We start from the raw sequence: 115,343 nt of genomic DNA on the forward strand, positions 1-115,343 counted from the left end.
CGGGGCTTATATCGGAAAAGTAGGAAGTGTTTACGGTTATGTACTCAATGGTCAGAACATTATCCGGGGAAAGCGGAAACCATCTACGAAAAAACCAACGGAGGCCATGTTATTAAATCGGGCAAAGATGAAGGTTGCCAGTGGTTTTTCTACGGTGTTAGTTCCTTGTTTACGTTACGGATATAGGGAACTAGCTCCCAAAGGTAGTCGGGTAGGAGCCGTACAATTAGCACAATCACATATTTTCAAAGAATGTTTGGAGATTGATGAGAAAGGTAAACCATTCGTCAATCCGGGAAAAGTACGTGTGTTTCGTGGAAGCTTGAACCCACCGAAGGACTGTTTGGTCTGGCGGGAAAATGATAGGTTACATTTTAAATGGAGCTATGAAGCCACGCGAGGTAGCGAAACCTACAGAGTTAATATTTTAATTTACGACATTGATCATGAGTTCCGATTCAATGTTGCTGAGGAGGATGTGCATAAAGGAGAGTACAGCATGTTATGTACGTTATTAGCATATAAAAAAGGGCCACTACATGTGTATATGGGAGTTGTTGATGTGTATACAGAGGAGTTGTCGGACTCCGTTTATGTTGGGTTAGTGGAGTAGAGCAGCAGTTTCCACTAAAAGAAATAAGCCCTTTTCGAAATCGAAAAAGGCTTATTAAATAGATACGGTTTGTTAAACTTTTTATACTTCCAGCGAAATGTCCATTTTGAAATCGTCATCTTTTAGATGTACAATTTCCATGGCTTTCTCGTAGTTTGTGGATTTCTTCGAGAAGAAATCATGTTGCGTAGTTTCTGTATTCAACCCATTCAATACAATAGGGTTTACTTGCTTCACTTCAAAAATAGGATCGAAACCGAGATTCATTAGTGCTTTATTCCCGTTGTAGCGTACATACTCTTTCACTTCGGCAGTTAGCCCTACGACAGTATACAATTCTTCGGTGTACTTAATCTCGTTTTCATAGAGGTCATTCAACAAATTCAAGAAGCGTGCTTTTACTTCTTCTTTGTTCGGAAGTTTGGCAAATACTTCCTGTGCAATGAGACCTACGAACACACCATGGATCGATTCATCGGCAATAATCTTCTTGATAATGTCTGCGGAAGCGACCATTTGTCCCTGACCGCACAACCAAAGAGGCAAGAAGAAGCCTGAATAGAATAAAAAAGATTCTAATAACACCGATGCACCAAGCGCCATAAAAAGTTCTTCATCGGAGACTTTTTCCTTATCAATGGCACGGTAATATTTATCGATAGTTGCGGCTTTGTACTGTAAGAACTTGTTCTCTTTTACCCAACCGAATACGTCATTGATTTCGTTTGTTGTTGATACTGTCGTAAAAATAGTGGAATATGACTTTGCGTGTATGGCTTCCATCATACACATATACGACAGTACCGCTTTATTCTGCAAGGAGTCGATATGATCGATGATTTTAGGCATACCCGTATGGCTTTGGAGCGTATCTAACAACGTTAGTCCGCCTAATGCTTTCTTATAGCACTCTTTCATGTCCCAACTTAGTCCTTTCCAACTGTCGATGTCTTTGGAAGGGATATATTCCGTATCAATCCAGAATTGTTTGATGTTCTGTTCCCAGAACATCAACACATAGTCGTTTTCAGGGGTATTCCAGTTTACCGCTTTATATTGTTTCATTGTATGTCTATTTTTATTCGTGATCACTAATAGTAAGTGATCGGTTTCTATCTTTTTACCCCAGTTACGCTGAACAGGAGATACATTCTTCTACGGTTGATTTACGTGTACGCGTATAGTACAGCGATTTCAGACCGAGTTTATGGCCATAGATGTAGTATTTCGCTAAATCTCTCGTTGTATCCTTTGAATTGGTGTGAAGAATCGTAGACACGCCTTGATCGATATGACGCTGGATAACCGAGATCAACTTGAGTACCTTGAATTGATCCATATCGTATGCCGACTTGAAATAAAAATAATTATCGTTCGTTAAATAAGGCATTGGATAATAGGTCGTACTGTCACCGTATTCCCGCACTTCGATAATATCTACCACAGGCATAACCGATGCCGTTGCATTCATGATATAGGAAGTAGATTGGTTTGGTGCGATAGCCAAGCGGTAAGCATGGTAGATACCATGTTCTTGTACTTGTGCTTTTAAGTTTTCCCAATCTTGTCTCGTTGGCACGTGGACACCTTCAAACAATTCTTTAACCTTGTCGGTGGTTGGTAAATAGTCTTGCGATGTATATTTATCGAAGTAGGTACCGTCTGCGTAAGCTGATTTCTCAAAGCCTACAAATGTTTTACCACGCTCTTTAGCGATCTCCATAGAAGCTTCCAAAGAATAGTAATTCATCATCATGAAAAAGGTATTGGCAAAATCTAATGCTTCTGTTGATTCATACATAATGAAGCTTTTTGCCAGATAACCGTGCAAGTTCATAGCGCCTAATCCAACGGAATGTAATTCTCTGTTAGCTTTAGCAATGGATGGAACCATATCGATGTTCGTTACATCCGTGACGACAGTTAACGCACGTGTGGCCGTTTTCACAGCTTCTTTAATACGTTTGTTATCCATTACGGTTGCAATATTAAGTGATCCGAGGTTACAGGATATACCATAGCGGATAGTGTCCTCCTTACCATAGATCTCGATATCCGAAACTTCAGAAACCTGCATAATTTCGGTACACAAGTTAGAGAACTTCACTTGTCCGATCCCGTTTAGGGCATGTGCTCTATTGGTATTCTCCTTGAAAAAGATGTAGGGATAACCGGATTCTTTCTGAATTTGGGCAATACGTACCAATAAATGGCGTGCATTAACTTTTTTCTTTTTGACGTTTGGATTGGTAATCAATTCATCATACATTTTATCCATATCCATGTCGTCCAGATATTTACCATATTCTTGCATCACGGTATGTGGATAAATGAGATAGCAAGGTTCGTCTTTTTCGGCCATCTCCATGAATTTATCCGGAACGATGATGCCTATAGAAAGTGACTTAATGCGTACTTTTTCGTCGACATTGATTTTTTTACAATCAAGGAATTCTTCGATGTCGGCGTGAAAGATATTGAGGTACACTGCTCCGGCACCTGGGCGTTGCCCCAGTTGGTTGGCATAGGAGAACGTATCTTCCATGATTTTCATAATAGGAAGAACACCTCCGGCACGACCATCTACACCTTTGATAGCTTCTCCGCGAGCCCGAATTTTGGAAATATTAAAGGAAACACCACCACCGATAGAAGATAGCTTCATGGCGGAGTCGACAGCATAACCTATACCGTTCAGATTGTCGCCAATTTCATCTAAGAAACAAGATACCAATTCGCCGGAACGTTTTTTTCCAGCGTTCAAGAATGTCGGGGTAGCAGGCTGATATTCTTGATTGATCATGATTTCGGCATACTCGATAGCTTTTTGTATACCCTCTTCTCGAGCAAGGAAAAGTGCTACGGCAACCACACGGTCTTCATAGCGCTCTAAGAATTTTTCCCCCGAATCATCACGTAATGCGTAACTCTGGAAGAACTTAAATGCTGCCATGAACGATTGGAAACGGAATTTCTTGGCATGGACATAATTGTATACCTGTTCCATTTCTTCGAAGGTGAACCACTCGTAGAAATTGATATAATAATTATGCTCGATCAAGTAATCAATCTTTTCTTTCAGCGTATAAAAGAAAACAGTGTTCTTGTTTACATGTTCCAAGAAATAGGCACGCACAGCTTCTTTGTCTTTATGTAAGCTGTACTCCTCATCATGCTTAATCATGATTTCGTTATTAAGCAATATCCAATTTTTTGCTACCTCGTTTGCTATCATTGTATTGGTGTTTTATAATTTCAATAAATTGATTGATATCTTCCATGGTGCCAGAAAGCTCGAATTTCATGGCGAGTGGGATATCGTAATCTTCTGATATCTTGTCGGCTGCCAACCCAAAGTTTCTACCCCAGTTCCTGTTACCACTGGAGGTCACGGAATAAATTTTTTCGGCGTGGTTATCCATAAACATCTTCGTTTTGTCCGGCATGCTTCCCATCTTCGTCGTATAAGTAATCAAATGTCCGGACGCTTGAATTTCCAGACTTTCTTCAATCTTATGTGCTTGCCATCCGGTAATTTGGATAACTTTGTTGATAAAGCGCTGAACATTTCCTGTTCGTGAATCGTAATATAGATGAACCATATCTCGCTCCGTTAAAGGTGAAACAATTAAAGGGCTATAGACGCTAATTCTTCGGGTTTGAAACCGATGATGCGTTGCTGTACTTCTTCGTTGTCGAGTACAAGGACCGTTGGAACCGTTCTGATTTTAAACTTAGCAGCTAAATCAGGTTGGTCGAACGGATTGATGGTTTCGTATGTGATCCCTCTATTGTCTAAGAAGGCGGACACTTGTGCGCATGGCGCACAGTCATTTTTTTCGAATTTAATGATTCTTGCCATGTTGTTGTAAGTTTAAATTTGCGAAGATGTTACCATCTTCAAGAAGTTAAAACACGAGACTTGAGGCGGGTCTGCATCTCAAGCATAACAAATATCCAACATTTTAATTCCGAGCGGTAACGATACTTTTCCACATGGTTAACAAACTCGAAGAATAAACCGGGTTCTAGGCGCGTTTTTTCGTATAAAACATTGATTTATAGAATTTGATGTGAATGTTGATAACTTTAAAATCAATTTTGCCGACTAAAATTTACACAAATTTTATATAAAAATTGTATAGGTCATATGGGTAAAAAACTGACTCATTTCTGACGTTTTTTTCGTAGTTGCTGTGTTTGAATAAGTTCGGTTTTTTAGACCAATTTTCTAAAAAATTAAGAAAGAAGTATCGGGGTTATCTTTTGTATGTGATCGTATGGTGTTGGTTTGTTATAAATTGTACAAGTATTGTGATGATTCTTATAGTCCTAGAGATTGTCTAATCGCTATTTTTGTAAAAATGAGATTTATACCATGAACAGAGACTATGTATCCCGTAAGGATTTTATAAGAAATTCTACCTTGCTATTGGGCAGCTTTATGGCCTCCCATCAGGGATTTGCAGCTGATGATGCAACAAGTAAAGATATGAAGAAAGAGATTTTGTGTGATGAACAATCTTTTTGGCTAAAGAACGTTCGACTGGAAACCGGTTTTATATATGAGGAAGGTGAGGTTGTGGCCACATCTACAGCGTTGTTCTGTATAGAAATTTCCAAAGGAAAAATTAGCACTATTGCGCCAAATGATAAGCATAAGCAGGCAATCGACGCGCAGGGGTTATTGATGTTACCCGCTTTTAAAGATATGCATATACATTTGGATAAGACATTTTATGCCGGGCCTTGGCGAGCTACCCGTAAAAGACAGGGAGGAGTGAAAGGCATGATTGCATTGGAACAGGAAATTCTACCAGAGCTGCTAAAAACATCTACATATCGTGCTGAAAAACTTATTGAGCTGTTACAGTCCTATGGGACGGCGTTTGCTAGAAGCCATGTGAATATTGAACCGACATCGGGCCTTAATTCTTTGAAAAATCTTGAAATAGCGCTGGAAAATAAAAAGAGTTTGTTTGGTGCCGAATTAGTGGCTTTCCCACAACATGGCCTTTTTTATACTGATTCTGTTAGTCTTATGAAGGAAGCCGCAACGATGAATATCGATTATATAGGAGGTGTTGATCCATATAGTATTGACGGAAGTATAGAGAAACCTATTGATTTTATCGTTCAACTGGCGCTGGATAATGGAAAGGGCATAGATATACACTTACATGAATCTGGTGATTCTGGCTTAAAAACGGTGGAATATTTAATTGATCGGGTCAATGAAAATCCGGTTTTAAAGGGTAAAACTTTTCTAAGTCATTGCTTTGTGCTTGGTACTATAGAACCAAAAAAACAGGAAGAACTTGCTGAAAAATTAGGGCAAGCAAAAATTGGTATAGTATCGACTATTCCATTTGGGCGATTAATTATGCCTATCCCAACTTTATATAAGCATGGGGTAGATGTTGCTACGGGTAACGATAGTATTGTGGACCACTGGAATACTTTTGGGTCGGGAAGTGTGTTAGAGAAGGCTAATTTGATGGCGCAGCTGTATGGATATAACACGGAATATATGTTGTCGCGTAGCTTAAAGCTTGCCACGTGTAATGTATTGCCCCTCGACGATAACGGGATACAACAATGGCCCAAGGAAGGAAAAGAAGCAAGCTTTGTGCTTTTAGATGCCAGCTGTTCTGCAGAGGCCGTATCCCGGATATCTCCTGTTAAGTCATTGGTATATAAAGGAAATATGGTATTCTAGGAACAGAAGGAGTATATGGAAATGAAAACATCCCCAAAGTCCATTGTATGGGGGGTGCAAGAGAATAAAATAGAGGTTGTTGTAAAAGCACTGGAGCGAGGAATAGATGTGAACACGCAGGACGAGAGTGGAAAATCTTTGTTATTGATAGCAACGCAGGCAGATAACAGAGCGATGGTAGAATTACTTTTACAACATGGTGCAGATGTCAACTTGCAAGATAGCCATCATGATAGCGCCTTTTTGTATGCCGGTGCGGCTGGACAAAGGAGTTTCTTACAACTGTTTTTAAAGCATGGTGCGCGTTTTGATGTATATAATCGTTATAACGGAACTGCACTTATTCCGGCCTGTGAACGTGGTCATGTGGAAACGGTACGTTTGCTGGCTAATACAAGCGGTTTTCCGATAGATCACGTAAACCGATTAGGTTGGACCGCGCTGATGGAAGCGGTGGTGCTTGGCGACGGAGGTGCACGTTACATCGAGATTGTACAAATTTTAGTAGATGCCGGATGCGATACGTTAATTTCGGATAAAGACGGAGTCTTTTCACTACAGCATGCTAAACAGTTGGGGTACACGGAAATAGTGAAAATACTTCAGATCGGAAAAAATTAGTAAATTGTAGAAAAAACAAATACCTTGAATATGGGGGGTCGCAAGGGACAGGAATCTTTTCCTGTTTTGGGGATAAGCCGATATCATGAGGGCCTCTTTTCGAACAACAGCTTGTTGTTCCACGAGTTGCATGGCGAACGGCATATCGATAGACCACATAAGCATGATTTTTTTATGATCCTCTTGTTTGAGAAAGCGAGGGGTATGCACAAAATTGATTTTATCGAGCATAGCCTTGGGGATTATCAATTGCATTTGGTGTTTCCAGGGCAAGTGCATCAATGGCATATTGAGGAGGAAACGGTTGGATATCAACTGATGGTTGATAGATCGTTATTTGAACATATCGTTCCTTCTTTTCGATTTCCACAGACATTTTACCAGAAACATCCTGTATTGCAATTGTCGCCTGAGCAATTTACCACATTGCGATATGAATTTGGACAGATCGGGCAGAGTTTACAGTGTAAAAATATATGTTGGCCTTTGTTAACTTCTCGTTTGCAAATAGTATCCCTTTTGGTGAGTTTAGTGTTGGAAGGTATGTTCAAGGATATTCAAGTTTATAATATAAACCCTATTTTGTCGAAATTCTCCATATTAGTGGATCGCTATTTTAGAGAAAGTAGATCAGTGGGTTTTTATGCAGAGAAATTATATATATCAGCTAATTACCTGAATATCCTATGCAGGAAATATATGTTTATTTCTGCATCCTTTCTCATCCAAGATCGAGTTTTATTAGAAGCTAAAAGGTTACTTAAGGTTTCTGATAGATCTGTCAAAGAAATTGCTTATGAGTTGGGATTTTATGATCAAGCTAGTTTTTCTAAATTTTTTAAATCAAAAACGGGTGTAATCCCTTCTGCTTTTAGAGAACAAAACTAATGCTTAGCGTATCTTTAAGAAATAATAAAAATAACCACTATCTTAGTAACCGACAAATAGACGGTTAATGAACCTACAAAATTATTTACTAGTGTGCTGTTTAGGGCTTTTATTTGCTTGTAAGAAGGAGATAAAACCACCTGTAGAACCAAAGCCAGAACCTACCGAAGATGATTTCATTAAGGGAGATATCTACGACTATTTTAATAAGTATTCCTTATGGACAGAGCAGATTCCGGATCTTGACGAGGAAGGGCGGTTGGAGTTTGCGAAGAAATATTCTTCTAATCAAAGTCTCTTAGCGGGGTTAAAAAACATGACACCTCAATATTCCTTCCAACCCTATCAAACTCTAGATATTACTGTCGGGAATCGCTATGATCGTTATTCCTATTTAGTAGAATCTGGGTCGGAAGGCAATAGTAGCCGTTCTCACGGATTCTGGATGGATACCAATGAAGGTTATGGCATTCAGTTTGGTTGGGGGGTGATTGGTGATGTAAATTATGCGCTTCCTGTTATAGCGTTTGTGGAGGTTGGGTCACCGGCACAGAAGGCCGGTGTTAAACGTGGAATGATTGTTTACAGTGTTAATGGAGAAGAAATTAAGGCAATGCTAGGACAAAGCGGTGAGGTGTCAGGCGCAGATAGTGAGAAATTCAAAAGAAAATTGGAAGAAAGCACCCTGACTTTGAAAGTGAAGACCGTGGAGACACTAGAAGAAGAGGGACAGGACTATACTATGACTTATAGTTCCTCTTACGCGATAGACCCGATTGTCAAAGATTCGATATATAAGTATCCCGAGCATAATAAGAATATCGGTTATCTAGCCTATTCTTCTTTTGAAGAGGAGTGGCGATATGGACACGATAATCAGAAGCGTATGGACGAAGTTTTCAAGTCGTTTGAAGATGCAGGTATCAAAGATCTAATTCTAGATATTCGGTATAATACCGGAGGCTATGTAGATGCAGCTATATATTTAGCGAATAAATTAATAAACAAAGCGGATGACGGGAAATTGATGTTTTATTATGAGGTAAACGATTACCTCAGACCGTATACAGAAAAAGCCTCAGGTGAATTTGATTTTACACCTGTTTCTTTTGAGAAAAAAAACATGTTAGACTTAACAACTATTTATTTTTTGGTCACGGAGCAGACAGCTTCCGCCGCGGAACTATTGATAAATGTGTTAAAGCCTTATATGGACGTTGTGCTCATTGGTGACGCCAATCGTACATATGGAAAACCCGTCGGCTTCTTTCCAGAAGACATTACCGACGACATACAGCTGTGGGTGACATCCTTTAAGACGGTTAATGCAGATGAGTATACAGATTATTGGAATGGTCTTGCAGTAGATGAGGGTTGGATTGTAGACTATTTCTTTCTCGATTTTGGAGATACAAGAGATGATATGTTGGCCAAAGCGTTAGAACGAGCTGTTCCTACCGGTAGCAGTCTACGGGCATCTTCTCGAAAAAGTACGTCTCTTTCCTTGCCACATGCTTTAAATAAAGGCATTATCAACAAAGTGAAAGAACGGAATATGTTGAAAACAAAGGATTAAACCAAATACTCAAACAACGTCTGATCCTTGTTAACCTCGATGAAATCGAATTTATAGGATTTCATTCTTTCGATAAAAGAGATATAATCTTTCGGATCATTTAGTTCGATGCCAATCAATGCCGGACCTCTTTCACGTTCTGTTTTCTTAATATATTCGAATCGGGTAATGTCGTCCTTTGGTCCGAGTACTTCTGTCACAAGTAGGCGTAAAGCACCCGGACGTTGTGGGAAGCGAACGATAAAGTAATGCTTAAAACCTTCGTAGAGTAACGACATTTCTTTAATTTCGCTCATCCGATCGATATCATTGTTGCCTCCGGATACAATGCAAACAACTTTTTTCCCTTCTATCTCTTCTTTGTGAAAATCTAACGCAGCGATGGATAATGCGCCTGCAGGTTCTGCCACAATAGCGTCCTTATTGTAAAGCTGTAAAATGGTGGTACAGATTTTGCCTTCGGGTATTGGCTTCACACTATCAAGTAGTTTACTGCTAATCTCGTACGTTAAAACGCCTATTTTTTTCACCGCGGCTCCATCCACAAATTTATTAATGTGTTCCAGTTCTATCGGGCCGTTATTCCGCATAGCGGCAATCATGGACGATGCCCCTTCTGGTTCCACGCCGTACAGTTTCACATGGGGAGCATGTTTTTTCATGTGATAGCTCAACCCGGACGATAATCCGCCCCCCCCTATAGGAATAATAACAGCATCTACATCCGGAAGATCTTCCAATATTTCTACTGCGACCGTACCTTGTCCCTCGATTATTTTTTCGTCATCGAAAGGAGGAATGAACGTCATGTTGTGTTCTTTTGTATACTCCAACGCTGCTTTTTGACAATCGTCGAACGTGTCGCCCGTCAATACGATTTCAATATTACCGTTGCCCCACATTTCTGTTTGTGTAATTTTTTGACGTGGGGTAGGGCCTGGCATAAAAATAACTCCCTTGATATCTAATTTTTTACAAGAAAGAGCAACACCTTGCGCGTGATTGCCCGCACTCGCACAGGTAACGCCCCGGCGTTTTTCGTCTTCAGATAGACTGACAATTTTATTGTACGCACCACGCAGTTTATACGAACGAACCACCTGCAGATCTTCCCTTTTTAAGTATATCTCCGCATTATATTTTTCGGAAAGGTGTATGTTATATTGCAAAGGTGTACGGTTCACAACGTCTTTTATGCGTTCCGCCGCTTGCCATGAATCTATCCGCCAGTGGTCGGACAAGTTGTTTAAGGTCATATTGTTTAAGAATAACTGCCCCAAAAGGCGTCTTTAACGAGTGAAATATCTTTTTTGCCGTTACGGCTATAAATGGAAACAATATCAAATCTGATATCGCCCTGATGGTTGATTCGTTTTAAAAAAACACCGGCTGCTTTGATGAGGCTTTTCTGCTTTTTTACGTTGACAAACTGAAACGGTTCACCGTATGCGGCTGAACTGCGACTTTTTACTTCTATAAAAGCCAGTATATCGCCCTCTTTAGCAATGATGTCTATTTCCCACCATTTATATCGCCAATTTAATTGTAGAATTTGGTAGCCTTGAGTACGAAGGAATTCCTGTGCTTCCCATTCCCCTTGCTTTCCAAATTCTAAATGTTTGGCCACGTTTTATTTTAATAAAGTATGTAGGTCCTCGTCGTTGATGTCTTTTTTTGCATCTGCCATGATAAGAAACTTCTCATAAATTACGGCAAGGTTATCTTTGTCCAGCTGATAACCTAAACGTTCCAAATGGTGTTTCAATGCATGCCGGCCAGAACGCGCAGTCAGGATAATATCGGCTTCTACCAAGCCTACATCTTCCGGACGTATAATCTCGTAATTTTCACGATGCTTTAAGAAACCATCCTGATGGATTCCAGAACTATGTGCAAAGGCATTTTTACCGACAATTGCCTTATTGGGTTGGACAGGCATGCGCATCATGGAGCTTACTTTACGAGAAATGTGTGTGAACATCTTGCTGTTGATGTTGGAGGTTAACCCCGGAAATTGACTTGCGTGCACTTGCATAATCATCGCAACTTCTTCCAGCGAGGTATTTCCTGCGCGTTCTCCGATGCCATTGATGGTACATTCTACTTGACGAGCTCCGTTTTGAACAGCGGCGATGGAATTGGCTGTAGCTAATCCTAAATCATTATGGCAATGTGCAGAGATGATAGCTTCATCGATGTTTTTCACATTCTCCTTTAAGTATTTGATTTTGGCGCCATATTGATCTGGCAAACAGTAACCGTTGGTATCGGGGATGTTGACAACGGTAGCGCCCGCAGCAATGACAGCTTCTACCATGTTGGCTAAATAGGCTAAGTCTGCCCGGCCAGCGTCTTCTGCATAAAATTCAACATCTTCTACATACGATTTGGCATGCTTTACCGCCGCAACAGCGCGTTCCAAAATTTCCTCACGTGTAGAATTGAATTTGTATTGTATATGCATATCCGACGAGCCGATTCCCGTGTGGATACGCGGACGTTTGGCATACTTCAACGCATCAGCGGCAACATCAATATCGTTCTTATTTGCACGTGTAAGCGCGCAGATAATAACATCATCTACTGCTTTCGATAGTTCGACAACCGACTGGAAATCCCCTGGACTCGATACGGGGAATCCCGCTTCGATGATGTCGACACCTAAAAGCTCTAAATCTTTGGCAATATCTATTTTTTCCGAAGTCGTTAACTGACAACCTGGAACCTGTTCACCATCGCGTAGGGTCGTATCGAAAATATATAAATGATTAGGATCGTGTAACATAGTCTTATAATTATCTAAAGATGATCCGCCAGCTGGCGAATCGGTTAAAAACCTAAAATTAAAAAATATTTTTCCTTATCTCAAACATTCCAATACTTTGGCGCCCATCTCGTTCGTACCCAATAGATGTGTAGTAGGTGTTTCTGCATTGGCGATATCGCCGGTTCGCCAACCTGCTTTTAGCGTGTCCGCAACCGCTTGGGTCACCGCTTTGGCTTCGTCCTGTAGGCCGAAAGCAATATCGAGCATTAAGGCCGCTGATAAGATAGATGCTAATGGGTTTGCTTTGTTCTGTCCTGCAATATCGTGCGCGGAACCATGAATAGGTTCGAAAAATCCGGTTCCATCACCAATAGATGCCGAGGCTAACATGCCCATAGAACCAGCAATCTGAGAAGCCTCGTCCGTCAGGATATCTCCGAACAGATTGGCCGTCAATACGACATCGAACTTTTTAGGATTCTTCACTAATTGCATAGCGGCGTTATCGATAAACATGTGTTCTGTTTCCACATCCGGATATTCACGAGCTATTTCCTGGACGACATCTCGCCATAAGCGAGACGTTTCCAATACGTTTGCTTTATCAACGGAGCACAGCTTTTTGTTACGCGTACGAGCTGCGTCATAAGCTTTACGTGCAATGCGTTCTACTTCGTAACGGTGGTAATTCATTAAATCCGAAGCAAAAGTATTATCTTCACTGCGTGTTTTTTCTCCGAAATATACATCTCCAGTCAACTCGCGGAAAAATAAAATATCTGTTCCACGTAGGACTTCCGGCTTTAGGCTGGAAGCTTCTAACAACTCATCAAATAGTAATATCGGGCGGAGGTTGGCATACAAACCTAGTTCTTTCCGTATTTTCAATAAACCCTGTTCTGGTCTTACTTTCGCAGAAGGATCATTGTCGTATTTAGCATGTCCGATAGCACCAAATAGGATGGCGTCTGCTATTTTCGCTTTTTCTAGCGTTTCATCGGGTAGGGGATTACCTGTTGCTTCAATAGCCGTATGTCCCATGATGGCTTCGTCGAAGCTAAACTCGTGGCCGTATTTCGCCGCTATTGATTCTAATACTTGTTTTCCCCATGTCGTTACTTCTTGTCCAATACCATCTCCGGGGATGATTAAAATATTTTTGTTCATTTGTATATAATTATTATATCGTTATTTCCTCTACCACCTCACCTCTTTCCAAAATAAGTTTATGTTCTATGCAAGAAGGTAATTGTGATTCATAATGACCGACGTAAATTAGCGTATTGCCATGTGCACATAGCTCGTCTACCACAGCGTTGAAATGTGTGGTTTGTGCGATATCCAGTCCTTGACAGGGCTCGTCCAATATGAGTAATGGTGGGTTTTTGATGATGGTTCTTGCCAACAGAGCCAAGCGCTGTTTCCCTAAGGGAAGTGTCTGAAGCAATTGGTTTTTATAGGGCAATAAATCAAAGAAATCCAGTAGCTGCTCCATACGTTTTTTTTCTTCGTACTTCACATCCATAAACCAACCGATGCTATCGTAAAACCCCGAGGCCACCGTATGCCATACGGTCGCATTGCGGTCGAAATACCAATGCATCTCTGGTGAGATAATACCCACCTTTTCCTTAATGTCCCAAATGCTCTCGCCCGAGCCGCGTTTGGTTCCGAATAACCAAATGTCTGAAGAATAGGCTTGGGGATGATCACCATTTAATAAACTCAACAAAGTGGATTTACCCGAGCCATTCGGCCCTTGCAACAACCACTTTTCGCCTGCTTTTACCCTCCAACTTACATTCTTTAATACGATTTTGTCTCCATAGCGAACAGATACATTTTTCAGCTCAACCATGGTTTGGCTAGAGGTTTCTGGTTCCTTTTGTAAAAAATAGGGAAGAGGCTTCTTTTCGCGGACATGATCTCTTGAAAAATCCTCCGCCTGTTCCACCACGTTGAGTTGACCGTTTTCGATTTCAGCAAAACGATTGATGCAAGAGGGGAGGCGTGAATCGTTTGTAATTAAGATCAACGTTGTCCCTTTACGGGCAATTTCATTGAAAATATCTAGGAGGTTAATCCTCGATTGTTTGTCAAGCCCTGTAAAGGGTTCGTCAATGATTAAAAGTTGTGGATTAAGCCAGAGAGCTTGCACCAATTGGAGTTTTTTATGTTCGCCACTAGATAGTTCAATCAGCTGTGTATCTTTACTGTTTTCGAAACCTAGTGCGCGCAAAATAGGCTCGACATCCGCATAGCGAAGGTCGTTTTTCTGTCCGAAATGGATGAGGTCAGCGTAAACGGTGAGCGTATCGTTTTTCTGGAATTTATTATAACGCTGTTGATAATAAAAGTTACGGTCTCCTTCCAAATTGGTAAACTGATACCAATTGGAAACATAATAAGCGCATGGTGGACATGTGCTATGTCCATCAAAATGAAAGGTGATTTCTCCCGTAGCTTTCTCTTCTCCTACGATCGTTTTAGCTAAAGAAGTTTTTCCTGTACCGCTTTTACCACCGATAACCCAATTTTCGCCTGGATATATATTCCAATTAAAATCTGACAACACCGCTTGGCCAGCGTATTGGAGATTCAAATGGGCAATATGGACGACAGGTTGTTCCATTAGCGTTGTTGTTCGTAAGCTTCAATCACTTCTTTGTGGCTCAAGATGTAGTCAATATCGTCATAGCCATTGATTAAACAAGATTTTTTGTACGGGTTGATTTCAAACTCAAAGCTGTCTCCCGTAGCGTTGATTGTTACTGTTTGTGCTTCTAAATCAACGGTTAGTTCCGCATTCGGATCCGCAAAAACGACGTCAAATATTTTCTCTAAAAATTCATCTGGAACAGTTATGGGCAATACACCGTTGTTTAGTGCGTTGCCTTTGAAAATATCGGCAAAGAATGAACTGATGACAACGTTAAAGCCATAATCTTGGATAGCCCATGCAGCATGCTCGCGGGAAGAACCGCAACCAAAATTTTTGCCGGCTACCAATATTTTTCCGCTGTATGTCGGATTATTCATCACAAAATCCGTTTTCGGTTGCCCGTTACTATCATAACGCCAGTCGCGGAATAAATTGTCACCGAATCCCTCTCTCGTGGTTGCTTTTAAAAAGCGTGCAGGGATAATTTGGTCGGTGTCGATATTTTCAATAGGTAGGGGTACTATCCTTGATGTTAATTTTTCAAATTTTTTCATTCGAATAGTTATCTATGAGTGTTAAATCTCAATTGTATAGATGAGCTCGTTTCACTCGGTTATCTATGAGTGTTAGATCTCAATTGTATAGATGAGCTCGTTACACTCGGTTTGTTTATTCATTATCTGTATGCCTTTAAAAGCATACATGCTGCTTTCAGCAAGTTATCAGATTTCAACGTTATATCTCCGGAAAACGTCCGGTTGTTATTCCAATTCTATTCCAAGCGTTCATCGCGATGATAGCCATCATAACCTCCGTAAAATATTGCTGGCCTAAAATCTCCAGCGCTCGGTCATATACGTCATCCGGTACACCTTGTTGATGGATGAGGGTGATACAATCACACAGCGCCAAGATTGCACGTTCCTCTTCAGAAAAACAAGGTACCTCATGCCAAACCGACAAAAGATGTATACGTCTGTGCTCTTCGCCATAATGTATAGCATCCTGAATGTGCTTATCGATACAATAAGAGCAGCCATTAATCTGAGATACTCTGATTTTAATCAATTCGGCGTGGATTTTAGAAATGGAAGTTTGTGCAAGGTACTCTTCAAAACGAAGCATGGTTTGAAAAGCTTTTTTATCCACATCTCCCAAAAGCTTACGGTTGGATGGTTTAAACAACATCATATTCCTCCAATAATAACTCCCTAACGTCCACAATTTTTCCGCTTACAGCAGCAGCAGCAGCGGTCAAGGGACTGGCAAGCATGGTACGCGCATTTGGACCCTGTCGGCCTTCAAAATTTCTGTTAGAAGTCGAAACACAATATTTTCCTGCCGGGATTTTATCCTCATTCATACCCAAACAAGCCGAACAGCCTGGTTCGCGAAGCATAAAACCTGCTTCTTCAAATATTTTATCTATCCCTTCTTCTTTCGCTTGCGCTTCTACCTGTTTAGAGCCCGGAACAATCCATACCTCTACATTATCTGCTTTTTTCTTGCCTTGTACAAAAGAAGCAACAGCCCGTAAATCCTCGATACGGGAGTTGGTACAAGAGCCGATAAAAACATAGTCTACCGGATGCCCTAATAATGTCTCATTATCACGGAAGCCCATATAATCCAATGCTTTTTTATACGATGGACGTTCGGATTCAGGTTGATCTACAGTTGCCGGAATGGCTTCCGAAATACCGATTCCCATTCCCGGATTGGTTCCATAGGTAATCATGGGTTGAATGTCAGCAGCATCAAATTTCAATACCGCATCGAATTGTGCATCTTCGTCGGAATACAATGTTTGCCAATAGGCAAGAGCCTTATCCCAGTCTTCGCCCTTAGGCGCAAATTCCCGGCCATGAACATAGTCGAATGTCGTTTGATCCGGAGCGATAAGTCCACCGCGGGCACCCATTTCTATACTCATGTTACATACCGTCATCCGACCTTCCATACTTAATGAGCGAATAGCTGAACCTGCAAACTCGACAAAATACCCTGTACCGCCAGCAGCGGTTGTTTTGGAGATGATATATAAAACAATGTCTTTCGCGCCAACGCCTTTTGCCAACTCACCGTTAACTTCGATTTTCATCGTTTTTGGTTTTTGTTGCAATAGACATTGTGTGGCAAATACCTGTTCTACCTGCGATGTTCCAATTCCAAACGCAATGGCACCGAAAGCACCGTGCGTAGAAGTATGACTATCTCCACATACCATTGTTTTTCCCGGTTGGGTAATACCTAACTCTGGTCCGATAACGTGAACGATACCTTGATAGGGGTGTCCCAAGCCGTAAAGCTCAATACCAAACTCCTTACAGTTTTTGGTCAACATATCCACTTGATACCGTGAAAGTTCTTCTTGGATTGGAAGATGTTGATTGAGTGTAGGCACGTTGTGATCCGCAGTAGCCACCGTTTGATTCGGACGAAAAACCGGTAATCCTCTTTTCCGTAATCCGTCAAATGCTTGAGGCGAAGTTACCTCATGAATCAAATGCGTATCTATATACAAAATATCTGGGAAGCCCTCCTGGCGCTTGACGACATGCGCATCCCAAATCTTCTCTACTAATGTTTTTCCCATTTCTCTCTTTTTTTGTGATATAGTTACAAAGTTACGAGATAGACCGCTATTCCCGTAACCTTGCAACCCTTTGTCACCTTATAATGCCTCTTAAACAGTTTTGATGGCCTTCATCGCAGTCATCGCTTTACGTAATCTAACGCCCACGGTTTCTACAGGATGGCTACGTAAAATCTCGTTCACTTGGACAAGCTGAACGTTGTCTACAGAGCCGTCTTTTCCTTCGTTGAAGTTTTTACCTACTAGATCGGTATCTACTTTTTTCATGAAATCTGCCAACAACGGCTTACATGCTTGATCGAATAAGTAGCAACCATATTCAGCCGTGTCTGAAATGACCCGGTTCATTTCGAATAATTTTTTACGCGCAATGGTGTTTGCAATCAAAGGTGTTTCATGCAACGACTCGTAATAAGCAGATTCCGGTTTAATACCTGCTTCCACCATGGTTTCAAAAGCTAATTCTACACCTGCTCTTACAAAAGCAACCATTAACAAATAGTTGTCAAAGTATTCTTGCTCGCTAATTTTTACATCACCTGCAGGTGTTTTTTCAAAAGCAGTTTCGCCTGTTTCTGCTCTCCATTTTAATAGATTGGCGTCTCCGTTTGCCCAATCTTCCATCATCGTTTTGCTAAATTCGCCCGACATGATATCATCTTGGTGTTTTTGGAATAATGGACGCATAATGTCTTTCAATTCTTCCGATATTTGGAAAGCTTTGATTTTTGCTGGGTTGGACAGACGATCCAGCATGCCACTTACGCCACCATGTTTCAAGGCTTCTGTAATGACCTCCACGCCATATTGTACTAGTTTCGAAGCGTAACCTGCGTCAATACCTTTTTCTACCATTTTATCAAAAGATAAAATCGAACCGGTTTGCAACAAACCACAAAGGATGGTTTGTTCACCCATCAAGTCGGACTTCACTTCGGCGACAAATGAAGACTTCAATACACCGGCACGGTGTCCACCTGTACCTACACAATATGCTTTTGCGTAAGGCCATCCCTTACCTTCTGGGTCATTTTCTGGGTGTACAGCAATTAAAGTAGGAACACCGAAACCTCTTAAATATTCCGCACGGACTTCAGAACCGGGACATTTAGGCGCTACCATGAGAACGGTAATGTCTTTACGTATCTGCATACCTTCTTCTACGATATTAAAACCGTGTGAATAAGATAGCGCAGCTCCTTGTTTCATCAATGGCTGAACAGCATTGATAACCGATGTATGTTGTTTATCAGGTGTGAGGTTGATTACTAAATCTGCCGATGGAATCAATTCTTCGTAGGTTCCTACGTTGAAGTTGTTGTCCGTAGCGTTTTTCCAAGAATCTCTTTTTTTTTCAATAGCTTCTTTACGCAATGCATAAGATACATCCAATCCACTGTCTCTGAGGTTTAAGCCTTGGTTCAAGCCTTGAGCACCACATCCCACGATTACGATTTTTTTACCTTTTAGCGCGTTAACGCCATCAGAGAATTCATTGGAATCCATAAATTCTGCATGTCCCAATTGGTTTAATTGCTCTCTAAGAGGTAATGTGTTAAAATAATTTGCCATTGTTTTTGTTATTATAATACGTTTGTTTTTGATTGATTTATTTTTTAATTGCTCTCCGTTGGGCCATAGCATAACCGAAATGCGTGTTATCATGTCCTACAGTCGTGACTAAAAGCTCTTCGATACTGTTTATTAGCTCGCCAAAGGTGGAGGTATCAAAAGGAACGATTTTTTCGAATATCCCTTTCTGGTAATCTTCCTGTATTTTTTGAATAGTAGAAATAGCCAGCTGCTTGAGTTCAGCGACTTCTTCCGCCGAAACAAAATATTCGGGTTTTGAACCTTTTTTGTACGCTTCGATATACTTGACGAAAGATGTATCGGAAGTGATGCCCGTCCGCACATAGCATAGTGTTTGTGTACTCACGACGATGTGGCCGAAGTTCCAGATGATATTGTTGTTAAAACCCGCTGGAATTTGATTAAGTTCATCTAGAGTAAGTTCGTCCAATAAACGGATAAAAGCGTTACGGCTGTCTATAATAAATTTAAATATTTCTGTCATTTTTTTGATTCTTTACATCGTGAACACATCATCCCGTTGGTCAAGGTATTCATTCTCGACAATCTCCGGAGCGGGTTCTTCCCGTTCAAACTGTTTTATTTTTGTATGGAAGCCGGCACTGTCCTTGATGATGGCAATACGAGCACCGCGCACAAACTCGATGAGTCCATATTCACCTAAGGCCGCTGTCAGACGGTCGATTTCTTCACGATGGCCTGCCGTTTCAAACACGGTGTAATCATGTCTAATAACGACGGCAGAGGCACCATACTCCCGGAGGAGACGCTCCACGGACGCCTTTTCGGCGATGACCTCTGTTGGAACTTTGTAAAGGGCTTGCTCTTGCCAGATCAATTCTTCATCTGTATTGTAATAGGCTTTTAAAACCTCTACTTGTTTTTCAATTTGCCGACACAGTTTACGAACCACGTCTTCGCTCTCGTTGATTAAAATCGTAAAGCGGTGAATGCCTTCTACCTCTGATGGTGAGGTGTTCAAGCTTTCTACATTGATCTTTCTTCTGGAAAAGATACCCGAGATGCGTCCTATCATACCGATAGAATTCTCTGTGTATAAGGTGATCGTATATTCTTGTTTTTCCATTGCTTGCTTTTACTTTAAACGTATTTCCGAAACAGAAGCACCCTGTGGGACCATTGGGAAGACATTGTTTTCCTTACCGACCATAACTTCCAAAAGGTAAGACCCGTCATGGTCAAGCATCGTCTTTAATGCTGCTTGTAGATCTTTACGCTCAGAAATTTTATTTCCTTCAATGTGATAGCCTTTTGCTACAGCGACGAAATCCGGGCTCGTTATGTTGACAAAAGAATAACGTTTGTCGTTAAACAGCTGCTGCCATTGACGTACCATACCTAAAAACTCGTTATTGAGGATGAGAATTTTGACTTTTGCACCAAATTGCATAATCGTACCCAGTTCTTGGATGGTCATCTGGATGCCGCCGTCGCCGATGATAGCAATGACGTCGCGCTCTGGAGCGCCATACCATGCGCCGATAGCCGCAGGTAGTCCAAAGCCCATTGTTCCCAATCCTCCGGAAGTAACGTTCGACTTCGATTTATTGAATTTTGCATAACGGCAAGTGACCATTTGATGCTGCCCTACGTCGGTTACAATAACCGCATCACCTCCAGTCAATTCATTCAAGACCTTGATCACTTCGCCCATCGTCATGACATCCGATGTGGGGTTCAATTCATCTTGGATGACTTCTTTAACTTCCTTTTTTTCTAATTCGCGAAATTCAGCTAGCCAAGCGCTATGATCATGCGGTTCGATCAGCTGCGTTAACATTGGAAGGGTCTCCTTACAATCGCCCCATACGGGTACGGTGGCTACCACATTTTTGTCGATTTCGGCTGGATCAATATCTAAATGAACGATTTTTGCCTGCTTGGCATATTTGTCCAATCGACCGGTCACACGATCGTCAAAACGCATCCCGATAGCGATTAACACATCACATTCATTGGTCATGACATTAGGCGCATAATTCCCGTGCATGCCGAGCATACCAACATGCAATGGATGATCCGTTTCCAGTGCACTTAAACCCATGACGGTTGTCGCTGCCGGAAAACCGCCCTTTTCGATAAAGCTTTTTAAGTCTTGCTCAGCCTTACCTAAAATGATACCTTGTCCAAACAACACAAAAGGTTTTTTCGCGCTATTAATAAGCGCTGCTGCTTGTTCTATATATTCCTTACGCACAATTGGTTTGGGACGGTAACTACGGACATGATCACACTTTTCGTAGCCTTTGTAATCAAACAACTGTATTTGCGCGTTTTTTGTAATATCAATTAAAACGGGGCCGGGACGTCCGGTTTGTGCTATATAGAATGCCTTTGCCAATACGCTTGGAATTTCCGTCGCATCGGTAACTTGATAGTTCCATTTCGTGACCGGAGTCGTGATATTGATGACGTCTGTTTCCTGAAAAGCATCTGTTCCCAATAACGAAGCAAACACTTGTCCTGTAATACACACGATAGGATTACTGTCGATCATGGCATCCGCTAATCCCGTCACTAAATTTGTCGCCCCAGGACCACTGGTCGCAAATGCGACACCAACACGCCCAGACGTGCGTGCATAGCCTTGTGCAGCATGGATTCCTCCCTGTTCATGACGGACCAAGATATGGTTTAATCGATCATTGTAATCGTATAATGCGTCATATATAGGCATAATCGCCCCCCCTGGATAGCCAAATAGGGTATCTACTCCTTCTTGAATCAAAGCTTCCAATACAGCTTGAGACCCACTTAATTGGGTTTTAGGCGCTGAAGACTCCTGTGGCTTTGATCGTGTTTTTTCCAGTGTACTCATATTTCTTTAGTATCTAGATTTTAGTACTTTTTTACTTCTCACTCTTCACTTGTTACGCTACACTCTTTTTAAAGATCCGTTACACAACCTTGTGAAGCATTGGCAACTGTTTTCGCGTATTTATACAACACACCTTTGTTTACTTTTAATGCTGGTTGTTTCCAGTTTGCCCTTCGGGAAGCAATTTCTTCATCCGATAGGTTTACGTTAATAGTGTTGTTTACCGCATCGATTTCGATGATGTCATCGTCTTGTACAAGACCGATAAGACCGCCTTCGTAAGCTTCCGGTGTGATATGGCCGACGACGAAGCCGTGCGTACCACCGGAGAAACGACCATCTGTGATTAAAGCAACGGATTTCCCAAGACCGGCCCCGATAATCAACGAGGTCGGTTTTAACATCTCCGGCATGCCAGGAGCGCCTTTAGGCCCTTCATTTTTAATGACGACAACATCGCCGGGTTTAATGCGCCCTGAGGCAACACCTCTTGCTAAGTCTTGTTCTCCATCGAATACGCGAGCAGGACCTGTAAATTTCTCTCCTTCCTTGCCCGATATTTTAGCTACTGATCCTTGTTCTGCTAAGTTTCCGTAAAGAATCTGCAAATGTCCTGTTTTCTTGATCGGGTTATCCAACGGCTGTATAATCGGCTGATCGTATGCCATAATAGATTTAACCTCCGCTAGATTTTCTGCTATGGTTTTTCCCGTAACGGTTAAACAGTCTCCATGTAATAGACCTGCATCCAATAGATATTTCATGACAGCAGGCGTACCACCGTACTGTTGTAAATCTTGCATCAAAAATTTGCCCGATGGCTTAAAATCTGCTAATACAGGTGTTTCGTCAGACATACGTTGGAAATCATCGGGTGTGATATCAACACCTACTGCTTTACCTATCGCGATAAAATGCAATACTGCATTTGTCGATCCACCCATAACCACAATCACACGCATGGCATTTTCGAAAGCTTTGCGCGTCATGATGTCGGTCGGTTTGATATCTCTTTCCAAAAGCGTATGCATATATTTTCCTACCTCCAGACATTCCTTCTTTTTCTCCTCTGAGATAGCCGGATTAGAAGAAGAATATGGCAAGCTCATGCCCAAGGCCTCAATAGCCGATGCCATGGTATTCGCCGTATACATACCGCCGCAAGCACCTGCGCCAGGACAAGTATGACGGATAACACCGTCGTAATCCTCATCCGAAATCGTGCCCGCGATTTTTTTGCCCAAAGCTTCGAAAGCGGATACAATATTTAATTCTTCGCCTTTATAATGGCCTGGTGCAATTGTTCCTCCGTATACCATAATAGCCGGACGGTTTAATCTGCCCATTGCCATAATGGCCCCTGGCATGTTCTTATCGCAGCCCGGAATAGCGACTACACCATCATAGTATTGGCCACCACAGATTGTTTCGATACTGTCTGCGATGACATCACGGGATACCAACGAATAGCGCATTCCTTCTGTACCATTGCTCATTCCATCGCTTACGCCGATTGTTCCAAAGGTGAGTCCGACTAAATCACTATTCCAAATACCTTGTTTTACTAATTGGGCCAAGTCATTCAAGTGCATGTTGCAGGTATTTCCATCATACCCCATAGAGGCAATACCGACTTGCGCTTTGTCCATATCGGCGTCTGTAAGTCCGATGCCATATAACATGGCTTTTGCTGCAGGTTGCGTTTCATCTTGTGTAAAGATGCGACTGTACTTGTTCATTACACTTTTCATGTCAGATGATGACTTCATAATTCTCTTCTTCTAAAACTAATTTTTTATATTTCCTTTGGATAGAAGCACCAATGGTGTGCTCCCAGTCTTCTTCATACATAATGCCGTCCACTTCTTTAATGCCGATGATTTCGGCTGCGGTACCACACAAAAAGGCACTGTCTGCTTCGTGAACGTCTTGAACGGTCAGCTTTTTTTCTATCACTTCAATATTTAAACTCCTGCACAGTTCAATGACTGTCCGTCGCGTAATACCAGGGAATATATTCCCTAACGGAGGGGTGTATAGCTTAAAGTCTTTCTCTATAAATAAGTTTTCGCTAGATGCTTGCGCTAAAAAACCATCGTGATCCAGCATAAGTGCTTCGTCAAACCCTTCACGTATCGCCTCACTCGACGCCAAAATAGCATTGATATATTGACCGGATACTTTTGCTTCAATCTGAAAAGATTTGGGGTGGAGACGTTGAATTTTGGACGTGCAGACTCGAAGTAGGTTTTGTCCTAAATAAGGGCCCCATTCCCATGCAGCAATCATAATATGCGCATCTTTTGCGGAAGTAAGGTGCATGTTCGAACCGGAAAATACAAGTGGACGGATATAAGCAGATCGCAGATTATTCGTCTCTAATAAAGCGTACGATTTTTCTATCAATACTTGATTGTTCCAATGATACGGAAGGTTGATGGCTTCACATGACCGCTGCAAACGTGCAAAATGTTCTTCCGCTTTAAAAATTCTTGTGCCATGGTGTGTGCCGTATGCTCTTAATCCTTCAAAAGCACCGTATCCATAATGCAGTGATTGACCGAATAGATCGATTCCAGCGTCTGTAGCTTTTACAAAATCTCCATCCAAATAAATGTAAGTGTCTTGATTATAATACTGCATATTATGGCCTCCCGTTTTCGCTACGGTCAAGTTAGCGCTATTAAAAATTCTTTACAATAGCAAAACAAAGTATTTTGAAAAAGTTTATAATTCTGTCATATTAAAGTTTTCAGAATATTATTTTATTATTGTGTTTTATATTGTTTTTATATTTTTATGTTAATAGACTAGAATTAAAATCGGTATAGACGTTCGAAATTGCTTCGTTGCTAAAAAAGAGTGAAATTCTTCTTAAAATAGACAAAAGTAGGAGGAAAGTTTAAAAAAAATAGCTCGAGGTTTAGACCGCGAGCTATATAATTGTATGTGTTTTTTAAACTATTATTCTTCCGCGATTCCTTCTGCTAGGACAGTAATATTATTGTCTTTAGCTTCTACAACACCACCTTTAATGACGAAAACCGTTTGGCCTTGTGCATCCCGAATAATAACTTTTCCATCTTCTAAAGTAGATACGATGGGAGCGTGGTCCTGCAAAATTTGAAAAGAACCGGCGCTACCAGGTACTGTTACCGCCGTAGCCTCACCTTCGTATGCTAATTTATCGGGAGTAATAATCGTTAATCTCATTCTATCTCATCTATTAAACGGCTTCTGCTAATAATTTTTTACCTTTTTCGATAGCTTCCTCAATGCTACCTACCAAGTTAAATGCCGCTTCTGGATATTCGTCTACCTCACCATCGATAATCATATTGAAGCCTTTGATCGTATCTTTGATGTCAACAAGTACACCTTTTAGACCTGTAAATTGCTCCGCTACGTGGAACGGTTGTGATAGGAAACGTTGTACACGACGCGCGCGGTGAACCGTTAATTTATCTTCTTCTGATAGCTCATCCATACCTAGGATAGCAATAATATCCTGAAGTTCTTTATAGCGTTGCAAAATTTCTTTTACGCGTTGTGCGGTATTGTAGTGTTCGTCACCTAATACTGCTGGGGATAAGATACGAGAAGTGGAATCCAATGGGTCAACCGCAGGGTAGATACCTAATTCGGCAATTTTACGTGACAATACGGTTGTTGCATCTAAGTGGGCGAAAGTTGTCGCTGGCGCAGGGTCAGTTAAGTCATCGGCAGGTACGTATACCGCTTGTACCGATGTAATGGATCCGTTTTTAGTAGAAGTGATACGCTCTTGCATCAAACCCATCTCTGTTGCTAACGTTGGTTGATAACCTACGGCTGAAGGCATACGGCCTAAAAGTGCGGATACTTCAGAACCCGCTTGTGTGAAACGGAAGATATTGTCGATGAAGAAAAGTACATCACGTCCTTGACCCTGTCCATCTCCGTCACGGAAATATTCCGCTACCGTAAGCCCGGATAATGCTACACGAGCACGTGCCCCAGGAGGCTCATTCATCTGACCGAAAACGAAGGTACATTTTGAATCTTTAAGCAGTTCATTGTCTACCTTGTCTAAAGGCCATTCGCCTTTTTCCATGCCTTCCATGAAGTGTTCACCATATTTAATAATGCCTGATTCAAGCATTTCACGCAATAAGTCGTTTCCTTCACGCGTGCGTTCCCCGACACCTGCAAAAACGGAAAGACCACCGTGTCCTTTAGCGATGTTGTTGATCAATTCCTGGATCAATACCGTTTTTCCTACTCCAGCACCACCAAATAAACCGATCTTACCACCTTTTGCATAAGGCTCTAACAAGTCAATAACTTTAATGCCTGTAAATAACACTTCCGTTTCGGTAGAAAGTTCGTCGAATTTTGGAGGTTCGTTGTGGATAGGACGTCCGTTTGTTGTGTCCAAATCTTGGATACCATCGATGGCACCACCAACTACGTTAAATACGCGGCCTTTGATTTCTTCGCCAACAGGCATTTTAATCGGAGCGCCGGTATCAACCACTTTCATTCCACGTACCAAACCTTCGGTTGCATCCATCGCGATAGTACGAACGCGATCCTCACCTAAGTGTTGTTGAACTTCTAGAACAATACGTTGACCGTTGTCTTTTTCAATGTACAAGGCATCGTAAATCTTAGGAAGATTGTCATTGTCGGCGAAGTTGACGTCAACTACTGGGCCGATAATCTGCGCTATTTTACCAATATTGGGCATATTATAGGGACTAAATAATTATTAATCAATTTGTAGTAGATGGTTTCATACATCCACATTTTGGAATGCAAAAATAAACTATATCTTATTAAAAGCAAAACGGTTATTGATAATAATTTTTATTTTCTTTTTTTACCCAAAAAAAGAAACAAAAAAAATCGTCGCTTCGGATATTTGAATAATGTGTAGTGCAAGAAATGAATTTCTACATACTTCAAATATCCGGATGCGACATCTCCTGTTAATTTAGGGATAATGCACATAAATCATAGTTCAGACAATACCCGGATGCGACATTCAGTGTTAAGGGAGGGGAAGTGCAATTCTGTATCGTTCAATTGTACTGTGGGGTATGATGATCATGTTAATTTGCTTCGATATCCGTTAAGTAAGTTGAATATCCTCTGTGTATTCGTTACCAAAACGGTCAGTGACAACAATCTTCACTGTTTTAGCATCGGTTTGTGTGTAAAATAGATGATCTGTGCGTCCGGGTTCTACCCACCCTCTGCGTTCTTTGGGTAGCTCTTTACCTTTATACAGGGCAACAGCCAGTTCATCAAAACCCTTCGTTTGTTCCAATTCACCTTGGGCAATACCATCGGCAAACCAGTTTACTTTCCATGCAGGGTCATAATTCCATACATTTACCATGATGCGGTTCATGCCTCCGCTGAGTTTTTGGACACTGCTACGGAATTGGTAATGGCGATCTTTACCGATCGATTTATAAAACCAACTTAGTGATGTTCCGTTTACTTCAAAGACACCGTATCCACGTGGTGTACCGTCTGTGCAAATGGGGCCTGTCCACCAAGCACCGCATAGCGTAGCGTGCGTGTGTTCGTATATATGTCCGTTAACATGGTTGGCGTTCCGATGGGTATGGCCGGAAAGCACATGTATCTGCTGAAAGCCTTCGAGAAGAGCGTACAGCTCATCCCGATTTTTGATACTGTTATATATAGGAATATGCACACTGATGATCAGTACGTGGTTTTTAGGTACATGTTGCAGATTCTTTTCTAACCAAGAGAGCTGTTCAGTACTGATGTGGCCATCATATTTTTTGATGTTGGTGTAACGGATAGTATCCAATATTACATAATGTGCTTTCCCTCTATTAAAGGAATAATAGGTGGGGCCAAAAAATTCCTTGAATAAGGCTGCGTCATCTGGTTCATCGGCTGTTACTTCCTGTTTATCGTGGTTTCCGATCGTCTGAAAGAAAGGAATATCTACCTTGCCTATCGTTTCTTTGTAATCTTGCCACAATTTTGGTTTATCCCAGATGGAATCCCCCAAACTGATACCGTGAAACCTTTCCTGGGGCATGGAGGTGAGAAATTGTGCTATGTCCGGAAGTGATTCTTCCCTAAATTGCCGGGCGTCTTCCTTATCCCGTATCTGTGGATCGCCTAGGGCGAGGAAATAGTGGTGATCGTCGTTATAGTTCGTTTTTTCAAGTTCAAAATTATACGAGCCACTGTTGGATAATCGATAGATAGCCGCGAAACCATTTACGCTTTTTACGTTATAACCAGATGGATTCGATAAGAAAATATGTTTAGCGTTGTTGTGTAGCTGTAACGTATATCTTCCCCTTCTGTCGCTCACTGCCACATTGTATCCGTCAGATACGACAGCATGAGCGATATTTCTTCGGTGGGCTCTTATGCGTCCTTTGATAAGCTTTCCTCTGTCTTGTGGCGATATAACGGCGAAGGCTTTACCCGAAAGATAAAGTCCACCAATAAGTAGTCCGGATGATTTTAAGAAACTTCTTCTATTCATTTTTATTTTTATGTTTATTTTTCCCACCAGACCTTAGATAATGGAGAATCTCCATGCTCCAATTTATCAACTGCGATTCGGTAGTTCTCCGGATTGGTTATTGGCAGTCTATCATGATACATAAACCGTTTGGGTATTACACCGTCGAGGAGCATATGCTCTGTTTTTGGAAGTACAGGAAAGCCGGTTCTCCGATATTCAAACCACTGCTGGTAGTCGCACATGTACAATGCCAGGTATTTTTGGTTCATAATTCGTTCCAACGTGCCATTAAAGGCAGTTAACGGATTCTCGAAGTATGCGTCGCCCGGCGAAGATATGCCCACCCATTGGGTAATACCTGCTATGGTTCCTTTCTTATACGCTTCTTCCGCCTTATCTAAATCGCCGAAATGTAGATATACCTCGCTTTTTATAAATTCCACTTCGGCATACGACATGATAATTTCATGGATGACCGTTCCGGGAGATCGGGGTACCATAAGGTCAGAGTTGGGAATGCTAGGTGTAAAAGGGAAAGTAGCCGTAGGGGCGTGTGCGGCTGGAATACCTTTATAACCGAGATCTGTCCCGTCTGTAGCCGTGGCCTTACTCATAAAAAACGGTCTTCTCGGATCCCCGTACGCGTTTAGCATGTCCACGAAGAATTCCGCTTTTACTTCGTTGAGGGTATAATCTTGGTGCCTGTTCCACGCATATTCAAAGGGGCTTAGGCCATTGATTTTCAATATAGCGGCTTCTGAATTATTTGTGAAAACAGGATATTTCTCCGGATCTTCGATGATTTCCCTCAGTCGGTTATAGGCGTCCATTTCTGCCCTCTTGCTTGTCCGCAACAACATACGCATCAATAGAGAGTTATTAAACTTTTGCCATTTTTTTGTACTCGTTCCGTAGAGGATATCATTCCCTTCCATCCGGCTGGTATCCGTTTCAGTATATATTTCGTTAGCTTCTTCGAGACCACTTATCAGCGCATTATATATATCTTGCTGTTCATCAAATACGGGTGTAGTAATACCTTCGTCGTACTTCATAGCTTCAGTAAAAGGAATGTCTCCGAATGCGTCAGTCAACATGCCGGCTGTGTATGCTCTTAGTGTTTTGGTAACGGCTTGGTAGATATAGCTGGCAGAATCCGTTGCTGCTAGTTCCATTTCCCGAATGGATCTAAGCCAAGTATAGCCCTTATTCCATGTTCCGTTTCCCGCTGTCGGTGTTATGTCATAGCGATGCACGCCCAAAGCAGTTGCTGGGTAGGGGAGACCAACCTGCATAAGCTGCCAGGTAAAATCGTAGTTTCGATTGCTACTGAACGTGCCCATATCGTAAAGTAGGGGAGCCATTAAACTTCCTGGCGCTATCGTTTCGACGTTGTTGGGGTCGATATTCATATCCTCAAAATGATTGCAGGAGACTACGGTAAGAGACGTTCCAAGCAAGACGGGAAGTATATATGTTTTAATAATGTTTTTCATCACAATAAATTTTTGATAATGTATACTGTTTTACAAGCGGTGTAATCTTATAGCGTTAGGTTTAAGTTGAAACCAAATGTGCGTGGAGTCGGAAGTTGTCCCATTTCGACGCCCGGCATAATAGTTGCACCATTTAAGGATGCCGTTTCGGGATCGAATATAGGAAACTTCGAAATCATCAGAAGTTCACGCCCATACAAAGCAACGGATAAACCGGACAGACGTATTCTTTCTGCAAACGCAGCAGGAAATGTATATTCGAAACGTAATTCTCTAAGTTTCAAGTAAGAAGCATCTAGACTGTTGGTCTCTATATTTGCCCGACGGTAATAGTCTGAATAGAATGAGTTTACCGCGACTTGTTTCGTATTCGGTGAGTAGCTTCCGTCTGCATTTTGCACCACACCATCGCCGATAATATAGCCTTCATCGCGGCCTTTTAAGGTGTGTTTCAATTTTCCTTGTTCGGACATTTTGTGATGTGTTTGTGAATATACGATTCCTCCGTACTGACCATCAATTAGGGCGCTGAGCATAAAGTTTTTATAACGAAACTCGTTGTGGAATCCTCCGCGCCAAGCTGGATAGGCATTGCCTATGTATTTTACGGGTGATCTCAACGAATGTCCCGAACTCGCATCGAAGATTACCTGGCCCTCTTCGTTTCTGACCAAACCAGCACCCCATATGTCACCCGTGCCGCCTCCTTCTACAGCAATGATAGATGCTGTACCGCTCGTCATAATAATTTGTTGCTGCCCTTCGATTTCATCGCTTAATTCCAATATCTTATTATTGTTTTTTGCCCACGTGATTGTCGGTGTCCAACTGAAGTCTCCTCTTACGGGACGACCGGTTAGCATGATTTCTAATCCATTATTCTGGATTTTCCCACCATTGATAAAAGCATAGCTGTATCCCGTTGTGATATCGACAGGTACTTCCAATACTTGGTTGATAGTTGTATTGTGATAATAGTTGACATCCGCAGTTAAGCGATTATTAAACAAGGAGAAATTAATTCCTGATTCAAATGAATTGGAGATTTCCGGTTTCAAATCAGGATTATTTCTCGTGCCCGGAGCGGTTACAGAACCGGGGAAGATGCTCTGACCAAATACCTTGGCTAAACGATAGGCTTCCGTATCGCTTCCTACCTGTGCAAAAGATACCCTCAGTTTGGCGAAGGATACAGCTTGTGGCAAACTAAAGATGTCCGATAACACGAAACTGGTACTGATGGATGGATAAAAATACGAATTATTGCCTTTCGGTAATGTGGAGGACCAATCGTTTCGTGCGGTTAGATCTACAAATATCTTGTCGTCGAACGAGAAGTTAGCTAAACCGTAAAGCCCATTTACCTGTTTTTGCATCTGAAAAGGCTGTACGTATAAATTGTTTTGCGCATTAGATAGTTTAAAGATGCCGGGGCTAATCAGACCAGTTGCTGATGTGCTGGTAGACTTTGCTTCTTCTTTTCGTATGTTACCACCAGCGCCAAGTGTCATCGATATCCTGTCCGTCAATTGTTCACGATAGTTTACCAAGAAATCAGTATTGAGTTCCATCCACATAGCATCCTGCTCTTTATAATAACCTTTTGCAAACTGTGCAGTACTCCACGGACGCTTCATATCCCGAAAGTCCTGACGGTAGTTGAGTCCGCTACGTATCATGGCGTCCCATTTTTCGTTGAATTTATAATTCAATTGAACATTACCATCCATATTGTGGCTTTTTAAGCCGTTGGTCATATCGTAGGCAATAATAAAAGGGTTATCAATGAAGGAGCTAAAGGGATGTATTTGTTGTATCTGTTCCATGCCGGGTTGCCATTTTGGCCTGTAAACGTCGAGGTCAATATTAGGGTTCTGGAATATCATGAAATAAGCAATCGACTGGTTATTATAGCCTGTCGCCGGTAAATTATCGCTGAATTTATTTGTGTAGGAGATTCTGGAAGAAACTGACAGTTTATCTGTCACCTCAAATCTGTTATTAACAGCGGCGACAACACGTTCAAAGCCGGTATTTGGCATGATCCATTCGTTTTTGGTGTGTCCCAAAGAAAACCGTCCTGTGTATTTATCTGTTCCGGCTTCAATGGCAACACTGTTCATGGCGGTGAATCCTGTTCTCCAGAAGCCTTTAATATTGTCCTTGTATGGAACCCAAGGAAGCCGATCAGTAGATTGTTCACCGGTGGTCGGGTCATATTGAAAGTAAGACTGTCCATTAAACTTTGGTCCGAATGCACTCGAGGTGCTACCGGTATTGGGGCCGTCGTCCGATGGTTGATAGGAATAGAATAATTCGCCGTCGGCATTTCGCTGATTAGTGCCTTGTCCATATTCATATTGGTACTCCGGCCAGCGCAAGACATCGTTGAAACTGGTGTTGGAGTTAACGCTGATGCCTAGTCCTTTTCTTGTGGTACCTGATTTAGTTGTTACAATCAATGCGCCATTTCCAGCCCTACTTCCATAAAGGGCTGTTGCTGCGGCACCCTTCAATACAGTGATAGATTCGATATCGTCGGGATTCAGATCACTTAATCCATTTCCGAAATCTACAGGGACGTCAGCTCCACCTACACCGTAGGCGTCGTTAACACCTGAACTGAGTTGACCGTTGACCATCGGGATACCATCAATAACAATCAAAGCCTCGTTATTTCCCGACAAGGAACGATCGCCTCTTAAATTGATACGTGTGGAGTTTATCGGACCTGAGCTGGCTTGTGTCAAATTCAACCCTGCAACCTTTCCTTTCAATCCATCGCTCCAATTATTGCTGACAGCATTTGTTAATTCATCGCCTTTAACGGTTGATACTGCGTAACCTAACCCTTTGGCCTCTCTTTCAATGCCCAATGCCGTTACAACAACTTCCTCCACTTCTCGCGAACTGGTGGTCAACTGTATCGTACGCGCCCCGCCATTATTGATCTGTTCGGAGTGGGAATTATACCCGATTAAAGCGAATGTAACATTTGCCCCCCGGTTTACTTGGATAGAGAAAGCACCCGACTCGTTAGTCGCGCCTAACGACCTTCCCTGGCTAGAGATGGTCACGCCAGATAGCGGTGAACCAGTTTCTTGATCACGAACTGTTCCTTGTACAGTCACTTGTTCTTGATTTTGTTGGCTAATATGCGTTCGTGTAGTATTATTTGCCTCCGCCGGCCCGAAGGGAGTGAATAATAAGAATGCAGTTAACTGTAACATACAATTTCTCCTCGAAATCATATGGAAGCATTTTGCTCTTCCGTAGAGTAAAGTTCTCATCATATTCTTTTTTAGTGATTTAGCTTGATCAGTCTATTAAATATCTGTCCAACTCGGTTTATTGCTGTTTTCGGAAACGAAACCTGATGAAAGGTTCGCGCCTTTCTAATTGAACATGCTATTTAATAGTTTGTTTTAGCAATTGTTTATTATAAGTCGTTTAATGTATCAACATTTAGTATAAAAAATAGATAGCTGTTAAGACAATATTAAAAATAAAAAGTTGCCGGAGCAAATAAAACGTAAATATATATAATAAAACCGTAGCAAAACGAAAGACGTAGGAGAGGATAAAAAAATGAATGTAACAACATCATGATAGAAAATGGATATTTGAACGCTGCAATACTAAGGATGATGTGTTAAATTAATGTTAAACAGAGGTTATTAAAATGTGATGTTATTGATCTATATGTTTGAATAGGGACAAAAAAAAGAGGCTGTCTCACATGTTTGATGGACAGCCTCTTCCAAAGGGATAAGGGTAGTCTTTTTGCACCCTTAGCGCATGGTATAGTTAAATGTTTTAGGTCGTTCCATTGTTTCGGTGTAGACGTTGCCGAACTCATCTTCTACGCTAATTTCTAGCGTAGAAGTTGCACTTGATGCTTTGACTAAGAATAAATGTGCCGTATTTGTGGTAGAGAACGCGCTTGTCGGATCGGCATTGACATTGACACGCTGTAGGTCATAGGAAATAATATGCAACGGATCTTTTTTACGAACACGTGTATAAGGCAATATATTTCCGTTTTCCTTTACTGTAATCTTCCAATTGTCTTGGTATCCCCAAACGTTTACTAACACCTGATTGTCATCTCTTTTGGTGGCATATTCTCCAGCTATTCCAGGAACTTTTTCTTTAAATGTGGCATTTGCATTAGGTGTATGTGCAGCTGCTGTAATATGTACGGTATTTAAATCATACGACCTAAATTGATAATCTTTTTCATAACCAATGCTTTTGTAGTGCCATTGCTGGTTACGTCCCTCGTTTGTCCATACGGCATATCCTCCTGGACTGCCGTCTTTACATATATGGTTGCCGGCGTAACCGTCTCTTCCGGTCCACCACCAAGTTGCGCTTACCGCACCGATATTGTGTTCCGAAACGTTAGAGCCGGTTGGCGTGATACGGTAGTTAATGTGGGAATGCCCTGTCAATACTTTTACGTTGCTAAACCCAGAAAGTACACTAACAAGCTCTGGAGAGTTTTGCATGTAATTGTTGTAATTTCCATTTGCATCGGGGCTCGAGTATAATGGAACATGCATTGCCACTACTACTGGGGTGCTCTTGTCAGTAATCTGGGCTAAATCTTTTTTCAGCCAGTCGATCTGTGCTTGATCAAGAACGCCATCATAGTCTCTTGCCCCGATAGTTCCAGGGATACCGCCGGTATTTTTATACACAACATTGTCCAAGATAACGTAGTGTACCTTTCCTATATTGACGGAGTAATATGTTGGTCCCATAAGGTTACGATAAGGTGCTGCTGCTAGCCAGTCATTGAGGCTGACGTAGGGATCGTAATCGTGGTTTCCTATAACATTATAGACCGGGAAATCTAATTCTTTTACTAAGTTCAGATATTCTGCCAATTTAAAGTTGTTTGCATACCAATAGGCGTCCCACGATTGGTCACCTAATGTTAAGCCATAGAACTTCTTATCTTGATTTTTATAATATTCATACGTTTTATTGATATCCTTAATAAAACCATCTTGGAATTGGGCTATATCATTGTTTCGGTTGGCAAGATGGATGTCCGCAAGAAAAGCAACCGCGTTATTTTCGTTGTTAACAGCTGAAAGTTCAAAGTCTTTTATCTCAGCATCCGAAGTAATTCCGCTGAGGTTTTTGAAAAACTGCGGTATGCCATTCTGGACGGCTACTTCATAATTGGAAGGAACAGAAATAAAGACTTGACCGTTTTTCTTCTGAGAAGACAAATAGTATACACCATTTTCATCCGTTTTAGCCACTTCTATACCGTCTGATACGACCACATTGGCAACACCATTACCAGCACTGAACACTGTCCCCTTGATAGTCATACCCTCCTTATCGGGGATGTCGGTGTTAAATACATGGTTGACATTGGTTTTACCTAAAAGCTGATTGAGTTCACCGCGGCGTATACGAACCTCGTAGTCTCCATCTTTTAATAGGTCGGAATAAGCTAACACAATCTCATCTTCATCGATGTTGGATATACTAAGCTCGATGGTCTCTCCTTGTCCGCTTTTCGGTACAAAGGAGATGATGTCTTCTTCTTCAAACTTCCTGCCTTTGATGCGGATATCTTCGGGCTGGGTCATGGAAATATTGTATACTAATGGGATGTTGATGTGGGTAACCTTAATTTCCGTTATTATTTTATCTTCGATTCCTTGTGCAATGTCATCTTTACACGCTCCCATAACCAAGACGATAAACAAAGATAACAAAGAGAATAATTTGTAGTATTTCATCATTGTAGTATTAACATGAACTATTTATTAATTAATAGCTTTTGAATATAGAAATATCGTCTATACCTAAACGGCCATTGCTAACGGTAGCATTACTACTACCTAACCCCAGTTTGTTAACGCGAAAGCGGACAGGGCCTTCAATATTCATCAAGAAAATGGCTTGCTTGCTATCCATGCTTTGCGTGGTCGTATGGGCGTCAGAAATAGGTTCGCCTACACGAGTCCATGTACTTCCTCCATCTTGTGAGTATTCCAGTTGGAAGGTAGAAGATCTATCGTTCCAGTAAGAGCCGTAGAAAAATGTCACTTTAGAGGCTCCTTCCGGTACGTCAAAGTTCATTTGAAGATATTCGTCGTCAGAGCGATTCTGTTGCATCCGGATAGCATATTTGCCGGACACAATACGGTCACGGCCTGGTGTTTCTCCATAAATTGCCTGATATAGATGCCACTCCCCGGTATGGAATATAACGTTATTATTAATCTCCGGCATGTTGTAGCTGCCTTTCGGCCTGTCTGGACTTTCAAAGGTTTCCGGCCAATTTGGATATATCTTTCCACTTGGATAGGCCATACCCTCATATGTTAACAATCGGAGCTGAATATTGTCATTCTCTTTGTAGGCAATTCCTCTGAACGTTGCGCTAGGTGCAACGGATTCTTCGGCAAATGTGGCCTGCTCAGAGGTGAATAAGTTCACGATATTTTGCTCATTATCGATGAGCGGCTTGTTCCCTTTGATAGGTGTACCGGGAACTGGCTCGTTTTGTAGATCGGCAGTGATTTCGACATAGGTTGACTCGTAATCTTCAAACCTTCTGTTCAGCGCGCCTATGGAAATAGCTCTTGGTTGCACAGGATTATCCCTATTGATAGTAGATATGTTGTTGGCATTTAATCCGTTTAGAACTAGTGAGCTGTTTTTCCGCGAAAGTTTCAATCCTTCCACATTGATTTGAACAGAATCACCGAGCTTGTATTTGGATACATCATCTACTTCCACCAATATTCCTCTTACCTGGTTTCTCCAAGTGTTTTGTACCGCAATATAGCTAGACGGAAAATTGTTGCCTTCATGGTTGGATACTACGAGTGCTTTTGTATATTTTGCATGATCCAATGTCTCTGAGTCTAGAATGACTTCGCTTTCCTTAAAATGATTGCGGACGACATATAGAGATATTTCCTCGTTGTTTTTTCCGAGAGAATAATTGGTGTCCTCCTTTATACAGCCTGAAAGTAGCAGAAGAGAAGAAATCCCGGTATATAGTAATGTTTTAACTGTATGTATTTTCATGATAAAAAAGTTTAGTTTTCAGGTTGCCACCACATTCTGCCATTAATCGTATTTCCACCTATACGTGCAGAAGCTTCATCGTAGTTGATTTTGTTGATTGATTGCGTAATCAACGGATAACTTAATCGAATAGGCATTTTACCATCATTTTCCATTCCTGGTCCTGGATAAAGATCTAAGAATTTCGTTCTACGGTATTCATACCATTGTTGGAAATCTGTAAACAGCATAGCAAAATATTTTTGTAAGTGGATTTTTTTCAGTCGGTCTTCGTCAGAATCTGTCGATAGAAATCCTACTTTTGTGTTCTCGAAATATTCTTCTGGCACCTCTTTTCCCCACATTTCTATAGAGGATTTAACTCCATTGTAGTATAAATCTTGCGCGTCTTGGCTGATATATCCGCGTATTGCGCATTCTGCGAGTATAAGCTGCAGTTCAGCGAAATTCATAATATTACCGAGGCGTGCGTCCGACATGAGTCCTGGGTTTAGCGTAGACTGAGCCTCTGGTGTTGTTCCACGGGGATATCCTGATTGCATACCGGCATATACGCCTAATGTAGCTTCGGTTGCCCAAGTGTCAAGACGCGGGTCACCCAGCTCTTGCATGTTGTTGATAAAGAACTCTGAGTACCCCTTGTTCCCATTGAAATCGATAGGTCTCGCATTTAGGTACGGGTTGAGATACGGCTGTTGATTAGTGAAATATAAAATGGCGGAGTCATCATGGCTTTCCATAATTGGATATTGACTGGATTTAGTCTCTATAATCTGCTTGATTTTGGCAATGGCATCCAGTTCCGTTTTATGGGATACGCGGAGAAGAAGTCTCAGATAAAGTGAGTTTGCAAATTTACGCCATTTAAGCGCATCAGATTTAAAAATAGGATCCATGTCCGCATTGGCAGCTGGAATTTCATCTTCTGTTTCTACATCAAGCAATTCGTTTGCTTGTTCCAATTTTAAAAATAGATCTCTATAGATGTCAACCTGATGGTCGTACACAGGCGTTGTGTTTAATTCTTGATAACCGAGATTACTTTCGAAATAGGGCACATCCCCATACATGTCGGTCAATAAGGAACTCACCCAAACGTCGAGTACTCTCGAAATGCCTTGATATACTTGAAATCCCGGCTGCTGACCTTCGCCGGCTGTTTTATACATGTCCCGGATATTAGTAAGTTCGAGATACCATGATCGCCACATATATTCTGTTTCGGTCGCTCGGACGACGTAACGGTGGAACTCCAAGTTATTGTTTGTGGTAACCGTGACCTGCATCAACTCATTGTTTACACGCAAGTTTCGATTGATATTGGCGGATATTGTTCTATACAGAGATGATCCGAGTAAAGCCTGTGGGGCTACGGTTGCACTTTCATTGGGATTTGTATTTATCTTCACAAAATCCTTAGTACAGCTGCCCAAAGAAACAATGGTAACTGTTGATAATATAATAGATTTCAATTTTGTCTTCATAACCATATTCATTAGAATGCTAGAGATAAGTTTATACCAAAATTACGGGTTGACGGGAATTGGGCGATTTCAGCACCTTTCTCAACACCGCTTGCGTTTAATGACCCAAATTCGGGATCAAAAGCCGGCCATTTGGTAAACATGAACAAATCACGACCGTATAAACCAATGTTGATTCTACTTGCCTTAAAGCGCTTCAATAAATCCTGTGGAAGTGTATAATCTAGGCGTACCTCCCTCAATTTAATAAAATCAGTAGAAAACGTATTGGATTCGATATTGTCTCTGTTAAAATGTCTGCGGTAATAATCCCCGGCAGGGGCGACTTCCGTATTAGCGCTAAAGGAGCCATCTGGATTGACCACTACACCATCGCCTATAATACCATTGTATCTCCCTGGGATACTTTTCTTTAATTTTCCTTCTTCCATGAGCACAGCGTGCGTCAACGAATAGCCTACTCCTCCAAATTGACCATCGAATAGGATGTTCAGGCGGAAATCTTTATAACGAAAGCGGGTTCCTATACCAAATTTCTGCGTGGCATTGGGATTCCCAATATAAATGAGATCCTCAGTGAAGACCGGGAGTCCATTGCTGTAGATGATCTGTCCATCAGGAGCTCTTAAATATCCTAAACCGTACATATCGCCAAAACGGCCTCCTAAACGCGCTTCGACAGTACCTCTACTACCATAAATAGTAGAAAGTACAAGCGGTTTTTCTTCGTCTAAAATAGGTAGTTCCTCGATTTTTGTATCGAAGGTGGTGTAGTTTCCGAAAATAGACCAATCAAAGTTTTCTCTGCGAAGGATCTCTCCGTCCACCTCGATCTCAAGCCCTCTGTTGCTTACTCTACCGCCATTGATAATCTGAGTACGATAGCCTGAAGAAGGATCTATCGGTGTTTCTAAAATCTGATCTACATTAAATGCTTTATAAACTGTTGCATCAAACTTGACCCGATTTCGGAACATCCTGAATTCTGTACCGAGCTCGTATGAGAGTTTTCGTTCAAATTTCAGGTTCTCGTCAGGGATTGCGGTAGGATTACGTGCTCCGCCTGGAAAATCAGTTTCACGGGGGTAAGTATAGCTGTTTAGATAGGGTCTGGTACCTCCGCCACCTACTCCTGCCGCGCTTGCGCGAAGTTTCCATAGACTGATTGATTGAGGTAGTTCAAATGCATCGGAAAGTACGAAGCTGGCGTTTATCGCAGGGTAATAAAAAGGTTTAACGTTTCCTCTTGTCGGAGAAGCTAAGGTACTGGCCCAGTCCATACGCAATGTTCCATCTACAAAAAGCAGGTCTTTGTAGCTGACATTGGCTAATGAGTATAAACTATGTACAGCATACTGTGCTTCATATGGATTGTAGGTAACGGTGACGGCAGAATTTGCAAAATTATATTCGTTTGGCGTGCTCAATATGCGGGTTTGTCCATCTTCTCTGTCGTAGGAGTTTCTGAGGATAGATCCTCCAAAATTTACACCAAATTTGATGTCTTGATGCCTGTTATTGTTATATGTCAATAAAAACTCAGCATTGATCTCTTCACTATATATACCTTGTTCTCTGTAGTATCCTCGAGCATATTTATAGGTGTCGAATGGTCTGGATTGTTTTCGTTGGTCGTACGAGAAATCGATCCCTCCTCGAACCATCAAGTTAAATTCATCATTGAATTTATAGTCCGCCTGTAAGTTTCCGATCAGATGATTTTTTCGTTGCGAATTTATCATATCATAAGACATTGTTCTCGGGTTATCCAAAAGATTGGAGAAAGGTGTGGTCTGTTCGATGCCGTATCGATTAGGCCTCCAGTTGTCTTCAAACCATGCGGCGTCCATACTAGGCGTTATCCCACGGACGAAGTACATATAACTTTGGTTATTATACCCCGCATTCGGTAAGTTGTCAGAACCTCTGTTGTTAAAGTTCAGCTTGGTTGATAGGGAAAATTTATCTGTTAATTGATTGGTTAAGTTCCCTGCAATGGAGTGTCTGTTGTAGCCCATGTTAGGGATAATCCACGAATTGTGTACGTTCGTGTAGGAAAAACGTGCTGACGTTTTCTCTGTCGATCCAGATACACTGATATTATTAGTTGTTGTAAAATCTGCTTGAAAGAGGTCTTTCCGGTTATTTTTATAGGGTTGCCACAGTGTGCGTTCCGGTGGGGCGGTTCTATAGTAATCCGGATGATATTGATAGTACATCTGCCCGTCAAATTTGGGTCCCCAAGCGGATGAGCTGCTATAAGTAGACGATCCGTCCTCCGTCTGCCCGTAAGAATAATAAAGATCCTGCCCGATGTCCCCTTGTCCGTATTCATATTGATAGTCTGGCCAGCGGTTGATCGTTCCGATGGCGGAATTAGAATTAATCGATACGCTGAAACCTTCACCTTGACCTTGTTTCGTGGTAATGATCAACGCGCCATTTTGTCCGCGGTACCCATATAGTGCGGATGCTGCAGGACCTTTTAGGACTGTAATGGATTCAATATCGTCGGGATTGATATCAGCTAGCGATGTTCCAAAATCTACTGGGGAGTCGTCACCTAAATAGTTCGAATGGCCTGTTGTAGACATTCGCTTGCCGGCTTCCATAACAATGCCATCAATGACTATAAGTGCGCTGTTGTCACCAGATAAAGAAGTTTCACCACGTAGTATAATTTCGTTTGACCCTAATGGACCACCATTTGATTTGGTAATGTTCAAGCCAGCCACTTTACCGACTAATGCATCAGACCAGTTGTTGGACATAGCTTCAGTAAGCTGTTCTCCTGAAACGGTACTGACTGAATACCCCAAGGCTTTTTGCTCTCTTTTGATTCCCAATGCTGTCACCACAACCTCCTCCACTTCCTGCATGGCGGATGTTAAACGGACTGTAATTTCTCCTCCAACCGTGACACGTTGTGTATGGGATGTGTAGCCGATACTAGAAAAAGTTACTTCGTTTCCTTGAGTAACCCTAATGGAAAAATTTCCAGAAGCATCGGTTGTACCCAGCGTTCTACCCTGACTGGTAATTGTGACTGATGAAACAGGTTCGTTATTGGTGGCATCTAGTACCTTTCCTTGCAACGTCACTTGTTCTTGATTTTGGTAGCTGATGTGCGTTCGTTCAATATTATTCGCCGCTGCGGAAGCCAATGGGGCGAGCAATAAGAACGCAGACAACCGGAGCATACAATTTCTTTTTGAAGTTCCATGAGGCCGGTCTGCTCTTTGGTAGAGTAAAGTTCTCATCATAGTTGTTGTTTTAATAATTTCTTTAGACTAAGATTATATGTTGGTTCTTGTGTAGTTGTTTATTATGTTTTTTAAACGAAGCTTTATGAAAGTTCTTTATTTTATTGGTTATGTATCTGTTTTCTTCCTTAATAATTTGTTTTCGGTAATTTTTTAGAGCGGTTTGTTTATTGTATTTCAATATATAATCTAAATAATATCGGTTGCCAATACAATATTAAATATTAAAAATCATAAGCGCAAACAAAACGTAAATAAATAGTAAAAAATCGTAGCGAAACGAAAGATAAATGATTGAATTAAAAAAGTGAATGTAATAGTGTCGCTCTGCATGTTGATGTTTTAGACGCTGCAATACTAGCAATGACACGTTACCCAAATATTAATAACATATTACTATACTGTTATAGGTTCCTCTTACAGACGGAGTAAAAAAAAAGGCTACCGGTTTAAAGGTAGCCTCGGATAGAAAGAAGCAATATCTATTAAAATTGTGTCTTATGAATTCCGCTTCATTTGTTCGTCAAGCAGCTGGCGTTTTAACTGCTGCTCTTTTTCCAATGATTTCTTGCGCAATGTTTGCAGTTCATCTTGCAATTGTTCTGAAGTCTTCTTATGCTCGTTCGTATCTACTTTCGCTTTTCTGAAAGAAGCTAACGTTATTAAAAATGCCAATACGAAGACGATAATAATGCTCCAAACCATCGTGTGGTAAGATCCTTTTGCGAAATCAATACCGAGAAAAGAAATGCTATTCGTTTTATGTTGTTCAGCTTGTAATGCGGCATCCAATGTGGTAACCGAATCCCGTAGGGAACTGATAGTGCCCGTCGAAGAAGAAGAATTTGCCTTTAGTGTCGCGATCTCTTTTTGGTATCGGGAGATCGAGTCCAATACATTTTTTCGTACGATTTCCAGGTTGGTGCGACGGATCAGTTTAAAGTCTCCTGCTTGTGACTTGGACATATTACTTAAATTGCTGAATTGCTCGTTCAATGTGCCTTCTTGGATGGCGTACGGCAGCATCCGTTTATTTTGTCCGAAAAGTGTGGTTGTCGATACGATAAAAGCGAAAAACAAGAGTTTTTTTAACATAAGTTTTGAGATAATTAAAATAATTTTTCCCCTAATGGAATGCTAAAGTTGAAAAATAAAAAAGGGATTTGCAAAAAATAAAATGATTATATGGCCGAAAAGGAATGGCTTTTACTATAGTATGTTTGCTTCTTTTCTCTGTAACATCCATGTTATGAAAGGTTCGGATGATAACATGCTGTAATAATTAGATAATTATACAGAGGAAAAATACCGATATTAATTGTTGTTTTGAATAACTGATATAGACGTGTATCTGCGTTTAGATTTTTTATAATACATATCCGTTTAAAGAAGACGGATTGATCAAGAGAGAGAAGAAGAAAGATGAAAGTTTTTTTTAGGTATATTGTAGTATTTTATTTATGTGGGCTGGTAGGTCTGGCAGACCTAATTGCCGGTCCTGTCCGCATCCTCTATGCCGAGGACGCCGTAACGAACAAGCAGCGGTTGCAGTATGCCGTTGATAAGATGGTCAATGCTACAGGTCAACAATCATCCGTGTTCCGTTTTGCAGAAACAACATTGAAAAAAGACGATCTTGTGTTGGGCATATTGGGCGAAACAGAACATTGGGAGAAGTTTGTTCCAGCAATGTTGTTAGAAAATTTAAAAGGAAAAAAAGGCAAAGAATCATTCCTTATCTATAGAAAAGACAAAAAATCACCGCTCATTGTTGTTGGTAAAGATGAAACAGGACTGCTGTACGGATGTGAAGAAGCAGAGAGAAATGAGTTTTATGAAAGCACTTCCATTTCTTTCATAGACGGGCCGGAAATGGTGTTGCGTGGAACAGCTATAGGTATGCAGAAAACCAAATATCTACCGGGACGTGATGTATACGAATATCCTTATACCGAAGATTTGTTTCCATGGTTCTATGACAAGGAACGATGGATACAGTATCTCGATATGATGTTGGAGAACCGCTACAATACGTTGTATTTGTGGAATGGACATCCTTTTTCGTCGTTGGTGAAATTGAAAGATTACCCTTACGCAGTGGAAGTGGACGACGAAACGTTCGCCAAGAATGAAGAAATCTATCGATTCTTAACGGAAGAGGCGAACAAACGAGGGATCTGGGTCATTCAGATGTTTTACAATATTCTGCTTCCAAAACCCTTTGCAGACAAACATGGTCTGAAGACTCAGGAAAGAAACCGGGTCATTACGCCGCTCATAGAAGATTATACGCGTAAATCCATCGCTGCATTTGTCGAAAAATATCCGAACGTCGGGCTACTCGTTACATTGGGGGAAGCGATGGAAGGCGTCGGACAGGACGATATAAATTGGTTCACAAAAACGATTATTCCCGGTGTCAAAGACGGTCTTAATGCTATACATAGTAAACTGGAGCCACCAATCATTTTGCGGGCGCACGATACCGACGCGCCGGCCGTAATGAAGGAGGCGTTACCAATCTATAAGAATTTGTACACGATGGCGAAGTTTAATGGTGAAGCCCTTACCACATACGAAACACGGGGGAAATGGGCGGAACTTCATCAAACATTAGGCAGTATCGGTACGGTACATATACAAAATGTACATATCTTAGCAAACTTGGAGCCATTCAGATATGCGGCACCTGATTTCATACAGAAATCGGTAAAATCAATGCACGATATCCATTTTTCCAATGGTCTGCATCTATATCCTCAAGCTTCTTACTGGGATTGGCCGTATACGGCAGATAATACGGAAAAGCGCTTGTTACAAGTTGAACGCGATTGGATGTGGTATAAAGCTTGGGCACGCTATGCATGGAAAGCTGATCGCCCCGAATCGGAAGAAAAAGCCTATTGGTCATCTTTATTGAGCGACTATTACGGCATTTCAGCGAAAGATGCAACCAATCTCTTAACCGCATTGGACGAAGTTGGAGAAATATCGCCGAAGATTCTTCGTCGTTTCGGTATTACAGATGGTAATCGCCAAACCTCTTCGTTGGGCATGTTGATGACACAACTTATCAACCCATATCGATACGGACTCTTTACCTTGCTTTATGAATCAGAAGCACCGGAAGGAGAGATGATCATTGACTATGCGGAAAAGGAGTTCAAAGGCGAGCAACATACCGGTGAAACGCCCATGCGTGTTGCGGACGAGATTGTAGCACATGCAAATAAAGCAGTAAAGGCAATAAAGGAGATTGAGCGGGCTGCGAACAAGAATAAAGAGGAGTTTCAGCGTCTGATAAATGATGTCTATATACATCAAGCGCTTGCCGAGCACTATAGCTTCAAAGTAAAATCCGCTATCCAGTTATTGGCATATAAGTATACGGAGGATGTAGAATCTCTGCGTAAAGCATTACCGGACTTAGAAAAAAGTGTAGAAGCTTATAGAGCACTGACAGATTTGACAGCGGATACGTATCTCTATGCCAATAGCATGCAGACAAAGCAAAGGAAAATACCCATGCGGGGCGTAGATGCAACCTTTAAGCACTGGACAGAGATGTTGCCTGTTTTCGAAACCGAACTACGGAATTTTCGGCAAGCGATAGATTCGATAGCTGCGTCAGCAGGAACACCAAAAAAAGAACGTAAATTACTTCGGGAAAAGGAAATTCAAGTAAAAGCCGATGTACAGTATACAGCGTTGAAGAAAGGTGCGAAACTGCACTTGGATCAAGAACTGGTGGTTACCCATCTGGCGAACGAACTCGAGGGCATGAAAGCCGTTATGATAAATTCCGAGGAACAGAAGTTGCACGGAACGACACTAGCATTTGAAAGTGACCAAAATGTAAAAGTATTGGTAGGATACTTTAATAATACAGATAAAGTATTTGCACCCAAGCCTGTATTGGAGATCGACGCGTCTGCTAATGACTACGGGCAGGCGGAAGCCAAGGTTCGAAATGCGCTGCGTATACAATATATGCCCATGTTGGATATCCATACGTATTCGTTTCCGAAAGGGAAAAACGAGCTCAAAATACCGAAAGGAGAAGCGCTGATTTTAGGATTTGTATCCGACGATGAGCTTCAACATGCCTACAACGCCGATGTTGACAACCAAGGCGATGATATGGACGATCTGTTTGGCTACTACGAAGAAACTAAATTGTAACAGAATAGCAATGAATATAAAGATAAATAAATTCGCAAGTATGCTGCTGTTCCTCTTACCAGGGACCCTGATGGCGCAGGAGGATCTAAACATCAAGCTGGATGCCTATGTCGATAAATTTAACAGCCAGGATAACGAAGCAGTCATCAACAAGATTGATAACAAGAGCTCTGCAGCGTGGATGAAAAACAACATCCCGTTATTTGCCTGTCCGGACAGCGCGATAGAGGAAATTTATTATTTCCGGTGGTGGTCTTACCGGAAGCACATCAAAGAAACGCCCGAAGGGACGATTGTGACAGAATTTATCGAGCCTGTCAAGCATGCGGGGAAATATAATTCGATCAGTTGTGCTCTAGGGCATCATATCTATGAAGGGAGATGGTTGCGGAACAACGATTTTTTGAAAGAGTATGTTGATTTTTTTCTCTATCATGCCGACGAGGGGCAAAACAGACCTAGGTTTCACCAATTCAGCTCTTGGCTGCCCGACGCATTGTTGGCCTATTACATGGTGGATAATGACCGAGAATATTTGACAAGTCGTCTGAACGATCTAGATAAGGATTATCTGAAGTGGGAAGAAGAACGGCAGTTAGAAAATGGTTTGTTTTGGCAGCATGATGTCAAGGATGGTATGGAAGAGTCCGTGTCCGGTGGGCGTAGAGAAGAAAACATGCGACCAACCATCAATAGCTATATGGTTGCCAATGCGCGAGCACTATCCGCGGTGGCAGAAATGGTCGGTAACGATAGCTTGAGGCGTAATTATGATACAAAGGCGGAGCGGCTAGCAACGTTGTTGGTAGATTCGCTTTGGGATGAACAAGACAACTTCTTTAAGACACGTCTCGAAAAAGGCAAAGGATTACACCCTGCACGGGAAGCCATTGGATTTATTCCTTGGAGCTTTCATATCGTGCCTAACCATCGTTCCTACGCCGAGGCTTGGAAACAAGCTGTCGATACTGGGGGCTTTAAAGCACCTTGGGGACTTACTACGGCAGAGCGCAGAGAGCCGACTTTCCGTACGCGAGGTTCCGGACATGGCTGTGAGTGGGATGGCGCTATCTGGCCGTTCGCCAGCACACAAACCTTAAGGGGGATGGCAAACTTTCTAGCAGATTACAAGCGCGGGAACACCATCACGAAAGACGACTTTTATGAAGCCGTGCAACAGTATGCCGCATCGCATGTGATGGATGGTAAGCCATATATCGGTGAATATCAGGATGAAAGCACCGGCTATTGGTTGAAAGGTGATCATCCTCGTAGTAAGTTTTACAACCACTCTACCTTTGCCGATGTCGTGATCCAAGATCTTATCGGGTTTAAGCCGCAGCTTCGTAACGGATTTGAGCTTAAACCGCTCATTCCACAAGGGCAATGGGCCTATTTTACGCTGCAAGGTGTATCGTATAAAGATAAGATAGTCGATATCTATTGGGATGAAAGTGGTGAGCAATATGGAAAAGGAAAAGGATTAACCGTATATGTGGATGGTCAGCGTGTTGCTAAATCGAAAAAATTAAAACCGTTAAAAGTTAACTTAAAGTAATGAAAAAAGGAATCATAGTATTATGGCTGTTTGTGGCAGCAATGGGAATATCTGTACAAGCACAACAATTTTACAACGTATTGGACTATGGTGGAAGCAATGATAGTACCGGATTGAATACCGATGCGATTGCCAAAGCTATTGACGCTGCGGCAAGTAAAGGTGGCGGAACAGTCTATTTTCCAGCAGGGAAATATATTACCGGTCCAATACACTTTAAAAGCAACATCACCCTTTTTATCGATGCGGGAGCGGAGCTGCATTTTAGTGATGATTTTGATCACTACCTGCCAATGGTAGAGTCCCGTTGGGAAGGAACGGAAGTAACGAATTTTTCACCTTTAATCTACGGCACCGATTTGGAAAACATCGCGATTGTAGGTCGCGGGCTCATCGATGGGCATGGAAAAAAATGGTGGGGATATTCCGAAGTAACCATCCGTGAACAAAAAGAAGGAGAAGAAACAAAATGGCAAAAGGAATTTAAGCGGCTGAACAAGGACGTCTTGGCGCCAGATTTGCCGGGATGGGTTGAACGCGGCTTTTTACGTCCGCCTTTTATACAGTTCTTGCGTTGCGAGAATGTTCAGATCAAAGATGTCAAGATACAAAACTCTCCTTTTTGGACAGTGAATCCCCAGTATTGTGATAACGTTACCGTCGATGGCGTGACCATCTATAATCCCGAGTCACCAAATACCGATGGCATTAACCCCGAATCTTGTAGCAATGTGCATATCGCCAATTGCCATATTTCCGTCGGGGATGACTGTATCACCATCAAGTCCGGTAAAGATCGTTCGGGTCGTAAAGTCAACATTCCGGCCGAAAATTATACCATCACCAATTGTACTATGTTGAACGGACATGGCGGTGTAGTCATTGGAAGTGAGATGTCAGGGGGTGTGAAGAATATTGTCATTTCCAATTGTGTGTTCGACGGTACAGATCGCGGGATTCGCCTCAAAACGGCGCGGGGTCGTGGTGGTGTCGTTGAAAACATCCGGGTCAGCAATATCGTGATGCGAAATATTCGCGATCAAGCTATCGTATTGAATATGCAATATGCAAAAACGGAAGAGGAACCGGTCAGCGAAAGGACGCCTTTGTTTAAAAATGTGTATATCAGCGATATGGCTGGAACGACCAACAGGGTCGGCTTAATACTTGGACTGGAGGAGATGCCTGTTGAAAATGTAAGTTTCAATAATATCAATATGCAGTCGAAATCGGGATTTTCTGTTGCCAACGCAAAAAATATCTCCTTTAACAACGTGCAGGTAAATGTGGCGGATGAACCGTTTATCAAAGCAACAAATGTAAGCGGACTTCATATTAATGGAATCCAAAATTATACACCAAAGGCAGATCGCCCTATGTTGGTTTTTGAGGGGGTAACAGATGCGAATATACAGCAGAATTTCCCAAGTACCGGCACGAATACCTTCCTGGAACTTATCGGAGACGAAAATAAAGATATCTTCATACACAGCAATAATTTTAAAAATCTGCAACAGACCGTAATAGGTAATACGGCATCGGCTGTTTTGACCAACAATATTGACGTACAAAAGAAATAATAATATGCGCTTAACGTTTTTCTTTCTTTCTTTTTATATAATGGGTATCGTGACCGTGCAAGGGCAAAATAGGCTCTGGTATGATGAACCTGCTCGCGAATGGGAAGAAGCCTTGCCGATTGGCAATGGAAAGATGGGCGCCATGATATTCGGTGGCGATACGGTAGAAGAAGTGCAGTTTAATGAAGAAACACTTTGGACGGGTGAGCCACGGAATTATAATAAACTGAGTGCTCACCGATACCTAGACACGCTCCGGCTCTTGATAGAACAGGGCAAGCAGGATGAAGCTGAAAAGTTAGCGATGGACGAGTTCATGGGTCTGAAGAGCGAATCGGAAGACAATAAGCCGTGGCTGGAGAGGATGGGAGCGGAGAGAAAGAAAGAAGACGGCGCATATACATACGATTTCGATGATACAGGTTGGTCGACGATTCCCGTGCCCTCATACGAAGGCTGGGAAGAAGTGGGTTTGGAAGGAGTTGACGGAGCTGCTTGGTTTCGTACGACTTTCGTGCTCACGGCGGACGACCTAAAAAGTGACTGGGAGCTGGATCTAAATCGAGTTCGGCAGTATGATTATACTTATGTCAATGGCCAATTGATAGGCCATGAAGAGGGGGATGGGACAAAGCGTTTGTATACCGTTCCGAAGGAAATTCTTCGGGAAGGAACGAATGTAATTGCTGTGCAGGTGATTAACCTAGCAGGCAAAGGTGGAATTTCTGGATACAAAGACACTAGCATCCCTATTGGCTTGAAAAATGTAGCCGGGAAGTTTATCTCTATTGTTGGCGAATGGAAGTACTGGATACAAGATTCCAACGTGCCTAAGGTAGGGGTATTCCAAGCTTCCTATCAGCCGTTTGGCATATTGAAGTTTCGTTTTCCTGAGGGAGATACCCAACAATATGAACGTAGTCTAGACCTGGAACGCGGGTCGGCGGAAGTAAAATACAAACAAGCTGGTATTCAGTTTACAAGAACATATTTCGCGAGTTACCCAGACAATATGATTGCCATTCGCCTAGCGGCGGATAAACCGGGTCAGGTTTCTTTCGCCTTAGCGATGGAAACCAAGCACGAGAAACATCGTGTGTGGAAGGTCGACAACCATACACTTGGCATGACAGTCAATGTCAAGGGAGGAGCATTGGAAGGAACGTCCTTTTTAACTGTCAAACTAGACGGGGGAACGATAACGGAAAAAGAAGGTCAGTTGTATGTGCAAGGCGCCAACGCGGCTGACGTGTACCTTACGGCAGCAACGAATTATGGAGATTACAAAACACTTTCTCCGGATTATATTGCCCCTGCCGAGGCCCATCATCAAAAAATACGGAAAAAATCCTTCTCGAAGTTGTTGACGGCCCATGAGCGTGATTATGGTGACCTTTTCAGTCGGTTCAGTATCGACCTGGGCGGGGAAGCGCAGCGCGCTATCCCGACGGATGAACGCTTGAGACGATTTGAATCTGCTGAAGATCCTGATCTGGTTGCGTTGTATGTGCAGTTTGGGCGCTATTTGCAGATCGCGAGTGCCCGCGCGGGAACACACCCTGCCAATCTGCAGGGAATATGGAATCCCTGGTTAGAACCGTCCTGGGGAAGTAAGTATACGACCAATATCAATCTGGAGATGAATTATTGGCCGACAGAAATGCTTAACCTGAGCGAGCTGCACGGCTCTCTGTTCCAGATGATCCGGGAGCTGAGCGAGGCGGGCAAAGAGACGGCTCGTGCGTATTATGGGGCGCGTGGCTGGGTACTGCATCACAACACCGACGTGTGGCGTGGCACAGCACCGATCAATAATTCCAATCACGGTATATGGCCTGCTGGAGGCGCTTGGTTGGTTACCCATCTCTGGGAACAGTATCTCTTTAATCAGGATCCCAAAATTATTGCGGAGCATTATGATATCATTAAGGGTGCAACGCTTTTTTTTAAAGACTTTTTGGTGAAGGATGAAAAAACGGGCTGGCTGGTCAGCACGCCATCCAATTCGCCCGAGAATGGTGGATTAGTAAAAGGACCGACCATGGATCATCAGATTGTTCGGGCATTATTTCGTGTTTTCACTGAGTCTTCCAAACTGGTGAATAGAGATGCTCTGCTACGGGACTCCATACAAACGATGATCCCGCAGATTGCACCAAACCAAATTGGTCAGTATGGCCAGTTGCAAGAATGGCTGGAAGACATCGATGATCCGGACAATAAACACAGACACGTGTCGCATCTATGGGGCTTACATCCCGGTAACGAAATTAATATGGACGAGACACCGGAACTAGTTGAAGCCGCGAAGCAGTCCTTAATTATGCGTGGTGATGATGGCACCGGCTGGAGCTTAGCCTGGAAGATAAACTTTTGGGCGCGACTAAAGGATGCACAGCATACCTATAAAATGATAAAAATGCTATTGCGACCTGCAGGAAGTGCAGGCGGCTCTTATCCAAACTTATTCGACGCCCACCCACCATTCCAGATAGATGGGAATTTTGGCGGAGCAGCAGGGATCGGGGAGATGTTGGTACAGAGCCATACGTCATTTATAGATATCTTGCCGGCTCTGCCTCGGGAACTTTCCGAAGGGACCGTGCGTGGTATCAAAGCACGAGGGAATTTTGAAATTGATCTAACTTGGGGAAATCATCAGTTAAAAGAATTGTCTGTACGTTCGAATGAAGGTAAACTGCTTAAACTTCGGTATGACGGAAAAGTCGTAGAGATGCCCACGAGCAAGAAGAAGACATACACGTTCGATACAGCACTTAACCTGTTAAAATAATGCGTAAAATCGTTGCCGGTATAGCCGTACTCTTTGTTCTTATTACTTCCATTTTTGCACAATCGCCGCGTCACACGGTTTCGCTCGATGAAGGATGGCACACCATTATGGATGAACAGGACTCGTCCCGGTTTCAAGGTTTTGAACAAATATCATTTGTAGAAACAGGAGATTGGAAAACGGTAGACGTTCCACATAACTGGGATAGCTACGGTGGATATCGGCGCTTGCTTCGAGGAAACCTCTTTGGCCACGCGTGGTACCGCAAAGAGTTCACGGTGCTGCAGAAGCCTCAAGGTAAGCGTTTTTATCTTTTTTTTGAAGGGGTAGGTTCGTATGCTACGGTATGGTTGAACGGAAAGCAGGTGGGATACCACGCTGGAGGACGCACGACATTTACCTTGGATGTAACCGATGCCATTTATAGCGATGGACAAACCAATTTATTAGCGGTGCGTGCCGACCATCCGGCTGAAATTCGGGATTTACCGTGGGTAGATGGGGGAGGTTCTTCGGAGCGAGGGTTTTCAGAGGGGTCACAACCCATGGGGATCTTCCGACCCGTTAGCCTTATTGTCAAGAATGATGTGAATATTGCACCTTTTGGCGTGCACTATTGGAACGATGAAACGGCGGATGAAAGCGGTGCTGATATACAACAGACAATCGAGATTCATAATACGTCAGCTAAGGCGCGTCAGTTAACCATTGTGACGAATGTGCGCGATGCGAAGGGAAAAAAAGTATATAGTAGTAAAGATGTGCAGCAGATGGCTGCGCTTAGTACCAACGAATTTAAGTTGTCGGCTATTCATATCGCCAAACCGACGCTTTGGGATACCGAACATCCCTATTTATATACGATGGAAACCATTGTACAAGAGGGGAGACGGATATTGGATAGATTAGAAACGCCTTATGGCATACGCTCCATACGCTGGCCTAAAGGACTGAAACCTGTAGGGACGAATCAACTGCTTGTCAATGGAAAACCTGTTTTTATTCACGGTATTGCTGAGTATGAACATAAGCTGGGAGGTTCTCACGCCTTTACTGCGGAAGAAATCTCTGCGCGCGTACGCGATATGAAAGCCTTAGGCTTCAATTCTTTTCGAGATGCGCACCAACCGCATAATTTACGCTATCAACAGTTTTGGGATGAGCATGGAATATTATTGTGGACGCAAATGGCTGCCCATATCTGGTTTGACAATGAAGATTTTCGTACTAATTTTAAAAATCTCCTACGTGATTGGGTAAAAGAGCGTCGAAACAGCCCTTCCGTTTTTCTGTGGGGGCTGGAAAACGAAAGTACTTTACCCGAGGACTTTGCCCGCGAGTGTACAGAGCTCATCCGTTCCTTAGATCCTACAGCGTCTATTCAACGCTTAGTGACGACCTGTAATGGCGGAAGCGGTACGGATTGGGATGTGCCGCAAAACTGGACAGGAACGTATGGCGGCGACCATCATACTTACGGAGAAGATTTGAAACGTCAGTTATTGGTCGGTGAATACGGAGCTTGGAGAACGTTGGAATTGCATGCGGAACCCCCTTATCTTCCTAACCATCCGGTGTATAGCGAAGCGCGTTTTACCGAGATCCTAGAAACGAAATTGCGGTTAGCGGATTCCGTAAAAGGGGAGGCTATCGGGCATTATCAATGGCTATGGAATTCCCATGATAATCCGGGACGTATTCAGGGAGGCGAGGGTCTTCGTGATCTGGATAAAATTGGCCCGGTTAATTATAAGGGGTTGCTGACCCCGTGGGGCGAACCGACGGACGCGTATTATATGTACCGGGCACATTATAGCGACAAAAGCGATCCGATGGTCTACATTGCTTCGCATACATGGCCTAATCGCTGGTTAACATCCGGAATTAAAGACGCTATCCGTATCTTTTCTAATTGTGAAGAGGTAGAGCTTTTCAATGATCTGGAAAATATTTCTTTGGGTGTAAGAAAGCATCCGGGATTAGGTAGACCTTTTGAATTTAACGGAGTGAATATACGGTATAATGTGCTGTATGCAGAAGGAAGAAATAATGGGAAAACAGTTGTTCGGGATACCATTGTCCTATTCAATTTACCGCAAAGCCCGAATTTTGAAAAAATGCGCGATACCGAATCAACTTTATTGAAAGGAGAGGCAGATGTCCATTATCTATATCGGGTAAACAGTGGCGGACCCGAATATACGGATATATTCGGTCAACATTGGATGGCAGACCAGCCGTATACGAAATCAACTGGCTGGGGCTCTGTCTCCTGGGCGGACAACTATGATATTTATTCTGTTTTTGCCAGTCAACGGCGAACGTTTGATCCTATCAAGGGTGTGGCAGATTGGCCGCTCTTTCAAACATTTCGTTATGGTTTGGATCAATTAGCCTATCGCTTTGATGTGCCCGACGGAAAATATCGTGTGGAGCTTTATTTCGCTGAGCCTTGGGTGGGTGGGGCCGGATTGAAGGATGCCACGGCGATGCGTATGTTCGATGTGGCAATCAACGACGTTGTACAAGAGAAGAATATCGATATCTGGAAAGAAGCAGGCCACGACGTAGCCCTAAAGCGTGTCTATGAGGTAACCGTGCAAGGTGGGCAGCTGACAGTTCGTTTTCCACATATAGCAGCCGGGCAGGCCATTATTCAGGCGATTGCGATTGCGTCGGTAGATAACAAAGTAAAAAAAGTAAATAAATTTTCTCACTTCAATGCGGAGATAAAAGCAGGAAAAAGTCTAAAAATAGCACGTTGGATGGATATCGGGCAAGTGTATGATTCTGTACAGCAGGCGACCTTCCAACAGTTGCCGGGTTTTCTGTATGGTGCGGATTATTTCCAGATCAGCAAACTGGAGGAGGACTTGACGTTTACGTTCCGGCATCCAACGAATTTCTATCTGCTCGCTAATGGGGAGCAAAAGGGATATGAGTTTATGGGAGACTCGGTGATGAATAACAAAGGAGAATATTTGCAGGTATACCGAAAAGTTTTAAAAAGTGGCGAAGAGTGGCACTTGCCGAGGAACACCAAAGCCGAGCTCGTGGTATTCCAGCAGCAGAGTGGCCTGCAGCCAGCGTTTGACCTTAAGGAGTCTGTAACCTACAAGGCAAACGAAGCGGAGACTTTCCAGGGGATGATGGGAATTCACTTCCAGAAACAAGATCGTTTACAATATACGGAAAATGACGGTTGGGTAGAATTCGAAATTAAGGTTGGGGTGGCAGATGTGTATGCCCTCATGTTGAAATACCATAACGCCTCGGACGAGACCAGAGAAGCCACCATCGAGTTGATTACAATGGATGACGTGGTACTAAAGCCGGCGGAGCGGGTACAATTGGAACCGACAAGAGAAGGTAAATGGAATTATATCGATACCGATACTGGAACGATGATTAATGCAGGTACCTACCGTATTAGGGTAAAGTCTGTCGATGCGAAGGATATTTATATTGATGCTATTGATGTCAAGTAGTCTTTTCTTTTTTTACCTCAAAAAAAGAAACAAAAAACCGACCAACGGGAGCTCATGAATACCAAAATAAACACAAATTCATAAATCGTCGCTGGGAATCTTTGTATAATGGGTAGGTGCAAAGGCAAATTTGTACAAATGCAAAGTTTCCAAGGCGACATTTAGTGTTAAAGAGGGGATAGTACAATACGTAACTAAAAGCGATTAATATTGTTTGGCGATAACGCGAGTAAAACGGCCTTATATTGTTCTGTGGCTATTTTTCAGAAGAAGAAGGAAACTAATTCCTATTTAAATATCTCTTCTTATACTCCAACGGAGTTAACCCCATGACCTTTTTGAAATGGCGATAGAAATTCGATACATTGTTAAAACCACATTCGAAGCAGATCACCTCGGTTGGTAGCTTATTTTCAACTAACAGCCGGCAAGCATGGCTGATACGGATTTCCACTAGGAAGTCGTAATACGTCTTGCGGGTCATCATTTTGAAGTACCGACAGAAAGACGTGATACTGAGGTTTGCGATATTGGCAACCTCCTCCAGTGTGATATCGTTTTTGTAATGTGTATGTGTGTAGTTGAAGATATTGTTCAAACGAATATTGTCCGCTTCATTAGACTGATGAAATGTGGTTTGCGTTTTAACGATGGTTTCACATTCGTCACTTTCCGCTAGCGTTTTCAATATCTGCAATAGACAGATTACCTTTCCGAGACCGCTCTCTTTGACGCAATCGTGCATCAATTGGGCAACCACGCGCTTTGTTTCTCCTTTAATCAGCAAACCGCTTTTGGCTTTTTCAAATAATTTTGGGATTAGGTAGGATTCGGGTAACTGAAGCAGCTGCTTACCCAGACAATCAGGCAGAAACTGCAACACGATAGCCTCAATATTGTAATCGGCGTTGTTTTGAAAATATTCATCCTTGCAACGCCATGCATGTGATAACTTTTCGCCGACCAATATAATTTCGTCTGGCGCAAATTGGCTGATATTATCCCCTATAAAACGGATGCCCTCACCGCGAATGGTGTAATGTAACTCTAGTTCAGCGTGATAATGCCATACATTTCCAAAATTGGGCATGATGTCATGTCTGGCTGAAAATGAGCTTTCTAACTCTGCAGGAAGTTTTCGATATAAAGGTTTCATAAATGAAACAAATTAATCCTTAAACAATGTATCCTTCTGATTAAGTTTTCGAAGATAATATTTTTATTCGGTTATAGATGATAATATACTATAATGAAAAAAGATTGTTACAAGAGTCCTGAAGTCCTTCAGCACCTAATCAGTGTACCTTAGACGGATTTATCGAGAAAAAAACAATTTTCTTTCTCAAAAAAAGTTTATAGATGTCAATGCAATTTTTAAATATATCGATATGATAATATTGTATACTAAGTAGGTAAATTTGGACACTAACAGATAATGCATATTACGTTACTTTGAAGATTCGATTAAAATAATGTTAGATAATAGCAAGTCGTAGAGTTAGAATAGGTTGTTTTTGAGTGTGTTGTATACTGTGTGCTATTCGCTTATACAGCTATAAGAACTTTGATTTTATTGTACGTTTTTGACTTTGTTGTAAACGCCAAAGACGGGTTTTGTACATTGTTTTTTGGGGTGTTGGTTGTTGTAGCTATTAATAAAAATAAAGAGGGAACAGATATAAATTTGAGACATGAAAACAAAAATGAATTGGTGTATGTGCTTGTTGTTGACCTTGTTGGTTAGCAACGGATTTGCGCAAACCGAGCAAGATGAGTATATGAAAGTAATCACCGAGCGATCCGACAAAATTATTGCGGAACTGGGGATCCTAGATTCCATAACCTATTATCAAGCACGGGCGCTCGTCGTAAACCAATATGCGGCGATCAATGCGCATCACGAAGCGCGTGAGGCAGAGATTAAAAAAATCAAAGAGAAGTTCGCCGGACAGGAAGCGTTGCTTGACCAGACACGTGCAACTTACGAAGCGGATGAGGATGCGAGTCTGCGGGTACTGCATGCTGCATTTATTAAGAAATTGGAAGATGTGCTTGCGCCTATGCAGATTGAAGCTGTGAAGAATGGAATGACTTACGGCGTATTGCCCCTAACCTATCGCGCATTTCAGGAGATGATTCCGACATTGAAGAGCGAAGAGAAAGCTTGGATATTACTTTGGCTTACAGAAGCACGTGAGCTGGCTATGGACGCGCCGGATTCGAAGGGGAAACATCAGATTTTTGGTAAATACAAAGGACGTATTAATAACTACCTATCTAAAAAGGGATACGATCTACAAAAAGAGGGGGACGCGTGGAAGGCGCGCCGGGAAGCAGCGAAAACAGAAGCTAAATAAGGTGTCAAATTAGAAGTAAACTTACATACACATAGCAATTTATAAATTTGGCGTTAAACCTATATTATTTTACAGAGAATCAGATAACCATGAAGAGTCAATTTTTTTTGAGAAGAAAACTTTTGAGAAGAGAAGTCGGGTTGCTTTGCCTTTTATTGGCTATATTTTCTTTGCAAGCGGCGATGGCGGCAGAGCCATTTCATCGCGCAGCAATACATTCGGAACTTTTTGTGAACGTCACAGGAAAGGTGCTGGATCCGGAGGGAAATCCCGTAATTGGAGCCACCGTCGCTATAAAAGGGACAACGACAGGCACAAAAACAGATGTAGATGGTGTTTTTAGAATAAACCTGCCACAAGGAGATGAGATATTGGTGATTAGCTACGTGGGATATAAAACCCAAGAGTATCCCGTAAACAATCAAACGAACGTATCTGTGGTTTTAGAACCTGTTGATGCGTTGGATGAAGTCGTGGTAGTGGGATACGGGACACAGAAAAAAGCCCACTTGACGGGTGCAGTGGAGACAGTGGACATGGAAGCTATCCAGGATTTACCTGCAACTAATATCGGGGCAGCGCTTACGGGACGTATCGCCGGTTTAGGGGTGTCTGGAGGGACGGCCAGGCCTGGCTCCAAGGCGACATTAGAAGTTCGTACGCCCATCCCTTTCGGAAAGGACGCCGGGACGACAGAACCGCTGTATGTGATTGACGGTATGATCCAGGTGAATGAGCAAAATGTGCCTGAATCGACGTTATTTAACAATTTAGACCCTTCGGAGATCGAAAGTATTTCCATCTTGAAAGACGGTGCAGCCGCCGTATATGGTGTGCGTGGTGCGAATGGCGTTGTGTTGGTGACGACCAAACGAGGAAAAGAAGGACAACCTAAAATTTCCTATAATGGATCATATGCAATTAATGATGCCGTTTCACATACCAAGATGATGAATGCATACGAATTTGGCCAGTACTTTAATATCATGAACGGTAAAAATGGAGCCAATGTTCAACCGAGTGATGGTATCTATCCCAACCGGATTTTTACTGAAGACGAATTGGAGCATTTTAAAACGATAGACTACAATTGGTTGGACGATGCTTGGAAGGCTTCGTACAATACCCGCCATGCGCTTAGCGTAAGTGGAGGAAGCGATCGTGCGACCTACTTTGGCGGTGTTACCTACAGCAAACAAAACGGTAACTTGGGAACTTTGGATTATAACAAGTGGAATTTCCGGGCGGGGACCGATGTGAAGGTTTCTTCTAATTTTAAAGTCGCGTTGCAGGTTTCGGGTAACGAGGACCAGTTGGATAAAACATTTAACAAAGTATCTGGAGAAGGACCTGAGGACGATTACAGAAATCTGCTTTTGGCAGCGCCGTACGTACCTGCATTCATCGACGGTATGCCGGTGAAATTGCCTGGGACGGCTAACGATTTATCAGCGTATCATTTTTTCGAAATTGAGCGTTTAGGCAACTTGGCAGAGACGGATTCCCGCTTCTTCTCCGTCAACATTTCGGCGGAGTACGAAGCACCGTTTTTGGAGGGCCTGAAAGCACGAGCGACCTATTCACGTAATACGCGACATTCCGTAGGTAGTCAGATTGGGACTAAGTACGATTTATACCAGTTTATTGGGAGGGGGCAACATAACCACATTTACGACGGGGCGACCTTGGATAGACCGATCACGGTAAGTAATGGTAATCGCTTGTTCTATTCCAATAGAAGTGGGAATAATACACAAATAAATTTTTTCTTAACCTATGAAAAGCAAATAGGGAATCATAACTTCAGTGGTTTGTTCTCCGTCGAACGAGGCGAAGCAGAAGGGCAGCAGGAAGACGTATGGAAATCAGATCCATTAGAGACAACGAACGGACAGTTCGGTACGGCTTTTGGAGAGATTGATGGCCGTACTTTTGCTAACGAATCTGGTTCATTAGGATATATCGGGCGTGTAAATTATCGCTATGGCGAGAAATATCTAGCAGAATTTTTATTTCGTACAGATGCGTCCACTAAGTTTGCGCCCGAAAACTATTGGGGTAAATTTTATTCCCTTTCTGCTGGATGGGTGGTGAGTAAGGAAGACTTTTTCAAAAGAGTAAAAGGTATTGATTACTTAAAGATCCGATACTCTGCCGGGCTGATGGGGAATGATCAATTTCCAGCTTGGGCCTGGAGACAACGATTTTCCTACCAAGTTGGAAAAGGGCCGGTTTTCGGTGGCGACGAAAATGCGAACACAGGTATGTCCATGGGAAGATCTCCTAACCGAGATGCGACCTGGAGTGACGAGTTTAAGAATAATTTGGGTATAGAAGCCCGTTTCTTGAACAGCCGTTTATCCACTACAATAGATGGGTATTTCAATAAAGGAACTAATATCTTGCTCGAACGTATCGGAAATATGCCTATAACGGTGGGCGGATCTATTGCACCGGAGAACTATGCAGCAGTCAATTCTTATGGATACGAGATTAGTTTAGGATGGGATGATCGCATAGGTAAAGATTTTCGGTACGGTATCAGCACGCGTTTTTCGTGGGGTGACTCCAAAATTATTACGATGGACAAATCTGCTGCTGATCAAGCTTATCCGTGGGTACCTTCCGAAGGAACCTCTGCGGATGTAGGCAAATGGGGGAATGACTACTTAGGGATGTTCAAAAGTCAGGAAGAAATTGACGCCTATGTCAGTGAGTATAATATCACTTCTGTCTTTGGGACCTCGGTGGATCAACTGAAGCCAGGAATGTTGTACTATCGTGATGTACGCGGCCCATTACAAGCTGACGGAACTTTTGCTGAGCCGGATGGTATTATCGATGAAAACGACTGGGTGAAGCTAAGCAACAGGGAAGCGAACAACTATGGCTTCGGCATTACTTTGAAGGCAGGTTACAAAAACTTCTCGTTTGAGACGGTGATTGCTGGTTCATTTGGTGGGTGGGCTGAAATCGGCGGTTCCGAACGGAAGAAACTGAACAATGACATTTCCCGTGTGTATGATAACCGCCCGATCATTTGGAACGATATATGGGATCCAGAGCTGAATCCAAATGGTGCGATGCCAAATCCGAATTGGGAAAAGACGTATGATTTGAGTTCGAACTTCTGGAAAGTGAGTCCGTTCCGTATGCAAGTAACCAGTTTGAATTTAGGGTATTCGTTACCAACGCGTTTTCTGGATAACTTGAAAGTGTCAAACGCACGGCTGTACTTTTCAGCTATTAATCCACTAGGACTATACCAAGCATATAGTTATAGAGACACTTATGGGGGTGCTTGGAATAGTTATCCCAATCTCAAGACCTTCTCGTTTGGTCTTAATCTGACTTTGTAAACAGAAAATGGACGACACAATGAAAAAGAAGAATATATATATAAAAATGCTCCTTGCCTTGGCTTTATTAGGCACGGGCTGTAGCGATAAGTTTTTGCAAGAGAAAGAAGATTTAGGTGCTGTCAGTGAGGAAGTCTTCCAAGATCCTGTATTGGGGCAAGCGTATATAGACTATGTCTATGGACTGTTCCTGCCTGCGAACAATGGAACCGGTTTTATTGCGACTAATGACAATTCGGAGAATGGATCCTATAATAATGTCTTTGCGCAAACTACGGACGAACTTGCCGGCGAAACGGATTTCAATAAGGAATGGGGGCAGATTTCCTATAGGAATAACCACGTAAATAAGTATTTCGGTCAGCGTATGGGAACAAGTGTTGGGAACAATACCTGGACGCGTCTTCGTCAGATCAATATGTTCTTGACTGAAGTCGATAAGTACGATATGCCAGAAGAACCCAAGAATTTGCTAAAGGGGCAGATGTATTTCTGGCGCGCTTGGCAATATTATGAGTTGATGAAGCTATACGGCGGCGTGCCATTGATACTTACAGCACAAAACCCGACTTTTGAGAATATAGAAGAAAACTCCGTACCTCGAAGTTCTACGTCTGAAACAGTTGAGCAAATATTGGCAGATTTGGATATGGCCATGGAGTTGTTGCCCGGCAGATGGAGTGGAGCAGATTGGGGGCGTATTACCAGCGGTGCTGCAGCGGCAGTCAAAGGGCGGGTATTGTTGACCTGGGCGAGCCCCATTTTCAATCCGAATGACGATGTACAGCGTTGGCAGCTAGCATACGATGCGAATTTAGCCGCCAAGAATTTACTGGAGGAAAACGGTTTTGGCCTATATAAAACAGGTCGTCTTGAAAACGGAGAAGCTTGGGGAGATATATGGTCAAAGGAAGTCGACAATCCCGAAGCCGTTATAGTATATGGTTTCAATAAAGTTGCCAAAGGAGGAAACTTTACGAAAAACAGTGGCTGGGAGCAGGCCATCCGTCCACGGAATATCAATGGTGCTGGCTCTGTATCGCCGACGCGTCAGATTGTTGAATCTTTCCCCATGAAAGATGGAAAGGCAATCGATGATCCTTCCTCGGCTTATGCTTACGACGCAAATAAATTTTATAAAAATCGGGATCCGCGGTTTTACAAATCTTTCGCCTACAATGGCGCGGTTTGGCCGTACAGTGGCGATGAGGAGTATACCGTCTGGACCTATTCCTGGAAGGTGAGGAACAGCAATGATGTGTCGTATACACCTACGGAAACACAAGGTGCCAATGCCAGTGGAATATATATCCGCAAAGCATCAAACTTATCAGCCAACAATGCAATCAATAACTTTGAAGAGAGCGGCACGGACTTTATAGAGCTGCGTTTCGCGGAAGTGATATTAAATTTAGCCGAGTCAGCGATAGGAGTCAATAAGCTTAACGAAGGCCTAGAAGGAATTAAAGAGATCAGGGAGCGGGCAGGTATCGAAAACAAAGATGGTTCTTTTGGCTTGGCTGGTGTTGCTGGCGATCGCAATAAGCTTTTCAAAGCGGTGCTAGATGAACGGAAGGTGGAATTTGCCTATGAAGGTAAGCGTTTTCATGACCTAAGACGCTGGATGTTGTTCGACAATGCTACGGGAATGAATGATCGTCTGGGCATTCCAGTATTGAACGGTACGCGTCGAACTGGCTATAGAATTATCGTGAAGGAAAGTGGAGAAGAATACTTCGGTGCTGACGATCCTTTGCGTGCTGGAGACGACGGCGCCCCTGTGATCGACAGAGATGCCGCTGAAACTGAATATCCAGCTGGCGTGAGCACGCAAGAAGAATATCTAGATTATCTCTACGACAACTATTTTGAAGTGCAAGTGCGCGATGACATGGATCGTACGGATTTAGAGCCGGACTGGACATTCAAATGGTACCCGCAATATTATTATTTTGGGCTGCATCAGCAACTATTGGAAACTTCTCCTTACTTAGAGCAGACCAAAGGCTGGGACAGCATGAACGGTGCTGGAACTTTCGATCCGTTACAATAAAGGAAAAAATCGACAGACCGGATCCCCTCCAAAGGATCCGGTCTGCTTTTGATAATATATTATATTCACGAGAGAATATAGTATATTTTATACTGGTTATATATTGCGAATTTTGAATTACTGATTATGCTATTGTATAGAATTATCATTACAGATTTATAAATATGAGAAATAGATTGTCAATATTCATTGTTGCCGTTTTTAGTTTGGTTGCGGTAAATAATGCAAAAGCCCAGTACCCTAAGATTCCGGAGCAAGTAAAAAAGGAAACAAATTCGATGATGGAAGCTGCCCGTCAGCGCTCTGATATCGCGTGGGCCAAGGCGCTACCGGTTATCGAAGAATATGCTAGACAAGGAAAGCCCTATGTTCCGTGGGCATCCCGTCCTACGGATCTGCCGCAGGCAGAGATCGCCGCATTTCCGGGCGCCGAGGGTGGTGGTAAATATACTTTCGGCGGACGAGGTGGAAAAGTGATTGTGGTGACTAGTTTGGAAGATCATGGACCGGGAACACTTCGTGAAGCGTGTGAACAAGGTGGACCGCGTATCATTGTATTCAACGTTGCGGGCATTATCCGCTTAAAGACACCGCTGATTATCCGGGCCCCTTATATCACGATTGCTGGCCAGTCAGCGCCAGGAGATGGTGTGGTTGTTGCAGGAGAGTCCGTATGGATCGACACACATGACGTGTTAATTCGCCACATGCGCTTCCGCAGAGGGGAGACGTACGTCGGACGCCGCGATGATGCGATCGGTGGAAACCCGATTGGCAACATTATGATCGATCACGTTTCTGCAAGCTGGGGTCTAGACGAGAACATGTCTATGTATCGCCACATGTACAACGACAGTACTGGATCGCAAGAGAAAAAATTCGGAACGGTTAACATCACGATCCAAAACTCGATTTTCTCGGAAGCATTAGATACTTGGAACCACGCATTTGGTAGTACTTTAGGCGGAGAGAACTGTACTTTTATGCGTAACCTATGGGCGAATAATGCGGCCAGAAATCCGTCGATAGGTTGGAACGGCGTCTTCAACTTTGCCAATAATGTCATTTACAATTGGGTACATCGTGCTATCGATGGTGGAGATTATACAGCGCAGTACAACATCTTCAATAATTACTTCAAACCAGGTCCGGCAACACCGAAAGATGCGCCTATACGTTACCGCATCCTAAAACCAGAATCTGGTCGTAGTAAATTGGATCATAAAGTATTCGGAAGAGCTTATGTCAATGGAAACGTGGTTGCCGATAATCCTGCCGTAACGAAAGATAACTGGGCTGGTGGTATCCAGCTTGAAGGTATGGATGGTGAGCTGATGAGCTATGAAGACGCCAAGCCTTTCCTTCCGGCTATGCGGGTTGCTAAGCCAATTCCACATGCTTCATTCCGTGTTACGTCTGCTGAAGAAGCATATAACGAGGTTTTAGCAAATGCTGGTGCGACTTTGCCGAAGCGTGATGCCGTTGACCTCCGGATCGTTAAAGAGGTAAAAGACGGTAAACCGACGCCGTTGGCGGAAAAAGATGTGCAATATCCAGAAGTAGACTTTGAGCACCGGAGGCTGCCGAAAGATTCCTATAAAATGGGAATTATTACGCACATCTCGCAAGTCGGTGGTTATCCCGAATATAAGGGAAAACCTTATAAAGATTCAGACAATGATGGTATTCCGGATGACGTAGAAAAGAAAATGGGCTTGGATCCAAATAACGGTGAAGACTCTGCGACGATAACCGAATCTGGTTACGCTAACATAGAGATTTACCTGAATGGACTAGCAGGAAAATCATAATATTTTCTTTATAAATGGATTATCCCCATCGGTCTGCAAATGATCGGTGGGGATAATATTTTATAGATAATCGTAAATATGGTATAAGTATTTGAAAATAAATCGTTTTACCTTTGGGTGGAACGTTACCTGTTGACGATAACTAAATTTATATACCGATGTTCAAAAAAATATGGAAGTGGAATACAAACCTGTGCACACCTTTATTGGTCGTTGTCCTTGGTTTATATAATACGCAGGACGCAAAGGCTCAATACCCTGTCTACCCTGATTCTCTGCAGAAAATAGCCGATGCAAAAACTGCTGCTGAGGCCGCACGTCTCGAAAAAGCTTGGGAAGTAGCAAAGGCTGTCATGGAACAAGAGGGAAAGCCTTATATTCCTTGGGCGGCTAAACCTGAAGATTTACCGCAAGCAGATATTCCGGCGTTTCCGGGAGCTGAAGGAGGAGGGGCCTATACACCTGGTGGCAGAGGTGGTCGCGTATTTGTTGTGACTAGTCTCGCGGATAGTGGTCCCGGTACCTTGCGAGAGGCATGCGAGGCAGGTGGCGCGCGGATTGTGGTGTTTAATGTCGCGGGTATCATCAATTTGGAGAAGCCCATCGTGGTTAAAGCACCTTATATCACGATTGCAGGTCAAACCGCGCCGGGCGATGGCGTCTGTGTGGCAGGAGAATCTTTTTTGATCGATACGCATGATGTTATTGTCCGCTATATGCGCTTCCGCCGAGGAGAGACGGACGTGACAAGACGTGATGACGCACTGGGAGGTAATGGTGTAGGTAATATCATCCTCGATCACGTATCCGCCAGTTGGGGGCTGGATGAAAATATGTCGATGTATCGGCACGTGTATGACCGGGGCGGAAAGAATCTGAAACTGCCTACTGTCAATATCACCATCCAAAATTCGATCTTTTCGGAAGCGTTGGACACGTACAATCATGCTTTCGGAAGTACCATTGGGGGGCTAAATAGCACCTTCATGCGGAATTTATGGGCATCCAATATCAGCAGAAATCCTTCTGTTGGTATGACCGGAGATTTTGGTTTTGTGAACAATGTCGTCTGGAATTGGTGGAACCGGAGCGCAGACGGAGGGGATAGTGGTTCAACATATAATTTCATCAATAATTACTATAAGCCAGGACCGATTACGCCACTGGACAAGCCAATATCCTACCGAATATTGAAGCCGGAGTCAGGAAGAAACGAGCAGAATATTCGTACGTTCGGCAAAGCCTACGTTGACGGTAACGTGATCGAAGGAAACGAAAAGGTGACGCGTGATAACTGGGATGGCGGCGTGCAGCCAGAAGTTGATGGCGATTTAAACACGCACCTAGCAAAGATAAAGGTCAATAAGCCATTCCCGCTCTCTAATTTCGGAAAGATATTGGCGGCACATGAGGCCTACGATTACGTCTTGAAAAATGTAGGCGCTACGATTCCGAAACGTGATGCGGTCGATGAACGTATTGTCAAACAGGTGAAGACCGGAAAGGTGTTCTATACGGAGCCTGTCGAGTCCGTAAAGCCGTCGCCTTATGTAAAACGTCGGTTGCCGATGGACTCTTATAAGCAAGGCATCATTACGAATGTCAGCCAGGTAGGTGGGTATCCTGAATACAAAGGTACTCCCTATAAGGATGCCGACAACGATGGTATTCCAGATGATGTGGAAGCAAAGATGGGGCTAGATCCTAAAAACCCTGCCGATGCTGCAACGATAAGTGAAAATGGATATGCACATATAGAAAATTACTTGAACAGTGTCGTTCCAGAAAAGACCGTTAAGCCTTTTTAACCCCTTAAAAGGCGCTCTTTTATTTAGTTTAGTTAGTTTGGTAGGCTGTTGCGTTCGCAACAGCCTTTTTTAATGAATGCCCGATTACAGTTTGACAAATTCAACGCGTCTATTTTGGGTTCGTCCCGCTTCGGAGTTATTCGGTGACACGGGAACCGCTTCACCTTTTCCGAGGGTCTCTAGCCTGTCGGTGGAGATGCTATACGTCGACACTAACATCTCTTTGACAGCCGCAGCTCGCTGTTCACTTAGCGTCAGATTTGTTTTATCATCTCCGACATTATCCGTATGCCCAACGATCTGCAAGCGTAATTCCGGATTTTCCAAAAGCAGATCAGCAATAGATTTTATAACGCCAAACGACTCTGGTTTTATGCGTGAAGCTCCCGTGTCAAACAGTATTCCGGTTGTGGTAAATGAACCATTTTGAAGAAGATGTTGGCGAGGCGGCACTAAGCCTTTCGCTATTTTGATGTTGCTGATGTAAATGCCGATTTGCTCATCCTTGTACGGACTACTTGCTAATTTGAAAAACAATTGATTAAACTCTCCAGCTTTTGCTACACCTTTTGGTGCATCATACAGCTTATCCCCGTCAATCCAAATACGTAAACGTTCTTTCTGAACTTGCATAGCTACGTGTGCGATTCGTCGATACCATGTTTCTACCTTTTTGACATCTTTTGCCGGACTGTTGAAGTACCGGATATACTTTTCATACGAATCCAAACTAAAGGTTCCCGACTGGGCATGCGGCGAGACGTTTACGTAGAAAGACTTGTCGCCTTTTTGCTCGTTGAGCAGACTGTTTGATGTAGGAGATTGTTCACCCGAGGCTAATAAGCCAAATCTAAACTCAGGAGCCATCCATCCTTGAAAGTCTATATCGAAGACCAGATCGAATTCTACGCTAAAATCTTGGCCAAACCCTTGTTCATTACCGGACAAGACAACGCTTCGTTGTGCCATGCGTAACCATTTCCCTTCGATGTTATTTAAATTAACGATAACCGAACTACCATTGCTGTTCCAGCCTGAAGGTAATTCTCCAATTGGATCGTCGGAAAAATTTGCCGCATATAGTATAGAATCGCCAGGAATGAAATCGTATTTGCTGTAAGATTGGAGCGGGTTGTTATTTTGTGGTTCAGCAGCATGTGTGTTCGTTGATTTGTCTTGCTGTACCGTTGTATCTTGTCCGTTGGCAGTAGAAGCCGATTCTATAGCTTTATCGATCCCTTTGGATACCGCTTTGTCTGTTTCGTTTACTATTTTATTCACAGTCGTGTTTTCTATCCTGCCTTTTACTTTCTTCCATATCCCCTGCGAATAGAGCGGATTACTAACGCATACCGCGTGTACCGCGAAGACCAGCATGATCCTTGTCCATATCATTGTTTTTGCCATTTTAATATACGGTTAAATAAGTTGCCATAAATCTACTTAAGTATATATTTTGCCAACGATTTTTTCGACAAACGGCTATTTTTGACGTTCTATGTTTTTGTTTTATCGATAAATGCGTAGGCCGGTGTATTATTTGAGTTTAAAAGTTACGCCAATGTTTAATACCGCTGCGCCATATCCGATTTCCGCAAAGGCACCAAATTTTTCGGAGAACCAGTACCTAGAGCCGATATGTCCAGCCCATAGGAAGCCGCCGGCGGAAGTAGAAAAAGGAGCATCATCGTCTCCGTCCCATTTAACCGATGCAATATTATATCCGAGCATTATTCCGCCGTAAGGATCGAATTTCGTTGAATTTACTTTCAGGTGATAGGAGCCCCTGGCTGCCGCTAATATATGGGTGTATTTCCAATTGCCATAATCACCAAAAGATTCTTTTTCAGTTGAAAATGCGGCATATGCGCCCACACTAATCCGATCGGAAACAGCCTGCTCATAGCTCAGGCCTACGGGTATACCGAAGCCGCCAGCGATACCTACCCCTACATTAAGCATCTTGTCGCCTTTTTGAAAAGATTGCGCCGCGGAGGTTGTAGCGTATAAGATGCACGCCAATGTAATAAATGCAATGTTTTTAATCTTAGTCATGATTTGTTTAAGTTTTATTTCTTGTCAGGACAAAATTAGATGAAGAAAAAGGTTGGAATTTACGTGCTACTACGGAATACCAAAAAATCAGTATGACCGTAATACTACGGATATGGAATATTACGGGGCAGTACGATAGGTGGGGCGTCCGTCGGTTGGTAATTTTGTGCATATGAAATGGTATATTTTTTTCTCGTCATTCCTTGTTCTGATGGCTTGTAAGAGTGATACAGAAGAGACAGAGCCTCTTCCCGGAACCGACGACGACTATAAAATCGTGATCGAACCATCGAAAGAACAGCCTGGAGTAGGTGAAAGCGACGCCTATCCGTTAGGCCAACCCTTGAAGTTGCCGGAAGGCATACGTCTCGTGCAACGGAGACATCACAAGTTTGACCCCGATATCAGCAAGTTATATGCGCATACCAACTTTTTCTATGTTGATGTTAATCTGGTCAATGACCGTATGCCTGGCACACCACCGATAACTGTTGAGTTCCCGGCCGGTTTGATCGTGGTCAGCATGGACCATGATAAACAAAATGGAATAAGTATAGAAAGGTTCCTCGTCCCAGTACCGCCCACTGAGCGAATCGGTGGGGGAAGAGACACCACGACCATCTATATAGGTATGGCATGCATAAACGAAAAGCGCTCCATGCCTTGGTACGATAATGAAGGAGAAGAACAGCGTTATCCTATTTCGCGCAATAACTTTCAGGATTTTCTGGTAACCAACGATAAAAACCTGTTACAGTTTATTGATATAGTCAAAGAGCATCCGAAATTGCGAATAACCCAGCACTGGGATCCAGTGGAAGCCCATGAACCGGATTATGTTACGCCGGATTGGATGAAGATTCATAGTAGAATTCAGGGACTAATCTGGCAGATCACCGATGGCTACGGTATCCGGCAAGGCGAAATTGCAGCATTGAAACAAGAACTGCTAGCGTATAAGTGATATGCTATAACCTAATACATCAATTCTTTGACGGCCGGGAGATAGTTTCGACTGACGTTTAGCTCTACATTATTGGGTAGCGTGATGAACGTTTTGTGAATATCTTTGTATAGTTCCTTTAGGTGATCCAGGTTCACGACGTATGATCGATGGATACGTAAAAATTGGTGGGGGTCAAGCCTTTGCATAAACTGTCCTATTCCTTGTGTACTTAGAAAAGACTCGTTGTGAATGGTATAGATCCAGGTATAATCTTTGTCCGCCTTTAAATGCGTGATTTCGGAAACAGGAATACAGGTCAAGCGATTTCCCTTTTCCACCAGAATACGTCGTGGATATAAGGTTGATTTCTTATCAGATGGATTCCCAGCCTCGTTGTTCTTACTTTCAAGTTTATGTAAGGATGCTTGTAAGCGTTTTGTAGTGAGCGGTTTGAGTAGATAGTCCACCGCATCGTATTCAAAGGCTTTGGCTGCGTCGGTTGTGCACTCAGAAGTCAAGATAACAGCGGGTAAATGTTCTGTTCTATCCAGTACCTCAAACCCATTGATACCAGGCAGTTTCACGCTGATAAACACGACATCTGGCTGAAGTGCGTCGATATACCGTAAAGCTTCCACACCATTGCTGGCCTCCCAGAAAATCGCGGGATATTGGTTTTGTTTCACTTCATCAATAAGGTGCCTACGAAACAAACAATCCCGGTCCACGATAAGCAAAGTTTGTTTTCTCATATTTCGATTATTACCAAGTTCCGTCAAAAATAGGCGTCGAAGCAGCGATATAGAACTGACAAATGTCAGAAAATGAACTTCCTATAATTTTTATTATCTTCGTGCTTTCACAACCAGCAGATCATCAATATGCTTTTGCGACAACATTTTGAACACGTATGCGCTTTTGCAAGGAGGTATAATATACACTTCACTCCTGATGAATTTGATATGATACGAACCCACACCAAACGTGAAGTTTTACCTGCGCATACTGTACTTATGGAACAGGGTAAAAAGGTAGATAAACTGTATTTTCTCAATCGGGGGATTGCAAGATTATACCGCGTTCATAATGGGGTGGATCATACATTGGGTATTGTCTCAAGCCATTATTTTTTATCCACACCCTTATATCTACAAAGTGGCGAGATTTCTACCTGTTCTCTAGAATCATTGCGTGAGATCGATGTGTTGATATGGGACAAGGAAAGTGCACTTTACTTAAAGAAACATATTCCGAAGATGGAAACCATGGATTTGGCCGTCATGGATACGCTACTCAAATGGTTGCAGGATATCCAGATCAATTCCATCTGTATGACGGCCGAAGAACGCTACGTTCATTTGATGGAGACGCAACCGCTTGTTATCCAGCAAGTGCCATTAAAGTATATTGCATCCTTTTTGGCCATACATCAAGACAGTTTAAGCAGGATTCGTAAAAATTTGGCGCAACGGAGTTAAATAAGACCGCGGAGATAAGCTTCTTTAACAAGTCCCGCGGTCGTCTTTATATTAAGCTTTTGATTGAGGCTGTGTCGGTGAGATTCCACGGTACGGACACTAAGGAAAAGTTTGTCGGCAATTTCTTGATTGGAATATTCGTTTGCTATCAAAGCCAGAATCTCGAGTTCCCTGTTGGTGAGCTTAACGTATGCTGTCGCTTTTCTGCCATGAATAGATTGCTGTAGGATCTGTTGTTCAATCTGCTTGTCGATGTACTGTTCCCCTGCTGCCACCGTTTTTATAGCCTGAAGAAGCGACTCTTTTTCTGTACCCTTAAGTAAATAGCCCATGGCACCATTCCGCATCATTTTTCGGACGTATACCACGTCGTCATGATTAGTTAGCGCAATCACGGCAAGCTTTGGGTATAAAGTAAGGAGCTTTTTACAAAGATCTATTCCGTTTGTATCGGGCAATTCGATGTCCAACAACAGTACATCCGGAGTTTCTTCACTTAATTTCTGTAATAAATCGGCACCGTCTTGAGCGGTGAAAAGGACTTGGTACGCCGGTTCATCTTGTAGCATTTTTAGAAGCCCATTGATGATCAAGGAGTGATCGTCTATTATGCCAATAGTTATCATATATGCTGATGTTGTTTCTTGTACAAAAGAAGAAAGAATGGAGACGATATTTTACCGTATTAGTACGGAAAACATCGTATCGTATCCAATACGTTTAAAGATCAACAGTCGCTTTGTCCAAACATGCGGTCATAGGGCAGTCAATCTCGATAAATACAGAAGTTCCCTTTCCGATGCAAGATCGAATATCGATGTTGCCCTGCAGTGATTGTACACGATTATTCAAATTATGAAAGCCAATACCGTTGGCCCAAAGGGTTTCGGTATCGAATCCTATCCCATTATCTTCAACGGTGATTAGCAAGCGTCCCTGTTCTTCGCTGAGTTGAACAATTCCTTCAGTAGCTTGTGCATGTTTCAAGATATTGGTCACGCATTCCTGAATGACACGATAAATGGTTAGCTGAGAACCCTTGTCTAATTCAGGAAGTTCGCCTATGACGTAGCAATGCATTTGGAAGTCCGGTTTATTTACCCTTTGGCAAAACGATTGAATGGCGTAGCCAAGCCCTTCCTCGAGAATCATTTCTGGCGCAAGGTTGTGGGAGATATTCCGTATTTCGCGCACGGCTATTTCTATCAATTGACTTACTTCTTGGAATGTCGTACGGGGGTCGCTATGTTTCGTCATCGCGTTGATTTGTAGGCTTGCTGCCGACAAGATACTGGCTACACCGTCGTGCAGCTCCTTCGCTGTCCGTTCCCGTTCCCGTTCTTCACCTGCTAGTTGCGCTTCGATCAGCTTCTTTTGCAATTCCGTAGATTGAGCCTTTCGTTTTTGTCTATTTAATAGTCGTATGGCGACCAATCCGAATACCAACAAAAATATCGAAAAGATAAAGATAATAAACCATTTATTCTGACGGTCGAGTTCGACAGCCTGCTCGACGATCTTGAGGTCTCGTTCGACGATCTGCTTTCTATTTTGAGCTGTTTCGTATCGTACTTCAAGTTCCTGTATCGTTTTTTGTGTTTCTTGGCTCTGTAGCGAATCCTTTAATTGTGCATGCTTTTTGTGAAAATCCAGCGCCTGCTTATAGTCGCCAAGCGCTTCGTTGATGTCGGCCCCATCTTTGTACAAATCGACAAGCTGCGGTGTTGCCAATTCCGTTGTCGCTAGTTTAAGAGCCATTTCGAAATATTCTTTTGCGGCTTGTGCATTACCTATTTCTTTAAATATGCGCGACATCCCTGAAAGTGTGTAAACCTCATTTCCGGGCATAGATTTCGGCGTGATGGCCAGCGCTTTAGCAAATGTCTCGAGCGCCAATGGATAATGCTGCTGCATACGGTATACCTCGGCCAGATTATTCAGTGCCTTGATTTCCATCTGTAGGTCACCATAGGAGCGTCCTATGGATAGATACTGTTTCCCATGATGTACAGCGTCGACCAATTTGCCTGCCATGGCCTCCGCAACCATCACATTGACCAGGCTGTTGCCCATAGATATCGTGTCCTTTAACTGTCGCGCTATTTCATAAGACTGCCACGCATATTCTAGACCTTTGTCGAGATCTTGGAGATCCAGCAATAGGGAGCTCAAATTATTAAGATATTTTCTTCTATCAGACAAGTCCTTGTGTGTTGGGTGTTTGATTTCGTTGGAAATTTCCAGCGCACGGATCAGATTGTTTGCAGCTTCTTTTAATTGTCCTTTGGCCTGATGCTGTAACGCGATATTATTGTATGCTGCAGCCGCCTTCGAACGATTGTTTAGACGTAAGCTTATGGTTAGGGCGAGTTGAGCATATTCCATAGCCTCTTCGAACCGCACTTGATCATACAGAAATGCACTGTAGTTTCCAGCGAACAGTAGTTTACCTGATTCAGCGTTTAGTTGATCGGCAAGTTCGCCGGCTTGTTTGAAGTAATATTCAGCGGAATCTGGGTGTCTCTCCTTCTGTTTTTGTTTCGCGATTTCCACTAAGTGCGTAATTCGAGACGTATCTTGCTTCCCCATGAAAGAAGAAGCTTCGGACGGCAATGCGATAAAAAGAAATAAACAAAGTGTGTACATAGGTATTCTGGTAATATCCTGATTAAGTTGAAATATAGATCGTTTAAATTTTTCTGCACCTCTCTTTCTACTAAAGTTGTTATTCATCGACAAAGTGTATCAGCGAGCGACTAATATACAATGGAATTTTGATGCAGGACATCCGTAGCAATACGGAAAATTTGTGAATAGGCTTTACTACAGTTCTTTTCGGGTTAATATCCTCCTAGATTCGCAAAAAAAAATTATGATGAAGAAAATTGTATTCATTCTTATATCAGGTTTGTTATTGTTGATATTGTTTTCCTGCAAGCAGGACGAACATCAGGAGCCGGATAAACCCACGTTTCCCTTTATGAAAGTGGGCAATCAATGGAACTATAGGATCATAACGGAAGCAGGGGAGACGGAGATCAGTTATATGGTCGCCGAAAAAACGAAAGAAAACTACTTCAAGGTACTGTTGAATTTTGTAGGTTCAGAACTACCTGCGGTGGATCATTTTTGGTACGCCGATCAACAGACTTTTACGATGGCAACGGAGTGGCCAGACAGTGAGCTCAAATTTACGATGTTAGCGAAGGAGGCCAAAGTTGGTGACCGTTGGGAATATTTTGTTCCGGCACCTTTGGATCCAGAGAATGACGATCTTTCAGGTACAATCACCTATGAAGTAATAGCGGTTAACGCTACTACGATAGCCATTGGAAAGACGTTTACGGATGTATATAAAGTACGGCACACGGCGTCGTCTCATCCGCAATTTTATGCGGACTATTTCATTAGTTTGTCCTCGGGAATCATAAAAATGGAGGGAATGGGATATGTGCGGATAGATGATGACGATATTGCATATTTTCCGTTAGAATGGCAATTAAAATCGAAGAACTTTTAATAAAGCGTTTTTACATCAATTTAATGAACATTACGCTACTTTACAAGCTGTTTATACTGGGACTGGTTCTTATATCATTCAGTTCCTGTGGATTGAATTTAAATCATAATAACCCCTATCCGGCGATAGGTCAACAAAAGATAATTTTACATCATTATTCCAAATACGGACTGCTACCTGTATCACAACCCTATACGGATGCTGCGCTCAGCAAGTCAGAAAGAGATTGTTTCAAACCTGACCGATCGTTTATAAATGGTATGTTGGCTGCTGTGACATTAGGTATATATACACCGAATGGAACCGATAACGAGTAATGAAAAGCTTCAGCATGTTGATAGGTCGTGCAGCGGTGATATGCATACTACGCAATATTATACTGACAACATCACTCACGTTAATGTTGATAAGCGCGGTTGAGATAGTCAATACACTGTATTTTAACCAGGGAAACCTTAATTCCTATGGAACGGGCTTTCTTATTGGAAATGCTTTTTTGTTTCTTGTCTCCACGTTGTTAAGTTATAAGTTGGCAAAATCTATACATAAAAGATCCTGATTAGATCGTTTACGCTGTTAGCGTAGCATCATAATGAGAGGGCTATCCGAGAAATGGGGTAGCCTTTTTTATTGCTTTAGCAGCTACTTCGCTATCGGCGAGACGTAGTTATAATCGCAATAGGGTCGATATGGTAATATTTCACAATAAAAAGGTAATGCGATATAATATTGATGAGACGTTTATTATCAATTTTGTTACAACGACTAGCGATTATATATTTAGTTATAGCATGTTTGTAGTAGTACATGTGTAGAAGGGAGAAAAGAAGTAGCGTTATAAACGTTTTTTTAGTACTAACTAATAGAGGAATCGTAACTGAAAATCGTAAAGATTAAAAAAATAACAAGAGTCGCGCTTAGTGTCTTTTGTACAATATTGACAGTTCGGGATATAGTCATTAAGTATTCCGTGTATAAATAATCGACTATCCTTAATTGGATGGTTCTTGATTATGGCATGTTGTCGCCATGTGGTTGTGGATTAATTAAGGGAATGTAATTTAATAACCTAAAGTATAATTTAATTAATAACAAAAAACCTAAAAAGATGAGATATAAAAACTTTATGGGTAGTGTATTTTCGATTGGCAGGATGTTTTTTCTCTTTCTGTTTGTCGCGTCCATTTACGCGTGTAATAAGGATGCAGCGCCAGGTCCGCCGACGAGTTTGACGGAGATGGGTAGTAATATTGGTATCGCACATGCGGATACCTCGCTTGTCTTGTCATGGAGTCCGGGGTTAGCCGCTTGGGAAGGCGACAGCCGTCAGGCGGTAGTGTCCTACGAGGTGCAGGTTTCTTCTGACTCTACCTTTAATGACGCTTCTCAAAATGTATTCGATTTTATCACCGATTCCACCTCACTTTTCTTGAGTGATCAAGAACTTACGCCGCTAGAACCGTATTTCGCTCGGGTGCGTACGGTGGCGAGTACCGGCACGGGAAATTCTCCCTGGATGCGTACTTCTCGCTTCCAAGTGAGGCCAATCGAGCTGTTTACGCCAATTAAAGTCTGGAACTTATCCCATGAAGCGGTGGTGCTGAATTTCGGAAGACATGGCGAACTGACAAAAATGGTGGTGGAAACAGCCGATGGCGCTAATCCGCGGGAGTTTGATGTTTCCGATGATAAATTGATTTCCATGCAATTGGACGACCTGACCTCAAACACGAATTATGTCGCCCGGCTTTTTCGTCATGATGACCGATCATTAGGCGTGCTGGAATTTAGTACAAAGCCAACCGTAGAGGAGGCGGGTTATATTGACCTCAGAGGGAGTTCCGATCCACAAATTCTGCAAAACACCTTGAATACGGTACCTGATGGAAGTGTCATTGCGCTGAAGCGGGGTATGACCTATACCATGGAGGGCTTTACGTTGGATCGCGGCGTGACCTTGATCTCTGAACCGGGATTCGGACCGCAGGCGCGGATTGAGATGTCTTCCTCGTTTGATGTCGCGGGTAGTATCAATCTGATCAAGTTTGAAGATGTGGCCATTACCGGAGACATGGGCTCGACTTATGTGTTTAACCTGTCTTCAGCCTCCGATATTGCCCGTATCGAATTGGAAAGCTGTTTAATTTCCGATCAGCGTGGGGTGTTGCGCCTCAAAGACGCTGGATTAAAACACATAGATTCCTACGTGATCAACAACAGCATTGTGCAGAACATCGGTGGTTATAACGTATTAATGGGCGATCACGCGGATGCCAGTGTAAACAACGTTTTTTTTACCAATTCTACTTTTATAAATGTGCCGGATGTCATTCGGTGGGGAAATACTATTGCTGCTAAACTGAACTCCATTGTAGTTGAGGATGTTACCTTTTTCCGGGCTCCGAATGATAATAAGTATCTTATCAATACGCAGCGGACTGGTAGCAATGCTGCGAGCTTGAACATTCGTAATACGCTGTTTGGCTACACAGAAGGCGCGCGTTCGTTTAATGGAAATAACTCGACGCCGAAATCTGTTTCAACAACAAATAGTTTTGCAACTTCGGATTCGAAATGGGATAGAGGCCTAATAACCGGTGTTATAGCCTATCCGGCGACATCGGAGCAAATTTTTGCCGCACCAGATAAGACAAACTTCGCCAATAGCGATTTGACAATTATCGATGAAACGTTGTTTACAGTTGGCGATCCGCGTTGGAGACCGTAAGTGGAGAAGAGAACAAAGGAAAGAAACCTATTTTTAGAATGAATAAACTTAAAATGAAGTATATGAAGAGTCATGCTGATATGCCCCTTTTTTTACGGGGAGCGCGAAATGTGTTGCTGGCGTGTTTGCTGGTCGCTCCTTTCGTGGGAGCGGAAGCAGCCGAGACACCTGCTCGAGAGTTGACGAAAATTGAGAAACTTGTCAACATAACGGGTAAAGTTATCGACCAGGATGGTAATCCTGTAGCTGGCGCCACAGTCTTGGTGAAAGGTACAAAATCAGGCGTACAGACGGATAAAGATGGGGTGTTTAGAATAAATACGCCTGAAGGGAATACACAGTTGGTGGTTAGCTTCGTTGGCTATAAAGTGCAGGAAGTCAACGTAGGAGGGATGACCAGTATTACCATTACGTTGGAATCCAGCGATGCAATTGAAGAAGTAGTTGTAACAGGATACGGCACCCAGAAGCGTTCCGAAATCGTGGGATCGATAGCGACGATAAAAGGAGAGGAACTGATGGATATTCCAGCACCGAATATTGCCGGAGCCCTACGGAATCAAATAGCAGGTGTAGGCGTAAGCGAAGCCTCGGGGCGTCCCGGAGCGAGAATATCTCTGAACATTCGTGGTGCTTCTACTAGTGAGCAAGGCGCGGATATGGGAGCAACATCCGAACCGCTCTATATCGTAGATGGAATTACGGTGTCCAGTGATGTCTTTGACGCGTTGGATCCTTCTATGGTTGAAGAAATCACCTTCCTGAAAGATGCGTCGGCAGCGATTTATGGTGCCGCCGGAGCTAAGGGTGTTGTGCTTATTACGACAAAGCGTGGTAAGCAGGGGAAGCCAAGTATTTCCTATAATGGTTACCTAGGGGTGACCGACGCAGCGCGAAGACCAGATTTTCTCTCCGCATACGAACTTGCAGAATTCCTTAACGAAAGTGCTTTCATGGGCAATAAGCCTGAAAGCGATATGTTCTCCGATGCAGATTTAGCTTATTTGAGGGGATTGGATGTGGATAGCTGGTACGACCAGCTCTGGAAGCCTGCGGTTATGCAACGTCATAATCTAAGTATCTCTGGTGGAGGAGAGCGGACGACTTTCTTTGTTGGGGGCAGCTTTCAAAATCAGAACGCGAACTATGCCGGTATGAAAGAGGATAAATATTCGCTGCGGAGTGGGCTGACTACAACAATCATCGAAGGTCTAAAAGCCGATATAAACTTTAATCTTAATCACAATCTCCGTGAAAGTCAGAACCAGCTCGGTAATCAAACGGACGCATCGTTTTTTGAACGGATAATATCTACTCCGGATTGGGTTCCGATGTATATTGATGGGCTTCCGGTTAATTCCGGAGGTGGGGGGAGCAATCCGTTAGCCATATTGAACTCTGGGTATTTGGAAACACAGAAATCTCAAGACTATAGTATAAATGCCAGTTTGACTTATTCGCCTTCTTTCTTGAAAGGGTTTTCGGCGAAGCTTCAGGTTTCGCAAAGAGGAGGAAATTCTAGCAATGAGACTTATCAACCACCCTATCAACTTTGGGACTTTGCACGGATGGGAAACAATGAGAAGTTATATGGTAACAGCTTGATAGTTGCGGACGAACCCTTTATATGGGGGAGAACACGAGAGAGTGCCACACTGTCGTCAACACTGGGGAAAAATGGTGGTTATCAGGGATTCGTGACTTTAAATTACAATAGCTCCTTTGCAGACCATAGCCTTGACGTAGTTGTGGGTGCAGAGCAAACCGTTTCAGACAATGAAAATATGGGTGTTCGTTGGATAAGCCAGTTGATTCCCGAATCCATGGATTATTGGGCTTTTGACCAAAATCGGACTGATCGTCCGACACGAGTTATCTATAAAACGACCAAGAGATCAGCTTTCGGTCGCCTCAGCTATGATTATAAAAAGAAATACCTTTTACAGGTCGTAACACGTTTGGATGCATCCTCTAACTTTGCTAGAGGTAACCGCTGGGGATGGTCGCCTAGCGTTGGGGCTGGTTGGATTGTTAGTCAGGAGAATTTCTTTAAGGATAATGTCACTTTTGTGAACCACTTGAAGTTGAAAGCGAATTGGGGGATTACCGGTGATGATCGGGTGAATGAACGGCTTTGGCAGGAACGTTACTTGATCGATGCCAATAATGGCTACATGTTTGGTGAAGACCAATATGGTGTTGGTCTCAATCCGAGCACGTATCCCAATTTGAATATAACATGGGAGAAAAAGCGTTCTCTTAACTTCGGGATCGAGTCAACCGTGTTGAATAATCGCCTGAACATAGGTGTAGAATTTTTTCAGAATAAGACCTACGACGGGTTCGACAAAGGGGTAAATGAAATGAATCCACTATATTCCGGTCTTATAGCGCCAGCCGTCAATTATCGTGAAGTGTACAATTGGGGTTCAGAGTTCTCAATCGGCTATAATACCAGAGTCGCGGAGGACTGGAGAATCAACGCTGGAATGAACTTCGGTTGGGGAAATTCTGTAGTGACCAAGATGATTTATAACCAGAATGCTTTTTTGGAAAGGGATCGTACAGATGGCGATTGGTTAGGAACTAAATTTGGTGTTGATCCGCGACGCTACAACAGTTCTAACATTGGATATCGCACACAGGGTATGTTTCGCACGCAGGAACAGGTGGATGCTTTCTTGGCAGAAAACCCAAACTATACGATTAATGGCAACGTGCCACAAGTGGGCTGGATGATTTATGAAGACACGAACGATGATGGAGTAATTAACCACTTCGATAAAGTTATTCTGTTCGATCGCACAGATCCCGTCTTTTCGACGGGTATCAATTTGGGAGTGAGCTATAAATCGTTTAGCTTACGAACAAATATTATGGCACGTTTTGGCGGGAAGGTCTTTGTGGATAGTAGAGCACGAACTAAGCCAGATTATGAGACCAATGTGCCGATTTTTTGGCGTGATCGCTGGACGCCGGAGGACCCGATGAACGGCAAATATCCGAGGGCAGACGATCCATATGTTAACGATGCAGCTGATATTTGGGCATTAAACGGTACAACCATCCGGGTTAATAATATGACCGTGAGTTATAATATTCCATCCGATGTGACTCGTCGTATCGGTCTGGCAAACGGTCGAATTTTGTTGACGGGTAACAATCTCTGGACCTTAGTGAATCCGTTCAATTACAAGGACCCTTATACGTCTATCGTGTATAATTATCCAACAGTACGGACGATATCGGTGGGCTTGAGTGCTAGTTTATAAGATTAATACCAACAAACATGAAAAAGAATTTTTTATATACAAGGATTAGGAAAGGGCTAATGGTCGCGCTATCTTCTGCGATGCTGATTTCCTGTAATAATGACGACTTCTTTATCTTGCCGGATAGAGGGGGGCTGGATGCTGATTTATGGAATATAGAAGGGGCGGTGAACATGCACCTGAATAAAGCCTATGAGCTGATTATCCCGAGATTTCCTTGGCAGACGGTACCCTCTCGGTTTGATATTCACTTGGTCAGCGATGAACATTTTTTTGCTTCGAACGGATCGTATGGTGCCCAAGCTTTAGGAATTGCTGGCAACCCGTTGAATAACCACGATATACGTTATACGGGAAATAGTTATAACCAAAATTATTTAGACAACCGTTATATGGATATTGCTCGTTGTAACAACGGGATTAAATATTTGCCTGAAAGTGTAATTCCGGATGAGGTTAAATACCCAATGTTGGGACAGTATTACGCCTTGCGGGCGATGGTTTATTTGGAAATGGTAAAGGTCTACGGAGGAGTACCCTTGGTGTTGGAACCGCAGGACCCTGATGATGTGATGACTGACGGCCGCTCCAGTGCCCGAGCCTGTTTTGCACAGATCATAGATGACCTCGATCATGCGATGGAGTATTTAAAAGATGTGCAATGGACAGCAAATGACTGGGGCCGGATTACCTATGAGGCTGCAGCAGCACTAAAAGGAAAGGCATTGTTGTATTGGGCAAGTCCGCAGTTTAACCCATTGGATGACCCGAAACATCCATTTGATGCTTCGCGTTGGCAAGAGGCACTCGTAGCGAATAAAGAAGCCTATGATATTTGTTTGGCAGCGGGCCACCGTTTGGTAGAAGATTATAGTATGATTTTTCAAACCGATGGTAATAAAAATCCAGAAACACTGATCTCTCGTCCGTATTCTAGCTCTGTATCAAGACGAGGTCATGATGAAGAACGAAAATCGCGTCCGCGTTCCGAAAATGGAAATGCATCCCCACATAATGGCTATCGTGCTACTGTGAAGCTGCTCCGTGCTTATCCTATGAAAGATGGTAATCGCATAGATGAAGACGGTGATTACATTTATGATGAGTTGCTGTTCTGGAAAGATCGGGATCCGCGCTTCGAAGCTACTATGGCGTATAACGGTAGCGTATGGGAGTTGAGTGGAAAAGAGGGGCGTCGCCAGTGGAACTATGAAGGAGCAAGAAACAACGGACGCGAAGAAAGTGCAAACTGGGCAGTCTATTGTAAGAAATTCAGTATACCGAGCTTATCGGAATCGAGTACCGCATATTCCGACGGAATAGGCGGTAATGGTATGGATTGGATTGAGATGCGCTTTGCAGAGGTAATGCTTAACTATGCTGATTGTGCGAACGAATCTGGCGACCTTGCTACTGCTAAAGAGATGGTTCGTCAAATCCGTCAGCGTGCTGGTATCGAGCAAGGGAGTAATGATTACGGCTTGGGAAACATCGCTAGTGCAGCACAGATGCGAGAATTGTTGCTCAATGAACGCATGGTGGAATTTGCTTTTGAAAATAAACGCAATGCCGATCTGCGACGTACGCGAAACTGGCATAAGTTAACAGGTGAATTTTTAGAAACTTATCAATTAATGGTGGTAGGAGATAATGATGACGCGCGAAGGAGCACTATTGGGAAACTGGAAGCTATTGACCCAGAGACGGGTAAGGCGCTTCGTGAAACACTGGATATAAATAACCGTGATGTCTACTTAGAATACTTTCGTCCCCACGTAGTCCGACCTCAAGAAACGGGCTTTAGGGCGATGAATATTCCTGAATATCATAATTTCTATACTTTCCATAACGACTTCGTGCGAAGAGGCGTAAATATCGAGACGACTATCGGTTGGGAGGGCGGAACCTTTGATCCGTTAGACGATTAAGTATGGAGGTGAAAACCGTTGTAAAATTATTTTAACAAGAACGAAGATGAAAATAACAAAATTGATCTGTCTTTTATCGATGGTACTGGCGTTCAACGCCTGCAAGGTGGAGTCGGAGAATATATTTACGATGTTTGACGACGTAAAAGTAACTTTCCAAAAAGATAGTGAGTATGCTATTGTGGAAGATGCGATAGTTAATGATGGCGATAGTGTACATATCTACTTTACGATAACCTCAGCCAAGGAGGATATGATGGCTGTGGTCGTAGACAGTACTAATGGTACCGGGACTTGGTCGCAACGACAAATAGAGGTGAGGGGATCCGATCGTCGTACCTACTCGGGTGCCATCAAGTTTAAAATGCAACGCGATGGGAAAATGAACTTCCGATTTTATGCATTGAACGATAACAATGTGTTTATAGGTGATGGCTATACTTCAATAACAGTGGAGGGTGCCCCGAGCTACACCCTTTTTCCAGACAGACGCTTGTATGCGCCTGTTGAGGGCGAAGACAATCCGAGCTTTTTGTCACTTACTACGGGAAAAACGTATAGTTATAGTGACGCTGCGAATGTTTCCGATCAAATTGATTTTGGGATTGATACCATTGCAGATACCCGGGAAGGTTACGAGAACAACTTCGCATATAATTTGTATGCGTTAACAGTGGATGAGTATCCAGTTCCATATTACGATGTTTCTGGATGGACAAAACGGGAAACGAAGTTCAGCGCACCGATGTCAGCTTCGGGTTCCTACAATACGTTTACCCGTACATTGGTGTCTTCGAGCAAAATTGAGGAGATAGCGAAAAATCAAACTATTGATAAAGAACAGACGGATGGAACCGTATCCGGTGAAGGTCTAGCGGCAGCGCGTCTGATTTATTTCCGAACCCCCGAAGGCAAATATGGGGCGATGTATGTCAACCAAGCTACACGGGATCAGCAGAATCGGTATTACGTCAGTGTGGATATTAAAATCCAGAAATAAAAATTATAAATACTAATTATCCGTATCCGAGCATGTCTTGAATATGCTCGGATTTTTTATGTGAGCCATCGACTCTACAATCGTATACTACGAACGTTTGTCGGGATATTGTTAATACACTGATGTTTCTGCTGGTTATGTTTGAAATTGTGTGATGGCAATATTGTGTAATTTTTTGTAAAAATACTATAGTAAACCGGACCGGATGCTGTTTATCTTTAACATGTAAACCAAAATATAAACAAAAATGAAAAAATCGGTCATCTTTTTAGCGTTCGCTATGGTAATGGGAACGTTTCTATTTATGGGAAAAGCCAAAGCCGGAAGTGTTTGGCTGACGTACAATTTTTCAAATACGCAATTTTACAATATAAGGTTTGGCGTCGAGTATGTGAATTTAGATACAGACGAAACTTACTATAGGGAGGGTAGATATAAGGTGGAAGATGGCCTTCCGTATACTTATAATATAGGCAGTGTACCTGACGGTAACTATCGTATATCTATTGTTCCACTTATGTATAGCCCACTTCCAATGTTTGGTTGGTATTTTACTTGGAGGTTTTGGGGCGGCGGACCCCCTTCTGACCCTTTGTTAGTTGAATTAGGTTATTATACAGAGTTAACCGATAATGTATACCTGGGAAGTCATGCGGAAATAGTCCTCGAAGATTGGTAGATTCTCGACGCGGTAAATAAGGAACTTTATATTTTAATCAGATCTCTAGATGAAATAGGGAGCTACTTCAGCCCGAGTATCAAAGCCCAGAAGTAGAAAATAAAACGCTTTGCGAATTCCGTCCGAGCATGTTTTTACATGCTCGGATTTTTTATATACCTACCGCTGAATACAAGACGGACTCAAAAAAGCAAAATAGGGAGGATCGCTTAGGTAATATCTTGGAAGAACGCGTAAAAATGATATAATAAATAATCCACAAACCTGCCTAGCTTTGGATAGCTGTAAATAGCTAACACGCTAAACAACACCTTTTAAAACTTATCGACAGTTTTAAGTGAGTTTAGGTATAGTTGACCAAGAGATGAGAAAATCAATATTATTAATTTTATTTATTGTAACGTCATTCGCAGCTTTCGCACAGGAGACGCAATTGAAGGGAATAGTAGCCGATTCAACGGGCAGTCCCATTCCGGGAGCGTTGATTAACCTACGGTCTCCAAACCAAAAATTATCGATGTCTACGGATGTGAATGGTTTTTTCTTATTTCCGGGAGTTCAAGATAGCGTCGTGAACATCATTATTAAATCCATGGGATATGATAGCCTGAGACAATCATTTTCTGTAGATGAGAAGCTTGCCGTAAACGATATAGGGGTGGTCAAGCTGCGCGATGCCAGTAGTGTACTCGACGAGGTCATGGTTACGGCCATGATACCCGTTGTTCTGAAAGAGGACACGGTTCAGTACGATGCAAGGGCGTACCGGGTACGCGAAGGCGATGCGGTAGAAGAGATGGTAAAGAAATTACCAGGTATCGATGTTGACGACGATGGAAACATCACGGCAAACGGTGAGCCGATTACGAGCATACGACTCGATGGTAAAGAATACTTTGGCGATGATGTCGCCGGTGCTATCCAGAATTTACCGGCCGATATTGTAAAGAACCTGCAAGTCATAGACGATTTCGGAGAGCAGGCCAATGAAACAGGCTTGAAAAGCGGTACACCGGAAAAAGTGCTGAACATCAATCTTCAAGACGATAAAAAAAGAGGATATTTTGCCCGGGCTGCTGCCGGTTTGGGTACCGAGAATAGATATAATAGCCGTTTAAGGGGGAATTACCTGAACGGCGAACAACAACTATCTATAGATGCTGATGCGAACAACAATCGGGGTCGATCTTCGGGAGTTAACGACCGGAGATCGCTGAAGGGCAACTACCGGGATAATTGGAGCGAAAAATTAGAATCGTACGGCAATTACCGTTTTGATGCCAATGATAATGACAGCTGGGTAAATACTAGTAGCGAAACGTTCTTTCCGGATTATACCAGATACGAGGTTAGGGAGAGTAGTAATCAGCGTAAAAGTAAAGATCATCGCTTCTCTTGGAATTTCGAATACCGTCCAGACACCAATAATTATGTAAAAATTGAACCGGATATCAGCTATCAAACAAGTCGAGGTACGAACACCGAATCTAGTACTATTCAACTTCTCGATGCTACTTCACAAAGAGAGACCCGCGGAAGCTCTTCCGATCGTTCCATGGACCTAGGACTAGAGGTATTCTATAACCATAAGTTCCGCAAGCCGAGGCGGAACCTGACGCTGGAGATGGAAATCAGTTCGGCCACCGGGCAAGGCGACCGACAGGTAGAGAATGATTACCTGGACACCGACGAAGCGGGTAACAGCATCCCCGAACAACAATACCAAGATACGTATAATCGTGAGCGGAACCTTCGTTCCCAAGCTCGAGGATCGTACTTTGAACCCTTGAGCTCCATCTCCTTCCTCGAATTAGCCTACCGGTGGAACCGTTTCTCGAACGACATCTTAAAGGAAACATTTGATATTGATCCGACCGACGGTTCTGAAACGATTAACGCCAATCTGAGCAATGATTATGACTACGATTTTACGACACATCGATTAGGACTCAATTACCGATTAAGGAGTGAGAAAATAAATTCGACCGTCGGTCTATTTGCCCAGCCGTCGACACTATCCGGCTTCGACTTTACGCGGAATATCGAGACCTTTCAACAGCATTTCAATTGGGTGCCGTCATTGCGGTTTGCCTATCAACTTTCCCGCGAGAGACAAGTGGTGTTGGACTACGATGGAAACAGTAACCAGCCAGGTTTTCAGCAGTTACAGCCGGTGACGGATAATTCCAACCTTCAGAGTGTAATAACCGGTAATCCAAATTTGAAACCGGAATTTTCCCATCGCGCCAAATTGGAGTACAAACAGACAGATGCACGTTCGGGAAGTTCCTTACACGGTCGTCTAAGCTTTGAACGAGTCGACGATAAAATCGTGACCAGCAGAAACATCGCACAGGACGAAGTCAAGCAAGAAATTAGTTACGCCAACATAAACGGTACCTACAACGCTAATGGTAACTATGCGATAACCGTGCCGTTCAGCGAACGCCAATTTGTTGTTTCCTATTACGGCGGTTCAAGTTTTAGCAACAATATTTCGTTGACCAATGATGAGCGGATCGTCGGTAAAAACCTAGGGATAAATCAAGGTGTCAAATTCCGGCTCGACCTGGAAGACATCGTCGATACTGAGCTCAATACCTCCTATAGCCACAACAATGCGAAGTTTTCGACGGCTTCCATGGACGATCGTTCCAGTAGCCAGTTCAATATAAGCTTGGAAGGTAGAAACTACTTTTTCGAAGATTTTACATTGGGCTACGACTTGACCAAGAGATTCAATAGAGGTTACAATGCCGGTATCGGGGACCCAACTTTTTTGAGTGTATATCTGGAACATCGATTCCTCAAGAATAATCAGGGAGAAATAAGATTACAAGGTTTCGATATTTTTGGACAAAACACCGGTATACAACGTGATATTTTTGACAACGAAATAATCGATACACGAAGCAACCGTTTGAGCACTTATTTCATGTTGTCTTTCAATTACCGATTACAGAATTTTGGAGGCTAATTGCTGTGATGCGTCCTGTAGAGAATACAATGAATAAAAATGTTAAAAATCAAAAAATGTCAATTAATAATATAGTTTCCCGTCCACTCGCCTGTGGATTAACACTGTTTAGCTTATTTGCAACAGGTATAGTTTGCGCCCAGCAAAAGCCGGTCGTGAAAGTGGATCTTAACGAAAGCAGCCGCCGAGTTACGGAGACGAACGAAGTTGGTTACGCCTCGTGGCAGGTAAAAGCCGGTATGTCTGATACCTTCACACAAGGCAATATAAAAGTAACGTTCACAAAAGTTGGGGGCGGAAGCGGTGAGCTGGCGTCCGAATGGTACAAAACAGGTATGGGGTCGCCCAACTTTGCCTATCTGGTTTCCGACGGACTCACGCTAAAAGACGGAGATACCGCAGGAAAGATTGAGATGCGAATCAGTGGGCTGCCGGAAGGTGAAAATACCTTGCTGACGTATCATAACATCCCCCACAGCCCCGAGGGGAACACATTCAGCCCCATCGTGATTTCGCATAAAGGTAAAAAGCTAACGGTGCAGCCGAGCGTGAGAGCACTCAAAACGGCGGACGCTGTAACCGCTTATACACATCTGGATGTAAAACAAGGCGAAGATGCAGTTGTCGTATTTGAGGCTGGAGACAAAACAAACGCTGTTATCAGAGATCTCATTATCAGTGCATTTGAAATCAACACGCCTGATGCCGCGAAACAGGCGCATTCGCCATCACCGGGCAATGCCGATGAACACGTGGAATCAAAAGGCAAAACCTTGAAACTGACCTGGGAATCCGCTCCCGGTGCGACGAAACGTGCGGTCTATTTTGGTTTAGATTCAACCAAGGTGGCTGATGCGACGCCTGATTCTCCCGAATTCAAAGGGGAGCAAAGTGCAACTGAATTTGTGACAGGAGACCTTTACAGCATGGATACGTATTACTGGCGGGTAGACGAGATAACCGGTGAGGGAAAAACAAAGGGTGACGTCTGGTATTTTCGGCCAGCGCAGCTGGCGTTTCCAGAAGCGGAAGGATACGGCCGATATGCGCGTGGAGGCCGTGGTGGAAAAGTAGTTGAAGTCACCAATCTAAATGATAGCGGCCCTGGAAGTCTGCGAGAAGCCGTAGAGAACCATACGGGACCCAGAACCATTGTGTTTGCCGTATCGGGTATTATCCACCTGAAATCCCGTCTGGTTGCGAATCAAGCTTACGTGACCATTGCCGGACAGACCGCGCCGGGGAAAGGCATCTGTATTGCCGGTGCGCCTTTTGGATTCACGGGGAATGACGTCGTGGCGCAGCATCTACGTGTTCGCTTAGGTGCGGGGAAAACCGCTGACGGTATGGGCCTGACCGGTGCAAATTACAGCATTGTCGACCATTGCTCGATCAGTTGGACAATTGATGAGGCTTTCAGCTCACGGGGGGCAAAAAATATTACCTTACAGCGGACGTTAATTTCCGAAGCGTTGAACTCGGCGGGGCACAGTAAATATGAAAAGGGAAAAATGCACGGGTATGCTGCCAGTATTGGAGGAGATGTAGGAAGTTTTCACCACAATCTATTGGCACATTGTTATGGTAGAAACTGGAGTCTGGCCGGTGGTTTGAATGGTGACGGATTTTATAGCGGTAAACTGGACCTTCGTAACAACGTTGTATATAACTGGGGCGCGCGCGCTACAGACGGCGGGGCCCATGAAGTCAATTTCGTAAACAATTATTATAAGCCAGGAGCAGGGACAACGCAGTTCTTCGCTTTCATCGGTGATCATGAAAATGTCGGAAAAGGAATGCAACGTTGTTATTTTGAAGGAAATGTGATGCCTGGACATTTTGACGAACGAAACCAGGAAGCGGGTAGGAAAGCAAGATATAGTAACGGAGACTCCGAAAAATATGAAACATTTGTCGATCAGCCGTTTTTTGATGCAAACGTAACGACCCATACTGCACGACAGGCGTATAAACTGGTGCTGTCTGATGTGGGTAACAACCGGCCTGAGCTCGATGAACACGATCAGCGCATCATCAAGGAAACGATTGATAGCACCTATTCAGCAACTGGTAGTATATCCGGTAAGCCGGGGTTCCCTGACCACCAGGATGATGTAGGCGGCTATGATGACTATCCTGAAGTAAAACGTGCTGCTAACTGGGACAGCGATCATGACGGGCTACCGGATTGGTGGGAAATTCATCGTGGGTTAAATCTCAATTCTCCGAAGGGTGATTTTTCAGACGCGAATCTGGACAAAGATCGCGATGGTTATACGGAATTGGATTATTATCTGCAATGGATGTCCAAAGCGCACTTTAGCGCAGCGGCTGGAGAATCCTTAGAAATAGATCTCCAAACATTGTCTCGAGGATTTACGGAAGACCCGACATTCCACGTAAGTAATGTGCAGAATGGTACCGTATCGGTGGAAAGTGGTAAAGCTGTTTTCAAACCGTCCGCTGATGGCGTAGGTTCGTTTGAGTTTACGGTCACGGATGCGGAAGGCGATAGGATGACGCGGAAGGTCAATATTCTCAGCGGTATCACTATCTAGCCGTTCTGTTTATAAGGCAAAGATGTTTCTTGAAAGCGGGCTCTGAAAACACCTCTTTCGGAAATGATTAAAAAAGGAGGGAAAGCAATCGTTTTCTACTCCTTTTTTTATGTGAAGTATGGTATGCTAATATGTTGTAAGAAAAAGATAAATCGATACATTAAGTTAAGGTGATTTCTTCCCAACTTTATTCAGCTAAATAGATCTAGAGTCTTCAAAAAAGGAATAAAGGAATTTTTCTGTTCAATAAACTATTGTTCTGGGTATTTATCACCTAAATTTTTAAACACATGGATTATCATAAACTCAAAAGGCACACACGGCGAAGCAGTATGCATATTTTTTGCCTACTTGCTACGGCAGGCCCGTTCGTAAGCTTAGCAGAGACTGTGTCGGAACCGACAATCATGTCTTCCTTCAAAGTGGTAGACGTAACTGGGAAGGTCGTCGATCAGGACGGGAATCCGATTATAGGCGCGACGGTGTCGATAAAAGGGACCACGACAGCAACACAAACCGATGAACAGGGCGTGTTTCGCCTTAATCTTACGAGGGGAAATGAGACACTGGTCATCTCCTATGTAGGTTTCCGCGAGCAAGAAATTAATGCGGAGGGAAGGACCTCCTTGTCGATTGTTTTACAACCAAACGATACGCTGGATGAGGTGGTCGTGATCGGTTATGGGTCAGTGAAAAGAAGGGATCTTACCGGGGCGGTGGCCTCCGTGAAAGCAGAGGAGATTGCGATGGCGCCGGTCGCTAATCCAATTGAGGCATTGCAGGGGCGGGTGGCAGGTGTGGATATCGCTCGGGAGTCCGGGCAAGCCAGTTCGGGGGCTAGCATCCTCTTGCGTGGGAACAGATCGCTGACCGCAGGTAGTGAACCGCTGTATATTATTGATGGTATACCCGGTAGTATCACCAACTTGAATCCTAATGATATCGAGTCCATCGACATCTTGAAGGATGCAGCTTCGACCGCCATTTACGGTTCGGCGGGCGCAAACGGCGTGTTTATCATCACAACGAAAAAAGCCAAAGTGGGTCGTGTGTCCGTTAATTTCGATGCGTATGCTGGCGTAAATGCGAATGGTCGTTATCCTTCCGCACTGCAGCAAGATACTTGGTTGCAATACTTAGAAGATGGTTTCGTGGCAACGAATGGACGCCCGTCTGCTGATAGAAACGAATTGTTAACGGCCTGGAGCTTGAATCCTGAGCTCGTCGAAGGCTACATTGACGGGGGCAAATGGATCGACTGGGTAGACGAAACTCTGCGTACCGGTGTACAGCAGAATTACTCTCTCTCTGTCAACGGGGGGACGGAAAAAACACAGGGTTATTTCTCCCTCGGTTATAACTCAACGAAAGGTATTTACCGGAGTGATCAGTCTGATTTATTTACTGCTCGAGCAGGTGCAACAAGTAAAATTGCCGAATGGTTTACAGGAGGTATCGTAACAGGCCTGACTTGGAGAGACAATGAGACACGCCCTAGCCGCTTAAACAAAACCTTTGATATGGCACCCATAGGGGAAGTTTATGATGCGCAAGGCAATATTAACGTGTATCCCGTGGCGGGGATGGAGATGCCGAGTTTATTAGCGGATGATATTCCCAACACGTTGCGCAATAATGCAAAGCATCTAGCCATAAACGTTAATCCGTATGTCGATATTGATATCATCGAGGGGTTGAGCTTCCGTTCGATACTAGGGGCTACGCTAACGAACCGTAGAACGGGGGAATTTAATAGCGACCGCACCTATATGATGCTGACAGGCAGCTCGACGCCGATACGCAACGGTAGCTATGAAACCGCATTGGGATACAATTACGTATGGGAGAATATTTTAAACTACGAGACAAAATTCGGGCAGAATCATGATTTGTCAGCGACTTTGGTCTCGTCTTGGGCAGACAATCAAAATGAAACTTCTTGGGCCTACAACGAAGGATTTTTGTATGATGAATACGAATTTTATGCCTTACAGGGTGGCACGAAAGCAAATGTACAGTCAGGCTATTCGACGACTAAACGGATGTCGGTTGCCTCGCGGCTCAACTACGGTTACAAAGGACGCTATTTATTAACATTGACGCAGCGTACCGATGGTGTTTCTCAATTGGCGCGTCGTTGGGATACCTTTTTGGCGGCCGCCGGAGCATGGCGGATCAGTGATGAGAACTTTATGCAGGGGACGCGGGATATAATCAGTGATTTGAAGTTCAGGGCATCATACGGTGTTTCGGGAAATTCTGGCATCGATCCCTACTCTACGTTGACCGAGGTAACCAGCTCGGGATTGGACCAGATAAACTTAGGTGGTGGTGTACTGCCGGTAGCCGTATTGACGCAAGCTGTCGGAAATCCGGACCTGACTTGGGAGAAATCCTATAACTTCAACCTCGGCCTCGATTTCGGTCTGTTCAATAACAGGATAACCGGTGCGGTGGAATGGTATGATACGGATACCCGGGACGTACTCTACGCTCGTGACCTACCATTCTCCAGCGGTGGTTTTACGCCGAAGGCACCTTATCAGATGACAGCCAATTTGGCGCGGATGAACAACAGGGGTGTGGAAGTTACCCTTACTGGCAATAATATCTTGAATGGCAACGCGTTTAAATGGAACTCCACGCTAACCTTTGCACATAACAGAGAACAAGTGCGTTCTATTGATTTAGGTAGCGGTATTTCTGTCGACGACTTGATTTCGTTGGGTTTATTCATGGGCAGACCGAGCAACACGTTATACGGGTATAAGAAAATCGGTATTTGGCAAGAAGATGAAGCTGCCGATGCAGCGGCATTCGGCTTACTTCCGGGGGATGTGAAAACGCAATCCAACTTAACTAAGACGAGCGATGGCGTTTGGGTGGACGGAGAGGGTGTGGAATATTCTGCGGATAACCCTTATTCTATTTCGCCCGACGATCGCGTCATCCTCGGACAAGGAAGCCCGAAATGGACGGCCGGCTGGCAAAACACGTTTAACTATAAGGGGTTTGATTTGAATATTTTCACCGTCGCCCGCTGGGGGCATCACATCGATGCGGAGCTGTTGGGGTATTTCGATTATAGAGCGATCAACATCCCATCGGCGTACAATTATTGGACACCGGAAAATCCGACCAACGATTACCCGAGGCCTTATCTTAATAGAACGGCGAATCATTCTAACCCGCTTTTGGGAATGAATATAGTAGATGCTTCGTTTATCAAAATTAAAAACATCTCCTTAGGGTATACACTCCCAGAATCCGTTACCAACGGAATAAAATTGTCAAACTGCCGTATATACGCGACCATGTATAACCCTATCATCTTTACGAGAAGTCATTTGCTCGAAGGAATGGATCCCGAAACGGGCGCATCGGACTCGTTTCCGTTATACAGACAGATGGTATTTGGTGTTAACCTTTCATTCTAACGAATCATGATGCTTAGTTTGAAAATAAAGAAGAAACAAATGAAAACAATAGGCTATAAATTAGTGCTCGGTCTTTTTTTGACTGCCAGCGTAAGCTCATGCTCGTTGGACGAATGGAATCCCTCTACGGTTGATGTAGAAACGGCTTATAAATATAAAGAAGGGTATGAAAGTCTGATCAATTACTGTTATGACGGAATGTATTACTTCTACGGTAAAATAGATGGTATCGGCGCGATGGAGATGGGCACGGATCTATGGATCAACGTGGCAAATAGCGAATCGGGTTTCACCTTGTATAACAGCAATATGAACCCCGATCTGGGCACACTCCGGGTATTTTGGCGAGGGATGTACGCGACGGTGAATTATTGTAATACGGCCATTTACTACGCCGATCAGGTAGAAGGTTATGCTTCGGATGAAGAAAAGAACGCGAAGGTGGCGGAAGCTTACTTCCTGCGTGGGTGGGCAAATTGGCACCTGGTGGAACAGTTTGGAGGCGTGTCCTTGACAACATTGCCGCTCACAGAAACTGATCCGGGCGAGGTAAACCGTCCAATCAGAAGCGACGAAGAGGCGTTTTATGACTTGATTATATCCGACTTAACGTTTGCTGCAGCGAATCTGCCTACACAGCCGGAAGGAGAACGGGGACGTGTAACGAAAAAAGCAGCTTATGCGATGTTGGCGAAAGCCTATCTGCAACGGACGCGTCTAGGCAATGTGCAGGAAAATGCCCGCTTGGCGTTGGAAGCTGCGGAAGAATTGATTGATAATCAGGGTGGATACGGTATCGGTTTATATCAAAGTGACGACGAAGAGTCGGGTTTTGCTAAGTTATGGGACGGAGCGAATAATAAGAATAATAAAGAATTTTTGTTTTTACAGGCGATCGATGAAATCGATGGCCGGAACCCCGAAAATTGGAATCGAGGAAGAAGCCGCCAATATTACCTGATGGATACCAAGACAACCGGCGCACCTTGGGGAACGCAGGAAAGTGAGACGTGGACAGGCCGTTCCAACAGTCGTAGCTTTAAGCCGACGAAATATCTATTGACCGAATTGTTTGAACCGGTCGCGGATCCGGCGGATACCCGTTTTAGAGAATCTTTTTTTATCGAACACTATAATTCCAAATGGGAGGACGTAACGATCAGTGAATCTATGGTGAACCAGTATGGCAAAAATCCGAATCTGGTGGGGCATGTGATCAAAAATACAGCAGCAGGCGACAATACGTTAGTGCGGGGCGGTTTAGCGACTTGGCGCATGGGCGTTGTCAATATGATCGACGAAGATGAGGATGGTTGGTTGGACGGTTTGTCGATTTTGACACCTAACTGGGTGATGTCGGCATCGGATAAAAGAGATCTTCCTTTTTGGATCGTTGATCCATCTGACCAGTTCGAGGCCGACGGAAGATGGGTACAGCCGGGTGGAGGCAATGACATGGCGACTTATGCCCGTGAGATTTATCCATCTTTAAAGAAATTTTCGAGTTGGGAATATATTCTGGATCGTCAGCAGTGGTTAGGCGATATACCTATCATCCGCTTAGGCGAAGTGTATTTAATCGCAGCCGAAGCGGCGTTGCTCGCGAATGGTGATGCGACGAAAGCGCAGGAATATGTCAATGCCGTCCGAAGGAGAGCCGCCGTTACCGATAGGCAAGATGAGATGGAGGTTAGTGCCGGGGAAGTAACACTCGATTTTATTCTGGCCGAACGGGGGCGCGAACTGGCCGGTGAGCAAACACGTTGGTACGACTTGAAGCGTATGGGTAAGCTGACAGACTCCTATCTTAAGGAAACCAATCCTGATATTCTTTTCTTTGACGAAAACAAGCACACCGTACGCCCAATTCCGCAGTCGTTTCTGGATGCTATCGCAAATCCACAAGAATTTGGACAGAACCCGAATTATTGATAGAAACCATGAAATGATTGCAAGCGAAACAAGCGCTAAAATAATACAAGAGCCGGAGAATATGTTATAAACAGGCTTCGGTTCTTTTACCTAGATTTGGTTAATTTAAATTGCACGAAGAAATAAGAAATAAATAGTATATCATGATGACCAAGAAAACATTTTCCTATAAACCACTAAAAAAGAGCTTGCTTTTGCTGGCACTGTTCTCCGCTGGAGTGGGTGCTCAAGCGCAACAAGCGGGACAGCCTGAACGTGGACAAATCCCTCCACATCCACCTCGATTGCCGGAAGAGGTTATTCCAGCATTTCCCGGCGCTTGGGGCGGCGGTATGTTTACGACAGGTGGCCGCGGTGGAAAAGTAATCGCAGTGACGAATCTCAACGATAGCGGAGAGGGTAGCTTACGTGCGGCTCTAGAAGCAAAGGGGCCGCGTATTGTTGTTTTTCGTGTTGCTGGTACTATAAAGGTGAAGGGCGATCTCAATATCGACAATCCGGATATTACCATTGCAGGGCAATCTGCTCCCGGCGATGGAATCTGTATTGCCAGTACACTGAACATCAATACCCATAATGTCATTATCCGACACCTGCGCGTGCGCCGAGGAGTGCCAGTGGGAGGCCAAGGTGATGATAATATTGGTGGTAATCCGCATCGTGACATTATTATCGACCATTGTTCTACCAGTTGGGGAATGGACGAGAACATTTCCCTTTACCGGCACATGAGACCTTCTGCGGATGGCAGTACCCAAATAAAAGATCCAGCGGAGAACATCACGATTCAATGGACGATCTCCAGCGAGGCGCTTGATGCTAAAGGACATGCATTCGGTGGTACCTGGGGAGGAAATCCTTCTACGTTCCACCATAATCTTTTCGCTAGCAACACTGCACGGAATCCTTCTATAGGGATGTCGGGACCGTTCGATTTTCGGAATAACGTGGTCTTCAATTGGCGTCACCGTTCCATGGATGGGGGCGATGAGACATCACAGGTCAATGTTATCAACAACTACTATAAGCCAGGGCCGGCAACGAACGATAATATACGCGACGTATTTGCGCGTATCGAGCAACGCAGTATGTATTCACCAGGTAGTGCATGGAAAGAAGGGGATTGGTACCAGAAAGAGGAGAACCGTCCCGGTAAATGGTATGTAGCAGGGAACGTTATGCACGGTAATGAAGCCTTAACCAATAACAATTGGCTGGGAATGCGCTTAAAGGATGTCAATGCTATAGGTGACGAAGCTCGGATGGCCGCTGGCGTAAACACCCCTTTCGTAGGTTGGCCGGTAGCGCCGCACCATACCGCGGAAGAAGCCTTTGAAGCGGTATTGGCCAGTGCGGGAGCAACCTTGCCAAAGCGAGATGCGGTAGATACCCGTGTGGTGGAGATGGTGCGCACAGGAAAACCGACAACTGCAACAGGTATAATAAAGTCCATCGATGAAGTGGGCGGTTACCCAGAACTGACCTACGACCCGGCAAAAGTACCGGTGGATACTGATGGCGATGGCATGCCGGATGAATGGGAAAAAGAATACGGCTTGGATCCGAACGACCCCACAGATGGTGCTAAAGATGCTGATGGAGACGGCTATACCAATGTGGAGGAATATCTGAACGGAACAAATCCAAAAGAGAAAATCGATTACCGGAATCTTGGTAACAACGTGGATACCATAAGTTAGCACACAATTGTCCTAACACGAACGCTCGTCTACCGCAAGTAGACGAGCGTTTGTGTTACTTCACGATGCTCCCATCCACCGACAAAATGATACAATAGCTAGAGAAAATACTATAAACATAACTATGGCCTTTTAGCTATGTTTGTATAAACGATAAGTAAACTTACATACAAAATATTCAGGTTATGGTCGAGGCATCTAACTGGTTTATTTAAAGCGTTGTAGATCTTTTTTAAACAGTATTGAAGTTGAATAATAAACATACATTTTGTCCATGGGTTCCGAGTAAATTCTTGCTGGGATTCGTGTTGTTTTTTGCCGGCTGTTTTGTAGGATATACGCAAGATGCCACCGAACCCTTACTTTGGAAGGAAGGTAAACTAGTTTACCAGCCGGACTCACTGGGCAATCGCATTCCTGATTTTTCGCATGCAGGCTATGAGGGTGGTAACAAAGCTATTCCCGAGGCACCAGTGAAAATAGTTGTGCCGATACAAGAAGGCGACGCTACGGCGCGTATCCAAGCGGCGATTGATTATGTGTCACAATTGCCTGTGGATAAGCAAGGATTACGTGGAGCGGTGTTGCTGCAGCCGGGAGAATACCATGTATCGGGTTCTTTAAAACTGCATACTTCCGGTGTAATATTAAGAGGTTCCGGGTTTACGGAAAACGGTACCTCGTTGATAGGTGAAGGCACAACCAGAGAAACGTTAATCCGTGTAGCAGGACAGAATGATATCGTCCGTGGAAAAAAACGACGGGTTCGGGACGCTTATGTTCCTGTAAATGCGAGGACGTTCCATGTGGATAATGCGGGCGATTTGCAGACGGGCGACCGCATTATGATTACCCGTCCGTCAACAGACGAATGGATTAAGACGCTGAAAGCGGAAGAGTTTGGAGGCGGGATGTCGTTCTTGGGCTGGAAGCCAGGTTACTGGAATACAACTTGGGATCGGACAGTCGTTCGTATCGAAGGAGACTTAGTTGAGGTAGATGTTCCTCTCACGATAGCTTTAGACGAACGTTATGGTGGTGCTACGGTAGAGAAGTATACTTGGAACGGCCGGATTGAGCAGGTCGGTATTGAAAATATACAGCTGGAATCGACTTTTAACGCGTCGAATCCAAAAGATGAAGACCATCGATGGATGGCTATTACGGTTGAAAATGCAACGAATGTATGGGTTAGGCGTATGCAGTTCCGCTACTTTGCGGGATCAGCCGTGTACGCAAAAGAAACTTCCAGTAAGCTGACCGTCGAAGATTGTATATCGAGAGATCCCGTTTCGGAAATCGGCGGACAGCGAAGATATACCTTTTATACCCGAGGCCAACAGACGTTGTTCCAGCGACTGTATTCGGAAAAAGGTTACCATGATTTCGCAGTAGGTTTTGTAGCTGCCGGTCCGAATGCTTTTGTACAATGTCAGGCGGTAGAACCGTACAGTTTTAGTGGTGCGATAGATAGCTGGGCTTCTGGCGTATTATTTGATATTGTGGATATCGATGCACAAGCGTTGCGTTATGGCAACCGCGGACAGGATGGAAAAGGTGCCGGTTGGACAGCAGCGAATAGTGTATTTTGGCAATCTACGGCAGCACTGATTGAAAGTGTGCAGCCGCCAACTGCACAGAACTGGGGATTCGGTCTCTGGGCGCAGTTTCAGGGGGACGCCTATTGGGCGGAATCAAATAGCCATATTAACCCGCGGAGCTTGTATTATGCGCAACTGCAAGAGCGAGTAGGAGAGCCTGCTAAAGAAAGGACGGTGCTGTTGCCCATGACCACCGAAGCTTCCAGCAGTCCATCAATTGAAGTTGCCATGGAGTTAACGGAAATCGCCCGGGAACCGGCGGCGCTGTTAACGGATCTAATCGCCGGAGCAAACGATCGTGAATCTTTAAATGTCTCTACAGTAGACGTAAAGATCTTAACAAACAAAGACGTGCCAAAAGAGAAGACCATCGTGAAAACAGCCGATATGACGATCAGGAATGGCTGGCTGGTACGTGGTGACGAGGTGCTCGTGGGGCTTAAACACGATATTCAATGGTGGAATGGCAATATCCGTCCACGTGGACTAGAAGCTGCCAAACCGCATATTACCCGTTATGTTCCAGGAGAGACTGGAACCGGTCTGACGGATGATCTCCACGAAGTGGTGGATAGTATGTTAGTTAACCATGTCTTGAGTATAGATCATAACTATGGTTTATGGTACGATCGCCGTCGGGACGACCACGAGCGGATACGCCGGATGGATGGCGAAGTATGGCCGCCGTTTTATGAATTGCCTTTCGCCAGAAGCGGACAGGGACTTGCGTATGACGGTTTGTCGAAATATGATTTAACGAAATACAATCCTTTTTACTGGAATAGATTGAAGCAGTTTGCAGATTTGGCAGACCAAAAAGGACTGGTACTGCTGCACCAGAACTACTTCCAGCACAATATTTTGGAGGCAGGGGCGCATTACACGGATTCCCCTTGGCGGACGGCTAATAATATCAATAACGTAGGTTTCCCGGAACCGGTACCGTATGCAGGTGATAAGCGGATTTTTATGGCGGAACAATTTTACGATGTTACGCATCCTGTACGGCGCGAACTTCATCGAGCCTATATTCGCCAATGTTTAGAGAATTTCAAAGACAATACAGGCGTTATTCAGTTGATCAGCGCCGAATATACGGGTCCGTTGCATTTTGTAGAGTTTTGGCTCGATGTGATCAAGGAATGGAAGGCGGAAACAGGCTATGATCCGGTTATCGCACTCTCTACGACGAAGGATGTACAGGATGCGATTCTCGCCGATCCGATACGTTCGAGAGAAGTACAAGTCATTGATATCCGTTACTGGTATTATCGGAAAGATGGAACGGCTTATGCTCCGGAGGGAGGCAAGAATTTGGCGCCGCGTCAACATGCACGGAAAATGAAGGGTGGTGGTACCTCGGACGAACAAATTTATCAGGCGGTCTCCGAATACCGAAATAAATTTCCGGATAAAGCCGTGACTTATCACAGTGCGAGTTATCCCGAACATGCTTGGACAGTGTTTATGGCGGGAGGTTCCATGGCAAACGTTCCTCGGATAGCGCACCCCGAATTTTACAAAGAAGCTTCTTCTATGCAAGCAAAAGTTCAGCAAGGCGTATGGACATTGCGGGGAAATGATGCGGCTATCTTTTATAACCCAGATAAAAAACCATTGCAAGTGGATTTGACGAAATGGAAGGGAACTTATAATGTGTACCATATCCATCCGAAAACCGGTGCTATCCTGGCTACAGAGAAAATCAAGACAAAGCAGGACGTAACAATCAAGAATTTTAAAAATACCCCAGAGATTATCTGGATAACCAAGAAATAATATGAACGTTATTCGTAAGAACCTATTACCATTTGTGTTTGCAGGAGCCTTATTTTCTTCCTGTACGTCGACTTCTGATCAAGAAGCATCGTCAACCGGAATGTCTGTGTTGAAAGTATCGGAAAACGGAAGGTATTTAACCACCGATGATGGGGAACCCTTCTTTTGGCTTGGCGATACGGGTTGGCTGTTATTTAACAAATTGAACAGGGATGAGGCGGAACAGTATTTAGAAGATAGAAAGCAAAAAGGATTCAATGTGGTGCAGGCGATGGTTTTGCATACCGTACCGTCGGTTAATGCGTACGGCGACTCGTCCATGGTGAATAAAGATATTTCGCGTCCGCTAGTCACAGAGGGGAATAATCCTGAAGTAGCGGAAGAGTACGATTATTGGGATCATATCGATTATATTATTGACCAGGCAGCGGAAAAAGGGATTTATATGGCCCTGGTGCCTGTATGGGGATCGCCGGTAAAAGATGGTAAAGTTTCGGTCGAACAAACGAAGAAATATGCGACTTTCTTAGCGGAACGTTGGAAAGATAGACCGAATATTGTTTGGCTTAACGGAGGCGATATCCACGGTTCCGATTCTACCGCTGTTTGGCTGGAAATGGGAAAGACCATTAAGACGATCGATCAAAATCATCTGATGACATTCCACCCGCGAGGTAGAACCGCTTCTTCGGATTGGTTCCACAACGAACCGTGGTTAGATTTTAATATGGTGCAATCTGGGCACAGACGTTACGATCAGGATACTTCCAGCAATGAAAACAAACACTATGGCGAGGACAACTGGAAGTTTATGGAGGTGGACTGGGCATTAAGTCCTGTAAAGCCAACCATTGATGGCGAACCTTCGTATGAGGGAATTCCACAAGGTCTGCATGATATTAAAGAACCGCGTTGGAAAGACCAAGATGTGCGCCGCTATGGGTATTGGTCGGTGTTTGCAGGTGCTTTCGGATATACATATGGACAGAATTCAGTTATGCAGATGCACTCGGCAACAGATTCCACGACAGCTTATGGCTCGTCGGAGCTCTGGACAGAGGGGCTAAATGCACCGGGCGCGTCGCAAATGCAGTATTTAAAAGAGCTGATGTTGTCGAGAGATGTCTATTTTGAGCGTGTTCCCGACCAGACGTTGATTGCTGAAAATGGTGAAAAATATAACCGATTATTAGCAACCCGAACCGATAACTATGCATTTATCTACAACTACAACGGTAGAGAAATGAAGATCAATATGGGTAAAATTAAAGGAGACAAAGTGAAAGCCTCTTGGTTCAATCCGCGAAATGGCGAAGAGACCGTCATTGGTGAGGTAGAGAATACAGGTGTACAAACATTCAAACCAGCGGGTGAAGCAAAAGATGGGAATGATTGGGTGCTGATTTTAGATAGTTTATAATGAAAACGAAATTAAATCTTTTAGTTGTTGTGTTAGCGGCATCCCTTTTGGCTTCGTGCCAGAGGGATGTTTATATGTTCACTTCTTTTCGTGAACCCGCCGATGAAGGGCTACGCTATCTATATAGTGAAGATGGCTATTCCTGGACAGCAATTGATGGTGTCTTTCTGAAACCTGAATTAGGCGAACAGAAGATTATGCGTGACCCGTCCATGGTGCGCGATGATAAAGGTATTTATCATTTAGTCTGGACAATCGGCTGGCAAGGGAATGAAGGTATTGGGTATGCTTCTTCGAAAGATCTGATCCATTGGGAAAACAAAAAGATCGTGCCCGTTATGGAACATGAAGCTACGACCGTGAATATCTGGGCGCCAGAACTGTTCTACGATGAAGATGAAGACCGGTTTATTATTATCTGGGCGTCAACTATTCCAGAACGTTTTCCGAAAGGGGAAGAGGAAGAAAGAAATAACCATCGGATGTACTACACGACGACCAAGGATTTTGAAACGTTTACAGAAACCAAGCTATTCGCGGATCCGGGCTTTAGCATCATCGATGCGGTCATTGTAAAGAAAGGTAAAGACGATTATGTATTGGTATTAAAAGATAACACACGTCCGAATCGTAATTTGAAAGTCGCTTTTGGTGACAATCCGTTAGGACCTTATGAGAACGTCTCCGAGCCGTATTCAGATTTTAAAACAGAAGGGCCAAGTGTAATCAAATTGGGAAATGAGTGGTTGATCTATTTTGACTCCTATGGTAGCAAAAGCTATGAGGCGGTGTCAACCACAGATTTTAAAAAGTTCAAAAAAATTAACGATAAGATTAGTGTCCCAGAAGGACATAAACACGGAACAATCTTCAAAGCTTCCAAAAAGGATTTGAAAAAGTTGTTGGAGAAGTGATGAGTTATAAGTTATGAGTGATAAAAAGATGAGATCAGCGATATTAGGAATTACTTTATTATGTGCGTCGTATGGTGCCACGGCACAAGATACGATGAAATACGTAGGACAGACCCTGTCTAACGTAGACTATCACCACGGGCAATTGAAACCCGTTGTGGGAACGCACAATATACAAACTTTCCGGGCAAGCAGAGCGTATCCCGAACGAGCCGGAGGACACGATTTTACCTATAATCATCAGCCGTTTTTAGCCTACTGGAATAAAACTTATTATTTGCAGTTTTTAGGTAACCCTGTGGGGGAGCATATCGGCAAAGGTAAATCTGTACTCCAAACCTCCAAGGATGGCTACAACTGGTCGGATCCTGTCGAGCTTTTTCCTCCTTATCCGGTGCCGGAAGGTTTTAGTAAGCCCGGTAGAACCGATAAAGCCGGTAAGGACTTATACGCGATTATGCACCAACGTATGGGGTTTTATACGGCTAAAAATGGTAAACTGTTAACTATCGGGTATTATGGGGTAGCACTCGACGCAAAAGATAGTCCCAACGACGGATATGGTGTGGGACGTGTCGTCAGGGAAATTAAGAAAGACGGCTCTTTTGGACCTATTTATTTCATTCGCTTTAATTCCTCCTTTGACCAAAAGTTAGCGATATACCCGTTATATACCAAGAGTAAGGACAAGGCATTCGTGCAGGCATGCAAGGAGCTCATGGAGCAACCCCTCCAAATGCAACAGTGGGTTGAAGAAGCTGATCGTGATGATCCTTTGATCCCTTACAACCGTCCGTTAAAAGCATTTGCTTATTATACGTTGGATAACGGCGATGTGGTGGGTATGTGGAAACACGCCTTGACTTCCTTGAGTAAAGATAAAGGCAAAACGTGGGCATACAATCCTTTGCGTGCGCCGGGTTTTGTAAACAGTAACGCTAAAATATGGGGCCAACGGACATCCGATAATCGCTTTGCCACCGTTTACAACCCATCGGAGTTTCGTTGGCCTTTAGCGGTATCCACCAGCAACGACGGCTTGACCTATACCGATTTGCTACTGATCAACGGTGAAATCACCACCATGCGTTACGGCGGTAACTATAAGTCTTATGGGCCACAGTACCCGAGAGGTATACAGGAGGGAAACGGCGTACCTCCAGACGGTAATATGTGGGTGACGTACAGCATGAACAAAGAAGATATGTGGGTATCGAAAGTACCTGTTCCGATTACATCGACAGTAGCGGGAGATGTTCGCGATGATTTTTCTAATAATGCAACCGACGTATATAACAAGTGGAATATTTATAGTCCACTATGGGCATCCGTCAGGTTAGCAGAGAATGCCTTGATGTTGCGGGACAAAGATAAATTTGACTATGCGAAAGCGGAACGGATAATTGAATCTTCGAAGAAAGTAAAAATTGCTTTTACGGTTACACCGCAACAGGCGGACCACGGCAGCTTGCAAATAGAGCTGGTCAATGATTTAGGGCAGGCAGCAGCCCGTATGGTGTTTGATGCAGACGGACAGATTAAAAATAAGGCGGGCTATCGGATGTCTGGCTTACAATCTTATGAAGCCGGAAAAACCTATCATATCGAGTTGACGGTAGATGTACAGACACGTTCCTATCAAGTCAACATCAACGGCACGGAAAAAGGGACCCGTCTATTTTTTCAACCGGTAAGCGAGATTAGCCGTGTGTCGTTCCGGACAGGGGACGTGCGCCGGTATCCGGATGCGGATACGCCAACGGATCAGGATTTTGATGTGGAAGATGCTGATGGCGTAGATAGAGAAGCTGCGTTTGCAATATCGCTTTTCCAAGCAGAGAAATTGAAATAAAAGAATAACCGAAAATTGAAATATGAAGACTGATTTTAGATATGTATGGATATTGTGTTTGTGGTGTGTCGGAATGTGTTTTTCGCATGCGCAAAGTACACAGGTGAAATACTTATCAGGAAAAGGTAAGGACGACGGGGTTTTGTGGGATTTTTTCGTCACGGATGGAATGAATGCGGGAAAATGGTCGAAAATTCCGGTGCCTTCCAATTGGGAACTGCATGGTTTCGGCAAATACAATTATGGGTTTGATAAAGAAGAAAAGAAAGGGAAAGAGAAAGGACTTTATAAATATACATTTACCGTAGACAAAGGATGGAAGGGACAGGTTGTGAACCTGGTCTTCGAGGGTGTGATGACGGATGCGGAAGTTAAGATAAACGGAAAGTCGGCTGGCGAGGTTCATCAAGGCTCTTTTTATGTATTTAAATACGATGTTTCGAAACTGTTAAACTACAAAGGAGAGAATCTGTTGGAAGTGACTGTAGCGAAGCATTCAGAGAATAAATCGGTGAATGCGGCTGAGCGGGAAGCGGACTATTGGATATTTGGGGGTATTTATCGTCCGGTCTATCTGGAAGCACTACCACAAAGTCATATACAACGTGTATCGATTGACGCGAAAGCAGACGGTCAGTTTCGCAGCATTATAGAAAAGAGCGGTGATGCAGACGAAATTCAAATTCAAATAACCGATTTGAACGGTCGGCCTTATGGCGATAAGCTATCCGCACGTTTTCAACAGGATAAAACCGAACTGAAAGGTCAGTTTTCCGATCCCGATTTATGGTCTTCTGAATTTCCTAACCTGTATAAAGCGCATATTTCGTTGTGGAGAAAAGGAAAGAAAGTACATGAAAAGGCACAGAAATTTGGTTTTAGGACGGTCGAAGTCAAAGAACGTGACGGCGTGTATATCAATGGTGTGAAAATTAAATTTAAAGGCGTAAACCGTCATTCTTTCCACCCCGAATCCGGCCGAACTACGAGTAAAGAAATTAGTATTCACGATGTGAAGTTGATCAAGGAAATGAATATGAATGCCGTCCGGATGGCACATTATCCACCCGACAACCATTTTCTCGAAGTATGCGATTCTTTAGGGCTGTATGTAATGAATGAACTTGGTGGATGGCATGGCTATTACGACACACCAACTGGCACGAAACTCCTCAAAGAGATGATGGTGGTATCGGAAAACCACCCCTCTATTATTTTTTGGGCCAACGGAAATGAAGGTGGACATAATCCGGAACTTGACAGCATCTTTTTTGCTTACGATATGCAAAAACGCCCATTGATCTATCCGTGGGCGGTATATGGTGGTTTCGAGACAACCCACTACCGGGAATATAACTACGGTATAGGAACTTATGACCACGGACGTAATATTGTCATGCCGACCGAATTTTTACACGGTATGTGGGATGGTGGTCATGGTGCAGGAATCGAAGATTACTGGAAAGCAATGTGGGCAAATCCGCTGTCTGCCGGTGGATTCCTTTGGGATTTTCAAGACCAGGGATTGGTGCGTACGGATAAGGATAATATCGTCGATACCGACGGCAACCACGGTGCTGACGGAATCGTAGGACCATATTATGAAAAAGAGGGTAGTTTCTATACCATTAAAGAGGTTTGGAGTCCTATTTTCTTCGAAAAGAGGGAAATGACTGCCGGCTTTGATGGTGCATTTCATATCGAAAATCGATACGCCTTTACGAATACAAACCAATGTTCGTTCAGTTACGAGTTAAAGAAACTGGGACAGTATGGAGAAGACAAGGGAGGGGTGACCGGGACAATCGCTGCTCCTGATATCCAGCCGTATCATCGAGGTGTTTTAAAGCTAGATTTTCCGGCAGATTGGCAAGACTATGACGTGTTGTATATCACGGCAAAAGATGTAAATGGTCTGGAAATTTATACATGGAGCTTCCCGATAAGTCGTCCGAATCAGGTCGCGGAAAACTTCCTAACGAAAACAGAAACAACTGTTCATGTAGAAGAGACGGCCGCAAGCTATGTCGTTTCTGCCAACGGAATCACCATTCAATTCAATAAGGAGAGTGGGCTGATGGAAGAGGTGAGAAACGGTAAAGGGATTATTCCATTCAACAACGGGCCTACAATCCAGGAAGCTGTTACCAATTTCAAAAATTTTACCGTCAAAGAAGAAGACAGTAAAGTGGTGATTGCGTCTACGTTCGATAAGAAAGAAAGTTATAATACGTTGACGTGGGAGATTTACCCATCGGGACAGGTGAAAATGCACGTACAGTACTTTCCTCAAGAATATTTTACCAAGTTCGTAGGCGTCAATTTCTCGTTTCCCGAGGATAAAATGAAAGGCGTGGAATATATGGGAATGGGGCCTTATCGTGTATGGAAAAATAGGATGAAGGGCAACCAGTTTGGCGTATGGAAGAAGGATTATAATGACGCTGCGACGGGCGAACCTCCTTTTGAATATCCAGAATTTAAAGGGTACCACAGTAATATGTACTGGACGAAATTCTTTACGGATGAGCAATCGTTTCTGGTATTCACCGATAGAGAAGATGTATTCTTACGGTTGTTTACGCCCAAAGAGCAAGAGGATACCGACTGGAAGAATATGGAACCGACCTTTCCCAATGGTGATATTTCGTTTATGAATGGTATTTCGGCAATTGGTACAAAAACCCAAAAACCGGAGACGACGGGGCCAATGGGCATGAAGCACGTGTATTACGATTTCGAAAAAGAACCAATCCGTGCGCTGCACATGGTGCTCTATTTTGATTTTTCGGTCCAACAGTAAAGAAATAATGTAATGAATGGAATAGTCAAGATAACAGGGATGCTAGTTTGGTTGTGTGTAAGCTTAACAGTTTTTGCACAACCCCGTGTGGACGTGCTGCGGTGTGAATTGTTGACCAATCCAATTGGTGTAGATAAGACAAGCCCCAGACTAAGCTGGCAAATTCGGGCAGATGAACGAAATGTTGTCCAGACGGCATATCATATTCTAGTGGCGTCTTCACCCGAAAAACTGGCACAACATATCGGCGACCTATGGGATTCAGGCAAACAAATATCCGATAATTCTATTTCCGTATTCTATGATGGGAAAGCATTAGCGAGCGACACGGAGGTTTTTTGGAAAGTAAGAGTCTCCACCAATCAAGGGGAATCCGATTGGTCTGCACCAGCGTCATGGCGGGTGGGACTATTGTATTATAAGGATTGGAACCGACGGTGGATCGGCTTTGACGGATACTTCGACAGTGATGACAAAAGCGCTGGTTACCTTAGTGCACGTTATTTCAGAAAGGAGATTTCCCTAACAAAAGAGGTGCAGCAAGCAACAGTCTACATCATGGGGCTTGGCTTATACGAGCTGTATATTGATGGTAAGAAGATCGGCGATCAGGTGCTAGCACCGGGTTTAACCGATTATACCAAAAATGTCAAATATAACGTGTTCGATGTTACGGAATCACTTCGCGGCAAAGAACACGCATTGGGCGTGATATTAGGAAACGGACGCTACTATGCGATACGACAGGAAAAACCGTATAAAGTGAAAAACTTTGGTTTCCCAAAAATGCAGATGCAGATTCGGATTACGTATACCGACGGATCGCAGCAGACGATACATACCGATGATACTTGGAAGGGTACGACGGACGGACCGATTCTTTCCAATAACGAATACGACGGAGAGATTTATGATGCACGTAAGGAACTACTAGGCTGGTCCACTGTGGGTTATAATGACGTTGCATGGAGAACAGCTGAATATGTGCAAGAGCCCGGAGGGAACTACGAAGCGCAGCTAAACCGCAACATGAAAGTCATGCAGGATATCAAACCGGTTTCGGTCACAGCAAAGGACGATGGGAAATATATTATCGATTACGGGCAAAACTTTTCGGGCTGGGTCAAGATGCGTGTGCAGGGTAACGTTGGTACCGAAGTAACTTTACGTTTTGCGGAATCGCTAAATGAGGATGGAACGCTTTTTCGCGACAATCTGCGCGCAGCGAAGGCAACTGATAAGTATATCTTGAAAGGTGGAGCAACGGAGGAATGGGAGCCTCGTTTTACCTATCAGGGGTTTCGATATGTGGAGGTAGAGGGGTATCCTGGCGAGGCTATCGCCGACAACTTTATTGGCCGACTGGTATATGATGATATGGAGACCGTAGGGTCGTTTAACTCCTCGAATACACTGTTGAACCAAATACACCACAACGCTTGGTGGGGAATTGCATCCAATTACAAAAGTATTCCTGTCGACTGTCCACAGCGAAATGAACGTCAGGCTTGGTTGGGCGATCGTCCGGTTAGTGCGTATGGCGAAAGCTTCTTGTTCGATAATACCAATTTCTATATCAAATGGTTGGAGGATATTCGTTTGTCGCAGAAAGAGGATGGCGCTATACCGGATGTAGCACCGGCTTTTTGGCGATATTATAGTGATAATATGACTTGGCCAGGGACGTATCTGATTATTGCGGATATGCTTTATCAACAGACTGGAGATATACGCGTGTTGCAAGATCATTATCCGGCCATGAAACGCTGGATGCATTACATGCAGGCGCGTTATATGGATGATGAAGGGATTATCACCAAGGATAGCTACGGAGACTGGTGTGCGCCGCCGGCAACCATAGAAGAAGGACGCGGAAAGAGTGCGGACAAGAAATATCCGAATCCACTCTTGTCAACAGCATACTACTATCATTTGTTGAATATGATGGCGCGCTTTTCGGAACATACCGAAAACGGGCAGGACCGAGTGGCCTTCGAGCAGGCTGCCAAAAAAATGAAGGAAAATTTTAATAAGCGGTTTTACCACGCGGCGGGCTATTATGGCAAAAATACGCTGACCGAGAATATATTAGCGATGTACTTCGGCCTAGTCGAAGACCAGAACAAAGAAAAGCTGGCTAATAGGATTGTAACGATCATCGAAAAGGAAAATAACGGACACCTGAGTACGGGCGTGGTGGGGACACAATGGATTATGCGTACGTTGACTGATATGGGACGTTCCGATTTGGCGTATAAACTGGCTACCAATACGTCCTATCCGTCGTGGGGTTATATGATTGAACACGGTGCGACAACGATTTGGGAGCTGTGGAATGGTAACACAGCCCATCCAAGAATGAACTCGCAAAACCACGTCATGATGCTAGGTGATTTGATGGTGTGGTATTATGAAAACCTGGCTGGAATTAAATCCGAAGAGAATGGGTTCCAAACCGTCGTGATGAAGCCGGAGCTGATCGCGGGGCTGGATCATGTGGATGCCAGGTACAAGAGTTTATATGGCGAAATTGTATCTAACTGGGCAAAGCACAAATCTGCTTTTGAATGGAAGATCTCTATTCCAGAAAATGCAAAAGCCGTAGTGTATTTACCTGCAAAAGAACCATCGTCGATTACCGAAGGTAACAAAAAATTAAGTGCGCATAAAGATATCGAAATACTGTCAGTGGATGCGGATAGGGTGAAGATAGCGATCGGGTCGGGAACTTATCAATTCAAAACTAAATTATAAGAGTATATGAAAAATAAAATAGGTTTATCCATTGTTATTAGTTTTTTGTTTCTGGTCGGGACGCAAGCACAGCAAAATGCATTGCATAAGTGGCAGCAAGGTATCGTTAAAGACGAATTTATCTATGATAAAGCCGGCTTCCCTTCTTGCCACTCAGCCACGATTGTAGAGACTCCGGAAGGCTTGGTTTACGCCTTTTTCGGCGGAACACGGGAGCGTAACCCCGACGTCGAGATATATATATGCCGTTATGAAAATGGACAGTGGACAGCACCAAAATCCGCCGCGGATGGTGTTCAGGAAGATGGGAGCAGGCTACCAACTTGGAATCCAGTACTATATCAAATTCCTCATGGCGAGTTGTTGTTGTTCTACAAAGTTGGGCCTAAACCATCCGAATGGTGGGGCATGCTAAAGCGTTCTACGGATGGTGGAAAAACGTGGTCGGCTGCGGAAAAACTTCCCGAAGGATACCTCGGGCCCGTTAAGAATAAACCTGTTTTATTAAGTAATGGCAATTTAATTTGCCCCACAAGCACCGAGGGGAGTGGTTGGAATATTCATTTTGAAATTACGGCAGACTTTGGGAAGACTTGGCGCAAGGTTGGACCGATTGCGACAGGAGAAGATAATCTCCAGGCGATTCAGCCTAGTATTTTAGATCATGGGAACGGCAAATTACAGATTTTAGCGAGAAGCCGTAATTGGGCTTTGGTAGAATCATGGTCTTACGATAACGGCGAAACCTGGACACCATTGGGCAAAACAACGCTGCCCAATAATAATTCTGGTACGGATGCAGTCACGATGGAAAATGGAATGCATGTACTGGTATACAACCACGTATTACCGGGTCCTGAAAATCCGAAAGGACCGCGTACACCACTGAACGTTGCGGTTTCTAAAGATGGTAAAAAGTGGGATGCCGTGTTGATTTTGGAGGACTCTCCGATCAGCCAATATTCCTATCCGGCCGTTATACAGACGAAGGATGGTTTATTGCATTTCGCTTATACATGGCGACGGCAAAAGATGAAGCATGTTGTTGTGAATCCTAAGAAGTTAAAGAAAAGAACAATAAAGAACGGTGTTTGGCCTCATGTGAAAGGATACGAGCTACCTACGCTCGAAACATATAAAGCAGAAGAAGAGTAAAATAGATTATCGAAATAATATGTCAATAGATAGGGTGTTAAAGGTTAGCTTTCCGGGGACCTTGGTTTTTGGAAATGGTGTGCTGCAGCAGCTAACCGAAGATGTTGTGGAACAGAGATATAAGACCGTCATCGTTATGACGATTAAACCATTGTTGGATCAAATAGCTGATTTTACGGCAACATTGGGAAGAAATAATATAGAAGTGATTGTCGACACCAGCATTGAACAGGAACCGTCGTTTTCGGATGTGAAACAACTTTTACAAACACTTGTACCATCTACCGCAGATGCCGTTATCGGTATTGGAGGCGGAAGTGTGTTGGATGTAGCGAAGTTGGTTGCAGCACAGCTGGATAATACGCAATCGTTGGATGAAATTGTAGGAAACGGTGTCTTGAGAGGGCGAAGTAAGGCGCTTATCTGCGTACCGACGACATCGGGAACGGGAAGTGAAGTATCTCCTAACGCGATCCTGGTGGATGACGAAAATCAGAAAAAAGGTATCATCAGTCCCTACTTGGTCCCGGATAAAGTCTATGTAGACCCCTTGCTTACAATCGGTGTACCTCCCGCTGTTACCGCGGCTACTGGTCTGGACGCGTTGACACATTGCCTAGAAGCGTATACCAATAAGTTTTCACAACCTTTTGTCGATATGTACGCTTATGAGGGCATGCGTCTCATAGCGGAGAATCTAGAAGAAGCTGTTCATAACGGAAAGAACGAAGAAGCTAGATATCACGTTGCAATGGGAAGTATGCTGGGTGGCTTCTGTTTAGGGCCGGTGAATACCGCAGCGGTTCATGCGTTGTCTTATCCGCTGGGAAGTATGTTTCACTTGGCACATGGCCTTTCCAACGCACTTTTACTGCCCTATATTATGGAATATAATTACGTGGCATCTCCGAAAAAATATGCCCAAGTGGCTGTTGCTTTGGGATGCAGCCGTTTAGCTACTGACGAAGAAACAGCTCGTGCAGGCATCGAACGAGTTAGGAAATTAATCAATGCTTGTGGTATCCCGGCTCGACTGCGCGATGTTGAAATACCGAAAGAGGCTATTCCGAAAATGGCGGAGGACGCCATGAAGATTACGAGGTTGTTAGTCAACAACCCTAGAGAGATTACATTGCAAGATGCGATATCAATATTTAATGCTGCCTACTAAAAAATGAACGAAATAAGAACAAGAAAAGAAACTATTGTTCCGGTGGTTGCACCGTTGAAACAAGATTTAAGTCTAGATGAAGATGCGGTATCCCGGATATTTTCCTATTTGTATGCCAACGGAGCCACCCCTTTTATCTTAGGGACTACTGGTGAATCAGCATCGCTGTCCAACACTTTTAAAGAAGAGTATTTAAGAGCAGCTGTTGTCAGTAAACCCGAAGGTAAAAAACTATATGTGGGTATTTCATCTAATATTCTCGAAGATTCTATTTCCTTCGCCAATCTGGCGTTCGAATTAGGCGTCTCCGAAGTAGCAGCGACATTGCCTACCTATTATAAACTATCGGATGTGCAGATCGAGAAATATTATTTAGACTTGGCCGAGGCGATTCAGCCTAACCTGATCGTATATAACATTCCAGCAACGACACACATGTCTATTCCGCTCAATTTGTTAGAGCGGCTGAGCCATCATTCGAAAATTGTGGCGGTGAAAGATTCGGAGCGTAATATGGAACGGATAGACCAATCATTGGATTTATGGCGCGATCGAACGGATTTCAAACATTATATGGGCTGGGCGGGAGCCTCTGCACATTCCCTAATTAACGGTAGTGATGGCATAGTGCCGAGTTCAGCAAATTTTGCTCCCGCGATATATCGAGATATGTGCCGCGCAGCAGAACAAGGTGATTTGGAAAGTGCTTACGCTTTACAAAAGCAATCGGATGATCTAGGAGCGCTATATCAGTCAAATAAGTCCTTAGGGGAATCATTGTGGGCACTTAAGGTACTAATGAAACAATTGGGCTTATGTGAATCGTTTATGATGCCACCCTTATATACCTTGAGCGGCCAGGAAGAAGCGCATATTGTGGAAGCTTTTCAAGCTTTGATAACAAAAGATAATATTAAACTGAATTTAATTAGTCATGTATAAGCCAATTATTGGGATCACGATGGGAGATCCGGCGAGCATTGGTCCCGAAATCGCATTGAAAGCATTGTTGGATACACGTGTGCAGAATATTTGTAGACCTATTTTGGTGGGCGATGCGGCTGTTTTCCAACAAATCATATCGCAACTGCAACTACCTATTAACGTTCACGCCATTGATCAGGTGTCGGAAGCTCAATTTGCTCTGGGAGCGGCTGATGTATTGGACTTGAAGAACACGGATTTAGCTAAAATAACGTTTGGTGAGATATCGGCAGAAGCGGGAAACGCTTCGTTTGAAGCGGTTACAAAGGTGATTGATTTAGCCCTGAACGGAGAAATTGATGCCACGGTAACCGGGCCGATAAATAAGAAATCTGTAAATGAAGCAGGGCATCATTTTGCGGGTCATACAGAGATCTATGCCCATTACACCCAGACAAAAAAATATGCCATGCTTCTCGTGGAAGAAAACATGAAGGTCATTCACGTGTCTACACATGTGTCCTTGCGCCAGGCCTGTGACCTCGTGAAAAAGGACCGTATAGTAGAAGTAACGGAATTATTGCACCAGGGTTTGGTGAGTCTGGGCGAAAAAAACCTCAAAATTGGAATAGCGGGCTTGAATCCCCATGCCGGTGATTCGGGTCTGTTTGGTACCGAAGACGACGAAGAGATTGCACCAGCTGTAGAAGAAGCGCGCAAACGTGGGTACGATGTGGAAGGGCCGGTTCCCGCGGATACGTTGTTTTCGAAAGCTGCTACCGGTTACTACGGTGGTATTGTGGCGATGTATCACGACCAAGGACATATTCCTTTCAAGTTGACCGGTTTTAAATGGAACGCGGAGAAAAAGCAAATGGATAGTGTAAAAGGCGTGAACATTACGATGGGCCTACCCATTATCCGGACATCTGTAGATCATGGTACGGCTTTTGAGATTGCGGGGAAAGGCGTGGCAAGCCCCGACGCGATGGTATTAGCTATTGAATCAGCTGTGCAATTGGCTTTGAATAAATAATACGTATGGCATCGGTATTGGTAATTGCGGATGACTTGACAGGTGCTGCCGAAATAGGCGGTATAGCCTTGCGTTACGGATTGTCGGTAGAAATTGTGCATACGTTGGCGGCACCAATAACGAAAGATGTCCGGATTCTGAATACGAATACACGTTCTTTAAAAATAGAGGAATCCCTTGCACATTTGAAAACACTATTTTCCGATGATCCACTATTGGAATGGGATTGGATATACCTGAAATTTGATTCAGCTCTTCGTGGACATATCAAGGAAGAAATCTCCTTTTATCGCAAGATATTCCAAAAAGGCAATGTCGTTTTTTGCCCTGTCAATCCCGCTTTGGGTCGGATCATTAAAGATGGTTTGTATTGGATAGACGGTAAGCCGATTGCAGAAACGGATTTCGCTCGTGATCCCGAGTTTCCGATAGTGAAAAGTGAAGTATTGGAGATACTCGATGCCGATTCCTGGCAGTTAATAGACGGTGTAGAAATGCGGCCAAACACACAGTCGCCGTATATCGTTGCCGCGGTCAAGGATGAGGAAGGTTTGCATAAGTGGGCTTCTACAGCGTCACCGTTTGGACTTTATGCGGGAGCAGCTGCTTTTTTTGACGCATTGTTGCGACAGCGAATAAAAAAGCAGTCTGTAACTGGAGGCTCGGAACCGCTGCTACAGCGTCCGGTTTTGTATGTGTGTGGTTCCAATCACGAAAATAGTATCAAACGTATTGCATCCGTTGACGCGGATAAAGTGGTATATTGGTCGCATATTGGGAAAGAAAGCGTAGTGGCAGACGATATTCGCCGGAAAATGGATAAATACGGTGAAGTGGTGCTCGCAGTAGCTTCCACCGTATCTTATGATGCGCAGGTGGTGCGGGAGCATATCGCGCAGGTGCTCGCTATATTTTGTCAAAAATTTGTATTGCATGAGCTGATCATTGAGGGAGGTGCAACAGCTCGGGCAATATTGGAGGTATTGGGTATCGACACACTCCTGCCCGTATGGGAATATAGGCAAGGTGTGATTCGGAATCATGTGC

The 115,343-nt window shown here is 43.5% G+C and carries 74 protein-coding genes (1 of these 74 running past the window's edge); 40 read left to right on the top strand and 34 right to left on the bottom strand.

Annotated features, from left to right (window positions below; all coding sequences use genetic code 11):
- The coding region (locus G5B43_RS04030) for a DUF6266 family protein (protein WP_206367233.1) at positions 1 to 613 on the top strand (613 nt) is incomplete at its 5' end.
- Positions 614 to 694: 81 nt separating this feature from the next.
- On the opposite strand, the gene nrdF is transcribed toward G5B43_RS04030, so the two are convergent.
- The 4 genes from nrdF to G5B43_RS04050 form a co-directional block, all read right to left on the bottom strand.
- Entirely contained in the window at positions 695 to 1,678 is a 984-nt protein-coding gene (gene nrdF / locus G5B43_RS04035; RefSeq protein WP_165293448.1) for a class 1b ribonucleoside-diphosphate reductase subunit beta, read from the bottom strand.
- Positions 1,679 to 1,742: 64 nt separating this feature from the next.
- Entirely contained in the window at positions 1,743 to 3,848 is a 2,106-nt protein-coding gene (nrdE, locus tag G5B43_RS04040; RefSeq protein WP_165293449.1) for a class 1b ribonucleoside-diphosphate reductase subunit alpha, read from the bottom strand.
- Positions 3,808 to 4,215, bottom strand: a complete 408-nt coding sequence (nrdI, locus tag G5B43_RS04045) for a class Ib ribonucleoside-diphosphate reductase assembly flavoprotein NrdI (protein WP_165293450.1) — start codon at positions 4,213 to 4,215, stop codon at positions 3,808 to 3,810. Before nrdI ends, nrdE begins: the two co-directional genes overlap by 41 nt.
- 26 nt (positions 4,216 to 4,241) lie before the next feature.
- Complete coding sequence (locus G5B43_RS04050; RefSeq protein ID WP_165293451.1) at positions 4,242 to 4,475, bottom strand: glutaredoxin family protein; 234 nt, start codon at positions 4,473 to 4,475, stop codon at positions 4,242 to 4,244.
- A gap of 516 nt (positions 4,476 to 4,991) precedes the next feature.
- On the opposite strand from G5B43_RS04050, the gene G5B43_RS04055 reads away from it, so the two are divergent.
- The 4 genes from G5B43_RS04055 (at position 4,992) to G5B43_RS04070 (ending at position 9,417) form a co-directional block, all read left to right on the top strand.
- Positions 4,992 to 6,332, top strand: a complete 1,341-nt coding sequence (locus G5B43_RS04055) for an amidohydrolase family protein (protein ID WP_165293452.1) — start codon at positions 4,992 to 4,994, stop codon at positions 6,330 to 6,332.
- Between the two features lie 15 nt (positions 6,333 to 6,347).
- Positions 6,348 to 6,953, top strand: a complete 606-nt coding sequence (locus tag G5B43_RS04060) for an ankyrin repeat domain-containing protein (protein ID WP_165293453.1) — start codon at positions 6,348 to 6,350, stop codon at positions 6,951 to 6,953.
- Positions 6,954 to 6,983: 30 nt separating this feature from the next.
- Positions 6,984 to 7,841 carry a helix-turn-helix domain-containing protein gene (locus G5B43_RS04065; protein ID WP_165293454.1) on the top strand — a complete coding sequence of 286 codons (858 nt, stop codon included), beginning with the start codon at positions 6,984 to 6,986 and terminating at the stop codon, positions 7,839 to 7,841.
- A gap of 67 nt (positions 7,842 to 7,908) precedes the next feature.
- Entirely contained in the window at positions 7,909 to 9,417 is a 1,509-nt protein-coding gene (locus G5B43_RS04070; protein ID WP_165293455.1) for a S41 family peptidase, read from the top strand.
- Here the strand turns inward: G5B43_RS04070 and ilvA are convergent.
- The 24 genes from ilvA to G5B43_RS04190 form a co-directional block, all read right to left on the bottom strand.
- Positions 9,414 to 10,673 carry a threonine ammonia-lyase IlvA gene (gene ilvA, locus G5B43_RS04075; protein ID WP_165293456.1) on the bottom strand — a complete coding sequence of 420 codons (1,260 nt, stop codon included), beginning with the start codon at positions 10,671 to 10,673 and terminating at the stop codon, positions 9,414 to 9,416. The genes G5B43_RS04070 and ilvA overlap by 4 nt on opposite strands.
- A 5-nt stretch (positions 10,674 to 10,678) precedes the next feature.
- Entirely contained in the window at positions 10,679 to 11,044 is a 366-nt protein-coding gene (locus G5B43_RS04080; protein ID WP_165293457.1) for a YraN family protein, read from the bottom strand.
- A gap of 3 nt (positions 11,045 to 11,047) precedes the next feature.
- Positions 11,048 to 12,202 (bottom strand): 2-isopropylmalate synthase, encoded by a 1,155-nt coding sequence (locus G5B43_RS04085; protein WP_165293458.1) that lies wholly within the window; start codon positions 12,200 to 12,202, stop codon positions 11,048 to 11,050.
- A 75-nt stretch (positions 12,203 to 12,277) separates the two neighbouring features.
- Positions 12,278 to 13,351, bottom strand: coding sequence for a 3-isopropylmalate dehydrogenase (leuB, locus tag G5B43_RS04090; RefSeq protein ID WP_165293459.1), 1,074 nt, complete (start codon positions 13,349 to 13,351; stop codon positions 12,278 to 12,280).
- 13 nt (positions 13,352 to 13,364) lie between these two features.
- Positions 13,365 to 14,816: an ATP-binding cassette domain-containing protein gene (locus G5B43_RS04095; RefSeq protein WP_165293460.1), complete on the bottom strand. Its 1,452-nt coding sequence runs from the start codon at positions 14,814 to 14,816 to the stop codon at positions 13,365 to 13,367.
- On the bottom strand, positions 14,816 to 15,400 hold the full coding sequence (leuD, locus tag G5B43_RS04100; RefSeq protein WP_165293461.1) for a 3-isopropylmalate dehydratase small subunit: 585 nt from the start codon (positions 15,398 to 15,400) through the stop codon (positions 14,816 to 14,818). The genes G5B43_RS04095 and leuD overlap by 1 nt, the downstream gene beginning before the upstream one ends.
- A 181-nt stretch (positions 15,401 to 15,581) precedes the next feature.
- Positions 15,582 to 16,037, bottom strand: a complete 456-nt coding sequence (locus G5B43_RS04105; protein WP_240904746.1) for a carboxymuconolactone decarboxylase family protein — start codon at positions 16,035 to 16,037, stop codon at positions 15,582 to 15,584.
- A complete protein-coding gene (leuC, locus tag G5B43_RS04110) occupies positions 16,024 to 17,442 on the bottom strand; it encodes a 3-isopropylmalate dehydratase large subunit (protein WP_165293462.1) in 1,419 nt (472 codons plus the stop codon). Before leuC ends, G5B43_RS04105 begins: the two co-directional genes overlap by 14 nt.
- Before the next feature lie 90 nt (positions 17,443 to 17,532).
- Entirely contained in the window at positions 17,533 to 19,014 is a 1,482-nt protein-coding gene (gene ilvC / locus G5B43_RS04115; RefSeq protein WP_165293463.1) for a ketol-acid reductoisomerase, read from the bottom strand.
- 37 nt (positions 19,015 to 19,051) lie between these two features.
- Positions 19,052 to 19,519, bottom strand: coding sequence for a DinB family protein (locus tag G5B43_RS04120; protein WP_165293464.1), 468 nt, complete (start codon positions 19,517 to 19,519; stop codon positions 19,052 to 19,054).
- Between the two features lie 12 nt (positions 19,520 to 19,531).
- Positions 19,532 to 20,122: an acetolactate synthase small subunit gene (gene ilvN / locus G5B43_RS04125; protein WP_165293465.1), complete on the bottom strand. Its 591-nt coding sequence runs from the start codon at positions 20,120 to 20,122 to the stop codon at positions 19,532 to 19,534.
- A 9-nt stretch (positions 20,123 to 20,131) separates the two neighbouring features.
- Entirely contained in the window at positions 20,132 to 21,874 is a 1,743-nt protein-coding gene (ilvB, locus tag G5B43_RS04130) for a biosynthetic-type acetolactate synthase large subunit (RefSeq protein WP_165293466.1), read from the bottom strand.
- A gap of 68 nt (positions 21,875 to 21,942) precedes the next feature.
- The gene (gene ilvD, locus G5B43_RS04135; RefSeq protein ID WP_165293467.1) at positions 21,943 to 23,643 is read right to left on the bottom strand and encodes a dihydroxy-acid dehydratase; all 1,701 of its coding nucleotides are present in this window, start codon (positions 23,641 to 23,643) and stop codon (positions 21,943 to 21,945) included.
- Positions 23,627 to 24,517 carry a branched-chain amino acid transaminase gene (locus G5B43_RS04140; protein ID WP_165293468.1) on the bottom strand — a complete coding sequence of 297 codons (891 nt, stop codon included), beginning with the start codon at positions 24,515 to 24,517 and terminating at the stop codon, positions 23,627 to 23,629. Before G5B43_RS04140 ends, ilvD begins: the two co-directional genes overlap by 17 nt.
- A 321-nt stretch (positions 24,518 to 24,838) precedes the next feature.
- Positions 24,839 to 25,087: an ATP synthase F1 subunit epsilon gene (atpC, locus tag G5B43_RS04145; RefSeq protein WP_165293469.1), complete on the bottom strand. Its 249-nt coding sequence runs from the start codon at positions 25,085 to 25,087 to the stop codon at positions 24,839 to 24,841.
- Positions 25,088 to 25,100: 13 nt separating this feature from the next.
- On the bottom strand, positions 25,101 to 26,603 hold the full coding sequence (gene atpD, locus G5B43_RS04150) for a F0F1 ATP synthase subunit beta (RefSeq protein WP_165293470.1): 1,503 nt from the start codon (positions 26,601 to 26,603) through the stop codon (positions 25,101 to 25,103).
- A gap of 384 nt (positions 26,604 to 26,987) precedes the next feature.
- Entirely contained in the window at positions 26,988 to 28,397 is a 1,410-nt protein-coding gene (locus G5B43_RS04155; protein WP_165293471.1) for a calcineurin-like phosphoesterase C-terminal domain-containing protein, read from the bottom strand.
- A gap of 14 nt (positions 28,398 to 28,411) precedes the next feature.
- The gene (locus G5B43_RS04160) at positions 28,412 to 29,875 is read right to left on the bottom strand and encodes a SusD/RagB family nutrient-binding outer membrane lipoprotein (protein ID WP_165293472.1); all 1,464 of its coding nucleotides are present in this window, start codon (positions 29,873 to 29,875) and stop codon (positions 28,412 to 28,414) included.
- A gap of 47 nt (positions 29,876 to 29,922) precedes the next feature.
- A complete protein-coding gene (locus tag G5B43_RS04165; protein WP_240904747.1) occupies positions 29,923 to 33,105 on the bottom strand; it encodes a SusC/RagA family TonB-linked outer membrane protein in 3,183 nt (1,060 codons plus the stop codon).
- A 561-nt stretch (positions 33,106 to 33,666) separates the two neighbouring features.
- Positions 33,667 to 35,643, bottom strand: coding sequence for a calcineurin-like phosphoesterase C-terminal domain-containing protein (locus tag G5B43_RS04170; protein ID WP_165293473.1), 1,977 nt, complete (start codon positions 35,641 to 35,643; stop codon positions 33,667 to 33,669).
- Between the two features lie 28 nt (positions 35,644 to 35,671).
- The gene (locus tag G5B43_RS04175) at positions 35,672 to 36,940 is read right to left on the bottom strand and encodes a DUF5689 domain-containing protein (RefSeq protein ID WP_165293474.1); all 1,269 of its coding nucleotides are present in this window, start codon (positions 36,938 to 36,940) and stop codon (positions 35,672 to 35,674) included.
- An 11-nt stretch (positions 36,941 to 36,951) separates the two neighbouring features.
- Positions 36,952 to 38,424 (bottom strand): SusD/RagB family nutrient-binding outer membrane lipoprotein, encoded by a 1,473-nt coding sequence (locus G5B43_RS04180; protein ID WP_165293475.1) that lies wholly within the window; start codon positions 38,422 to 38,424, stop codon positions 36,952 to 36,954.
- A gap of 11 nt (positions 38,425 to 38,435) precedes the next feature.
- Positions 38,436 to 41,687 carry a SusC/RagA family TonB-linked outer membrane protein gene (locus tag G5B43_RS04185; RefSeq protein WP_165293476.1) on the bottom strand — a complete coding sequence of 1,084 codons (3,252 nt, stop codon included), beginning with the start codon at positions 41,685 to 41,687 and terminating at the stop codon, positions 38,436 to 38,438.
- Positions 41,688 to 42,185: 498 nt separating this feature from the next.
- Positions 42,186 to 42,782: a hypothetical protein gene (locus G5B43_RS04190; RefSeq protein ID WP_165293477.1), complete on the bottom strand. Its 597-nt coding sequence runs from the start codon at positions 42,780 to 42,782 to the stop codon at positions 42,186 to 42,188.
- A 327-nt stretch (positions 42,783 to 43,109) separates the two neighbouring features.
- Here G5B43_RS04190 and G5B43_RS04195 point away from each other — a divergent pair, with 327 nt between their 5' ends.
- From G5B43_RS04195 to G5B43_RS04215, 5 genes are read left to right on the top strand one after another with little or no spacing between them, the layout of a single operon-like run.
- On the top strand, positions 43,110 to 45,869 hold the full coding sequence (locus G5B43_RS04195; protein ID WP_165293478.1) for a hypothetical protein: 2,760 nt from the start codon (positions 43,110 to 43,112) through the stop codon (positions 45,867 to 45,869).
- A gap of 10 nt (positions 45,870 to 45,879) precedes the next feature.
- Positions 45,880 to 47,427, top strand: a complete 1,548-nt coding sequence (locus G5B43_RS04200; RefSeq protein ID WP_165293479.1) for an MGH1-like glycoside hydrolase domain-containing protein — start codon at positions 45,880 to 45,882, stop codon at positions 47,425 to 47,427.
- Positions 47,427 to 49,007, top strand: a complete 1,581-nt coding sequence (locus tag G5B43_RS04205; protein ID WP_165293480.1) for a glycoside hydrolase family 28 protein — start codon at positions 47,427 to 47,429, stop codon at positions 49,005 to 49,007. Before G5B43_RS04200 ends, G5B43_RS04205 begins: the two co-directional genes overlap by 1 nt.
- 4 nt (positions 49,008 to 49,011) lie before the next feature.
- The gene (locus G5B43_RS04210; protein WP_165293481.1) at positions 49,012 to 51,801 is read left to right on the top strand and encodes a glycosyl hydrolase family 95 catalytic domain-containing protein; all 2,790 of its coding nucleotides are present in this window, start codon (positions 49,012 to 49,014) and stop codon (positions 51,799 to 51,801) included.
- The gene (locus G5B43_RS04215; RefSeq protein ID WP_165293482.1) at positions 51,801 to 55,289 is read left to right on the top strand and encodes a malectin domain-containing carbohydrate-binding protein; all 3,489 of its coding nucleotides are present in this window, start codon (positions 51,801 to 51,803) and stop codon (positions 55,287 to 55,289) included. The genes G5B43_RS04210 and G5B43_RS04215 overlap by 1 nt, the downstream gene beginning before the upstream one ends.
- A 280-nt stretch (positions 55,290 to 55,569) precedes the next feature.
- On the opposite strand, the gene G5B43_RS04220 is transcribed toward G5B43_RS04215, so the two are convergent.
- Positions 55,570 to 56,445: an AraC family transcriptional regulator gene (locus tag G5B43_RS04220; RefSeq protein ID WP_165293483.1), complete on the bottom strand. Its 876-nt coding sequence runs from the start codon at positions 56,443 to 56,445 to the stop codon at positions 55,570 to 55,572.
- 535 nt (positions 56,446 to 56,980) lie between these two features.
- Between G5B43_RS04220 and G5B43_RS04225 the strand changes: the two genes are divergently transcribed.
- From G5B43_RS04225 to G5B43_RS04245, 5 genes are all read left to right on the top strand, one after another.
- Positions 56,981 to 57,646, top strand: coding sequence for a DUF3826 domain-containing protein (locus G5B43_RS04225; RefSeq protein ID WP_206367234.1), 666 nt, complete (start codon positions 56,981 to 56,983; stop codon positions 57,644 to 57,646).
- An 89-nt stretch (positions 57,647 to 57,735) separates the two neighbouring features.
- Positions 57,736 to 61,005, top strand: a complete 3,270-nt coding sequence (locus tag G5B43_RS04230; protein WP_165293484.1) for a SusC/RagA family TonB-linked outer membrane protein — start codon at positions 57,736 to 57,738, stop codon at positions 61,003 to 61,005.
- A gap of 19 nt (positions 61,006 to 61,024) precedes the next feature.
- Complete coding sequence (locus G5B43_RS04235; protein ID WP_165293485.1) at positions 61,025 to 63,058, top strand: RagB/SusD family nutrient uptake outer membrane protein; 2,034 nt, start codon at positions 61,025 to 61,027, stop codon at positions 63,056 to 63,058.
- A 164-nt stretch (positions 63,059 to 63,222) separates the two neighbouring features.
- Positions 63,223 to 64,869, top strand: coding sequence for a polysaccharide lyase (locus G5B43_RS04240; protein WP_165293486.1), 1,647 nt, complete (start codon positions 63,223 to 63,225; stop codon positions 64,867 to 64,869).
- A gap of 158 nt (positions 64,870 to 65,027) precedes the next feature.
- Positions 65,028 to 66,677: a polysaccharide lyase family 1 protein gene (locus G5B43_RS04245; RefSeq protein WP_240904748.1), complete on the top strand. Its 1,650-nt coding sequence runs from the start codon at positions 65,028 to 65,030 to the stop codon at positions 66,675 to 66,677.
- Between the two features lie 84 nt (positions 66,678 to 66,761).
- On the opposite strand, the gene G5B43_RS04250 is transcribed toward G5B43_RS04245, so the two are convergent.
- Both G5B43_RS04250 and G5B43_RS04255 read right to left on the bottom strand, forming a co-directional pair.
- Positions 66,762 to 68,072 carry an OmpA family protein gene (locus tag G5B43_RS04250; protein ID WP_165293487.1) on the bottom strand — a complete coding sequence of 437 codons (1,311 nt, stop codon included), beginning with the start codon at positions 68,070 to 68,072 and terminating at the stop codon, positions 66,762 to 66,764.
- 141 nt (positions 68,073 to 68,213) lie between these two features.
- The gene (locus G5B43_RS04255; protein ID WP_165293488.1) at positions 68,214 to 68,732 is read right to left on the bottom strand and encodes a hypothetical protein; all 519 of its coding nucleotides are present in this window, start codon (positions 68,730 to 68,732) and stop codon (positions 68,214 to 68,216) included.
- A gap of 172 nt (positions 68,733 to 68,904) precedes the next feature.
- On the opposite strand from G5B43_RS04255, the gene G5B43_RS04260 reads away from it, so the two are divergent.
- Positions 68,905 to 69,696, top strand: a complete 792-nt coding sequence (locus G5B43_RS04260; protein ID WP_165293489.1) for a hypothetical protein — start codon at positions 68,905 to 68,907, stop codon at positions 69,694 to 69,696.
- Positions 69,697 to 69,707: 11 nt separating this feature from the next.
- On the opposite strand, the gene G5B43_RS04265 is transcribed toward G5B43_RS04260, so the two are convergent.
- Positions 69,708 to 70,430, bottom strand: coding sequence for a LytR/AlgR family response regulator transcription factor (locus G5B43_RS04265; RefSeq protein WP_165293490.1), 723 nt, complete (start codon positions 70,428 to 70,430; stop codon positions 69,708 to 69,710).
- Between the two features lie 210 nt (positions 70,431 to 70,640).
- Here G5B43_RS04265 and G5B43_RS04270 point away from each other — a divergent pair, with 210 nt between their 5' ends.
- Positions 70,641 to 71,156, top strand: coding sequence for a Crp/Fnr family transcriptional regulator (locus G5B43_RS04270; RefSeq protein ID WP_206367235.1), 516 nt, complete (start codon positions 70,641 to 70,643; stop codon positions 71,154 to 71,156).
- Here the strand turns inward: G5B43_RS04270 and G5B43_RS04275 are convergent.
- Positions 71,153 to 71,782, bottom strand: coding sequence for a response regulator (locus G5B43_RS04275; RefSeq protein ID WP_165293492.1), 630 nt, complete (start codon positions 71,780 to 71,782; stop codon positions 71,153 to 71,155). The two genes, G5B43_RS04270 and G5B43_RS04275, sit on opposite strands and share 4 nt — an antisense overlap.
- Positions 71,783 to 71,876: 94 nt before the next feature.
- A complete protein-coding gene (locus tag G5B43_RS04280; protein WP_165293493.1) occupies positions 71,877 to 73,802 on the bottom strand; it encodes a tetratricopeptide repeat protein in 1,926 nt (641 codons plus the stop codon).
- A gap of 226 nt (positions 73,803 to 74,028) precedes the next feature.
- Here G5B43_RS04280 and G5B43_RS04285 point away from each other — a divergent pair, with 226 nt between their 5' ends.
- From G5B43_RS04285 to G5B43_RS04395, 23 genes are all read left to right on the top strand, one after another.
- A complete protein-coding gene (locus tag G5B43_RS04285) occupies positions 74,029 to 74,676 on the top strand; it encodes a hypothetical protein (protein WP_165293494.1) in 648 nt (215 codons plus the stop codon).
- 23 nt (positions 74,677 to 74,699) lie between these two features.
- Positions 74,700 to 74,993: a Bor/Iss family lipoprotein gene (locus G5B43_RS04290; protein ID WP_165293495.1), complete on the top strand. Its 294-nt coding sequence runs from the start codon at positions 74,700 to 74,702 to the stop codon at positions 74,991 to 74,993.
- Between the two features lie 791 nt (positions 74,994 to 75,784).
- Entirely contained in the window at positions 75,785 to 77,404 is a 1,620-nt protein-coding gene (locus G5B43_RS04295) for a DUF4957 domain-containing protein (protein WP_165293496.1), read from the top strand.
- A gap of 38 nt (positions 77,405 to 77,442) precedes the next feature.
- Positions 77,443 to 80,676, top strand: a complete 3,234-nt coding sequence (locus tag G5B43_RS04300; protein WP_165293497.1) for a SusC/RagA family TonB-linked outer membrane protein — start codon at positions 77,443 to 77,445, stop codon at positions 80,674 to 80,676.
- A 17-nt stretch (positions 80,677 to 80,693) separates the two neighbouring features.
- Positions 80,694 to 82,604, top strand: coding sequence for a RagB/SusD family nutrient uptake outer membrane protein (locus tag G5B43_RS04305; protein WP_165293498.1), 1,911 nt, complete (start codon positions 80,694 to 80,696; stop codon positions 82,602 to 82,604).
- 46 nt (positions 82,605 to 82,650) lie between these two features.
- Positions 82,651 to 83,604, top strand: a complete 954-nt coding sequence (locus G5B43_RS04310) for a hypothetical protein (protein ID WP_165293499.1) — start codon at positions 82,651 to 82,653, stop codon at positions 83,602 to 83,604.
- 247 nt (positions 83,605 to 83,851) lie between these two features.
- Positions 83,852 to 84,283 (top strand): hypothetical protein, encoded by a 432-nt coding sequence (locus G5B43_RS04315; protein WP_165293500.1) that lies wholly within the window; start codon positions 83,852 to 83,854, stop codon positions 84,281 to 84,283.
- A gap of 364 nt (positions 84,284 to 84,647) precedes the next feature.
- Positions 84,648 to 87,260 (top strand): TonB-dependent receptor, encoded by a 2,613-nt coding sequence (locus G5B43_RS04320; protein WP_165293501.1) that lies wholly within the window; start codon positions 84,648 to 84,650, stop codon positions 87,258 to 87,260.
- Positions 87,261 to 87,316: 56 nt separating this feature from the next.
- A complete protein-coding gene (locus G5B43_RS04325; protein ID WP_165293502.1) occupies positions 87,317 to 89,818 on the top strand; it encodes an Ig-like domain-containing protein in 2,502 nt (833 codons plus the stop codon).
- A 290-nt stretch (positions 89,819 to 90,108) separates the two neighbouring features.
- Positions 90,109 to 93,255: a SusC/RagA family TonB-linked outer membrane protein gene (locus tag G5B43_RS04330; RefSeq protein ID WP_165293503.1), complete on the top strand. Its 3,147-nt coding sequence runs from the start codon at positions 90,109 to 90,111 to the stop codon at positions 93,253 to 93,255.
- 39 nt (positions 93,256 to 93,294) lie between these two features.
- A complete protein-coding gene (locus G5B43_RS04335) occupies positions 93,295 to 95,187 on the top strand; it encodes a RagB/SusD family nutrient uptake outer membrane protein (RefSeq protein WP_165293504.1) in 1,893 nt (630 codons plus the stop codon).
- Between the two features lie 143 nt (positions 95,188 to 95,330).
- Complete coding sequence (locus G5B43_RS04340; RefSeq protein ID WP_165293505.1) at positions 95,331 to 96,887, top strand: polysaccharide lyase; 1,557 nt, start codon at positions 95,331 to 95,333, stop codon at positions 96,885 to 96,887.
- A gap of 248 nt (positions 96,888 to 97,135) precedes the next feature.
- Positions 97,136 to 100,267 (top strand): DUF6298 domain-containing protein, encoded by a 3,132-nt coding sequence (locus G5B43_RS04345; protein ID WP_165293506.1) that lies wholly within the window; start codon positions 97,136 to 97,138, stop codon positions 100,265 to 100,267.
- Position 100,268: 1 nt separating this feature from the next.
- On the top strand, positions 100,269 to 101,687 hold the full coding sequence (locus G5B43_RS04350; RefSeq protein ID WP_165293507.1) for a glycoside hydrolase family 140 protein: 1,419 nt from the start codon (positions 100,269 to 100,271) through the stop codon (positions 101,685 to 101,687).
- Complete coding sequence (locus G5B43_RS04355) at positions 101,687 to 102,601, top strand: glycoside hydrolase family 43 protein (protein WP_165293508.1); 915 nt, start codon at positions 101,687 to 101,689, stop codon at positions 102,599 to 102,601. Before G5B43_RS04350 ends, G5B43_RS04355 begins: the two co-directional genes overlap by 1 nt.
- A 28-nt stretch (positions 102,602 to 102,629) precedes the next feature.
- Complete coding sequence (locus G5B43_RS04360) at positions 102,630 to 104,453, top strand: exo-alpha-sialidase (RefSeq protein WP_165293509.1); 1,824 nt, start codon at positions 102,630 to 102,632, stop codon at positions 104,451 to 104,453.
- Positions 104,454 to 104,475: 22 nt separating this feature from the next.
- Positions 104,476 to 107,256 carry a glycoside hydrolase family 2 protein gene (locus G5B43_RS04365; RefSeq protein ID WP_165293510.1) on the top strand — a complete coding sequence of 927 codons (2,781 nt, stop codon included), beginning with the start codon at positions 104,476 to 104,478 and terminating at the stop codon, positions 107,254 to 107,256.
- Between the two features lie 12 nt (positions 107,257 to 107,268).
- Positions 107,269 to 110,010, top strand: a complete 2,742-nt coding sequence (locus G5B43_RS04370) for an alpha-L-rhamnosidase (protein WP_165293511.1) — start codon at positions 107,269 to 107,271, stop codon at positions 110,008 to 110,010.
- A 6-nt stretch (positions 110,011 to 110,016) separates the two neighbouring features.
- Complete coding sequence (locus tag G5B43_RS04375) at positions 110,017 to 111,165, top strand: sialidase family protein (protein ID WP_165293512.1); 1,149 nt, start codon at positions 110,017 to 110,019, stop codon at positions 111,163 to 111,165.
- Between the two features lie 19 nt (positions 111,166 to 111,184).
- The gene (locus G5B43_RS04380) at positions 111,185 to 112,336 is read left to right on the top strand and encodes an iron-containing alcohol dehydrogenase (protein WP_165293513.1); all 1,152 of its coding nucleotides are present in this window, start codon (positions 111,185 to 111,187) and stop codon (positions 112,334 to 112,336) included.
- A 3-nt stretch (positions 112,337 to 112,339) separates the two neighbouring features.
- Positions 112,340 to 113,278, top strand: coding sequence for a dihydrodipicolinate synthase family protein (locus G5B43_RS04385; protein ID WP_165293514.1), 939 nt, complete (start codon positions 112,340 to 112,342; stop codon positions 113,276 to 113,278).
- Entirely contained in the window at positions 113,271 to 114,296 is a 1,026-nt protein-coding gene (gene pdxA, locus G5B43_RS04390; protein WP_165293515.1) for a 4-hydroxythreonine-4-phosphate dehydrogenase PdxA, read from the top strand. The genes G5B43_RS04385 and pdxA overlap by 8 nt, the downstream gene beginning before the upstream one ends.
- A 5-nt stretch (positions 114,297 to 114,301) precedes the next feature.
- On the top strand, positions 114,302 to 115,343 hold the 5' portion of the coding sequence (locus tag G5B43_RS04395; protein WP_165293516.1) for a four-carbon acid sugar kinase family protein. Its footprint extends 71 nt past the window's final position; only the first 1,042 of its 1,113 coding nucleotides appear in the window; the start codon lies at positions 114,302 to 114,304; its stop codon lies beyond the right edge, outside the window.

Origin of the sequence: Sphingobacterium sp. SGR-19, from assembly GCF_011043555.1 — a bacterium.
Taxonomy (GTDB): Bacteria; Bacteroidota; Bacteroidia; order Sphingobacteriales; family Sphingobacteriaceae; genus Sphingobacterium.

Excerpts from the sequence above, each read along its gene's own strand:
- nrdF (WP_165293448.1), bottom strand. The coding sequence starts at position 1,678 with ATGAAACAATATAAAGCGGTAAACTGGAATACCCCTGAAAACGACTAT.
- nrdE (WP_165293449.1), bottom strand. The coding sequence starts at position 3,848 with ATGATAGCAAACGAGGTAGCAAAAAATTGGATATTGCTTAATAACGAA.
- nrdI (WP_165293450.1), bottom strand. The coding sequence starts at position 4,215 with ATGGTTCATCTATATTACGATTCACGAACAGGAAATGTTCAGCGCTTT.
- G5B43_RS04050 (WP_165293451.1), bottom strand. The coding sequence starts at position 4,475 with ATGGCAAGAATCATTAAATTCGAAAAAAATGACTGTGCGCCATGCGCA.
- G5B43_RS04055 (WP_165293452.1), top strand. The coding sequence starts at position 4,992 with ATGAACAGAGACTATGTATCCCGTAAGGATTTTATAAGAAATTCTACC.
- G5B43_RS04060 (WP_165293453.1), top strand. The coding sequence starts at position 6,348 with ATGGAAATGAAAACATCCCCAAAGTCCATTGTATGGGGGGTGCAAGAG.
- G5B43_RS04065 (WP_165293454.1), top strand. The coding sequence starts at position 6,984 with ATGGGGGGTCGCAAGGGACAGGAATCTTTTCCTGTTTTGGGGATAAGC.
- G5B43_RS04070 (WP_165293455.1), top strand. The coding sequence starts at position 7,909 with ATGAACCTACAAAATTATTTACTAGTGTGCTGTTTAGGGCTTTTATTT.
- ilvA (WP_165293456.1), bottom strand. The coding sequence starts at position 10,673 with ATGACCTTAAACAACTTGTCCGACCACTGGCGGATAGATTCATGGCAA.
- G5B43_RS04085 (WP_165293458.1), bottom strand. The coding sequence starts at position 12,202 with ATGTTACACGATCCTAATCATTTATATATTTTCGATACGACCCTACGC.
- leuB (WP_165293459.1), bottom strand. The coding sequence starts at position 13,351 with ATGAACAAAAATATTTTAATCATCCCCGGAGATGGTATTGGACAAGAA.
- G5B43_RS04095 (WP_165293460.1), bottom strand. The coding sequence starts at position 14,816 with ATGGAACAACCTGTCGTCCATATTGCCCATTTGAATCTCCAATACGCT.
- leuD (WP_165293461.1), bottom strand. The coding sequence starts at position 15,400 with ATGAAAAAATTTGAAAAATTAACATCAAGGATAGTACCCCTACCTATT.
- G5B43_RS04105 (WP_240904746.1), bottom strand. The coding sequence starts at position 16,037 with ATGATGTTGTTTAAACCATCCAACCGTAAGCTTTTGGGAGATGTGGAT.
- leuC (WP_165293462.1), bottom strand. The coding sequence starts at position 17,442 with ATGGGAAAAACATTAGTAGAGAAGATTTGGGATGCGCATGTCGTCAAG.
- ilvC (WP_165293463.1), bottom strand. The coding sequence starts at position 19,014 with ATGGCAAATTATTTTAACACATTACCTCTTAGAGAGCAATTAAACCAA.
- G5B43_RS04120 (WP_165293464.1), bottom strand. The coding sequence starts at position 19,519 with ATGACAGAAATATTTAAATTTATTATAGACAGCCGTAACGCTTTTATC.
- ilvN (WP_165293465.1), bottom strand. The coding sequence starts at position 20,122 with ATGGAAAAACAAGAATATACGATCACCTTATACACAGAGAATTCTATC.
- ilvB (WP_165293466.1), bottom strand. The coding sequence starts at position 21,874 with ATGAGTACACTGGAAAAAACACGATCAAAGCCACAGGAGTCTTCAGCG.
- ilvD (WP_165293467.1), bottom strand. The coding sequence starts at position 23,643 with ATGAAGTCATCATCTGACATGAAAAGTGTAATGAACAAGTACAGTCGC.
- G5B43_RS04140 (WP_165293468.1), bottom strand. The coding sequence starts at position 24,517 with ATGCAGTATTATAATCAAGACACTTACATTTATTTGGATGGAGATTTT.
- atpC (WP_165293469.1), bottom strand. The coding sequence starts at position 25,087 with ATGAGATTAACGATTATTACTCCCGATAAATTAGCATACGAAGGTGAG.
- atpD (WP_165293470.1), bottom strand. The coding sequence starts at position 26,603 with ATGCCCAATATTGGTAAAATAGCGCAGATTATCGGCCCAGTAGTTGAC.
- G5B43_RS04155 (WP_165293471.1), bottom strand. The coding sequence starts at position 28,397 with ATGAATAGAAGAAGTTTCTTAAAATCATCCGGACTACTTATTGGTGGA.
- G5B43_RS04160 (WP_165293472.1), bottom strand. The coding sequence starts at position 29,875 with ATGAAAAACATTATTAAAACATATATACTTCCCGTCTTGCTTGGAACG.
- G5B43_RS04165 (WP_240904747.1), bottom strand. The coding sequence starts at position 33,105 with ATGTTACAGTTAACTGCATTCTTATTATTCACTCCCTTCGGGCCGGCG.
- G5B43_RS04170 (WP_165293473.1), bottom strand. The coding sequence starts at position 35,643 with ATGATGAAATACTACAAATTATTCTCTTTGTTATCTTTGTTTATCGTC.
- G5B43_RS04175 (WP_165293474.1), bottom strand. The coding sequence starts at position 36,940 with ATGAAAATACATACAGTTAAAACATTACTATATACCGGGATTTCTTCT.
- G5B43_RS04180 (WP_165293475.1), bottom strand. The coding sequence starts at position 38,424 with ATGAAGACAAAATTGAAATCTATTATATTATCAACAGTTACCATTGTT.
- G5B43_RS04185 (WP_165293476.1), bottom strand. The coding sequence starts at position 41,687 with ATGATGAGAACTTTACTCTACCAAAGAGCAGACCGGCCTCATGGAACT.
- G5B43_RS04190 (WP_165293477.1), bottom strand. The coding sequence starts at position 42,782 with ATGTTAAAAAAACTCTTGTTTTTCGCTTTTATCGTATCGACAACCACA.
- G5B43_RS04195 (WP_165293478.1), top strand. The coding sequence starts at position 43,110 with ATGAAAGTTTTTTTTAGGTATATTGTAGTATTTTATTTATGTGGGCTG.
- G5B43_RS04200 (WP_165293479.1), top strand. The coding sequence starts at position 45,880 with ATGAATATAAAGATAAATAAATTCGCAAGTATGCTGCTGTTCCTCTTA.
- G5B43_RS04205 (WP_165293480.1), top strand. The coding sequence starts at position 47,427 with ATGAAAAAAGGAATCATAGTATTATGGCTGTTTGTGGCAGCAATGGGA.
- G5B43_RS04210 (WP_165293481.1), top strand. The coding sequence starts at position 49,012 with ATGCGCTTAACGTTTTTCTTTCTTTCTTTTTATATAATGGGTATCGTG.
- G5B43_RS04215 (WP_165293482.1), top strand. The coding sequence starts at position 51,801 with ATGCGTAAAATCGTTGCCGGTATAGCCGTACTCTTTGTTCTTATTACT.
- G5B43_RS04220 (WP_165293483.1), bottom strand. The coding sequence starts at position 56,445 with ATGAAACCTTTATATCGAAAACTTCCTGCAGAGTTAGAAAGCTCATTT.
- G5B43_RS04225 (WP_206367234.1), top strand. The coding sequence starts at position 56,981 with ATGAAAACAAAAATGAATTGGTGTATGTGCTTGTTGTTGACCTTGTTG.
- G5B43_RS04230 (WP_165293484.1), top strand. The coding sequence starts at position 57,736 with ATGAAGAGTCAATTTTTTTTGAGAAGAAAACTTTTGAGAAGAGAAGTC.
- G5B43_RS04235 (WP_165293485.1), top strand. The coding sequence starts at position 61,025 with ATGAAAAAGAAGAATATATATATAAAAATGCTCCTTGCCTTGGCTTTA.
- G5B43_RS04240 (WP_165293486.1), top strand. The coding sequence starts at position 63,223 with ATGAGAAATAGATTGTCAATATTCATTGTTGCCGTTTTTAGTTTGGTT.
- G5B43_RS04245 (WP_240904748.1), top strand. The coding sequence starts at position 65,028 with ATGTTCAAAAAAATATGGAAGTGGAATACAAACCTGTGCACACCTTTA.
- G5B43_RS04250 (WP_165293487.1), bottom strand. The coding sequence starts at position 68,072 with ATGATATGGACAAGGATCATGCTGGTCTTCGCGGTACACGCGGTATGC.
- G5B43_RS04255 (WP_165293488.1), bottom strand. The coding sequence starts at position 68,732 with ATGACTAAGATTAAAAACATTGCATTTATTACATTGGCGTGCATCTTA.
- G5B43_RS04260 (WP_165293489.1), top strand. The coding sequence starts at position 68,905 with ATGAAATGGTATATTTTTTTCTCGTCATTCCTTGTTCTGATGGCTTGT.
- G5B43_RS04265 (WP_165293490.1), bottom strand. The coding sequence starts at position 70,430 with ATGAGAAAACAAACTTTGCTTATCGTGGACCGGGATTGTTTGTTTCGT.
- G5B43_RS04270 (WP_206367235.1), top strand. The coding sequence starts at position 70,641 with ATGATACGAACCCACACCAAACGTGAAGTTTTACCTGCGCATACTGTA.
- G5B43_RS04275 (WP_165293492.1), bottom strand. The coding sequence starts at position 71,782 with ATGATAACTATTGGCATAATAGACGATCACTCCTTGATCATCAATGGG.
- G5B43_RS04280 (WP_165293493.1), bottom strand. The coding sequence starts at position 73,802 with ATGTACACACTTTGTTTATTTCTTTTTATCGCATTGCCGTCCGAAGCT.
- G5B43_RS04285 (WP_165293494.1), top strand. The coding sequence starts at position 74,029 with ATGATGAAGAAAATTGTATTCATTCTTATATCAGGTTTGTTATTGTTG.
- G5B43_RS04290 (WP_165293495.1), top strand. The coding sequence starts at position 74,700 with ATGAACATTACGCTACTTTACAAGCTGTTTATACTGGGACTGGTTCTT.
- G5B43_RS04295 (WP_165293496.1), top strand. The coding sequence starts at position 75,785 with ATGAGATATAAAAACTTTATGGGTAGTGTATTTTCGATTGGCAGGATG.
- G5B43_RS04300 (WP_165293497.1), top strand. The coding sequence starts at position 77,443 with ATGAATAAACTTAAAATGAAGTATATGAAGAGTCATGCTGATATGCCC.
- G5B43_RS04305 (WP_165293498.1), top strand. The coding sequence starts at position 80,694 with ATGAAAAAGAATTTTTTATATACAAGGATTAGGAAAGGGCTAATGGTC.
- G5B43_RS04310 (WP_165293499.1), top strand. The coding sequence starts at position 82,651 with ATGAAAATAACAAAATTGATCTGTCTTTTATCGATGGTACTGGCGTTC.
- G5B43_RS04315 (WP_165293500.1), top strand. The coding sequence starts at position 83,852 with ATGAAAAAATCGGTCATCTTTTTAGCGTTCGCTATGGTAATGGGAACG.
- G5B43_RS04320 (WP_165293501.1), top strand. The coding sequence starts at position 84,648 with ATGAGAAAATCAATATTATTAATTTTATTTATTGTAACGTCATTCGCA.
- G5B43_RS04325 (WP_165293502.1), top strand. The coding sequence starts at position 87,317 with ATGTCAATTAATAATATAGTTTCCCGTCCACTCGCCTGTGGATTAACA.
- G5B43_RS04330 (WP_165293503.1), top strand. The coding sequence starts at position 90,109 with ATGGATTATCATAAACTCAAAAGGCACACACGGCGAAGCAGTATGCAT.
- G5B43_RS04335 (WP_165293504.1), top strand. The coding sequence starts at position 93,295 with ATGAAAACAATAGGCTATAAATTAGTGCTCGGTCTTTTTTTGACTGCC.
- G5B43_RS04340 (WP_165293505.1), top strand. The coding sequence starts at position 95,331 with ATGATGACCAAGAAAACATTTTCCTATAAACCACTAAAAAAGAGCTTG.
- G5B43_RS04350 (WP_165293507.1), top strand. The coding sequence starts at position 100,269 with ATGAACGTTATTCGTAAGAACCTATTACCATTTGTGTTTGCAGGAGCC.
- G5B43_RS04355 (WP_165293508.1), top strand. The coding sequence starts at position 101,687 with ATGAAAACGAAATTAAATCTTTTAGTTGTTGTGTTAGCGGCATCCCTT.
- G5B43_RS04360 (WP_165293509.1), top strand. The coding sequence starts at position 102,630 with ATGAGATCAGCGATATTAGGAATTACTTTATTATGTGCGTCGTATGGT.
- G5B43_RS04365 (WP_165293510.1), top strand. The coding sequence starts at position 104,476 with ATGAAGACTGATTTTAGATATGTATGGATATTGTGTTTGTGGTGTGTC.
- G5B43_RS04370 (WP_165293511.1), top strand. The coding sequence starts at position 107,269 with ATGAATGGAATAGTCAAGATAACAGGGATGCTAGTTTGGTTGTGTGTA.
- G5B43_RS04375 (WP_165293512.1), top strand. The coding sequence starts at position 110,017 with ATGAAAAATAAAATAGGTTTATCCATTGTTATTAGTTTTTTGTTTCTG.
- G5B43_RS04380 (WP_165293513.1), top strand. The coding sequence starts at position 111,185 with ATGTCAATAGATAGGGTGTTAAAGGTTAGCTTTCCGGGGACCTTGGTT.
- G5B43_RS04385 (WP_165293514.1), top strand. The coding sequence starts at position 112,340 with ATGAACGAAATAAGAACAAGAAAAGAAACTATTGTTCCGGTGGTTGCA.
- pdxA (WP_165293515.1), top strand. The coding sequence starts at position 113,271 with ATGTATAAGCCAATTATTGGGATCACGATGGGAGATCCGGCGAGCATT.